92 protein-coding genes (1 of these 92 running past the window's edge) are annotated in these 115,343 nt (G+C 59.5%); 27 read left to right on the plus strand and 65 right to left on the minus strand.

Features of this window, described 5'->3' with window-relative positions:
- The 36 genes from HYZ49_12105 to HYZ49_12280 all read right to left on the minus strand — a co-directional run.
- On the minus strand, positions 1–139 hold a 139-nt coding region (locus HYZ49_12105; protein MBI3243026.1), incomplete at its 3' end, for a TrpB-like pyridoxal-phosphate dependent enzyme.
- A gap of 113 nt (positions 140–252) precedes the next feature.
- Complete coding sequence (locus HYZ49_12110; protein MBI3243027.1) at positions 253–537, minus strand: hypothetical protein; 285 nt, start codon at positions 535–537, stop codon at positions 253–255.
- Between the two features lie 158 nt (positions 538–695).
- Entirely contained in the window at positions 696–1,556 is an 861-nt protein-coding gene (locus tag HYZ49_12115) for a hypothetical protein (GenBank protein MBI3243028.1), read from the minus strand.
- Positions 1,557–1,694: 138 nt separating this feature from the next.
- Positions 1,695–2,747: a 3-isopropylmalate dehydrogenase gene (locus HYZ49_12120; GenBank protein ID MBI3243029.1), complete on the minus strand. Its 1,053-nt coding sequence runs from the start codon at positions 2,745–2,747 to the stop codon at positions 1,695–1,697.
- Positions 2,744–3,901 carry an acyl-CoA dehydrogenase family protein gene (locus HYZ49_12125; protein ID MBI3243030.1) on the minus strand — a complete coding sequence of 386 codons (1,158 nt, stop codon included), beginning with the start codon at positions 3,899–3,901 and terminating at the stop codon, positions 2,744–2,746. The genes HYZ49_12120 and HYZ49_12125 overlap by 4 nt, the downstream gene beginning before the upstream one ends.
- Positions 3,898–4,437: a hemerythrin domain-containing protein gene (locus HYZ49_12130; GenBank protein ID MBI3243031.1), complete on the minus strand. Its 540-nt coding sequence runs from the start codon at positions 4,435–4,437 to the stop codon at positions 3,898–3,900. Before HYZ49_12130 ends, HYZ49_12125 begins: the two co-directional genes overlap by 4 nt.
- A 131-nt stretch (positions 4,438–4,568) precedes the next feature.
- Entirely contained in the window at positions 4,569–6,599 is a 2,031-nt protein-coding gene (locus HYZ49_12135) for an AMP-binding protein (GenBank protein MBI3243032.1), read from the minus strand.
- 19 nt (positions 6,600–6,618) lie between these two features.
- On the minus strand, positions 6,619–7,881 hold the full coding sequence (gene leuC / locus HYZ49_12140; GenBank protein MBI3243033.1) for a 3-isopropylmalate dehydratase large subunit: 1,263 nt from the start codon (positions 7,879–7,881) through the stop codon (positions 6,619–6,621).
- Positions 7,882–8,038: 157 nt separating this feature from the next.
- Positions 8,039–9,331, minus strand: coding sequence for an AMP-binding protein (locus HYZ49_12145; protein ID MBI3243034.1), 1,293 nt, complete (start codon positions 9,329–9,331; stop codon positions 8,039–8,041).
- 61 nt (positions 9,332–9,392) lie between these two features.
- A complete protein-coding gene (locus tag HYZ49_12150; protein MBI3243035.1) occupies positions 9,393–10,112 on the minus strand; it encodes a histidine phosphatase family protein in 720 nt (239 codons plus the stop codon).
- 76 nt (positions 10,113–10,188) lie between these two features.
- Positions 10,189–10,797 carry a UbiX family flavin prenyltransferase gene (locus HYZ49_12155; protein MBI3243036.1) on the minus strand — a complete coding sequence of 203 codons (609 nt, stop codon included), beginning with the start codon at positions 10,795–10,797 and terminating at the stop codon, positions 10,189–10,191.
- A gap of 97 nt (positions 10,798–10,894) precedes the next feature.
- The gene (locus tag HYZ49_12160; GenBank protein MBI3243037.1) at positions 10,895–11,431 is read right to left on the minus strand and encodes an NUDIX hydrolase; all 537 of its coding nucleotides are present in this window, start codon (positions 11,429–11,431) and stop codon (positions 10,895–10,897) included.
- 4 nt (positions 11,432–11,435) lie between these two features.
- A complete protein-coding gene (locus tag HYZ49_12165) occupies positions 11,436–12,536 on the minus strand; it encodes a phenylphosphate synthase subunit beta (protein ID MBI3243038.1) in 1,101 nt (366 codons plus the stop codon).
- An 82-nt stretch (positions 12,537–12,618) separates the two neighbouring features.
- Positions 12,619–14,445 (minus strand): hypothetical protein, encoded by a 1,827-nt coding sequence (locus HYZ49_12170; GenBank protein ID MBI3243039.1) that lies wholly within the window; start codon positions 14,443–14,445, stop codon positions 12,619–12,621.
- A 186-nt stretch (positions 14,446–14,631) separates the two neighbouring features.
- The gene (locus HYZ49_12175; protein MBI3243040.1) at positions 14,632–15,444 is read right to left on the minus strand and encodes an HAD-IIA family hydrolase; all 813 of its coding nucleotides are present in this window, start codon (positions 15,442–15,444) and stop codon (positions 14,632–14,634) included.
- A gap of 2 nt (positions 15,445–15,446) precedes the next feature.
- Positions 15,447–16,940, minus strand: a complete 1,494-nt coding sequence (gene ppcB / locus HYZ49_12180; protein MBI3243041.1) for a phenylphosphate carboxylase subunit beta — start codon at positions 16,938–16,940, stop codon at positions 15,447–15,449.
- Positions 16,941–17,059: 119 nt separating this feature from the next.
- A complete protein-coding gene (locus HYZ49_12185) occupies positions 17,060–18,919 on the minus strand; it encodes an aldehyde ferredoxin oxidoreductase family protein (GenBank protein MBI3243042.1) in 1,860 nt (619 codons plus the stop codon).
- Positions 18,919–19,176 (minus strand): MoaD/ThiS family protein, encoded by a 258-nt coding sequence (locus HYZ49_12190; protein MBI3243043.1) that lies wholly within the window; start codon positions 19,174–19,176, stop codon positions 18,919–18,921. Before HYZ49_12190 ends, HYZ49_12185 begins: the two co-directional genes overlap by 1 nt.
- Positions 19,173–20,504, minus strand: coding sequence for a 2-isopropylmalate synthase (locus HYZ49_12195; GenBank protein MBI3243044.1), 1,332 nt, complete (start codon positions 20,502–20,504; stop codon positions 19,173–19,175). The genes HYZ49_12190 and HYZ49_12195 overlap by 4 nt, the downstream gene beginning before the upstream one ends.
- A 109-nt stretch (positions 20,505–20,613) precedes the next feature.
- Positions 20,614–21,258 carry an indolepyruvate oxidoreductase subunit beta gene (locus HYZ49_12200; protein MBI3243045.1) on the minus strand — a complete coding sequence of 215 codons (645 nt, stop codon included), beginning with the start codon at positions 21,256–21,258 and terminating at the stop codon, positions 20,614–20,616.
- Positions 21,259–21,318: 60 nt separating this feature from the next.
- Positions 21,319–23,088 (minus strand): indolepyruvate ferredoxin oxidoreductase subunit alpha, encoded by a 1,770-nt coding sequence (locus tag HYZ49_12205; protein MBI3243046.1) that lies wholly within the window; start codon positions 23,086–23,088, stop codon positions 21,319–21,321.
- Positions 23,089–23,127: 39 nt separating this feature from the next.
- Entirely contained in the window at positions 23,128–23,994 is an 867-nt protein-coding gene (locus HYZ49_12210) for an amidohydrolase (GenBank protein MBI3243047.1), read from the minus strand.
- A 58-nt stretch (positions 23,995–24,052) separates the two neighbouring features.
- Positions 24,053–25,105 (minus strand): zinc-binding dehydrogenase, encoded by a 1,053-nt coding sequence (locus tag HYZ49_12215; protein ID MBI3243048.1) that lies wholly within the window; start codon positions 25,103–25,105, stop codon positions 24,053–24,055.
- Entirely contained in the window at positions 25,102–25,878 is a 777-nt protein-coding gene (locus tag HYZ49_12220; protein MBI3243049.1) for an enoyl-CoA hydratase/isomerase family protein, read from the minus strand. Before HYZ49_12220 ends, HYZ49_12215 begins: the two co-directional genes overlap by 4 nt.
- Positions 25,875–26,279: a hypothetical protein gene (locus HYZ49_12225; GenBank protein ID MBI3243050.1), complete on the minus strand. Its 405-nt coding sequence runs from the start codon at positions 26,277–26,279 to the stop codon at positions 25,875–25,877. Before HYZ49_12225 ends, HYZ49_12220 begins: the two co-directional genes overlap by 4 nt.
- A gap of 219 nt (positions 26,280–26,498) precedes the next feature.
- On the minus strand, positions 26,499–27,200 hold the full coding sequence (locus tag HYZ49_12230) for a 2-hydroxyglutaryl-CoA dehydratase (GenBank protein ID MBI3243051.1): 702 nt from the start codon (positions 27,198–27,200) through the stop codon (positions 26,499–26,501).
- A 7-nt stretch (positions 27,201–27,207) separates the two neighbouring features.
- The gene (locus HYZ49_12235; GenBank protein ID MBI3243052.1) at positions 27,208–28,026 is read right to left on the minus strand and encodes a 2-hydroxyglutaryl-CoA dehydratase; all 819 of its coding nucleotides are present in this window, start codon (positions 28,024–28,026) and stop codon (positions 27,208–27,210) included.
- Positions 28,027–28,095: 69 nt separating this feature from the next.
- The gene (locus HYZ49_12240; protein ID MBI3243053.1) at positions 28,096–29,385 is read right to left on the minus strand and encodes a 2-hydroxyacyl-CoA dehydratase; all 1,290 of its coding nucleotides are present in this window, start codon (positions 29,383–29,385) and stop codon (positions 28,096–28,098) included.
- A 101-nt stretch (positions 29,386–29,486) separates the two neighbouring features.
- Positions 29,487–30,653, minus strand: coding sequence for a 2-hydroxyacyl-CoA dehydratase (locus HYZ49_12245; protein ID MBI3243054.1), 1,167 nt, complete (start codon positions 30,651–30,653; stop codon positions 29,487–29,489).
- Between the two features lie 12 nt (positions 30,654–30,665).
- Positions 30,666–31,715, minus strand: a complete 1,050-nt coding sequence (locus HYZ49_12250; GenBank protein ID MBI3243055.1) for an enoyl-CoA hydratase/isomerase family protein — start codon at positions 31,713–31,715, stop codon at positions 30,666–30,668.
- 289 nt (positions 31,716–32,004) lie between these two features.
- Positions 32,005–32,607, minus strand: coding sequence for an HD domain-containing protein (locus HYZ49_12255; protein ID MBI3243056.1), 603 nt, complete (start codon positions 32,605–32,607; stop codon positions 32,005–32,007).
- Positions 32,608–32,821: 214 nt separating this feature from the next.
- On the minus strand, positions 32,822–33,220 hold the full coding sequence (locus HYZ49_12260; protein ID MBI3243057.1) for an STAS domain-containing protein: 399 nt from the start codon (positions 33,218–33,220) through the stop codon (positions 32,822–32,824).
- A 27-nt stretch (positions 33,221–33,247) separates the two neighbouring features.
- Entirely contained in the window at positions 33,248–34,498 is a 1,251-nt protein-coding gene (locus HYZ49_12265) for a SpoIIE family protein phosphatase (protein ID MBI3243058.1), read from the minus strand.
- Entirely contained in the window at positions 34,495–34,953 is a 459-nt protein-coding gene (locus tag HYZ49_12270; protein ID MBI3243059.1) for a Crp/Fnr family transcriptional regulator, read from the minus strand. The genes HYZ49_12265 and HYZ49_12270 overlap by 4 nt, the downstream gene beginning before the upstream one ends.
- Before the next feature lie 9 nt (positions 34,954–34,962).
- Positions 34,963–37,851, minus strand: coding sequence for an MFS transporter (locus HYZ49_12275; GenBank protein MBI3243060.1), 2,889 nt, complete (start codon positions 37,849–37,851; stop codon positions 34,963–34,965).
- A 109-nt stretch (positions 37,852–37,960) separates the two neighbouring features.
- On the minus strand, positions 37,961–38,710 hold the full coding sequence (locus HYZ49_12280) for a Crp/Fnr family transcriptional regulator (protein ID MBI3243061.1): 750 nt from the start codon (positions 38,708–38,710) through the stop codon (positions 37,961–37,963).
- 203 nt (positions 38,711–38,913) lie between these two features.
- On the opposite strand from HYZ49_12280, the gene HYZ49_12285 reads away from it, so the two are divergent.
- From HYZ49_12285 to HYZ49_12350, 14 genes are all read left to right on the plus strand, one after another.
- Positions 38,914–40,701: an MFS transporter gene (locus HYZ49_12285; protein ID MBI3243062.1), complete on the plus strand. Its 1,788-nt coding sequence runs from the start codon at positions 38,914–38,916 to the stop codon at positions 40,699–40,701.
- A gap of 9 nt (positions 40,702–40,710) precedes the next feature.
- Positions 40,711–40,962 (plus strand): hypothetical protein, encoded by a 252-nt coding sequence (locus HYZ49_12290; protein MBI3243063.1) that lies wholly within the window; start codon positions 40,711–40,713, stop codon positions 40,960–40,962.
- A gap of 4 nt (positions 40,963–40,966) precedes the next feature.
- Entirely contained in the window at positions 40,967–47,839 is a 6,873-nt protein-coding gene (locus HYZ49_12295) for a GAF domain-containing protein (GenBank protein MBI3243064.1), read from the plus strand.
- A 7-nt stretch (positions 47,840–47,846) separates the two neighbouring features.
- Positions 47,847–51,122 carry a response regulator gene (locus tag HYZ49_12300; GenBank protein MBI3243065.1) on the plus strand — a complete coding sequence of 1,092 codons (3,276 nt, stop codon included), beginning with the start codon at positions 47,847–47,849 and terminating at the stop codon, positions 51,120–51,122.
- Between the two features lie 9 nt (positions 51,123–51,131).
- A complete protein-coding gene (locus HYZ49_12305) occupies positions 51,132–51,491 on the plus strand; it encodes an Hpt domain-containing protein (GenBank protein ID MBI3243066.1) in 360 nt (119 codons plus the stop codon).
- Between the two features lie 22 nt (positions 51,492–51,513).
- The gene (locus HYZ49_12310) at positions 51,514–53,976 is read left to right on the plus strand and encodes a response regulator (protein ID MBI3243067.1); all 2,463 of its coding nucleotides are present in this window, start codon (positions 51,514–51,516) and stop codon (positions 53,974–53,976) included.
- 247 nt (positions 53,977–54,223) lie between these two features.
- Complete coding sequence (locus tag HYZ49_12315) at positions 54,224–56,074, plus strand: ABC transporter ATP-binding protein (GenBank protein MBI3243068.1); 1,851 nt, start codon at positions 54,224–54,226, stop codon at positions 56,072–56,074.
- 178 nt (positions 56,075–56,252) lie between these two features.
- Positions 56,253–58,079 (plus strand): ABC transporter ATP-binding protein, encoded by a 1,827-nt coding sequence (locus HYZ49_12320; protein MBI3243069.1) that lies wholly within the window; start codon positions 56,253–56,255, stop codon positions 58,077–58,079.
- A gap of 205 nt (positions 58,080–58,284) precedes the next feature.
- Positions 58,285–58,542, plus strand: a complete 258-nt coding sequence (locus HYZ49_12325) for a BrnA antitoxin family protein (GenBank protein ID MBI3243070.1) — start codon at positions 58,285–58,287, stop codon at positions 58,540–58,542.
- Between the two features lie 236 nt (positions 58,543–58,778).
- Complete coding sequence (locus tag HYZ49_12330; GenBank protein ID MBI3243071.1) at positions 58,779–59,024, plus strand: helix-turn-helix transcriptional regulator; 246 nt, start codon at positions 58,779–58,781, stop codon at positions 59,022–59,024.
- Complete coding sequence (locus HYZ49_12335) at positions 59,005–60,438, plus strand: hypothetical protein (protein ID MBI3243072.1); 1,434 nt, start codon at positions 59,005–59,007, stop codon at positions 60,436–60,438. Before HYZ49_12330 ends, HYZ49_12335 begins: the two co-directional genes overlap by 20 nt.
- A gap of 4 nt (positions 60,439–60,442) precedes the next feature.
- Complete coding sequence (locus HYZ49_12340; GenBank protein MBI3243073.1) at positions 60,443–61,072, plus strand: DUF4194 domain-containing protein; 630 nt, start codon at positions 60,443–60,445, stop codon at positions 61,070–61,072.
- 96 nt (positions 61,073–61,168) lie between these two features.
- On the plus strand, positions 61,169–64,480 hold the full coding sequence (locus tag HYZ49_12345) for a hypothetical protein (protein MBI3243074.1): 3,312 nt from the start codon (positions 61,169–61,171) through the stop codon (positions 64,478–64,480).
- Positions 64,477–65,805: a DUF2399 domain-containing protein gene (locus tag HYZ49_12350; GenBank protein ID MBI3243075.1), complete on the plus strand. Its 1,329-nt coding sequence runs from the start codon at positions 64,477–64,479 to the stop codon at positions 65,803–65,805. Before HYZ49_12345 ends, HYZ49_12350 begins: the two co-directional genes overlap by 4 nt.
- A 15-nt stretch (positions 65,806–65,820) precedes the next feature.
- On the opposite strand, the gene HYZ49_12355 is transcribed toward HYZ49_12350, so the two are convergent.
- The gene (locus HYZ49_12355) at positions 65,821–67,344 is read right to left on the minus strand and encodes an aldehyde dehydrogenase family protein (protein ID MBI3243076.1); all 1,524 of its coding nucleotides are present in this window, start codon (positions 67,342–67,344) and stop codon (positions 65,821–65,823) included.
- 112 nt (positions 67,345–67,456) lie between these two features.
- Positions 67,457–69,052, minus strand: a complete 1,596-nt coding sequence (locus tag HYZ49_12360) for an ABC transporter substrate-binding protein (GenBank protein MBI3243077.1) — start codon at positions 69,050–69,052, stop codon at positions 67,457–67,459.
- A 414-nt stretch (positions 69,053–69,466) separates the two neighbouring features.
- Between HYZ49_12360 and HYZ49_12365 the strand changes: the two genes are divergently transcribed.
- Positions 69,467–70,675, plus strand: coding sequence for an acyl-CoA dehydrogenase family protein (locus HYZ49_12365; protein ID MBI3243078.1), 1,209 nt, complete (start codon positions 69,467–69,469; stop codon positions 70,673–70,675).
- 149 nt (positions 70,676–70,824) lie between these two features.
- Here the strand turns inward: HYZ49_12365 and HYZ49_12370 are convergent, their stop codons facing one another.
- The 14 genes from HYZ49_12370 to acnA form a co-directional block, all read right to left on the minus strand.
- Positions 70,825–71,622, minus strand: a complete 798-nt coding sequence (locus tag HYZ49_12370) for a cytochrome b/b6 domain-containing protein (protein ID MBI3243079.1) — start codon at positions 71,620–71,622, stop codon at positions 70,825–70,827.
- A 75-nt stretch (positions 71,623–71,697) separates the two neighbouring features.
- Positions 71,698–72,441: a 4Fe-4S dicluster domain-containing protein gene (locus tag HYZ49_12375; protein ID MBI3243080.1), complete on the minus strand. Its 744-nt coding sequence runs from the start codon at positions 72,439–72,441 to the stop codon at positions 71,698–71,700.
- Between the two features lie 91 nt (positions 72,442–72,532).
- Complete coding sequence (locus tag HYZ49_12380; GenBank protein ID MBI3243081.1) at positions 72,533–74,701, minus strand: molybdopterin-dependent oxidoreductase; 2,169 nt, start codon at positions 74,699–74,701, stop codon at positions 72,533–72,535.
- 95 nt (positions 74,702–74,796) lie between these two features.
- Positions 74,797–74,991: a hypothetical protein gene (locus HYZ49_12385; GenBank protein ID MBI3243082.1), complete on the minus strand. Its 195-nt coding sequence runs from the start codon at positions 74,989–74,991 to the stop codon at positions 74,797–74,799.
- Positions 74,992–75,072: 81 nt separating this feature from the next.
- Positions 75,073–75,354, minus strand: a complete 282-nt coding sequence (locus tag HYZ49_12390; protein MBI3243083.1) for a YeeE/YedE family protein — start codon at positions 75,352–75,354, stop codon at positions 75,073–75,075.
- A gap of 80 nt (positions 75,355–75,434) precedes the next feature.
- Complete coding sequence (locus tag HYZ49_12395; protein ID MBI3243084.1) at positions 75,435–75,980, minus strand: YeeE/YedE family protein; 546 nt, start codon at positions 75,978–75,980, stop codon at positions 75,435–75,437.
- Between the two features lie 67 nt (positions 75,981–76,047).
- On the minus strand, positions 76,048–76,962 hold the full coding sequence (locus tag HYZ49_12400; GenBank protein MBI3243085.1) for a hypothetical protein: 915 nt from the start codon (positions 76,960–76,962) through the stop codon (positions 76,048–76,050).
- A 48-nt stretch (positions 76,963–77,010) separates the two neighbouring features.
- On the minus strand, positions 77,011–77,352 hold the full coding sequence (locus HYZ49_12405; GenBank protein MBI3243086.1) for a winged helix-turn-helix transcriptional regulator: 342 nt from the start codon (positions 77,350–77,352) through the stop codon (positions 77,011–77,013).
- Positions 77,353–77,599: 247 nt separating this feature from the next.
- Positions 77,600–78,070, minus strand: coding sequence for a cupin domain-containing protein (locus HYZ49_12410; protein MBI3243087.1), 471 nt, complete (start codon positions 78,068–78,070; stop codon positions 77,600–77,602).
- A gap of 523 nt (positions 78,071–78,593) precedes the next feature.
- A complete protein-coding gene (locus tag HYZ49_12415; GenBank protein ID MBI3243088.1) occupies positions 78,594–78,878 on the minus strand; it encodes an antibiotic biosynthesis monooxygenase in 285 nt (94 codons plus the stop codon).
- A gap of 161 nt (positions 78,879–79,039) precedes the next feature.
- Positions 79,040–79,480, minus strand: a complete 441-nt coding sequence (locus tag HYZ49_12420) for a nuclear transport factor 2 family protein (protein ID MBI3243089.1) — start codon at positions 79,478–79,480, stop codon at positions 79,040–79,042.
- Positions 79,481–79,605: 125 nt separating this feature from the next.
- Positions 79,606–82,062 carry a tetratricopeptide repeat protein gene (locus HYZ49_12425; protein MBI3243090.1) on the minus strand — a complete coding sequence of 819 codons (2,457 nt, stop codon included), beginning with the start codon at positions 82,060–82,062 and terminating at the stop codon, positions 79,606–79,608.
- A 4-nt stretch (positions 82,063–82,066) separates the two neighbouring features.
- Positions 82,067–82,282, minus strand: coding sequence for a nucleotidyltransferase domain-containing protein (locus tag HYZ49_12430; GenBank protein MBI3243091.1), 216 nt, complete (start codon positions 82,280–82,282; stop codon positions 82,067–82,069).
- A 58-nt stretch (positions 82,283–82,340) separates the two neighbouring features.
- Positions 82,341–85,079: an aconitate hydratase AcnA gene (acnA, locus tag HYZ49_12435; protein MBI3243092.1), complete on the minus strand. Its 2,739-nt coding sequence runs from the start codon at positions 85,077–85,079 to the stop codon at positions 82,341–82,343.
- Between the two features lie 345 nt (positions 85,080–85,424).
- Between acnA and HYZ49_12440 the strand changes: the two genes are divergently transcribed.
- The 9 genes from HYZ49_12440 (at position 85,425) to HYZ49_12480 (ending at position 97,350) form a co-directional block, all read left to right on the plus strand.
- On the plus strand, positions 85,425–86,105 hold the full coding sequence (locus tag HYZ49_12440; protein MBI3243093.1) for a sigma-70 family RNA polymerase sigma factor: 681 nt from the start codon (positions 85,425–85,427) through the stop codon (positions 86,103–86,105).
- A 117-nt stretch (positions 86,106–86,222) separates the two neighbouring features.
- On the plus strand, positions 86,223–86,960 hold the full coding sequence (locus HYZ49_12445) for a hypothetical protein (protein MBI3243094.1): 738 nt from the start codon (positions 86,223–86,225) through the stop codon (positions 86,958–86,960).
- Between the two features lie 9 nt (positions 86,961–86,969).
- Positions 86,970–89,825: a CHAT domain-containing protein gene (locus HYZ49_12450; GenBank protein ID MBI3243095.1), complete on the plus strand. Its 2,856-nt coding sequence runs from the start codon at positions 86,970–86,972 to the stop codon at positions 89,823–89,825.
- A gap of 119 nt (positions 89,826–89,944) precedes the next feature.
- Entirely contained in the window at positions 89,945–91,612 is a 1,668-nt protein-coding gene (locus HYZ49_12455; GenBank protein MBI3243096.1) for a S8 family serine peptidase, read from the plus strand.
- A 173-nt stretch (positions 91,613–91,785) separates the two neighbouring features.
- Complete coding sequence (locus HYZ49_12460) at positions 91,786–92,295, plus strand: hypothetical protein (protein ID MBI3243097.1); 510 nt, start codon at positions 91,786–91,788, stop codon at positions 92,293–92,295.
- Positions 92,296–92,473: 178 nt separating this feature from the next.
- Positions 92,474–92,677: a hypothetical protein gene (locus tag HYZ49_12465; protein MBI3243098.1), complete on the plus strand. Its 204-nt coding sequence runs from the start codon at positions 92,474–92,476 to the stop codon at positions 92,675–92,677.
- Positions 92,678–92,892: 215 nt separating this feature from the next.
- Positions 92,893–93,894 carry a LysM peptidoglycan-binding domain-containing protein gene (locus HYZ49_12470; protein ID MBI3243099.1) on the plus strand — a complete coding sequence of 334 codons (1,002 nt, stop codon included), beginning with the start codon at positions 92,893–92,895 and terminating at the stop codon, positions 93,892–93,894.
- A 273-nt stretch (positions 93,895–94,167) separates the two neighbouring features.
- Positions 94,168–94,641 (plus strand): hypothetical protein, encoded by a 474-nt coding sequence (locus HYZ49_12475; GenBank protein ID MBI3243100.1) that lies wholly within the window; start codon positions 94,168–94,170, stop codon positions 94,639–94,641.
- Between the two features lie 132 nt (positions 94,642–94,773).
- A complete protein-coding gene (locus HYZ49_12480) occupies positions 94,774–97,350 on the plus strand; it encodes a DUF1080 domain-containing protein (protein MBI3243101.1) in 2,577 nt (858 codons plus the stop codon).
- Positions 97,351–97,390: 40 nt separating this feature from the next.
- Here HYZ49_12480 and HYZ49_12485 read toward each other — a convergent pair whose 3' ends face one another.
- From HYZ49_12485 to HYZ49_12540, 12 genes are all read right to left on the minus strand, one after another.
- Positions 97,391–97,696 carry a hypothetical protein gene (locus HYZ49_12485; GenBank protein MBI3243102.1) on the minus strand — a complete coding sequence of 102 codons (306 nt, stop codon included), beginning with the start codon at positions 97,694–97,696 and terminating at the stop codon, positions 97,391–97,393.
- A 59-nt stretch (positions 97,697–97,755) separates the two neighbouring features.
- Positions 97,756–100,131, minus strand: coding sequence for a ComEC/Rec2 family competence protein (locus HYZ49_12490; GenBank protein ID MBI3243103.1), 2,376 nt, complete (start codon positions 100,129–100,131; stop codon positions 97,756–97,758).
- A 28-nt stretch (positions 100,132–100,159) separates the two neighbouring features.
- Entirely contained in the window at positions 100,160–101,329 is a 1,170-nt protein-coding gene (locus HYZ49_12495) for a PD40 domain-containing protein (GenBank protein MBI3243104.1), read from the minus strand.
- A 1-nt stretch (position 101,330) separates the two neighbouring features.
- The gene (locus tag HYZ49_12500; GenBank protein MBI3243105.1) at positions 101,331–103,256 is read right to left on the minus strand and encodes a response regulator; all 1,926 of its coding nucleotides are present in this window, start codon (positions 103,254–103,256) and stop codon (positions 101,331–101,333) included.
- Between the two features lie 134 nt (positions 103,257–103,390).
- Positions 103,391–104,572 carry a response regulator gene (locus HYZ49_12505; GenBank protein ID MBI3243106.1) on the minus strand — a complete coding sequence of 394 codons (1,182 nt, stop codon included), beginning with the start codon at positions 104,570–104,572 and terminating at the stop codon, positions 103,391–103,393.
- Between the two features lie 260 nt (positions 104,573–104,832).
- Positions 104,833–106,059, minus strand: a complete 1,227-nt coding sequence (locus HYZ49_12510) for an acetyl-CoA C-acyltransferase (protein MBI3243107.1) — start codon at positions 106,057–106,059, stop codon at positions 104,833–104,835.
- Positions 106,060–106,312: 253 nt separating this feature from the next.
- Positions 106,313–107,029, minus strand: coding sequence for an MBL fold metallo-hydrolase (locus HYZ49_12515; GenBank protein MBI3243108.1), 717 nt, complete (start codon positions 107,027–107,029; stop codon positions 106,313–106,315).
- Between the two features lie 86 nt (positions 107,030–107,115).
- Complete coding sequence (locus HYZ49_12520) at positions 107,116–107,766, minus strand: glycosyltransferase family 2 protein (GenBank protein MBI3243109.1); 651 nt, start codon at positions 107,764–107,766, stop codon at positions 107,116–107,118.
- An 89-nt stretch (positions 107,767–107,855) separates the two neighbouring features.
- Positions 107,856–108,599, minus strand: a complete 744-nt coding sequence (locus HYZ49_12525; GenBank protein ID MBI3243110.1) for an HAD family hydrolase — start codon at positions 108,597–108,599, stop codon at positions 107,856–107,858.
- A 66-nt stretch (positions 108,600–108,665) separates the two neighbouring features.
- Complete coding sequence (locus HYZ49_12530; GenBank protein MBI3243111.1) at positions 108,666–109,829, minus strand: peptidoglycan DD-metalloendopeptidase family protein; 1,164 nt, start codon at positions 109,827–109,829, stop codon at positions 108,666–108,668.
- A 9-nt stretch (positions 109,830–109,838) separates the two neighbouring features.
- Positions 109,839–110,990 (minus strand): M23 family metallopeptidase, encoded by a 1,152-nt coding sequence (locus HYZ49_12535; protein MBI3243112.1) that lies wholly within the window; start codon positions 110,988–110,990, stop codon positions 109,839–109,841.
- 128 nt (positions 110,991–111,118) lie between these two features.
- Positions 111,119–111,265 carry a hypothetical protein gene (locus HYZ49_12540; GenBank protein ID MBI3243113.1) on the minus strand — a complete coding sequence of 49 codons (147 nt, stop codon included), beginning with the start codon at positions 111,263–111,265 and terminating at the stop codon, positions 111,119–111,121.
- Between the two features lie 81 nt (positions 111,266–111,346).
- Between HYZ49_12540 and HYZ49_12545 the strand changes: the two genes are divergently transcribed.
- From HYZ49_12545 to HYZ49_12555, 3 genes are read left to right on the plus strand one after another with little or no spacing between them, the layout of a single operon-like run.
- Positions 111,347–113,689 carry a PD40 domain-containing protein gene (locus tag HYZ49_12545; protein MBI3243114.1) on the plus strand — a complete coding sequence of 781 codons (2,343 nt, stop codon included), beginning with the start codon at positions 111,347–111,349 and terminating at the stop codon, positions 113,687–113,689.
- A gap of 5 nt (positions 113,690–113,694) precedes the next feature.
- A complete protein-coding gene (locus tag HYZ49_12550; GenBank protein MBI3243115.1) occupies positions 113,695–114,318 on the plus strand; it encodes a dienelactone hydrolase family protein in 624 nt (207 codons plus the stop codon).
- Positions 114,315–115,076: a hypothetical protein gene (locus tag HYZ49_12555; GenBank protein ID MBI3243116.1), complete on the plus strand. Its 762-nt coding sequence runs from the start codon at positions 114,315–114,317 to the stop codon at positions 115,074–115,076. The genes HYZ49_12550 and HYZ49_12555 overlap by 4 nt, the downstream gene beginning before the upstream one ends.
- Positions 115,077–115,078: 2 nt before the next feature.
- Here HYZ49_12555 and HYZ49_12560 read toward each other — a convergent pair whose 3' ends face one another.
- Positions 115,079–115,343, minus strand: partial view of a PLP-dependent aminotransferase family protein gene (locus HYZ49_12560; GenBank protein MBI3243117.1) — the final stretch only. 827 nt of this gene lie beyond the right edge of the window; only the last 265 of its 1,092 coding nucleotides appear in the window; the start codon falls outside the window, past its right edge — the gene reads right to left on this strand; the stop codon is at positions 115,079–115,081.

The following is a 115,343-nucleotide window of genomic DNA, read 5'->3' on the forward strand; positions in this document are numbered from 1 at the left end:
CGAGGAAGTCGGGGGTGACGGGTTCCATCGTGCCGGGGTGCAGGACGGGTTGGGGCGGAACCGGCAGGTCGGCGTTGATGTTGTACCACGCTTTCGGTAGCTTGCTCTCGTCGAGAATATATTTGTATTGGTCGCTCATGGTGATCTTTTCTCCTGCAAAACTATAGGGCCGATACGACAGTAATGAAGTGACAGTGGCAGTGAAATCGTCTCGATGGGGCTGGCCTCCTTCTAATCAATAAGCGCATGGCGTCATTTCACCTGCTTGCGAGTGTAGACGGTGGAAAACTGCAACAAGGCGATCAAGCGGCAGTCGGCGCAGTCTGGGCCGACCTCGGCAGACTGAAGCGGTTCAATGTGCACTTCATAGCCAAGCGCGGTGTATAGCGTGGTGTACTCTTTCAGCCGCCTCCCATCCACCGTAAAGCGGCGCTCCCAGCCTTCGGCCACCAGGGCAGGATTCGGCGGCGACTCAAAACTTGAGAGCCGGGGCGTTTCTTTGCGCGGCAACGCGGTGTCAAGAAGGAAATCGCTCATCGTATTCTCCACAGAATCGAGTCATCCAAACCTGACAAAAGTCAGATAATTCAGAGGATAATACTCATAAATAAAAGAGCCAGTCCGCTTTCAGACCAGCTCTTGATATTTGCCTGCACATTTTTCAATTGCAAGTTTTGTTGACTCATTCCTTGATCTCACTTGCCATCAATCTTCCGGCCGTTTGGGCTTTGCAAAGTCTCAGCGATGAACTCATCCGAGCGTTTGTTCAACAGGCTTCGGTATCCATAAAAAATTTCGGCGGCCTTGTCGCCCAACCATCCATCCGGCAACAAAGCTGACGGCAAATTCGGATCGAGCCGAGGGAAAGGGCTGTATTCATGGGTAACCCAAAACCGCTGGGCGAAGCATTGTGCCGGCGACAATTCATTTCCACGGGTAAGGGCCTCGGTACATTTTTCGTATTCCGGCCCCCACTGGCCGATGAACCGGCTATACAGATAGTTAAGGCCTTTCATATCCCAACAACGTTCCACAAGTTCGCGGTTGTCACCATTGGTCAAACGCAATCCTGAAAAACACCCTACAAACTGCCCTGCCCCAAGATCGTCAATCACCACTTCCACCTCGGCCAAGCGATTATGAGGCGATATCCACGTGCCCGGGGCCAGCCGCCCAAAGCCCAGCCAGGTCAGCCGCTTGCGTAAGTCGTTGCGGAGATTGCGTTTGTTCTCCGGAAGTGAATACACCACCTGGTGCCATTGACCATCCCACTCCAGTTTGCGCGGCTCAAAAATGCGCTGGCCGCCTTCTTCTATAATTCGGCGGCCCCTGGCGGTGAGGGTGTAAAGGCTGTGACGGCCATCCCGTTCCGGTTTGAGCCAGCCCTTGCGCCTCATGCGCGAAATGGTCGAACGGACCGCCCGTTCACTTACGCCCAGCACCTCCAGCATCTGCAATAAGCTGGACGTCCACACTCGATCTGCTCTGGGAATAATCACGTCGCCAAATAGAACAAAAATAACGAACTGCGTCTGAAGTTGAGGTCGCTTCGACATATGTCAGTTTGTAATCATTCCGTCAAACAAGTGAGACATTTTTAGTCTAGCATGAAAACGGACTTTGTCAATTTAGTGATATTGTTCACAAGACACGGGGTTTGTCGAAGCGGGTTATCAATGAGGGGAGCGCGCGGTTTACTGTTCTGCCATCTCTCTTACCGCCATGTCGCCGATCTGAATTGTGCTCAGGCCGCTTTTGGCATCCACCGAAGGGAGACGGTGTGAGGTGAGCAGGGCCGCCACTGCCCGTTCCACCTTTTCAGCGGCGCGCTTCTCGCCGAGGAAGTCCAGCATCATTCCCACCGACAGAATCGCGCCAATGGGGTTGGCGACGCCCTGCCCGGCAATGTCGGGCGCGGAGCCGTGAATCGGCTCGAACATTCCATTCCGGCTGGGGTGAATGTTGCCCGAAGCGGCAGTGCCCATCCCGCCCTGAATCATCGCGCCCAGATCGGTGATGATGTCGCCAAACAGATTCGTCGTCACCACCACGTCAAAGGCCTCAGGACTTTTCACCATCAACATGCAACAGGCATCCACGTACAAGTGATTCTGCTCTACGTCGGGATACTCTTTGCCCACTTCGGCAAACGTCCGTGTCCACAGGTCCTGGGCGCGGATGGCGTTGGCTTTGTCCACCATTGTGAGTTTGCGGCGCGGGCGTGAGCGCGCCAACTCGAACGCATATCGAATAACTCGCTCAGTGCCTTTGCGCGTGAAGATCATCTCGGCAATCGCCACTTCGTCCGGCGTGCCTTTGCGGAAGATGCCGCCGGCGCCGGCGTAAGCGTCTTCGGTATTTTCGCGGATGACTACAAAGTCAATGTCGGCTGGTGTCTTACCTTTGAGCGGGCACAGATGCTCGGCGAAGAGCTTGACCGGGCGCAGGTTGACGTACAGATCGAGACCCATCCGCAAGCCCATGATGACCGACCGCTCGACCAGGCCTGGCTCAACACCCGGATGACCAATCGCACCCAGGAACACGGCATCCAGCGCCCGCCACTCGTTGATAACGCGATCCGGCACAAGCTCTTTGGTTTTCAGATAATAGGCGCCGCTGTAAGGATACTCGACGAGATTGACATCGAAGCCGTCTTTGACGGCGCGCAGAACTTTGAGTCCCTCGGCCACCACTTCCGGGCCGATGCCGTCTCCCGGAATGACGCCGATGTTGTAAGTCTTCATGCCTTTAACCGCCTTGAAATCACCAGCCGTTGAATCTGGGCCGTGCCTTCGTAGATTTGCATGATCTTGGCGTCGCGCATCCACTTCTCCACCGGATATTCGCGCATGTAGCCATAGCCGCCGAGAATCTGCACCGCGTCGGTGGTCACTTTCATGGCCGCGTCGGCGGCGTAAGCTTTAGCCATGCTGGCTTCGGTCGTGCAGGGCAGGCCGTTGTCGTAGAGCCACGCCGCCCGCCACGTCAGTAAACGGGCCGCATCAATGTTCATCGCCATCTCGGCCAGCATGAAGGCAATAGATTGGAAGGAAAAGATCGGCTTGCCAAACTGCTTGCGCTCGTGGGCGTAAGCCAGAGCGTATTCGAAAGCGGCGCGCGCCACCCCGACAGCCCCGGCGGCAATGTGCGTCCGCGTGATGTCGAACGTGCGCATGGCGATCTTGAACCCCTCGCCTTCCTCGCCCAGCCGATTCTCCACCGGCACTTCCACGTCCACAAACGAGATGGCCGCTGTGTGCGAGGCGCGGATGCCCATCTTCTTTTCTTTCTTGCCCGGCATCACGCCTTTCCAATCCTTCTCGACGATGAAAGTTGTGATGCCGTCGGCACCACGCGAGAGATCGACGGTGGCGAAGACGACATACACGTCGGCCAAGCCGGCGTTGGTGATGAAGACCTTTTGGCCGTTGAGAATGTAACGGTCGCCTTTGCGGTGGGCGACGGTGGTCATGCCTGCCGGGTCGGAGCCGGCCCCCGGCTCGGTGAGGGCGTACGCGCCGAGGGCCGGGCGACCGCCGGGGCTGCCCCGGCAAAGCCACGATATGTATTTTTCCTTTTGCGCTTCGGTTCCGCCGATCAAAATGGGCGTGGCCGCCAGCGCCGCGCCGCCGATGATCGTCGCGATCCCGGCGCAGCCCCAGAATATTTCTTCGTCCACGAGGGCTTTGGTCAGCACACTGTCCACGCCGCCGCCGCCATACTTTTCGGGAAAGGAATAGGTGATCAAACCCGCCTGGTGCGCCTTTTCCAGAACGTCCCACGGCACTTCTTCTTTTTCGTCGGCCTCAGCCGCAACCGGGCGGATAGTTTTCTCCGCGAACTTGTGAGCCATGTCGCGGAACTCGCGTTGTTCGTCAGTGAGCGTAAAGCCTATCATGCCAGCATCGCCTCTATTTTCTGGCCGACTTCCGCCAGCCCTTCGTCGTCAAGCATATTCAGAGCCATAGGAAACAGGATGTCCTCTTCCTTGCCAAAGTGCATGTCGAGCAGGCGGATGATCTCTTCGGCGTTGACCTTCAACATGTCAGCACTGCCGCCCGTGACCGCCAACGCTTTCAACTTCTCCGCCCCGGCTTCAATTTGCGGATGCTCAACCTGGTGCAATTCGTGGAGCGTTTTGCGGAGAATCTCGCCCTGGCCGTGAATCTCTTTGTGTTCGATCCGCATCACGCCGGTTGGGCCGCCTTGTTCGCCAAAGACGGCCTCCAGGGCCGGGAACAGCGCCTCGTCTTCCTTCTTCGCGTGCAGGGCCAACTGCGTTTCCATCATGTGGCCGATGCGGCCCAGCACCGGCAGGGCATCGGCCAGGGCGGCCTCGCCGCGCGCGCCCAAATCGGCGGTCGCCCGGCGCAAATCGGCCACCTGGGCCATGATGAGGCGATGGTCTTCCAAAAGATGTTCGATGGGATTCACAAAGTTTCTCCTTAGTTATCCACAGATTACGCAGATGAACGCAGATTTTAATTAAAACATCTGCGAAAATCTGTGTAATCTGCGGATTAATTCTTTGACAAACCCTTAGTAGAGCAAGGTGGAATCTTGCTCTATAATCTTGCCGCCAACCGCTCTTCGACGTAGGCCAGCAATCCGCCTCGATCAATGATGCGTTGCAGAAAATCAGGGAATGGCTCGGCCCGGTAAGTCTCGCCGCGAGTGAGGTTGCGAATGGCGCCCGTGGCCGGTTCCACTTCCACCTCATCGCCTTGCTCGATGGCATCCACTGCCGCCGGACATTCCAGAATCGGCAAGCCGATATTGATCGAGTTGCGGAAGAAGATGCGGGCAAAGGATTTGGCGATGACGGCAGACACTCCGGCGGCCTTGAGGCTGATGGGCGCAACTTCGCGCGATGAGCCGCAACCGAAATTGGTGTCGGCCACGATCACATCGCCCCGCCGCATCTTGCGGACGAAGTCGGGGTCGGCGTCCTCCATGCAGTGCTGGGCCAACTCGCGCGGGTCGGCGGTGTTGCAGTGACGGGCCGGGATGATGGCGTCGGTGTCAATGTTCTTGCCGAACTTCCAGGCGTGGCCGCGTATCCGCACCCGCTCTCGCAAGAGGTCTTTCCGCACCGGGCCGCTGTCTCGCCGGGGAAGGGCTTCGAAGAACACGACCCGGTCGAGCGCCGCCGAGTCGGCCAGGCGCTCGGCGGCGAAGGCCCGTAGTGAATCAGCGCCAAAATTTGCGCCCGGCGCGCGCACCACGCAGGCGCAGGTGATCTCGCCGAAAATCGAATCGGGCACGCCGACGACCGCCGCTTCTTTTACGCCAGGGTACGAACGCAAGACCATCTCTATAGTTCCGGGATAGATTTTGAAACCGCCCCGGTTGATGATCTCGCCTTTGCGCCCGATGAGGCGCACCGGACCATCGGGATCGATCACGGCCAGGTCGCCGGTATGTAACCAGCCATCGGCATCGAGCACCTGAGCCGTAGCTTCCGGGTCATGCCAGTAGCCTTGCATAATGTTGTAACCGCGCGCGCATAGTTCGCCTTCCGAGCCCTCGGGCAAGGCGTTTCCGTCGGCATCCACCACCTTCAACGACACGCCGTTCAACGGCCGGCCCACCGTTTGAGTCGCCGTAATCGGGCCATCATCCAAACGAGTCATCGTGACGGCGGGCGAGGCTTCGGTGAGGCCATAGGCCAGCACCACGTTGCAGTGCATCTGCTCCCGCACGCGAGTCACCAACTCAGGCGGGCAAGGCGCGCCGGACATAATGCCGGTGCGCAGGCTGGCGCACCTTTCTGCGCGAAAGTCGGGATGATTGAGTTCAAGCGCAAACATGGTGGGGACGCCGTGATGCACCGTGATCTTCGCTCTCTCGATCAACGCCAGGGCTTCGCCGGGATGATAGATTGACAGGGGCACAAGTTGCGCGCCCGCAACCGCGCAAGCCAGGATAGTCGGCGCGAGGCCGAATGAATTGGAAAACGGCACCGCCCCGAGGAACACATCGTCGGCGGTGCAGGCCAGACCGGCGGCGATGGCCGCCGCATTTTGCAATAGTCCGCCGTGCGTGAGCACTGCGCCGCGCGGCTGGCCCGAGTTGCCGAGGGTGTGGATGATCGCCGCCGGGTCTGTCGGAGCGATTTCCGGCAAGCGGGAGGTGGCGGTGGCCGCCAGAAGACTCTCAAAACCAATTACGCCATCGGCATCCCCTTCCAGTGCAATCACGTGTTTCAGTTCAGGCACATCGCGGCGCAGTTCACGCATCATCGGCAAGTGATCGGCATCAGTGATGACGGCCGATGGCTGAGTCTTCGAGAGGCGCGCCGACACTTCAGCCTTATTGCGCCGGGTGTTGATGGGAACCAGAATCACTCCGGCTTTGGCGGCGGCAAAGATGGCAATCACATATTGCGCGAGATTTGGCAAAATGATTCCCAGCCGGTCGCCAGGGCGCAATCCCAGCGCGCACAGTCCCCTTGCCAACGCCGCCGCCTGTTGCTCGGCCCGGGCGTAAGTCCAGCGCTCGTCGCCATTCACCAGGAAAGTGTGGTCGGGCTGGCGGTTAGCCCGTTCGGTAAGCAAGCCGCCAATGGTTGAGGGCAGAGAAGAGGCAGATGTCATGGATTAACCTGTGTTGCTTTCACTTCAAGACTTCAGTCGGCGAGGCGAGGTGGCCTGCCACTGCCGAGGCCGCCGCCACATAAGGATTCACCAGATACACTTCACTCGTGGCATGGCCCATGCGGCCTTTGAAGTTGCGGTTGCTGGTCGAGACACACCGCTCGCCGGCGGCCAGCACGCCCATGTGCCCGCCGAGGCACGGGCCGCACGTCGGTGTGCTTACCGAGCAGTCGGCCTCGACGAAGATGTCAATGAGTCCTTCGTGCAATGCGTCGAGATACACTTTCTGGCTGCCGGGGATGATGACCGTTCGCACGCGCGGGTGAGTCTTCCGCCCGCGTAAGACTTCGGCGGCGGCGCGCAGGTCTTCGAGATTGCCGTTGGTGCACATGCCGATCACAACTTGGTCAATCTCCAATCCGGCCAACTCCGACACCGGCTTGACGTTCTCCGGTAAAAACGGCAGGGCGACGAACGGCTCAAACTTCTCAACGTCGAACTCGTACACGGCGGCGTACTCTGCGTCAGGATCGCTTCGGTGGCACGCGCCCTCGCGCGCGCCCGCTCTGCGGCAAAACTCGCGCGTCTTCTCGTCGGCGGCGAACAGGCCCGTCTTGGCCCCGGCCTCAATCGCCATGTTCGCCATTGCGAAACGGTCGGCCAGGCCGAGGTGATCGAGGGCCTCGCCCGTGAATTCCATCGCCTGATAGCGCGCGCCATCCACGCCAATCTGGCCGATAGTGTGTAATATCAAATCCTTGCCGCCCACCCACCGGGGCGGCTGACCGTGATAGACGAACTTGGCGCTCTCTGGAACCTTCAACCAGATTTCGCCCAGGACCATGGCCGCCGCCGCGTCGGTGGAACCGATACCCGTGCCGAACGCGCCGAGGAAGCCGTGGGTACAGGTGTGCGAGTCGGCGCCGGCGATGAGGTCGCCCGGTGAGACCAGGCCTTTCTCCGGCAGAAGGATGTGCTGGATTCCGGCGCGGCCGACCTCGAAGAAGGTGATGCCGTGTTCGCGGGCAAACTCGCGGCAACGTTTGACGATCTCGGCGCTCTTGATGTCTTTGGCCGGCGTGAAGTGATCCATCACGAACACGACTTTCTTCGGGTCGAAGATTCGCGCGCCTTTGATCTTCTCGAACTCTTCAATCGCCACAATGCCCGACAGTTCGGACGCCATCACAATGTCTACCCGGGCGTTGATGAATTGGCCCGGATGGACTTCTTTTTCGCCGCAGTGGTCGGCGAGTATCTTTTCGGCTAAGGTCATACCCATGTTGACTGCTTCTCCATTCCGAAAGTGCCACTAATGGCTCCACTGAAAAAAGCCCATTTGAACCGCGAAGACGCCAAGAACGCGAAGGAAAACAAGGGCGAATCCTTTGCGCCCTTCGCGCCTTCGCAGTGAGATCGTGGTTTTTGCAGTAGAGTCACTAATGCTCCACGAAAAAGCGCCGGGCTTTCAACTCGAAGCGGGGCAGCGCGCCGCGCGGGGCGAGGCAAATGGCCGGGCGGAAAGACAGCGCCGAGTCAATGGTCTGCCCGATGGCATTGACCACGGCCGGGTCGGCGTCTTCGACCAGCTCGACCTCGACGCTCATTTCGTCCATCTCGCGCACGGTGCGAACCGTGACCCGAAACTCGTCCACCTCGGCGAAGCGGCGGATGATGTTTTCCACCGCGCCCGGAAACACGTTGACGCCGCGCACGGTGATCATGTCGTCAACCCGACCCAGCACACCGCCTTCAAAGCGGGCAAAGGTCCGCCCGCACTCGCATGGGGCCGGGTTGAGCAGCACGATGTCGCCGGTGCGATAACGAATGACGGGAAAGCCCCACCGTCCCAGGTTGGTGATGACCAGTTCGCCCTGCTGGCCGGGCGCCACCGGCCGCAGGGTATTCGGGTCCAGCACCTCGGCGATGAACTCGCTCTCGATGATGTGCGTCCCGCCAGGTTGGGCTTCGCACTCGAAAGAATGCGCCCCCACTTCCGAAGCCCCGGCATGGTCGTAACATTTCGCGCCCCAGGCCTGTTCAATCCGCCGCTTGGTGGCGGGAATGTTGGCCCCCGGCTCTCCGGCGTGAATGGTGGCCCGCACCGCGAGGCGGCTCAGGTCGAAGTTGCTCTCGCGCGCCACCTCAGCCAGCCGCAGAGCATACGTCGGCGTGCAGCACAAGGCCGTTGCGCCGGTGTCGCGCATCAATTCCAAACGCTGAAGCGAATCGCGCCCGCCGCCGGGGATCATCATAGCCCCCACCTGGCGCGCGCCTTCGACCGCCGCCCAAAAACCGATGAAGGGGCCGAAAGAGAAAGCCATGAACACGCGATCCCAGGCGTTGAGGCCCGCGCCGCAGAGCACATGGCCCCAGCACCGGCCCCACCAGTGCCAACTGGCTTCCGTATCCAGAACGCGCAACGGCGCGCCGGTAGTGCCGGACGTTTGATGAATGCGCCCATAAGCCGACAGCGGATAGGTTAGATTGCGGCCAAATGGCGGGTAGGCGGCCTGGTCGGCCAGCAATTCGGCCTTGGTCGTCACCGGCAGAAGCGACAAGTCCGGCAGCGAACAAAGATCACCCGGCTGGACGCCTGCCGCTTTCAGCTTGGCGGTGTAAAACGCGTTCCCGCCCCATAGCTCAGCCAACATCGCCCGGAATTTCTGCAATTGCATAGCCGCCAATCGCTCACGCGGCAAAGTTTCAGTGGCTTGATCGAAGTATGGCATGGGTTATTCTACGTAACATTGATTGTAGACCGACGCGGTCTTGGAGACCGCGTCGGTCTGCTCAGCATTCGGCCAGTTCCAGTGGCGTCCTCCGCCCCTGATAAGAAAGCGTGAGCCGGTTGCGCGGGCCGTCCGGTTCGATGACGACGAAGCTACAAAAATCCGGCTCACCCGGATCGGCGCCAAAGGCGTGGCGGAGCACCACGCGCAACGCGCCGGAGTGCGTGACGCCGATCCAATGGGTGCGCCTCTCCAGGCCCTGGCCATGTTCATCCAAAAGACCGCGCACTCGCTCACACACCCGCGCCCAGACAATCTCCAGCGTTTCGGCGGCGCCCGCGCTGTCGCGCGTCAGCCAGTAACCCATGGGGTCGCGGCTGGCCCAAAAGCCGCGGTAGAAGTCGGCGCGCGCAGGAGACACGCTCTGCAAAAAGGCCGGGCTGTTGGTTTGGGCATGAAGCAAAGACGGTTCATTCGGCGGTTCACCCGGATTCAAAATAAAGCGGACGTTGCTCAAGGCTTCATCGGGTTGCAGCGGAGAGAAGATGACGCCCCCGGCGGCGGCCAGCGCAGACGAGAGGCTACCGTGCAACAGCTCCGCCGTCTCCTTCACCCGTGTCACGGGTGAATATCGAATGGCAACCGAGTCGCTGGCGGCGACGCGGGTTGCGAGCAAGGCTCCGGCGGCCTCGGCTTGCGCCTGCCCGCGCGGTGTGAGGCTCACGTCCGTGCGGTGATGCTCCACTTCGCCATGACGCACAAGGTAGATCGCGAGGCTCATGTTTCGGGTTTCCAATCGCGCAACTCGGCGTCAATGGCCAGATAGACTAGCCGACTATCCGGGAGACAAGGCGCAATCATGAGTTCGCGTCCTCCGAGCGCTGTTGCAACGGATAGTGCGGCCCCTGCCACCGCTCGAACAAATCCTGATTGAGCTCAATACCCAGCAAGTCGAGCATGCGGTTGACGGTCTGGTTGATCACGTCGTCCAGCGTTTGCGGGCGGTGGTAAAACGCGGGCATGGGCGGGACGAGCACCGCGCCGATTTCCGTGATCTGGGTCATCAACCGCAAGTGCCCCAGGTGCAAAGGCGTTTCGCGCGGGACGAGCACCAGGCGGCGGCGCTCTTTGAGAGTCACGTCGGCGGCGCGAATGAGCAGGTTACTGCTGGCCGAATGGGCAATAGCTGAGAGCGTTTTCATCGAACAGGGCACGACCACCATCCCCATGGTTTTGAATGAGCCGGAGGAGATGGCGGCCGCAGTATCGCCAAAGCGGTGCTGCACATCGGCCAGCGCTTCAACGGCCTCCACCGTGTAGTCCGTCTCCAGCAGGACGTTCTGTTTGGCGGCATTGCTCAGGATAAGGTGCGTTTCCACATCGGCGACGCCGCGCAAGACTTCCAGCAAGCGAATGCCATAGATCGTTCCGCTGGCCCCGGAAATACCGACGACTAATCGCCTCATGGGTGTCCTACGTTTCGGCGGCAATTGGACTGCCGCCGCGCCCGCAGTGCAACTGCGGCGCGAACCGTAAATCGATTCGGAATTTTCTCTAATCGCCTCATAGGCGTCCCGTCGGGGCCTCGCGCCAGGGCCCGGTGGCCTCCTGAACGACTCCATAAAACCAGCGGTCAAGCGCCGTCGCCTGCGACACATCGGGAGGCGGTTGAACCGGGATATGGCCGGGGGCAAACAAACCCACCTCGCCGGCGTCATCTCCGGCTCTCGGCTCCCCGCCGGTGGCTCGTGCCCGATAAGCCACAATCATCACCTCTGCATCGCCGTGCGAATAGACGTTCACCAATTCACCCAAGATAATTTCCAGACCTGTTTCTTCGCGGGTCTCGCGGATGGTTGCCTCGGTGACCGATTCGCCAAGTTCCACATGGCCGGCCGGCGGGGCCCAGTACCCCTGCAAGGGCGGAGCCGTCCGTCGGATAAGCACCAACTGATGGTCGCGCTCTACCATCGCCATCCCGATTGGCGCGGGCGTGTGGTAGACAACGACGCCACACGCCGGGCAGTGTTCCCGTTCGCGCCCATGGATCAGGTTCATGGTCAGGCGCGTGCCGCATTCAGCGCAGAATTGGGCGCGCATGACGCTAGTCCTCCCGGCTGTGGTTCAGGCCGGTGCGCACGCCGGCCAGCAAATTGGCGACCACAAAATCCAGCGGCCCGCTTTTTTGCTTGGCAATGGACTCGCGCGGCTTGCGGCTCCACACCGTTTCCGGGCGGCACTGCAGGGCAACGATGTTGCGGGGAAAAGGCAAGTCGCGGTCCAGCGCCCATTCGATGTCCTGCGGGTTTCGATAGTAGACGTCGAGGCATTCTCCCAGAATCGCTACTGCCTGGACCTCCTCGTCGGTCATGCACAGCGCATTCTGGCGCTCGGGCGGGACATCCATTACTACGGCCTTTTGCCCCTCCGGATCGGGAATGTATTCGATTAGTTTGGGCGAGGCCACCCGTTTTATCACGTCCTTCGTGATCCGGTTGACGAGGAAGTTGTCGGGCGTAACCATGCCCGAGACGACGCTTTCGCCCAACCCCCAACTGGCGTCAATCGCAATCGTCGAGCGGTCGCCGTTGGACGGGTTGAGGGTGAACATGACTCCTGCCACGCGAGCGTTGGCCATCTTCTGGACGCCGACGCTGATCAGCACTTTGTCGTGCGGGAAGCCCATGGCCAGGCGATAGGAGATGGCGCGAGGTGTGAAAAGGCTCGACCAACAAATTGCGGTGCGGATCAAAACGGAGCCGGCCGTGCGCACCCAGAGCGTCGTGTCCTGCTGCCCGGCAAACGAGGCATTGGGCAGGTCTTCGGCGGTGGCGCTGGAGCGCACGGCCACCGGCAAGTCGGCCACGCCGCATTCGCCGCACAATTCCTTGTAAGCCCGGTAAATGCTGTCCTCGATCTTCGCCGGAATGGGGGCGGAGCCCATCAGTTGCCGGATGGTGAGGCTGGCCTTCTCGGCGGCCTCGACATCATCCGGGCGGACTTCCGCCAGAATCTTCTGAATTTCCTGGCCGATGCCAGCCTCCGCGAGAAAATCCCGGTAAGCCGCCGTCGTCACCGCAAAACCCGGCGGCACGTTGATGTTGGCTTTGATCATGTCGCCCAGACTGGCGCACTTGCCGCCGACCAACGGCACGGATGTGCGATCACAGTCATCGAGCCAGAGGATGTAGGGTTCGGCGTCCATTGAGATCACGCTCCCGCAAGCGAATAAAACGAGGAGAGTGAAACGTGAAAACCAAGCCTCACGTTTCACTCAACACTGACCGTCAGCTCAACACAGTCACGGTACCGCTGCTTCCGTCCACGCGCAGCTTCTGCCCGGTCTTGATGTTCTTGGTGCCAAAGCCGGTGCCGACGACAGCCGGCAGGCCGTACTCGCGGCAAACGATGGCCGCGTGCGACATCATGCCGCCGATGTCGGTGACGGTGGCCTTGATGCGCGGGAACACCGGCGCCCAACTCGGCGTGGTGATCGGGCAGACGAGGATTTCGCCGGGCTGCACGTCCTTGAGTTCCTCGACGCTGGTGATGACGCGGGCCGGGCCTTCGGCCAGGCCGGGTGATCCGGCAAAGCCGGTGAGTTGCTTCGAGTCGCCAGTGCCTTGCGGCTGGAGCCAGCGCTTGATGCTGTCGGTGGTGATGCCCCAGAGCATGATAGTGAACGGCTCGGTGACCACTTCCGGCGGCTCGCCCAGCGCGGGCGGCGGCGCATACGCCTTAAGTTTCTCGAACAGGGCTTTGCGCTTCTCAATGATGGCCGGCCAGTAGCGCGGGCCGCGCGCTTCGCCGCCCGACCCCCACGCGCCAATCAAGTCGTAGAGGGCTTCCTGGACTTCGAAGCGGTGCAGGTAGAACATGTCGTCCACTTCCTTGAAGAAGCCGTGCTTCACCAACACTTTGCCGAACTCGCGCATCTTGTTCCAGAACACAGTGTGATGCCAGTGCTCGACGTAGAAATTGTGGTTCTCGACGTAAGGGAACACCGTGCGGGCCAGGCCCAGTTGTTCCTGGAAGGCCTTTTTGTCCTCGTCGGTGGGCATGAGAGCGGTGTACTCGGCGGCCAGCCGATCGCGTTCTTTCCGTATCTCGGCCGTCGGACGGGACAAGGTCTCGCCTTTCTCGATTTTTTCGATGTAGCCGCGGATGGCGAGACAGGGCACGGTCAGGTCGTCAATCCACGAGCGGTGCAGGTGATAGAAACCGGTGCCGGTGGAGAAGTAGAACCAGGGGTCTTTCGATTTCTCCAGTTCGTCGAGCCACTTCTTCCCCGCGTCCGACTTGCCCATCTCGGCGATGACCTCGTCCGGCTGGATGGTCTTCTTGAAGACGCCGGCCACACCGAGATCAACGGCGGCCTGCGAGAGGCGCTTGAGTTCTTCGTCTGGGCGGAAGAGGATCACGTCAATGCCGGAGACGAGTTTGGCGACGGTCTGATCGGAGATGTCGGGGAAGGCGTTCTTGCAGAAACCGTAAAAGGTGAGGTAGGCCGCGTAGCCGAGGTTCAGGAACTCAAAATGGAGCTGCCAGATCTTGTACATGTTCTCGATGGCCCGGTTGTAGGCCACCACCAGGTCGTAGGCGCTGGTGATACCCCGCCCGGCCCTTACCACCGTCTCCAGGTCTTCCATCTCTGGCAGGTCGGGGACTTTGATCGCCTTCAACTCGGCGATGGTGTCCTCGGCCTTCTTCACCCACTGCGCGTAGAGCCTGTCCCAGTTCTGAAAGTAGTAGCCGGCGCGCTCCATGAAGTGGCCCACCCGCGCGGGGATGTCGTCCGGGTTGGCCACCGGCAGGGCGGTGATGTAGAGGTAGCCGTTCAGGACGCGTTGATCAATGCCGAGCGCCGGCGGCACGATGAAGACGCGCGTGTTGTTTTGGCCGAGCGCGACCCACCACGACTCGCAAGTGATGGTGTCGAACGGGTAGAGCGGCTCCGGATGGTGCATACTATCCTGGAACCAGAACCGTTTGTCCTCGAATTCCTTCCGGTCTTCGCTGAACACGTAGTAATAGGGGTAGAGGTCCTTCCACCCCTCGCACCCCTCCGGAGTCGGGACTTCAAAAGGGCTGGGGAATCGTCCGTTGGTGGTCATGGTCGTTTTTCTCCTCTGAGAAAATAAATCGGCGCGATGAATGGCCCGCGGTTATCCCGCCTGTGGCCGCGTGGGCTTTACAGCGTAAGGCCCCCTTTGGAGTGGGTGAACACATCGAGTAGGGTCGCACCTCCTTTAATGGCAGCCGATGACCGATAGACGTTGAGAGAAACACGCCCTGAGCCATCAGTCGGCGCCGTCGAGCCAGGCCGGAAGATGATTCACGTCGGGCAAGACAAGGTCCGGGCGCACAGCCTCAGCCGCGGCGGCAATAGCTTCTGCCGTTGCTGCACCAGTCAGGACGGCAATGGTGAACAAGCCGGCCTGCTTGCCCATTTTGATGTCCTGTTCCAGTTGATCGCCAACCACCGCGCTGCGCTCAGGGGCCAGCCCCAAAGCTTTGACGGCCATTTCGCCGGCCCATTGAGATGGCTTGCCGGTCACAAGTGGGTCTTTGCCGGTGGCGTAAGCCACTGCCTTGATCATCGGCCCGGTGGCCGGGATGAACCCGTTAGCGGCCGGCACTTTGGGGTCGAGATTGGTGGCGATGAAATCGGCTCCGCGCCAGATGGTCTGACAGACGACATCCAGCATCTTCATGTTGAAGTTTGGATCTTTGCCCATCACCACCACTTCGGCTTCGGCGGCGTGGTCGGCATCCACCAGTTCCATGCCGCACTGTTGCAGGGCTTCCACCAACCCCGCCGCGCCCACCGCCAGCACCTTCTTCCCCGGATGCAATGCGCGCGTCACTTCGGCGGCGACGATGGCTGACGTAACCACGTCCTCTACCGTACACGGAATGCCCATGCCATTGAGTTTCTCCACCACCTGCGCCCGCGTCTTCATATTCTCGTTGGTGAGAAAGGCGCACCGGATGCCGCGCGCTCTCAGCGCCGCCAACGTCTCGGGCACGCCGGGCAGAGCGTGGTTGCCCCGGGCCACGCACCCATCAACGTCGAAAATGAAACCGGCAATATCCGTGGGTTGCTTCTTCATGATTACATCTCGTGATGTGCAACTTCCGGCTCGATGTCCGGGGCCACACGCCCGTTGCCCTTTCCGCCGCCACTCGCCGCGCTTCGCGTGGCCGGGAAGAGTTCACCCCAGCGCGACTCGACGCGCTTCTGCACGTCCTTGTCCATCTCGATCGGGATCGGTTTCTCTTTCCACTCGTACGGGATGGTGGCGTCGAGGATGATGCGCGAGGTGATATCGCGCTGGTCAATCGGTAGAGACGGGTCGAGCGGCGTGGAGCGCCCGCGCTTGATGAACTCAGCCCGTGAGGGATTGAAACGGAAGCTCAACGCCCACAACACGCGCGGCCAATCCCACGCATCCACATCGTCGTCCACCACGATCACGGTCTTGAGGCCGTAGGCGCCCATCTCGGTGGAGATGGCGGCGGTGCCGACCTGCGCCGAGTGACCGGGGTACATCTGTTTGACGGAGATAATGGCCAGGAAGCGCCCGGCGCCTTCCGGCGGGCAATAGACCGATTTGATGCCCGGGATGTGCATGGTCTCCAACTCTTGCCACAGCGTCGAGCCGTAAGTCAAAGCCATCGTCATGTGCGTATCGGTCACGGCCCGGCCCACGGTGGTAGACCAGAAGATCGGGTTGTTGCGATACGTCACGCAATTGACCTTGATGAAATTGCGCGGCGTCGTGCCGATGCCCGAATAGTAGCCGGTGTATTCGCCGAAAGGGCCTTCGGGGAGGAAGGCCGCCGGGTCCACTTCGCCTTCCACCACGATCTCCGCCGTCGCCGGGATGGGGAGGTCCACCGTCTCGCCTTTCACCACCTCAATCGGCGCGCCGCGGATCGCGCCGGCGAACTCGTATTCGCTGATGTGGGCCGGCAAGCGGGCCGCGCCCATCAGGAACATCAGCGGATCGCCGCCGATGCAGACCGCGACCGGCATCTTCTCGCCGCGCTCGGCGTATTTCTTGAGCATCTGGTCGGCGTGCTTGCCCTTGATAAACTGCGTGCCCAGCGTCTGTCCGTCCAGCATTTGCAGGCGGTACGTGCCAATGTTCACCCAGCCGGTGTCGGGGTCTTTGGTGATGACGTAAACCGCCGTGCCGAAGTATCGCCCGCCATCCTTGGGGTAAACGTGCGGCACGGGGAACTTGAGCAGATTGATTTGATCGCCCTTATCAATGTTCTGCTTGCAAGGGGCACCGGCAGTATCCACCCACACGGGCGGGACTCGGTTGCGCGTGCGTTTGACCCACTCGCGCATCAGTTCCACCAGGCTGGTGTTCCTGGGCATATCCATAATCAGGGCCAACCGGTTCGTGGTGGTGCAGGCGCTGGTGAGCACCGGCGTGTTGTAGCCGGTGACGTTCTCGAAGAGCAGGGCCGGGCCGCTTTTCTCTTCGTTAAGCTTGGCGACGTGAGAGAGTTCCAGTCGCCAATCCACCGGCACCTTGATGCGCGCCAACTCGCCTTCCTCTTCACATTTCTGGATAAAGTCTCGCAGGTCCTTCATGACAGCCTCCTTGCTGGTCTTGGGAATGTGATCAGTGATGCGCTAGTTCAAACCACTTCATGTGGCCCCGGACTCCGGAGCCGCTGGATATTTCACACAAGTCTCTGTTTGGCGGTCGGTCATCCTCCTGGCGAATCTAATCTGTTTAATTCATTCAATTCATTCAGCCTGGCTTCCGGCAAATTCCCTTGCTCATCCCATCCCCGCGCCGCGTAATATTCGTCCAGCATGTTCTGGAATTTCTCGCGGTCAATGTGATGGCCCTTCGTCGCCCGGCCCGGCATCGGATCGTCGAAGTAGCGTTTGGGCAAAGTGTCGTCGGCGCGCGTCCGGCCAAACTCCAGATTGATCTGCCGTTCGAGATCGATCACCCGCCGCCCCACTTCGCGCAGTTCAGTTTCGGCGAATTCCAGGCCGGTCACGGGGCGAATCAACTCCACGAAATGATCGTAACCCAGCAACTTGGGGGAGTTGAAGCCGTGAGTGATGAACTTGCAAACGCCGAGACAGTCAGCTACGGCGTAGATGTCGTCGTGCCAGGCTACCATCCCGGCCTTGCCTTCGTACGAAGTCGGGTCGGCGCTTGTCTCCACGCCGAAGATTTTCATTCGCACCTCGTCGGGCAGTTTGAGGATGTCGAGCGTCGGGCGGTTGCGAAGATGGTCCGCGCCGCGCGAGGCGACGGCAATGCCGAGGGCGAACGATTTGATATAGCGCACGTCGTGCGGATCGGACTGCGGCAGGTCTTTGACGGCGATGAGGTAGTCGGCGGCTTCGGGCGGAAAGAGGCGCTTGGCTTGGGTGCTTTCAGCCAACACGTCCCCGAAGCCACGCCGGTAAGCAATGTCGTTGATGAGCTCGGCAACGCGCTCGTAATCCCCCCACTCCAGCGGCCCGCCTGTCATCTCGTCTTTGATGAGGCCGCGTTGATACAACTCCATCGCCCAGGCGATGATCGTGCCAACCGAGGAGGCATCAAGGCCGAGGTCGTTGACGAGGTTGTTGAGAGTGATGACTTGATCAGTCGGGGCCAAGCCGATGTTTGCGCCGAGCAGGCCGATGGTGGAATACTCCGGGCCTTCGCCGCCGAGCGTGTTGCGGTGGCGGCAGTGGACGACGCACGAGGTGCAGGCCAGCATCTTATCCGAAAACTTTTCAATCTCAGAGGCGACGAGCGTCTCTTCAAAGAAGTTGTCCTGGCTGTTGCGAGTGCGAATCGCGCCCAGGCGGTTGCTCACTTCGTACAGAAACGGCGTGCCGAGTTTGCCGAGGACTTGAATAACCTTTGAGTCTTGCAGATACTTCGTCTGCTCTTTGCGAACTGCGCTCAATGCCGCCTTGTCGGCAACGTGGATGGGGTCGCCGCCTTTCGCGGCGATGGCCTTGAGATTTTTACTACCCATCACCGCGCCCATGCCGCCGCGCCCGGCGGTGTTCTTCAGCCCGGTCATCACCGACGCCATTCGCACCTTGTTCTCGCCCGCCGGGCCGATGACGGCGCTGACCGTGCCCGGGCCGTGCGCCGCCTTCAACATCTCTTGCGCCTGAGGCGAAGTAGTCCCCCACAAACCATTGGCTTCACGAACAGAGACGGCTCCACCTTCTAAAAGAAGATAACTCGGTCGCTCCGCCTTGCCGACGATGATCAATCGATCAAACCCGGCCTTGCGCATGGCCGCCGCGAAGAAGCCGCCGCAATTCGCGTCGCCGAGGCCGAGACTCTCCGGCGACTTGGCGCTGACGTTGAAGCGGGCGGCATTGGGCGCGATGGTTCCGGTGAGCAAACCTGCGCCGAAGATGAGCGGGTTCTCCGGGCTGAACGGATTGATGAGGCGCGGGTCGCCCGCCTGGCGCAAATATTTGCGGAGGTAGTGCATGTTCAGCCCGCGCCCGCCGACGAAGGCTCGCGTGAGCCGTTCCGGCGTGGGCGAGATGTCAATGCGCCCCGAGGTCAGATCAATGAAAGCAATATTTGGCATCAGCCGCCGCTCGCCGGCCAGACAATGTGCATCGTCGCCTCGTCGGTCAACAAACTCTCGGGGCTGGCCGCCTCGTCGTTGATGAACAGCGCCGGTTTGATCTCGCCGTTATTCAGCTCGGCGGCCAGTGACGGATACTGACGCGCCAGCACCTCTAACGCCTGGGCCACGGTTATCGCCGACGCGAGAATCAACACCACCTCGCGCTGGCCTGCTGCCCGCCAGAACGGCTCGCCCAGGCGCACCGTCACTTTCATCGCCCCGCTCCGGGCACAGATTGCGGCTGGAGCGTGTGAGGCAACAAGAACTCCAGATCGCTTTCGCTCACCTCCGTCTGGCCGGCTCCCAAACGGAGTTTCAACACGCGTGTCATCCGGTGAATTTCTTCTTCAGTCAGGATGCGGGTGGAACGCTTGGCCGCCGCCAGGATTTTTTCGACGAAGACCGGATGCGGCTCGATGTTATGCTCGCGCAACCAGAAGCGGACGTTGTGCTCGCCGGACATTGGCCCGATCTCGATGCCCTGTGTCCGGCCGACCATACTCGCCGGGACGCCGCAATACACCCGGTCAGAGAGCCAGGCGTCGTTCTTGTTGAGGGCTTTGGCGACCGCCGCCGCGTGAACGCCGGTGGCGGTGCGGAACGAGTCTGCGCCGACGATTGGATAGTTGAACGGGATCGGCACCCCACACGCCTGCGACACCACTTCGCAGTATTCGGGCAGGCCTTGCAAGTCGCGGTTGGCTAACCCCAGCAGATTCAGATTGACGAGCAAAATTTCCATCGGGGTGTTGCCCGAACGTTCGCCGATGCCCAGGGCGCAGGCATGAACCCGGTCAGCCCCGGCCTCAATGGCGGCCATTGTGTTGGCGATGTCCATCCCCCGATCACGGTGGCCGTGCCAGTCAATGCCCACTTCGGGATTGACTTCGTCCACCACTTGCCGCAGGAATCGAATCAGGGAGCGCACGCCTTCAGGCGTGGCGTGACCCACCGTGTCGGCGGCGCAGATGCGGTGAGCGCCGGCGCGGATGGCGCAAGCGTAAATCTCTCGCAGTGTCTCTGGCCGGGCGCGAGTGGTGTCCTCGGTGACGAACATCACCGGCAGGCCGTGCGTGACCGCAAACGTGACCGACGATTCGGTGAGGCGCAACAATGTGTCCACATCCCAGCCTTCGGCGTACTGGCGGATGGGGCTGGAGCCGAGGAAGATGCAGGCCTCGATGGCGATCCCGGCTTCCTGCGAGGCGTCGGCAATAGGGGCAATGTCGGATTCCATGGAACGGGCGGCGCTCTGCGGCACAATGGGCATGTGCTGGTTGGCAATTTCACGCGCCAGCACCGTCACATCTTTCTTGAACCGTTCGCCCGCGCCGCACAACCCCAGGTCGGCGGCGTCCACTTCCAGGCAACGCATCAGGTACAGCAGATAGACCTTGTCCTGGATCGAGGGATGAGTGATGGACGGCGACTGCAAGCCGTCGCGCAGGGTCTCGTCGGTGATCAGCACCCGCTTCGGATAACGAGGCCGGTCGCCTTTCACATTCCAGTCGTAGATCAGTTCAGCGCCAATTGGTTCGCTCATCGGAGTCTCCTTTCTTAGAACTCCGCGGTTTAGTTATCCGCAGATTACGCAGATTTTCACAGATGAATTGAACAAATCTGCGCGCGAAGCATCTGCGAAAATCTGCGGATTAATTCTTTGACAAGTCCTTAGGGTCTGATCCTGCCTCTGCCGGAAGCGGGCTGGCGAGGGGCGAGGCAAAGCTTCTTCCTGTTTCAAACGCTTTCAGGTTTAGGGCGCGATATTTCTCCGGGATGCGCTCGGTCAGCGTCGCCAACCACACCTCTTCTGACATCTGCGGCGTGAGCGCCGACATCGCCCCAAGCATGATCATGTTGGCAACCCGGCCATCGCCGAGGTCTTTGGCCCACCGGGAGGCCGGGATAGCCGTCACTTTCAACCCCTTGCCGCGCAGAAACTCAATCGCGTAGTGCGGATATTTCTCCGCCGCGCCCGCCACCGAGCCGGGGATGATCTCGTGGTCATTGACAAGCAGGCTGCCGCATTGCAAATTGACAAAATTGGCATATCGCAATCCTTCCAACTTCTCCAGGCCAACCACCACGTCGGCCTGCCCGGCGGTCACCAGCGGCGAGTACACGACAGGGCCGAATCGCACGTGGCTCTCGACACTACCGCCGCGTTGTGAGACGCCGTGTACCTCGGTCTGCTTCACGTCGAACCCGGCGCGCACTGCCGCCCGCGCTGTAAGTTCAGCAATCAACAGAACGCCTTGACCGCCGACGCCGGCGAAGATTAGATTCGTTGTATTCATGTCCTTATAACTAGAGAATTAGAGAATTGGAGAATTGGCAATTCTCCAATTCTCTAATCTCTAACACATCGGCCCAATCGCCTCCACCGGGCACATCTGGGCGCACACGGTGCAGGCCGTACATTCCACCGGATCGATTATTGGAAAACCTGCTGAGGTGCGGGTGATCGCCGGGCACCACACTTTGAAACAAGCGTCACACTTCGTGCAAAGCGCCTCGTCAATAAAATATGGCCTCTCTCCTCGTTCCGAAAGTTTCATTTCCGGCAAACGCATACACGGCCCCCGGGTAATCACCACGGCCGGCCCGTCGTGGCCCACCGCCGACCGGACCGCCCGCGCCACGTCTTTGCGTTGCCAGGTGTCCACTACTTGAACTTGCTTGACTCCGGCGGCGCGAACCAGTCCCTCTAAATCCAATTTGGGCGCGGGCTTGCCTCGCAGTGTCTTGCCGGCCGAGGGGTGTGGTTGTTGGCCGGTCATGCCGGTGGTCGAGTTGTCGAGGATGATGAGGGTGAGCGAACTGCCGTTGTAGACGGCGTCAATCAGCGCCGGGATGCCGGCGTGGACAAAGGTCGAGTCGCCAATGATGGCCACTGCCCGCTCGTGCCCGGCCCGCTCCAACCCGAAGGCGGTGCTGATGCTGGCCCCCATGCAAAACGTGGTGTGCGAGGCCTCGTAGGGCGGCAATGCGCCCATCGTGTAACAGCCGATGTCGCCCGCCACCGTGACCTTGAGTTGCTTCAGCGAGTCGAACACGGTGCGATGCCCGCACCCGACGCAGAGCATGGGCGGGCGCGGCAGAACCGTGATCTCTTTGCCGAAATCAGGTTTTTCGGGGACGTTCAGCCCTATCGCTTTCGCGAGTCGCTCCGGCGAGTATTCGCCGATGACGCCGAAGATGGACTTGCCGACGAGGTTGGTGATGCCCATCGCCTTGAGTTGATCTTCGATGAACGGTTCGCCTTCTTCGACGACGTAGACCGTTTCGTGGGCGGCGCAAAATTCTTTGAGGGCGCGCGGCGGCACAGGGTGGGTCAGGCCGAGCCGGAAGACCGAGGCCTCGGGCATGATTTCGCGCGCGTATTGATAGGCGATGCTACTGGAGACGAATCCAACCGACCCCTGGGTCGGCGGCTCCCCCGGCTGGCCCGACCGCCACTCGACACGATTGACGGGCGTCGTCTCGGCATAGTCGCGCAAGTTGGCGATCCGTTTCTCGACCCCGGGCCGGAGCAGGGTGCGATAGATCGGCACCGAGAAGCGTTTGGCATCCGGCGTGAACTTGCGCTGGGGTACTTCGGCTCGCTCACCCAATTCCACCAGCCCTTTGTGATGCGCCAGCCGCGTCGTCGTCCTCAGCATCACCGGCCCGCTGAACTGCTCCGAAATCTCCAGCCCCAGCTTCACAAAGTCCTTGCACTCCTGCGCGTCCGAAGGTTCGAGCACCGGCACTTTTGCCATCAGGGCCAGATAGCGGTTGTCCTGCTCGTTCTGCGACGAGTGCATGCCGGGGTCGTCGGCGGAGATGACGACGAAGCCGCCGTTGGTGCCAGAATACGGGAAGACCATGAACGAGTCGGCGGCCACGTTGAGGCCGACCATCTTCATCGTCACCATCACCCGCAAGCCGCCGATGGCCGCTCCCATTCCTTCCTCAAACGCCACCTTCTCGTTGGCCGACCACTGCGAGTCTACTTCGGGATAATGCTTCGCCAGGGTTTCGAGAATTTCGGTGCTGGGCGTGCCGGGGTAGCCGGAGGCAAACTTCACTCCGGCTTCCCACGCGCCGCGCGCGATGGCTTCGTTACCCAGGAGGAGTTCTTTCATTCGCAACTGCCTTTCAGTAGAGCAAGATGTTGTTTTGCTCTACATCCGCGCGTCCACTGCCAAAATCCGCGCCGCGTTCTGCCACAAAATCTTTTCCTTCGTCTCACTCTTTAGCGGCAATGATTCGATGGCTTCAACATTCCGCCGCAGATACGGGTTGCCCGGCCAGTCCGAGCCATACACAACTTTGTCGGCCAACCGTTCGAGTTCGGGGAAGTAGTCGAGCAATTTCTTGCCGGGCAGGCCGGAGATTTCCATGTAGACGTTCTCGTGCCGCCGGGCCATCCAAAACGCCTGCTCGTACCAGAAGGGCCGCCCGGAGTGGGCCATCAAAATCGTGAGCTTTGGAAAATCAATTGCCACGTCGTCGAGATGCAGAGGGTCGCCATATTTGATTCTCGCTCCTTTGAAGACCGACGAGCCGGTGTGGACGAGCATGGGGATGCCGAGTTCCTGAGCTTTGGCATACAGCGGATACAACCGTGAGTCATTCATGTAGTGATGCTGATAAACCGGATAGGCCTTGATGCCGCGAAAGCCCTGCTCTTTGACCAGCCGTTCCAGTTCGGCGGCGAGATCGTTGATGGTGAACGGGTTGAGAGCGGCAAAGGGAATCAACCGCCCGCGCGGGCCGGTGGGCGGGTCGGGCAAGGCGTTGGCCCGGGCGCACAAGTCGGCCACAAAGTCGTGCGGCGTGACTCCGGTGGTGATCGGGCAATCTTCGGCGAGAGCCACTGCCCAATCAATTCCGTTCTCTTGCAAAAATGGCCGCAACTTCGTCGGCGTCAAAACCTGCTCGACAACCGTCCACAAGTCGTCGCCCTGATACTGGCTCTCCATCCATTCCAGCACCCAGGGGCGTTCGTGTTCACTGCGAGAGACGTGGAGGTGGAAGTCAATTAGCATAAGCAATCAATTCTCCAATCATCCAATCTCTAGAGATCAGAGAATTAGAGATTGGAGATTACGGCACGATGACCGACCGAATCCCCTCGCCGCGCCGCAATGTGTCGAAGGCGGTGTTGATCTCGTCGAGCGGAAATTTGGCCGTCACCAGTTCAGTCACTTTGATCTTGCCCTGCGCCGCCAAATCCAGCACACGCGGGTAATCCACCGTGCGGCAGCCGAGTGAGCAGATGATCTCGATCTCGCGGAACATCACTTTGCCAGTGTTGAGACTCATCGGCTTGTCAGAAGAGCCGACCACTACAAACCGACCTCCGGTTCGCACGGCGCCGAAGGCTTGCTCTTGCGTCGCCGGGTTGCCAATGCACTCAAAGGCCACGTCCGCGCCGCCGCCGGTCAACCGGCGCAGTTCTTTGTCCAACCGCTCGACCGATTTGGGATTGACCGTTGTCTTCGCGCCAAGTTTCTTTGCCCAGTCCAACTTGTGGTCGGCGATGTCCACGGCAATCACTTGCCCGCCCACCGCCGCCGCGATCTGCACACAGTTCAAGCCAATGCCGCCGCACCCAAAGACGACGACAGCGTCGCCCGGTTTCACCTGGCCGCGATTGACGACGGCATGAAATGGAGTCGTCGTCGCGTCGGCGATGATGGCGCCCTCGACGAGCGGGATTTCGGGCGGGAGGGCAATGGCGACATCCGCCGGCGCCAGCACATATTCGGCGTAAGCGCCGTCAGTGCTGCTGCCGAAGAAGGCCAGGTTTTCGCACACGTTCTCGCGCCCGAGGCGGCACATGCGGCAGTGACCGCAGCCGTACACAGCAGGCAAAATTATCTGATCGCCCTCTTTCCACCCCCCCCTTCCCCCCCCGTTAATAACAGGGGGGGTGAGGGGGGGGCCGACTCGAGCCACTGTGCCTGAAGCCTCGTGGCCCAGCACCAGCGGCGGCTTCTTCATGGTCGGCACACCGTGATCGATGAAGTGCAGGTCAGTGTGACACACGCCGCACCCGGCCACCTTCACCACGATCTCGCCCGGTTTCGGAGTCGGCGTGGGAATCTCTTCAATCACAAGTGGCTGATGCGCTCCGTGAAAGATGGCGGCTTTCATTTGTGTCTCCAAACCGGCGCGCGTTTTTCGATGAACGAGGCCACACCTTCGCCTGCGTCGGCGGTGGACATCAAGTCTTCGAGATACAGCTTTTCCATCGCCGGTAAACGCTCTGCGGCCCAGCCGTCTGCGCCGAGCCGGGCGGCGCGCTTGCCGGCGCGCAGAGCCGCCGCGCTCAAGCCGCGCAGTTTGCCGATGTATTGCTCGGCGACTTGATCGAGCTCACCAGCCGGGACGGCACGGTTGATCAACCCAATTCGGGCCGCCTCTACGGCATTGACCGTGTCTCCAATAAACAGCATCTCCGCCGCGCGGCGGTAGCCGACGAGACCAGGGAGGCGCAGGGCCGCAATTGGTGCGATGGTCGCCAATTTGATCTCCGGCTGGCCGAAGTTTGCGCCATCTGCCGCAATGATGAGGTCGCAACACAAAGCCAATTCGCACCCGCCGCCGAGGGCGTGGCCGTGAACGATAGCAAGAGTTGGAATCGGGAAGTCGGCCAGGGCAACACAGACCCGGTCGAAGAGCGGAATCATGTCTCCCACTTTGTCGGCGGTATGATCGGCCACGTCCACTCCGGCGGAGAACATGCGTAGCGTTTTTTCGGCGCACAAGACCAGCAGGCGCAGAGTCGAGTCCTGGGCGGCGGCTTCGAGCGCCGAGTCCATCTCGCGGAGCATGGCGATGTTGACGACGTTGAGCGGCGGTCTCTTTAATGTGAGGCGGCCCACCCCGTCGCTTGATTGCCACTCGACAAATTTCAGTTCAGTCATTTTGTGATGTGGGTTGCTTCCTGAATGGCTCGAACGACTGCCGTCACCGGGAGAACGCCTTTATCGAAGAGCTGGATCGAGCCGTTGTTCTTGATGGTGAGACTCACCCGGTGATCGAACAGCCCGTCATCCGCCGTCACGCACTCGATCTGTGAAGCAGGAATTGAAACGAGCAGGTGGCTTCCATCGTAAGCCACGTTCGGAGCGTCGAGGTCAAGCGCATAGGCCACCGCCTCGCAGTCCACCGGCCCGATGACGACTCGTTCGAACTGACTGCGAGCGACCTCGGCCGCAAACAACACCCGCCGGTCGGTGACGCAAAGTTGGCCGTGATACCGCCAGCCAGCCGGTGGGATGTAGTCAACAGGCCAATTGCCAAGAACCCGTTCGCCTTCTTCCATCGGGAAACGCTCCTTAGTCGCCGAGGGCGACTTCGCCTTATGTTGCCGCGATTTCAATCGCCGGAAACCAAAAACTTTGACGGGTACTCTACGCTAACTGCTTCTCATCTTCCTCCGCCGCGCTTTGCTCGTTCAGTTTGTGCAGGCGATGCTTGGCCAGCAGGGCCGCCCCCAGCGCCGCCACGTATTGCACCGAGTCGCCTTCCGGCACGTTTACCTTCATCCCCAGTTTGTCCTGCACCACTTTGCCATTGTCTCAAAACGCAGAATGCCGCCCACCAGGGTGAACTCCGGTTCCATTTGCACCCGCTTCATCAACTGCACCGAGCGATCCACGAGAGAGGCGATGGCCCCTTGCATGATGTCTGCCGGGGCGCTGCCCTGCGAGAGGCAGTTGATTACTTCCGACTCGGCGAACACGGCGCACACACCGGAGATGGGAACGAGAGCTTTGGAAGTCGCCGCCAGCGGCCCGATCTCTTCGGTGTTGAAGCCCATGTATCGCGCCGTCTTTTCCAAAAACGCGCCGGTGCCGGCCGCGCACTTGTCGTTGAGGCGGAACGATTTCACCTTGCCCGACTCGTCGAGGCGGCTGGCCTTCATCGTTTGCCCGCCCACGTCGAGAATCGTCATCGTGTTCGGAAAGAGGAAGCGCGCGCCGCGCGCCGTCGCCGTTAGGTCAGTGACGTTGACGTTGCGAATGGCAGTTTGAAAACGGCCATAGCCGGTGCTGGCGATGTAAGTGATATCGGTTTGTTGAAGCTCGGCCTGGGTCAGCGCCTGTCCCAGCACCCGCTCCCCGGCCTCGTTGAGCTTGAAGCCGGTCTTCACCAGCCCGCGCCCGACGATTTGATCGTCTTCACTTAGAATGATGGCTTTGGTGTACGTCGAGCCAACGTCAATGCCCGCTGTGTAGTTCATTGCTTGCCTACGCTTTCTCGGCCACGCCGTCTGCCGGGACGCGGCCAGCCATGATTCGATCCATTGCAAACAGCGCCGCGCCGAGCGCGCCCATGTAATGCGAGTCCTCGCTGACGTTCACCGGAAAGCCGATCATCTCGTTGAGGACGGTGACGACGCCAATGTTGCGGGTGACGCCGCCGGTAAAAGTCACCTCCGGCTCGATGCCCACCCGCCGCATCAACCCCAGCGACCGCGAGACGATGGACTGATGGACTCCCAACAGAATGTCCTCAATCTTTTTGCCTTTGCCCAGCCAGGAGACCACTTCGGACTCGGCGAAGACGGTGCAGGTGGTGCTGATCTTCACCGCCTTCTCCGCCTGCAAAGCCACCACTCCCAACTCGCCCAGCGGAATTTCCAGGGCCGCCGCCGCCGCGCCCAGAAACCGCCCGGTGCCCGCCGCGCACTTGTCGTTCATACAGAAATCAACAATCTCGCCGGTGGGGCTGACGCGGATGGCTTTGGTGTCCTGCCCGCCCATGTCCACCACCGTGCGCGTGCGGGGGAACATGTGTACCGCGCCACGCCCGTGACAGGAAATCTCCGTAATCTGCGTGTCGCCGAACGTCACCTTGTAACGGCCATAGCCTGTGCCGACGACGTACTCCACTTCGCGCTCATCAATACTTTTGCTCTTGAGCGCTTCGGCGTAAGCGTTCTCGGCGGCCAGCACCACGTTGGCCCCGGTGTCAATCAGCGCCCGGCTCACGATCTCCCGGTTCTCGTTGATGATGACGGCTTTGGTCTGCGTTGAACCTACGTCCACACCTGCGGCGTATGCCATGTTCTTCTCCCTGGGTTGTTGGGTTGTTAGATGGTTAGGTGGTGGCGAACTACCTAACCACCCAACCACCTAACCCGCTAACTGCTTGCGCGTCGCCAGCCCTTCAAAAAATGCGTCAATCCGATTCTTGAGTTGCGCTTCCGACACAACCCGTTTGTCCATCATGTCCGACTCGATGAATAAACTGCCTACGTCGGTTGTTTCCAACAGTCGCCGCCGGTTGTCGGCCAGACCGGTGGACACGGTGCGGCAGGATTTGATCGGGTGGTAGACGACGCCGTCCACTTTGTACGGCCCGACCATGTCAATCAACGTCTGGTCCTGAAAGAACATGCTGTCCATCGCGTGCCGGACGCTGATGAGCACGCCCTCGGCCAAACTGTCCAGCGGGCGGCTCAAATCGTATTCGTAGCCCAAATTGGTGCCGCCCGAGGCGAACCAGAGGTAAGTCGAACTGACAAACGCCCCGCCCCATTCGGCGAACATCTCGTTGAACCGCCGGAAGATCGGATAGCACGGCACGCCGACGAAGATCAGGCGATACTTTTCATCGTGCAGGGTGCCGAGGCCGTGCGCCGATTTGTATTCCATCTCTTCAACGACGCGCTTGAAGTAGGCGCTGCCCGCCGCCGTGCCCCGAAAGCCGTTGGACATTCCCAGATACACCGTGCCGTCGGTGACGGCGTTGAACACAGCCGGCGTGCTCTGGTTCAATTCCAGAACCCGCTTCCAGGCCCGGCTCATGTCGTTGGCGTGGCCTAACACCTCCCGCAATTTGTCAATGTCGAACTTTTTGCCCGACACTTCCTCGCACAAAGTGATCAATTCTTTGAGTTGAGCCGCCACGTAGCGTTTGTCATTCTCAAAGTCGGGGTGGCCGGGCCAGGTTTGCGTGCCAGCCGCCCGGCTTCCCGGCACGTCCAGGGTGAAGATCGGAATGTGGTACATGCGCTCCCAAATCTCCGCCCACTTGACGTACGTGTTGCAGGCGTTGGTGTACACGGCCAGCGACGGTTTTGGTATTCGCCCCATCGGGTGCTCGCCGCCGCGAAGTTGCATAGCGACGTCGGCTTTCACGTAGCCGCAAATGTCGGGCGAGTAGCCATAATCTTCGGCGGTGTTGAGGTATTCGTGGGCCACGCGCCGCACCGCCGTTTGCAAGGCGTTGATCTCCGGGAAGACGGTGTGAAAGTCAAAGGTGCGAAGCACTTCGGCCATGCTCCCCATCACGAACACATAAGCCGCCTTCTCGCCCCGCTCCGGCGCTTCGGTCAGCGTTTGAAACCACTCGCGGAACAACTGCGCCCCTTCTTTGGCCCCGCGCCCGACAATGCTTTCTGCGATTTGCCCTTCACTCATTGGTCATCTCCTCGCTGAATGACAAGATGATCGGATGACAAGGTGACAGGATGAATTTCGATTCATCTTGTCATCCCTTCACCATGTCACCTTGTCAGCCCTTACGCAAACAGCAAATTCTCCACAAACGTCTCAAGCTGAATTTGCAGATGATCGAAGCTGGTCATGCTCTCTTCAAATTCGCTGACGAAGTAAGGAATGCCTGCCTCGTCCAACGCTTTCGCGTAAGCGACCTGCTCGTCCAGCCCCGGCTCGCACATCTTGGCCGCCGTAATAATGGCCGCGCTGGCGTTTGCTTCTTTCACCCGCTTGAGCAACATCACTTCTTTCGGCTTCCGCAGGTCGTGTTGCACCGGGCTGTACGACGATTTCTCCAGATAAGCCTCAGCCAGATTGAGAAGCGGGTCGCCCTCCGTCGGCACATCTTCCAAAATGTAGCGTAAGCCAATCAGCAAATCGTCGTCCACCACGTAACAGGATTGGGCGATGACCCGCAGTAAGTCGAGCGGCGGTTGCTCGCAGAAGCCGCCCTCGAACACGACTCGAATGCGGTCTTGCGGTTTGGCGGTGCGGGCCTCAATTTGCGGAATGACAGCTCTAAGCAATTCGTTGTGCTCTTCGCGCGGGATCAGCCCGCCCACCGACATCAACACATAGGCCTCATCCGCCGAAAGTAGCCACGGCGTTTCGCGCTTAATCGCGTAAAGCCGGTGCAGGAGCCGCCGATTTTCGTTGAAGACGGCGATGGAATTCCGCAAATCGTCATCAGTGACGGCCCGACCGGCGATGGTTTCAATGTCGCGCTTGAGCCGGTTGTACTCGTCACGCAAATACTGGGCCGAGTGTCTGGAGTTCGCGTTCTGCGGCAGGTAAAGAATCTGGCAAGGGTAAGAGAAGTTGCGGCCCCAAACCGCCGCCAGGTTGCGGGCGGCGTCGCAAATGGGGTGGGAGACGAACATGTCCAGCTTGACGCGATCACTCAGAGCAAGTTCAAGTGAGGTCTTCAAAATCGAGCACAGGTACGAACCGAACCGCGCCTCAGCCTGCCGGGCCTCAATTTGCGCCCCGCGCATTTTGAGCGGCAACATCCCGGCGGCGTGGGCAATCTCTTCCGGGAAGTACACCTGAAAGTGCCCCACCACTTTTCCGCCCGCCTCCCGCCAGCGCTTCACCGTCGGAAAGTCCGGGTCTTCCACCAACTCCCGGCACATATAAAGAGCGTCCTCTAAAGAACTGTAAGGTTTGCCGTCCAATACTCGTATAGCCATTCGACAGGTCTCCTACTCACTGTGGCCGTTTAATGCCGCGCCGCACTTGCCGCAATACTCGAACTCATCCGGCAAATATTTTGTGCCGCACCTCGCGCACTCCCGCGCAAACGGCCCCCACATAAACTCCGACGACTCGCCCGCCGCCGCCTTCTGCCGGAGTTTGACGTAGTCAGCCGGACGTTTCTCCACAAAGGCGTTCATCCCCTCCATCGGCTCCCACGAGGTGTAATGGATTGATAGCCAGTCGCGGGCGTGGCCGATTGTCTGATGCCAGGCGAAGTCCTTCCAGAAGTTGACCTGTTGCTTGGTGTATCGCGTGCACTCCGGGAACTTCTGGATCAATTCCTCGCACAGGGCATTCACTGCCTCGTCCAACCTGGTGAGATCAATGCTGTAGCCGTCTTGCCCCTTCTGGGCCTTGACGATTTGTTCGGGGGTGGCTCTGGTGATAAACGTTCCATCTTTCTTCAACGACGGCACAACCTCGTTGACGAGTCCCCACTCCAGTGCTTGATAGGCCGGGACGCGGCGATTGGTCATCAACATATATCGCGCCCGGCGGTCGCCGACGAACATGGGTAGCCACTGCGTGGCCCCACCCGCCGCCACACTGCCAACGCCTGTTCCAACCTGACCCACGTAAGCGTGCTCGGCGATGATGGACAAATCGCAAGCCAGATGGCTCTCATTGCCGCCGCCCACGGCCATGCCGTTCAGCCGGGCGATCACCGGCTTGCCGGTGTTTAAGATGCTTTCGATGTAGGCGCTGAACAGGCCCATGTACTTCCAGTAGTCTCGCGGCGAGCGCGTATATTTGGCCGCATACTCTTTTACGTCGCCGCCAGTGCAAAAGGCCCGGTCGCCCGCGCCGGTATAAACGATGACGGCCACTTCGTCGTCGAACGATGCCTGACGAAAAGCGGCGGCCAGTTCGGCGAGGGTGGCGGTGCTGTAGGCGTTGTACGCCTGCGGGCGGTTCAACGTGATCCGCGCAACCCAATCACGTTTCTCGTAAAGAATCTCGGCGAAGTCAGTTCGTTCGGCGATCAACGTATTCATATGCTCCCCGGCCTTTAACAAACAAGAGAATATTGATGGTTTTACTCGTAAATAAAAGAGCCAGTCTATTTTTAGACTGGCTCTTTAGATTTCTCTGCGGTAGTTTGGGCGACAAATTGACAGGCACAGATGCCTCGTTTGAGAAAATATGTCATTCTTTCATCACTTCGTCAAAAAAGTGAGACATATTTAGTCTAACACGAAAAATCGCTTTGTCAACTTAGTGATTTCAGGCACAAGGACTGGTATTAGGTTGGCGGTGAAGATTAATGGCGGTAGCCAGGCCGTGTTAGCCTGGGAGACAGGCCAGCAATTGGTTGAGGGCTTCGACGTTTTTCTTTTTCTGGCCGTCACGGAGCGAGCGTGCCGCGGCTGTGAAGTAGTGGTGGTTTTTCAGAAATTTGAGCTGGGTACTAAGCCACTGTCTGTCGGTCGTTATTGAGCCAAAGGCCGCCAGTTCCTCGCGCAAAACCTGGTTGCGGAGCATAAAGTCTTCGCGGCCCAGCACGTCAAGGTCGGCATCGGCGATGATCTCTTCCAGCCGGGTGTGCGGCGATTGCGGCAATTTGGTGGCGATGATGATGCCGCCGATGACGGCAATTTGCGACGGATGATAGCCAAAGCCCGGCAAAACTTCGGCGGCAATTTGCCTGCCGGCTTCTTCATGGCCGGCCCGTCTTACCGTAAAGCCAACATCATGAAAGAGCGCCGCAGTGCGAAGCAAAAGCAAGTCATCGGCGGCTACAGCCTCCAGCGCGGCCAACTGCTCCGAGGCCGGCAGAACTTCGTCTTGTGTGTGCCATAGCGAGTGATAGACGAATTTGGGCAAAAGCTCTTGTTGCAAACGCCTCAAAGCATACTGTCTGGCCCCTTCAAAGTTGGCTTGGGTCAAAGTCGCATCCTATGAAAAGTATTGTAGGGGGTTTGGCTGGCAAGAATGTGTCGTAGCGCACAATTCACCCAATGCCATAAGGCAGGCATGAACAACAACCTCAATTCAGCACCCAGGTCGTCAGTTCAAGCCTGCAAGTTCATCGCCGGCTTGTCGAGAGGGCGGGGCGGCCCCGACGCCGTTCGAGCCGGAAGCGTCTTGCGATGTTCGTGTCTTAAAATGAGGCGATAGCGGCCTGGAGATCATGGTGCGTCTCCAGAAACATATCTACGCCGGCTACGCTTAGCACCCCGGTTACACGAGAAGTGGGGTTAAGCAGTTTGAGATGAGGCGATTTGAAGGTGCCATCCCGCAAACCTTTTCCTATCGCCTCGTCGCTCTCCTCAGGGGTATCTGCCCGCAACAGGTTGAACATATTGTTGAGAGCGCGGATCCCGGCGCTACTGACATAGGGAACTTCCGCCAGGTCGAGCAGGAGGTTGCGCGTGCCAGACTCAAATGCTTGCCGGGCCTGGGCCTGCAGTTGCTCATACGTGGTCGTGTCAACGTCGCCCTTAATATGGAAGACGGTGACGGGAACCCGGCCTTGCTTCTGCGAAACAGTGATCTCCATGAGTTTTCTCCTTGAGCAATTGAGGGATTAGATGCGTTTTGCGATCACCAGGGTGATGTCGTCGAACAGCGTGTTGCCTTCTTGAAAGCGGCTGATCGTTTCGTCCAGGGCGGCGATAATTTCTGCGGGAGGTGCGCGACGATGCTCGGTGATGATTTGTAACAATTGCTCTGCGCCAAATTTCTCCCCTTCAACGTTGGTGACGTCGGTCAGGCCGTCAGTATACATGAAAATAAAATCGCCGGCATTGAGGCGCAATGTGTTCTGCGTCAGAACGTTCGCCTTAAACATCCCCAGCGCCATTCCGGTGCGGGTCAATTCGAGCCATTGATCACCTTCAGCGCGATACAGCCAGGGGGGATTGTGGCCGGCATTCACGTAAGTCAGGTCGCCCGTTGCCGGGTCGAGGCAGGCATAGAAGAGGGTGACGAACATACCCTGGCCAGAGTCAGCGCAGATCAACTGGTTGGCCCGGTTGATGCCGTCGGCCGGCAAAGCGGCGCCGACTACGCTGGCGCGGACGATACTGCGCGTCAGGGCCATGAACAAGGCGGCAGGCATGCCCTTGCCAGACACGTCGGCAATGACGAAGCCCCAGCCCGGCCCGCGCGAGAGCGGAATAAAATCATAGTAATCACCGCTCACATTGCGCGCCGGTTGCCAGCGCGCGGCAAATTCCCAGCCGGCCAGGCGCGGCGTGGCCCGAGGAAGCAGGGCGGCCTGCACCTCGCGGGCAACATGAAGTTCGTGCTCCAGCTTCTCCTTCTCCACAAGCTGGGCCTGCGCCGCCTTCAACGACTCGTAAGCCTCGGTGATCTGCCGATTCTTCTCGTGCAAGTCGCGAATGGTCGTGTTGTGCGCCTCGTGCAGACGCATGCTCAGCACCCGTACCATTTCGTAAGCCAGTGTCGGCTGCCGGTTCAGCAGGGAGTCGAAATCGGCCCGAGTCATTTCCAGCACTTGAGTGGCGGCGCGCGCTCGGGCGCTGGCGGTGCGCAGGCCGTCGCGATTAAACAGACTCATCTCACCCACGTACTCGCCGGAACCGCGCACGCCCACCAGGCGCTCGTCGGCTGTCCCCAGAGCCTTGATAATTTCGATCTGGCCGTTGTACACAATGTAGAAACGATCTCCATATTCACCCTCGTGAAAGAGCACTGTGCCCGGCTGAACTTCTGCGGCCTGTAAAGTCTCGGCCAGATAGCTGATCTCGCTTTGAGGCAACGTTGCGAACAACGGCACCTGGCTGAGGGCCAGTTCTTGAGAACTCTGGCTCATGCCTCGCTCCCCGGCCTGGGACTCAACTTTTGCAAGTTTGCCACCGCCTCATCCAACCGTTGTGAGAGCGCCTTGATCACGCCCAGCGCCAGCGGCGGCTTCTCGGCCAGCAGTTCCCAGAAATCATCCTGATCAATTTTGAGGGCTGTCACCTCCGTCAGAGCCACGCAATCGGCTGTGCGCGGGTTGCGCGAGACGATGCCCATCTCGCCAATACTGCTTTTGGCCTGCCGCGTTGCCACCGGCCCTACGCCACGAATGTTGATGCTGGCTTCGCCGTCCACAATAATGTAGAGGCAGTCGCCGGGGTCGCCCTGTTGAATCAGAGTCTCGCCGGCGCTGAAGTGAGCCTCTTGCGCCACCAGCGCCACCGCCGCCAGGTCTTCGCTGGCGATCTGGTTGAAAAGCTCTGCACTTTTGAGGAAGAGAATGCGTTCAATGGTTGAGAGTGACATGGCGGGATTTTAGGCTTCGAATTTTAGATTTTGGATTTGGGATTGAACGTAGCGACTGACGACGGGTGAGCCGTCTTGCGCGTGGGCGGCCAGCAACTCATGGTAACGCCCGGCGTCGAACAGCAACCGGCTGGCGGCCAGAGCCGTCTCACGCAAAAGCGCATCTTCCGAGGCGAGGGCGGCCAGCACACAACCGGCAAGCTCGGCCTGCTTCAAAACGCCGATGCGAAACACGGCGCAAGCCCGCAACCACAAATCAGGCCCTTCGGCCAGTTCGCGCAAGCGTTGTAGCGACGGGCGGCGTTCGATTCCAAATCGTTTGCCGGCAATGTCCAGCAATTTTTCGGCGGGCGCTTCGACCAGCGGCAACAGAAGCTCTTTGACAGGCCCGGCGGCGCTCAGTGTGTCGAGCAGTTCAACCGCCAGCGCCCGGGTGTTGCCCGGCCCGGCTTCCAGGGCCTGCCGCACACGCTGTATCTGTTGGGTGTAGTTAGGATACAGCAGGTTGAGCAAATAGAAGACACGATCAATGGCGCGGCTCAGGCGGGTTTGAACGGCCTCGCTCAGCAACAAATCCAGGCCTTCCTGGCCCAGGTCGGCGCGGATCACAACCCACATATAGCCGCCGCGAAGCTCGCCGGCGATGGCCTCGCGCAAATCCGACTCCGACAAATAAAACTCCAGCCCGTCGGCGCGCAGGCGGGCCAGCGCCCGGTAGACCTCACTCCGCACTGCATCGTCGGCCACGTAGAAATGGGTGAGCAAGGCCTCGGCGGCAGAGCGGGTGCGGCGCTCTTGCAAAACGCGCGGCACCTGGCTGGCCGCCTCGGAAGTTGAGCCATCCAGCACGGCGCTCAAGTCTGATTCAATTTCATCGCGATACTTCGCCAGCGCTTCAACCGCAGCCGCCGTCGTGGACTTGTCGTTGAGCTTGCGAAGCAGGTGTGGGAGCAAGTCGCGGTTGTTCAGGGCGCTGGCGGCGCGGATGGCGCTCAGCCGGACTTCGAGGTTGTCGTCGTCAAAAAGCGGGACGAGGAGGGCTTGCAGTTCGGCGGTTGAGGTCGAGAGGCCGATGACGCGGGCGGCTTCCTGTTTGGCCGTTTTGTCTTCGCTGGCCGCCAGGCGCTTGAGTTCGGCGGCGGCTTTGTTGGCGCTGTAAGGGTCGCCATATTTAAGAAGGCCGACAATGGCTGTGCTTTTGATACGAGGGTAGGGATCGTTGAGAAACGGGGCAATATAGGAAACGGTGGCCGAGCCGGTGTCGGGGTCTACCATGATCGTATAAAGCGATTCGATGGCCGCGGCGCGCACATCTTGATCGTCGGTGTTGAGAAGCAAGGTCGAGATGGCGTGAGCGTATTCGTCGTTGCCGGGCCGCCCCAAATGCTGAGCGGCTTTGATGCGCACGGCCGGCGAGGGGTGCTGAAGGAGGGGAGCCACGTGGACGTCCCAGTTCACGGCGGGCGCCCCGGAGATCAACTGCAGGGCGTGAACGACGTAGGATTCGTCCGGATGGCGAAGCGCGTCAATCAACACCCGCACGGTGGTTTCATCTGAAATGTTAATGGTGGCTCCTTCCAGGTCGAGCACGCGGCGCTTGAGGCTGGCGGCCAGAGCGGCTGTGTAGTGGCGGCGCGCCCAGGGAAGCAGGGCCAGCCAGGCCAGAGACAGCGCCAGCAGCGGGATCGAATAATAGAGAAAATTCCAGCCGGGGATGTTTTGCAGGAAGAGGGCGACGACGCCCGCCAGGCCAAAGGCGGCGGCATAGAGGCCCTCGAAAAGTTCTTTGGCTCGCTCACGCAGGCCTTCGGGCGTTGGCAGGTAAAGCACGTTCAGAGCGGCGCTGTTGATAGTGCGCCGAAAGATGGGATCGGAGATGCGCAGGATGGTCATGGCCCACAACGCGCCGCCGGCGAGCAGACTGAGGCCGCCGCCGAGGGCCATGCTGACCGGCAGGAAGGCCAGAGCGGCAAAGATGCCGAAGCGATTCATGATCCGCCCGCTGAGGTAAGACTGCACGACGAACCCGGCCAGGCCGCCGATGAAGTGAAACGCGCCGAGGTAAGTTGCCAACTCCCTGGCCCGCCCGGCAAAGTTGATTTGCAGAGACAACCAGAATTCGTAGCCGCCGATGTTGATCAGCAACGAGACCAGCAGGGTGAGGCAACCGATGACGACCAGAAGCGGCGTTTGCCGGATGGCCCGCAGGTCTTGCAAAAGACTCTTTTGTTTTTTGTGGGACCGGGCAGCCGCTTTACTGGCCGGTTGACGCACCCAGCGTTTCAGCCTCCAGACGCAAACGATGCACACCGCCAGCGCCATCACCACCAGCCACAACAAATTTTCGACGCCGATGAGATTGACAACCGCCGCGAGCGAAAGTCCGGCGACGATATTGGCGAACGTGCCGCCGGCGGTGATCAGGCCAAAGAGGCGCCTGGCTTCACGCGGGTTGAAAACCAGCCCGGCCAGACTCCAGAATTGAAGGATGACCAGGGTGTACGCGACTTCGACAAAAAGGTAGAGCGCGGCCAGCACGGCAAAGCTCTTGCCGGCCGGGGTCGCCAACAAGAATCGGAAAGCGGCCAGGCCGCCGAGCAACAAAACGTTGGAGACGACGATCACGCGCTCCAGGCGAAAGCGGGCGGCAATGCGGTTGTAGAGCAGGAGGGCCGGAATGATGGAGATGGCCGGCAGGATGAGCATGTAGGCGAAGGCCGAGGCCGGCAGCGCGCTGATGAACAGCGTATCCGAAACAGTGGTGCCAACAGTGAGCACGCCGCCGATGGCCGCCGCCGAATAAAGGATCATCACCAGCACTCGCGCACCCTCGCCAGGCTGGACGCTGAGGAAGGACTGAAGCCGACTGCCGGGACGCAAGGCGGGGGTGTTGATCATTCAAGTTGAGCGGCGAGTGATTGCCAGAGGGCGACGGTTGAAAGTATAAGGGGAATAGCCGAGGCTGACAATGACGAAAATATGGAGACCCTAAGGGTTTCGGAAACCCTTAGGGTCTGCTGGTGTCCAGGTGGCGGTCACGCTCTTCTTGGACGCGCGGCATATCGAGAATGGTAAGCTTGCCGGCCCGGTAGTGCAAAAGTTTTCGGCGTTCCCACTCGCGCAAAAGGCGGTTGACCCATTCCCGCCGCGCGCCCACCAGCGAGGCCAGGTCGGTCTGGTTGAGCGACAGGTCAAGCAGGTAACGCTTCCCGGCTTCCAGTTCTTCGCCAAACTGGGCGTTATACAAAAGAAGAAGGTGCAAAAGCCGCCCGGCGGCGTCGAACTGGGCGATGGTTTCGGCATAGGCCGCCGTCCAGCGCAACTTTTTAGCCAGCAGGCGGGCCATGCGCAGAGCCAGGTCTGGCTGGCGGCGGAGGTGATCCAAAAAGGTGTCGCCACCCATTTCCCACACCACGCTTCGCCCCAGGGCAATGGCCGTCGCCGAGCGCGGTTCGCCATCCAGGCAGGCAAATTCGCCGATGATGTCGCCGCTGGAAAAGATGGCCAGCGAGGTCTCGTGGCCTGCCGGCGAAATCTTGAAGATGCGGATTTTGCCCTTGAACACCACATACAGATTACGGCTCTCATCACCTTGCCGGAAGATGACATCGCCCCGGGCCAGTTCCCGGCGGCGGAAGTCACTCGTCAGGGCCGTCAGGCCGGCGTCACCCAACTCGGCAAAGAGAGGCGCCTGCCGGAGGAGGGCAATGGCCTCTGAAGGGGTCAGGCCTAGATGTTGCGCTCTAGGAATTGGCATATTGTGTGTTCTGGAATACAGACTTTGCGGCTCAGCAATGCTATTGTAGAGCAAGATTATGCTGAGCGCCAAGTCTGTCTTTGAATTGCGCCAGGCAACAGGCAAAGCCTCATATCATTTTGGGCTGTTAGACGGTATATCTTTCATACACCAGGCCGATTGCCAGTCAATTGGCCTGTCTTGATTTCCTGAAAGGAAACTCGATGACGCAATCCGCCACCGCTCAACCCGGCACGTTCTCCGTCTTTCGCAATCGCTCATTCACCCTGATGTGGACCGGCCAACTGATCTCCACCGCCGGCAGCGCCCTGACCTCGTTGGCCGCCGGTATCCTGGTGTATCGCCTCACCGGCTCAGCCCTGAGCGTGGGCCTGATGATGATGGCCACCGCCGTGCCGACTCTGTTTGTCGGCCTCATCGCCGGGGTGTTCGTGGATCGTTATGACCGCAAGCGGATCATGATCGCCGCCGACCTGATCCGCATGGTGCTGGTCTTTCTGATCCCGTTTCTGATCCCGCGCGGCATCGCCTGGCTTTACATCATCGTCGCCCTGGCCAGCGCCGTCGGGCAATTCTTCGACCCGGCCCATTCCAGCCTGCTGTCTGAGGTGGCCTCCGACGAAGAATTGGCCGCCGCCAATTCGATGATGACCATCAGTTCCATCGGCGCGCAAGCCATCGGCTTTGCCGCCTCCGGTTTCATCGCTTCTCAACTCGACATTGTCTGGGCGTTTTATATTGACGCCATCACTTTCATTTTCTCAGCGGCTTGCATCCTGTTGATTCGCGTTACGCCAGTCAAAGTGGAAGGCAAGACCACCATCGCCGTCGTGGCTCGCAACCTGGGCGCCGGGTTCAAGGTCATCACCGGCACGCCGAGTCTGCGCTCACTCTTTCTTGTCTACCTGCCCGTCTTCATCACCTTTGGCCTGAACAACGCCCTGCTCCTGCCCTTTGCCCGCCGCGCTCTAAACGCCGACGAGTTTGAGTACAGCCTCATCGAAGGCCTGTCCACCGTTGGTTTTGTAGTAGGCAGTTTTGTCATGGCCCGCCTGGGCGACCGGTTGCGCGAGGGCCAGTGGATCTCCATTAGTTTTCTGGGAATGGCGATCACGGGCATCATCTACTCACAGTTAACCTCAGTGCCGTTGGCAATTGTGGTGGGCGTGATAGCCGCCACTCTTAACGCGCCCTCGGTGGTCGGGCGGCAATTGATCATCCAGCGGCAAACGCCGCGTGAGGCTCGGGGCCGGGTGTTCAGCGCCTTTTTCGTCATGCGTGATACCATGTTTATGCTGGGCATGGCCGGCGCCGGGTTGGCCGACGTGATTGAAGTGCGAACGTTATTCTTGATCCAGGCTCTGGCCTTCCTCGTCGTCGGGTCGCTGGCGATCATCCTTCCAGGGCTGGGCCAGCCCGCCGCCGAGTGGAAGCGAGCCGTCAGCCTCCTGCGCGGGGCGAAAGCCTCGCCCCGGCTGGGGGTGGGCCGGGCGGCCTCGCTGGCCGATTTTGATCGTCTGGTAACGCACGTCTCCGCCTTGTCAAGCTTAAGCGCCAGGGAACGGGAAAGCCTGGCGGCTCAAACGTTGATAGCCGACGCGCCCGGCGGCACGGTCATTGTAGCCAAAGGCGAAACAAGCGACGCCGCCTATTTCATCCTCAGCGGCCAGGCCATTGCCGGTTACATCGAAGACGGCGACTATCAATTGCTGGAAGTGCTGAACCCGGGCGACTTCTTTGGCGAGATCGCCGCCCTGACCGGCATGTCGCGCACTGCCAACGTCATCACCGAAGGGGAGGCGACTGTGTTGAAGGTTCCGGCGGAAGCCTTGCGCACGATGACGCGCCACCCGCAGTTAAACCGCCTGTTCATCTCAAAGATGACCGAACGCATGGTGCGGATGAAGATGCTCGACCTGCCGCGCGGTGCCGGCCTGGATCAGCAAACCTTGCGCGAACTACGCACACCCGACCCGCAGGTCGTGGCCTGAGGCGGTTAAATGTTACGCTCGTTTTTCATTACCTTGAGAGCCTATTTGAAAATTGCTCTTAGCCTGCGTCCTCGCGGGCGTTCCCAACCGCGTCCCACCGGGATGCTTCGCGAAGGACGCGGTTGGGGAGCATTTATTAAACAGGCTCTGGGCAAGCCGGCAGTGAGGCATGTTGAAAGAAAAGGCTTGAATTTTGCCGGGATGTTTCCCGGCGAGACCCGTTTGGATGTACCATACTCGCAAATCATTAAACCGGATTGACGACATGAGCGACACTTCTTCAGCCGAACTGGAAGCCCTTCGCCGGCGCGTGGCCGAACTGGAAGCCCGCGAAGCCCAACTCAATGACGAACTCGCCATCCTCAACAGCATGGGCGAAGCCATGGCCAAGACGCTTGACGTCAAGACCGTCACCCGGATCGTCGGCGATAAAGTGCGGGACATCTTCAAAGCCGAAGTTACGGAAATCCTGCTTCTTGACACCGCAACCAACTTGATCCACGTGCCCTATTCCTATTATCGAAATTATCAGGAAGTCGAACCCTTTCCTTTCGGAAAGGGAATGACCTCCCGGGTGATTAAGACCCGCCAACCTCTCATTCTGGGGACGCTAAAGGAACAGATTAAATCTGGCGGCATCATGATTAACGAGGAAGATAAAACCGAGTCATACATGGGCGTGCCCATCATTGCCGGTGACAAGGTTTTAGGCGTAGCCAGCATCCAAAGCTATAAACAACGCGCTTTCGACGACAATCACCTGCGCCTCCTGCAAACGCTGTCGTCCAACATGGGCGTCGCCATTGAGAACGCGCGCCTCTTTGAAGCCGAGGGACAACGCAACGCCGAACTGGCTATCATCAACAGCGTGCAAGAGGGGCTGGCTTCGAAATTAGAGATGCAGGCAATTTACGACCTGCTCGGCGACAAAATTCGCGACATTTTCGACGCACAAGTGGTGGACATTGGTTTATATGACCGGGACGAAAATCTTTTGCATTTCCCGTACACCATTGAACGCGGCGCGCGCTTTCCCGATGAGCCGATGCAACTCATCGGTTACCGCAAGCATGTGATTGAAACGCGCCAGCCGCTGTTGATTAATCAAGACAGCATAGGCGCGGCGGCGCACTATGGGAATCCGATCGCAATTCAGGGCGAAGTGCCCAGGTCGCTTTTGTTTGTGCCGATGCTGGTCGGCGGCGAGGCCAAAGGCGTCATCTCCCTGCAAAACCTCGACCACGAAAATGCGTTCAGCGACTCGGATGTTAGCCTGCTGCAAACGCTGGCCAACAGCATGAGTGTGGCTCTGGAAAATGCCCGCCTGTTCGACGAAGTGCAAAAACAGAATCGAGAGATCACCGAAGCGCTGGAACAGCAAACCGCGACCAGCAACATCCTGCGAGTGATGGCCAGTTCACCCACTGACGTACAACCTGTTCTGAGTGTAATTGCCCAACACGCCGCCCCACTATGTGATGCTACTGATTCAGCCGTCTATCAATATGATGGCAATATGCTAGATCTGGTGGCATCCAATAATTTCACGCCCGAAGGGCTTGCAGAGATTCGACGTTCTTATCCACGCCCGTTGACTCGAGAGGGCGGGTTGTCGGCGCTCACTATTCTCGACCGTATGGTGTATCACGTGCCTGACGTGGACAACGATCCGCGCCTGCCTGAGCTAACACGCCGCTTTATCCAGGCCAATGGCCACAAAAGCCTTCTCTTTGTCCCTATGCTGCGGGATGGGAATGCCGTTGGGGCGCTCGCAGTTGCCACCCGCGAGCAAAAAATTTATAGCGAAAAACAGATCTCGCTCCTGCAAACTTTTGCCGACCAGGCCGTCATCGCCATCGAAAACGTCCGCCTGTTCAACGAGACGCAACGTTTGCTCCAGGCCGAGCAACAACGCGCCGGCGAGCTGGCTATCATCAACAGCGTGCAGGAAGGATTAGCGTCGAAACTGGATGTGCAGGCGATCTACGATCTGGTTGGCGACAAGATCCGCAATATCTTCCGTGCGCAGGGAACCGCTATCTATCTTTTCGACTATGAAGCAATGATTCAACAAACCCCTTATTGCTTCTTGAGAGAGCGCTTCATCATTGAAGATCATCATTTCTCTGAGATTGCGAACCTTGTCATTAGCACCGCGCAACCTAAAATATATCGAAACAACGCGGAATATCGCGCCCTCGGCGGTAAAGTCCTTGAAAACAGCGAAGAATTCAAGTCAGGCATGTACGTCCCGCTGATCGTCGGAAAAGAAATCAAGGGCATGATCGGCATTGCCAGCCTTGAAAAGGAAAATGCCTACAACGACTCAGACCTGCGCTTGCTCACTACGCTTGCCAACTCAATGAGCGTCGCGCTCGAAAACGCGCGTCTCTTCGACGAGACCCAGCGCCTGTTCAAAGCCGAGCAACAACGCGCCGCCGAGCTGGCTATCATCAACAAGGTGCAGGAGGAGTTGGCTTCCAAACTTGAGTTTCAGGGCATTGTTGATGTGGTTGGCGACAAGCTTCGCCATATCCTTGAAGCAGAAAGCTGTTATATCGCCATTTACAACCGGGAGGCACAACTTATCGAATTCCCTTATTGGAGCGATCTGGGAAAAAACCTGATCAATGTTGGCACGCTCAAGTATGGTGAAGGCATCACCTCACGAGTGCTCGAAACGGGAAAGCCGCTGGTCATGGGCACGGAGAAGGAAATGCTCGAACACGGCGCGGTCGGCCCGACGGCCGGGGCCGCCGTCGGCCAATCCTGGATCGGAGTCCCGATACGCATCGAAGAAAAAGTTCGCGGCGTTTTGGCGCTCTACCATGACACGAAACAGAACGCTTTTGGCGAGTCGGAATTGCGCCTGCTGACCACCCTGGCCAACAGCATGAGTGTGGCCCTCGAAAACGCGCGCCTTTTTGATGAAACCACACGCCTCTTCCAGGCTGAGCAACATCGGGCCGCCGAACTCGCCGTTATTAATAGCGTTCAGACTGCGCTTGCATCCAAACTGGATTTTCAGGGAGTGATTGACGCTGTCGGCGATAAGATTTGCGAAATTTTCTTGGGAGAAAGCGTAGGTATTGGCCTGGTAGATCGTGTTCAAGACACGGTCCGCTTCCTATATATTTTTGAACAGGGAAAACGATACCCCAATGCCGAATTCCCGCTCGGGTGGGGACTATCTTCCATTGTGATCAACACCCGTGAACCGCTCGTTATGAATTCAGACACCGCCCGCAAATCTGCTGAACTGGGCACTGTTTACCCAGCCGCGCAAAATGATCCGAAATCATGGTTGGGGATCCCGATTGTTGTGGGTGAAGATGCCCTGGGCGTGATCGTTTTGGAAAACTGGGATCGTGAAAACGCGTATCCAGAGGCAAAAGTAAGTTTAGTCCAAACGCTGGCCTCTAGCCTGGGCGTCGCGCTCGAAAACGCGCGCCTCTTCGACGAGACCCAGCGTCTATTTAAATCCGAGCAACAGCGCGCCGCCGAGTTGGCCGTCATCAACAGCATCCAGCAAGGTTTAGCCGCCGAGTTGAACTTCCAGGCCATCGTGGATCTGGTGGGCGACAAACTCCGCGAAGTGCTGGAGACGGGAGATATTGGCATCCGCTGGTACGACGAGCAGGCCAATCTCATTCATTATCTGTACGAATACGAGCATGGCGAGCGCCTGACCATCCCCTCCGCGCCGCCGAGAAACAAGGCCTGGTTCAAGCTGATTGAAACGCGCCAACCTATTGTGTTGAATACTCTGGCCGAAATGGCGGAGATGGGCGTGAGCCTGGTTCCAGGCACTGACCAGAGCAAGGCCATGGTCAACGTGCCCATCATCGGCAGTGACCGGGTCACCGGCTCCATCATCCTCGAAAACTACGAGCGCGAAAACGCCTTCGGCGACTCGGACGTGCGCCTCTTGAGCACCGTCGCCTCCAGCATGGGCGTGGCCCTCGAAAACGCCCGCCTCTTCGACGAGACCCAGCGCCGGGCACGCGAGACGGCGGCCCTGGCCGAAGTGGGCCGCGATGTCTCCTCTACCCTCGATCTCACCCTGGTGATGGAACGCATCGCCGCCCACGCCCGCGATTTGCTGAGCGCCGCCACCAGCGCCATCTTTTTGCCCGACTCTTCCGGCCAGGCTTTCAGAGCCATTGTCGCCCTCGGCCCCGACGCCGACGAAATCAAAGCCGATCACATTCATCTGGGCGAGGGCATCATTGGCGATCTGGCAAAGGGCGGCGCCGCCGAATTTATCAACGATGCCAACAAAGACCCGCGCGCCCGCACCATTCCCGGCACTCCCGACGAGGATAAAGAACGATTGATGGTGGCCCCGCTGTTGGCCGGGGAACGGGTCAGCGGCATGATGGCCGTCTGGCGCACGGGCGGCCATCCCTTCATCCAGTCCGAACTCGATTTCCTCGTCGGCCTGTCACAACAAGCGGCAGTTGCCATCGAAAACGCCCGCCTCTTCGCCGAAGCCCAGCACCGGACAGACGAGGCCACGACCCTGGCCGAGATCAGCCGCGAGATTTCGGCCACGCTTGATTTGCCCACCGTGTTGGAGCAGATCGCAGTCCGGGCGCAATCGGTGTTGCATGCCCGCGACGTGGTTCTAAGACTGCTGGAACCAGACGGCGACCTGCCCGTCGTCGTCGCCATTGGCAAGTTTGCCGACATCTACCGGTCGCGCACATTGCAGATTGGACATGGCATCACCGGCAGTGTCGCCCAGACCGGGGTGGCCGAAGTGGTTAACGACCCTCTGCACGATCCGCGTGTGGCCCGCGTTCCCGGCACCGACGAGGGCAACGAAGCCATCATTTTTTCGCCATTGACGGCGCGCGAAAAAGTGACCGGGGTCATGGTGGTCTGGCGCGACAAAACCCTGAACGGCCCGTTTACGCAATCGGAGCTTGACTTCACCATCGGCCTCTCACAACAGGCGGCCATCGCCATCGAAAACGCCCGCCTCTTCGCCGAGACTGACCAGCGCGCCGCCGAACTGGCCATCATCAACAACATCAGCCAGGCCCTGGCCTCGCAACTGGAAATGAATGTCGTGGTTGATCTGGTGGGCGAAAAACTTCGCGAAGTTTTCAAAGCCCAATACCTCTTCATTGCCTTGCACGACCGTGAGACCGACCTGATCCATTACCCCTATTTCTGGGAAGTGGATCGCCGGGTGATCAGCGAAGAACCCATCCCGTTCGGCCAGGGCCTCACCTCGCGCGTCCTCGAGTCGCGCCGGCCGCAACTGATCAACAACGACTGGGAGCGCCGAGCCAGAGGGCTGGGCGCGGTAGCCATGACCGGCGAAATGCCAAAGGCCTCGCTGAGCGTGCCGATCATGGTCGGCGAAACCGCCATTGGCGTGATCTCCCTCCAAAGCACCGAGCGCGAAAACCGCTTCGCCGACGCCGACGTGCGCCTGCTGACCACCATCGCCGCCACTGTCGGCGTGGCTCTCGAAAACGCCCGCCTCTTCAACGAAGCACAGGAAGCCCGCGCCGCCGCTGAGGCGGCCACCCAGGCCAAGTCCATCTTCCTGGCCAGCATGAGCCACGAGATTCGCACGCCTCTGCACGGCGTGATCGGCATGACCGGCCTGTTGCTCAACACCGAGCTAACGCCCGACCAGCGCGAGTTTGCCGAAACCATTCGCGCCAGCGGCGACGCCCTGCTCACCATCATCAACGACATCCTTGACTTCTCGAAAATCGAATCGGGCAAGATGGAACTGGAGCGCCAGACGCTGGATTTGCGCGACTGCGTGGAGAGCGCCCTCGACCTGGTGGCGACCAAAGCGGCAGAGAAGAAACTCGACCTGGCTTACGTCATCGAGCCGGACGTGCCGGCGGCCATCATTAGTGACGTGACCCGCCTGCGCCAGATTCTGCTCAACCTGTTGAGCAACGCCATCAAGTTCACCGAGGGCGGCGAAGTGGTGGTCAACGTCTCGAGCCGGGCGACCGAGGACGGGGCCGCCGCCTCTCACCGAGTCCCATTTGTCACCCTCCATTTTTCCGTCCGCGACACCGGCCTCGGCATCCCGCTCGACCGCGTTCACCGGCTCTTCCAATCATTCAGCCAGGTGGATGCTTCGACTTCGCGCAAATACGGCGGCACCGGGCTGGGCCTGGCCATCAGCAAACGCTTGAGCGAGTTGCTGGGCGGCGCGATGTGGGTGGAAAGCGACGGCGTGCCGGGCAAGGGGAGCACTTTCTATTTCACCATCCGCGCCGAACCGGCCCCGGCCCTGAAGCCGCGCCAGCACTTGGCCGGCGAGCAACCCCAGCTCCGCAACAAGCGCCTGCTGATGGTGGATGACAACGCCACCAACCGCCGCATTCTTACTCTGCAAGCCCAATCGTGGGGCATGATCGTCCGCGACACGGCCTCGCCGCTGGAAGCCCTGGCCTGGGTCAAGCAGGGCGAGGCCTTCGACGTTGCCGTTCTGGATGTCTATATGCCTGAGATAGACGGCATTACCCTGGCGGCGGAGATTCGCAAACACCGCGACGCCAAAATCCTGCCGCTCATCATGTTCTCGTCGCTGGGGCGGCGCGAGGCCGGGGTGGAAGCCGCCGATTTTGCGGCTTACCTCACCAAGCCCCTCAAGCAGTCGCAACTGTTTGACACCCTGGCCGCGCTCTTTGCCGGGGAGGCCGTTAAAATTCAAAAGCCGGCGGCCTCGAAGGCGCAAATTGACCCGGAGATGGCGACCCACTTGCCTTTGAGAATCCTGCTGGCCGAGGACAATGCCGTGAATCAAAAATTGTCGCTGCGCCTGCTGGCGCAAATGGGTTACCAGGCCGACCTGGCGGCGAACGGAATCGAAACGATTGAGGTTGTGGGGCGTCGGCAGTATGATGTTATTCTGATGGACGTGCAAATGCCGGAGATGGACGGGCTGGAAGCGACTCGCCGCATCCGAAACCTGTCGGGCCTCGGAGACCCGGCAGGTTTTAAGCAGCCGCGCATCATCGCCATGACGGCCAACGCCATGCAGGGCGACCGGGAGATGTGCCTGGCGGCGGGGATGGACGATTACATCTCCAAGCCCATTCGAATAGAAGAGCTAGTTGGAGCATTGAGTCAGTGCCGGCCATTTATTGAGGATTGAATTCAACATGCCTGAGTTGACAGTTTCAGAGACAGGGGCCGAAGCCCGTTTGAATCGTTGGGCGGTGAATATCGTCCGGGTGGTTTGGATCGCGCTGGCGCTTGTCTCCGTTGGCTGGCACATCGTTCGCTGGGGGCTGGCCCACGAGAAATTCACCCAACCCTGCCCGCCCGATCAGAGTCAGTGTTTCCCCACTCCGCGCGAAGTGGCGCTGACGGCTGAGATGGGTCTATCACTGGAAGTTTACGCCGCCGAGGACCTGATTGGCACCGTCGTCTTTTCCTTCGGCATGCTCGCCGTGGCCGCCTTTATCTTTTGGCTGAAGACCGACGATATCTTTGCCGTCATGATCGGCTTGATCCTATTGGTCTACTCGTTTGCCAATCGCGATGACCTGATCGCTCAAGCCCCGCTCGCATGGAAACTGGCTTTCCAGTTTCTATATGCCCTTGCCAACGGCATGTTAGGCGTCTTTCTCTACACCTTTCCCAACGGGCGCTTCAACCCGCGTTGGACGATGTGGGTGGCCTACGGCGGCGCGGTCTGGACGCTCTTCAAAGAATTAGTTATCACCTCCTTCCCCGTCACCTTCGGCCAGCCCGGCTTCGTCGGGTTTACCACCCTAATCGAAGGTGGATTGCAAATTTGCGTGGTCGCCGTGCTGGTGTATCGCTACCGCCGCGTGTTCAACACCGTCCAGCGCCAACAAACCAAATGGCTCATATTGGGCGTGGTCATGTTTGTGTTGATCGCGCTGGTTACAAGCCTGCTCGATGGCTTTGTCTTCGCCCAGCCCGGCCCGGAGCGCATCTGGTATCGCTTCCTCAGCGCCATCCCCTTCACCTTGTCCTTCCTTGTTCTCCCCCTCGCGCTCATGGTATCCATCCTGTTCCACAATTTGTGGGATGTTGATATTCTCATTAACCGCACCCTGGTCTACGGCGCGCTGACCAGCGCCCTGGGCATCGTTTACTTTGCCAGCGTGTTCGTCCTGCAAAGCGCGTTTCGGGCTTTCACCGGTCAAACGTCGGATGCGGCGATAGTCATTTCGACGCTGGTGATTGCCGCCCTATTCACGCCCGCCCGAGGCCGCATTCAAACGTTTATTGACCGCCGCTTTTACCGGGCGCGGGTGGATTTCCGCGAAACCTTCACCACCTTTGCCCGCGAAGTGCGGACTATCATTGATCTGCAAGAATTGCTCCGCACTCTCGTCACCCGCACCACCGGTTTGTTTCAGATCACTCACGGCGCCGTCTTGCTTCGCCGCGGCCACGACTATCAGTTGGCCGAGTCGCAAAATCTGCCCGACTCTTCCGAAACACGGCGGGCGCTCTACCTCTTGCAGGTGGCGTTGCATAAGCCGGAAGTGTCAATTGACCCCGGCTTGCTGGATCGTTTGCAAAGCGGGCTGACGGTTCTGCACCCCAAAGACAAGGAACTTAATCAGGTGTTTCATCTTCTGGTGCCATTGGTGGCTTCAAAATCTGCGAATGTGCTCGACACGGGGGGCGCGCTGATCGGGGTCTTGGCGCTCGGGTCGCGCCTTTCACATCAGGACTACTCCCGCGAGGATGAAACATTGTTGACGTTGCTGGCCGATCAGGCCGGGACGGCGCTTTACGTAGCCCAGTTGATTGACGCCAAGCACCACGAGAGCCGGGAAAAAGAAAGAGCCGAAGCCGCCAACCTGGCCAAGAGCACCTTTCTGGCTACGATGAGCCACGAGATTCGTACGCCCATGAACGGCATCATCGGCATGACCGGCCTTCTGCTCGACACCGAACTCACCGCCGATCAGCACGAGTTCACCGACACCATCCGCAACAGCGGCGAGGCCCTGCTCACCATCATCAACGACATTCTGGATTTCTCCAAGATCGAATCAGGCAAGATGGAATTGGAGAGCCAGCCCTTCGATTTGCGCGATTGCCTGGAGAGCGCCCTGGACCTGGTGGCGACCAAAGCGGCGGAGAAGAAGCTCGACCTGGCTTACGTCATCGAAGACAGCGCGCCTTCAACTATCGTCGGCGACGTGACCCGCCTGCGCCAGATTCTGCTCAACCTGTTGAGCAACGCTTTGAAGTTTACGGAGAAGGGGGAGGTCGTTGTGACGGTCAAGAGATCGGAGGCGAAGCATGGAGAATTAGAGAATTCTCCTGTCCTCCAATTCTCTATCCACGACACCGGCCTCGGTATTCCGCCCGACCGGCTCAACCGTCTCTTCCAATCGTTCAGCCAGGTGGACGCCTCGACCACGCGCAAGTACGGCGGCACCGGCCTGGGCCTGGCGATCAGCAAGCGCCTGAGCGAGTTGATGGGCGGCACAATGTGGGTGGAGAGCGCGGGCGTGCCCGGCAAAGGCTCAACCTTCCACTTTATGATCCGGGCGGAAGCCGCGCCAGAAGTAAAGCAACGCGAACACCTGAGCGGCGAGCAACCCTATCTGCGCGGCAAGCGCGTCCTCATCGTGGACGACAACGCCACCAACCGGCGTATTCTGACATTGCAAACACAGTCGTGGGGGATGATCCCCCGGGAGGCGGCTTTCCCGGTGGAGGCTCTGGCCTGGGTCCGGCAGGGTGAGCCGTTCGACATCGCCATTTTGGACATGAGTATGCCAGAGATGGACGGGGTGATGCTGGCCAACGAAATTCGCAAGCATCGCGACCCCAAAGCTCTGCCGCTCATCCTGTTCTCCTCGCTGGGCCGGCGCGAAGCAGGGGTTGATAGCTCGACATTTGCCGCTTATCTCACCAAACCGCTCAAACAATCGCAACTTTTTGATGCGCTGATCGGTGTATTTGTTGAAGGGGAAATAAAGATCAAAACCAAACCGGCAGGGGCGGCTAGCCCGAAGCCACAGTTGGATCCTGGCATGGCGGCGCGTCTGCCTCTGCGAATCCTGCTGGCCGAAGACAATGCCGTGAATCAGAAATTGGCCCTGCGGCTGTTATCGCAAATGGGCTACCGGGCCGACCTGGCCGGGAACGGCCTTGAGGCGATTGAGGCCGTTGAACGCCAGCAGTACGACGTGGTGCTGATGGATGTGCAGATGCCGGAGATGGACGGGCTGGAGGCGACCCGCAGTATTAGAAACCTGGGAGGCGTTTCGCAAACCCTCGCAGGTTTTAAGCAGCCGCGCATCATCGCCATGACGGCTAACGCCATGCAAGGCGACCGGGAGATTTGCCTTGAGGCCGGGATGGACGATTACATTACCAAGCCCATTCGCGTGGATGAACTGGTGGGAGCGTTGAGCCGGCGCCGGGTTTTGGAGTGAGGAAAATTTATGGCGGACGCTGAAGTCATTGATCGCGCGACCCTGAACAACCTGCTGGTTACAGTGGGCGACGACATGGATTTTTTTGACGACCTGATGAGCACTTTTTTTGACGACGCGCCCAAACTGCTGGGCGACATGCGCCGGGCGACAGAGACCGGCCAGGCCGAAGAACTGCGCCGGGCGGCCCACAGCCTCAAGTCGAATAGCGCCAACTTTGGCGCGACGGCGCTGACCGGGATGTGCAAAGAACTGGAAGAGCTTGGCAAGGGCGGCGTGACGGACGTGGACGACCGGCTGGCAAAAGCAGAGACCGAATATCACCGTGTCCGGGATGCTCTACAAACCCTTCGCGCCAGCGGACTGTAATTTCCTGCGAGCAGATTAAATGATGGCAACCGATCGCGGTCGTATCCTCGTCGTAGACGACAACAAGATCAATCGCATGTTGCTCACTCGCGCCCTGGCCGAGCAGGGGCACACCGCCTCCACGGCCGAGAACGGCCAGCAGGCGCTGGCCATGTTGCGGGCCGAACCGTTCGACGTGGTGCTGCTCGACATTTTGATGCCCGAACTGGACGGCTACGAGACGCTGGCTCAGATCAAACACGACAACGCCCTGCGGCACATTCCGGTGATCATGATCTCGGCCGTGGACGAACTGGACAGCGTGCTCCGGTGCATCGAAATGGGGGCCACCGACTATTTGCCCAAGCCGTTCAACGCCGGCCTGCTTCAGGCCCGCATCAATTCATCGCTGGCCGGCAAACGCCTGCGCGACCTGGAACTCGAATATCTGGAACAGGTGGGCTACGTGGCCGACGCGGCGGCGGCGGTGGAAGCCAGCCAGTTCCAGACCGAGAGCCTGGACAACGTTGCGGCCCGGTCGGACGCCCTGGGGCGGCTGGCCCGCGTCTTTCAACGCATGGCCGGCGAAGTGTACGCTCGCGAGCAACGGCTTAAACTACAACTGCAACAACTGCGGCTGGACATGGAAGAGCACCAGCGGGCGGCCGGGGAAACCGTCTCTGTTTACATTCCGATGGATCGCCGGCACGCGCTGGCGAGCGGCCAGCTCCTGCCCAACCGCGCTCACGGCGCCACCCTCTTCGCCGACATCTCCGGCTTCACCCCCCTCACCGAATCGCTGGCGCAGGAACTTGGCCTGCAACGCGGCGTGGAAGAACTGACCCGGCAACTCAACCAGGTCTTTGGCGCGCTGGTGGAAGAAGTGCATCGTTACGGCGGCAGTGTCATCAGCTTCAGCGGCGACGCCATTGCCTGCTGGTTCAACGCCGACGACGGGTTGTGCGCCACAGCCTGCGCCCTGGCAATGCAAACGGCCATGCGCCAGTTCGAGACGATCCAGACGCCGGCCGGAACGTCAATCTCAGTCGTCATCAAAGTGGCAGTGGTGGCCGGCCCGGTGCGGCGCTTTTTGGTGGGCGACCCGCAAATCCGGCAGATGGAAGTGCTGGCCGGGCAGTTGCTGAATGATCTGGCGCTGGGCGAGCACCAGGCCAAACGCGGTGAAGTGCTGGTGGATGAATCCATCACCACTCGGACGGGCGACAAGATGGACGTTGCCGAATGGCGAAAAGATGAAGCGACCGGGAAACGGTTCGCGGTAGTGACCGGCCTGCCCCCGGGGGTGACCGCCGCCCCGTGGCCGGCGCTCCCACCCGATTCCATCTCCGATTCTCAAGCCCGGCCCTGGTTATTGGCCGCCGTCTACGAAAAAGTGCGCGGCGGCAAGAGCGAATTTTTATCCGAATTACGCCCGGCGGTAGCCCTGTTGCTCAAGTACGACGATCTTGACTACGACAACGACGATGAAGCCGGAGACAAGCTGGATGCATTTGTGCGCTGGGCGCAGTCGGTGGTGGCCCGTTACGACGGCGCGTTTTTGCAGTTGACGATGGGCGACAAAGGCAGTTATCTGTACGTGTCGTTTGGCGCGCCAGTGGCGCATTACGACGATGCAGTCCGGGCCGTGAACGCCGCGCAGGAACTTCTATCACCGCCGCCCGAACTCGGCTTCATTCACGGGATTCAAATTGGCCTGGCGCAGGGGCAAATGCGGGCCGGCGCTTACGGCGGCGTGGCCCACCGGACTTACGGTGTGCTTGGCGACAAGACCAACCTGGCGGCGCGGCTGATGATGGCGGCGACGGACGGCATTTTGTGCGACGAGGCGGTTTACCGAGCGGCTCAGGGGCAGGTGGAGTTTGTGGCCTTGCCTCCGATCATTGTCAAAGGCAAGACTCAACCCGTCCCTGTTTATCGCCCGGTCGGAGAAAAGAAGCGAGTCGAAAGCGCCATTGATCGTTTGTCGCCGGCCCAGCAATTGACTCTCAAAGTTGCCAGCGTGATTGGGCGACTGGTGAAGCTTGATCTACTGCGCGATATTTACCCGGTTGAGGCCGACAAACCGCAACTGGCCGAGCACCTGCAAGCACTGGAAGGACACAACCTGCTGGCCCGGCTGTTGTCGGGCGACGCGCTTGAGTTGGCCTATCAATTCCACGATGAGGCCGCTCAGGAGGTTGCTTACAATTTGATGTTGTTTGCCCAGCGCCGACAACTGCACCGGGCCATCGCCGAATGGCACGAGCAGACCTACGCCGCCGACCTTTCGCCGCACTATCCGCTGTTGGCGCATCACTGGGCCAAAGCCGAAGACGTGGCCAAAGCCGTTCACTATTTGGAAAAGGCCGGCGAGCAGGCGCGACAGCAGGGCGCTTACCAGGAAGCTCTAGCCTACTTCAACGAGTCGCTGACGCTCGACAAGCAAGCCTCGGTGATGGGCAATTCGCTCGACCACCCTGCCGACCCGGCCCAAGCCGCCACTTAGGGCGGTTTCCTAATTGATTCTGCATCTTGCCTTCCTCCGCAGTTTCGTGTTAAACTGCGCCCACATCTTACTGAAAGGAGGCGCGCCACATGACAAGCAGGTATCTCAACATTAGTTTTGCGGGTCAACCCACCCATCATCCCGGCGCGCCTGGAGGCTGAGTCTTTCTTGCCTTTGTGTCGTTTGAATTTACGGCCACAGTTGCGCTTCCGCACTGTGGCCGTTTTATTTTTTTGGTTTTAGAGCGATGTCAACAAATACCTTCAACTTCAAAATAACCCTCTCCAAGAATCGGTTCGTCGGGCTGTGGCGGGCGCTGGCCGAGTTCCGCCCGGTGTACGCCGGGGCGGCCCTGTTTCTGGGGCTGTCCACTATTGCCAAGACGGCCACCTTCTTCCTCATCCGCTATCTGGTAGATGATGTCCTGGCCCGCTCGACGATGATGAGTCTGTTGCCCTGGGTGGCGCTGGGCTTCGTCGGGCTGGCGCTGGCCGAGGGCGTCTTCACCTTCCTCAGCGGGCGGCTGGCCTCGCGCACGGCGGAAGGCATTGCCCTGCGCCTGCGCAACTACCTGTTCGACCACATCCAGCGGCTCTCGTTCACCTACCACGACCGCACACCCACCGGCGACCTGATCCAGCGCGCCACCTCGGACGTGGACGCCGTCCGCCGCTTCTTTGCCGAGCAGGCCGTCGGCGTGGGCCGCATCGTCCTCCTCTTTGCCATCAACTGGATCGCCTTGTGGAGCCTCAACGTTCAACTGGCGCTGTTCTCGGTTCTGGTTGTGCCGCTGGTGGTGATCATGTCGGTCTTCTTCTTCAAGCGCGTGTCGAAAGTTTACGAGGCCTATCAGGAGCAGGATTCCAAACTGTCCACGACGTTGCAGGAAAACCTGACCGGCGTGCGGGTGGTGAAGGCTTTTGCCCGCCAGGCTTACGAACGCGACAAGTTCGAGCGCGACAACTGGGAGAAGTTCGTGCGCGGCAAACGACTGCTCATCATGCACTCGCTCTTTTGGCCGGTAGCCGACATTTTGTGCAACGGGCAGATGCTGGCCGGGTTCACCGTCGGCGCGATCATGACCATCAACCGCGCCATCACCCTCGGCGACTACCTGGCCTACATGGGCCTGGTGGTGCAGTTGATCTGGCCGATGCGTGAGTTGGGCCGCCTTATCGTGCAGGCTTCCACCGGCCTTGTTTCTTACAACCGCTTGATGGAAGTCGTGCGTGAGGAGCGCGAGCCGCTGGACCTGGGCGAGCACCGGCCCGTGGCCGGGAGCCGGGTGCGAGGCAAGCTGGAATTTAACGAGGTCGGCTTTGAGTACGAAGCCGCTCACCGGGTGTTGAAAAATATCTCTTTCACTGTTGAGCCGGGCCGGGTGGTGGCTCTGCTCGGCCCGACCGGCTCCGGGAAAACGTCGCTCGTCAACCTCCTGCCGCGTTTCTACGATTACAACGCTGGCAGTCTCCGGCTCGACGGCGTGGAACTGAAAGATTATCCGCGCCAGTTTCTGCGCCAGCAGATCGGCATCGTGGAGCAGGAGCCGTTTCTCTTTTCGCGCACCCTGCGCGAGAACATCACTTACGGCGTGGGCCGCGAAGTGACCGACGCCGAAGTGGAAGCGGCGGCGCGGGCGGCGGCCATCCATGACGTGATTTTAAGTTTCCCTGCCGGCTACAACACGCTGGTGGGCGAAAAAGGGATCACGCTCTCCGGCGGCCAGAAGCAGAGGGTGGCGATTGCTCGCACCTTGTTGAAAGACCCGCGCATTCTGATCCTCGACGACTCGACCTCGGCGGTGGATACCGAAACCGAGGCCGCCATCCGTGAAGCGCTGGAAAGGTTGATGCAGGGCCGCACCACGTTCATCATCGCCCACCGCATCCAGAGCGTGATGAGCGCCGACTTGATCCTGGTGCTGGAAGGCGGGCGCATCGCCCAGCGCGGCAACCACGAGGAACTACTGGCGCAGGATGGACTCTACCGGCGCATCTACGATTTGCAGGCGCAGATCGAGGTGGAGGTGCAGAAGGAAGTGGATGTGTTCGCCGAGGCGGCTGAACCGGAGATCGAAGCCGAGGCGGCGCTGGTCTAGTCATAGTTGAGGTAACTACTCACGAGGCAGGAAATTGGAACGCAGATTACGCAGACGCTTCGCGCGCAGATTGTCGCAGATATTTTTTGAAAAAATCAGCGAAGATCAGCGTTCGTGAAGCATCCACGTTTATCTGCGTTCTATCAGTGGCCTGTGCGTAGTTGCTGGGGAACAAGAAATGTCTCACCTTGAATTTGAAGAAGAGGATTTTGAAGCCGCCGTCAGTGGCCGGACGATTCGCCGGATGTTGGGCCTCACCCTGCCGCACTGGCCGTGGCTGGCCGGGTTCGTGGCCCTGGTGGCGCTGGTGGCCGCCCAGGACGGCGCCTTCAACTTTCTCAAGAAGCAGATTATTGACCGGGGCATCACCCCCGGCGACACTCGCGCTTTGATCACAGTGGTGGCGATTTACGGCGGCATGGCCGTCGTGCAGGCGGCGGCTGTTTTGGGATTCATCTACCTGGCCGGCATTCTGGCCGAGCGCGTTCAATACGATCTACGCAAACGGATGTTCAACCACTTGCAGGAGTTGTCGTTCTCGTATTTTGACCGGACGCCGGTCGGCTGGATCATGTCGCGCCTGACCTCGGACACCGGCCACATCGCCGACTTGATCACCTGGGGCCTGCTCGACGTGGTCTGGGCGATCATGAGCATCACCACCGCCTCGGCCTTCATGATTTACCTGAACTGGAAGCTGGGCCTGATGGTCTTTCTGATCATCCCGGTGCTGGTTCTGGTGGCGGCCCGATTCCAGACTCTGTTGCGGCACGAGTACCGGGCAGTTCGCAAGATCAACTCGCGCATCACCGGCGCTTACAACGAAACCATCTCCGGCATCCGGGTAGTGAAGGCCCTCAACCGCGAAGAAACCAATCTGGACGAGTTCGCCGCCCTCACCGGCCAGATGTATCACGCCTCGTTTCGCGCCGCCTGGCTGTCGGCGCTCTTTCTGCCGGTGGTGCAGTTCCTCAGCGCCCTGGCCCTGAGCAGTGTGGCCTGGTACGGCGGCTGGCAGGTCTCGCTCGGCGGGATGACGGTCGGCGACTTGCAGGCCTTCATCGGTTACATCGCCTTCATGCTCTGGCCGGTGCAAGACCTGGCCCGGGTGTACGCCGAACTGCAACACGCGGTGGCCTCCGCCGAGCGCAGCTTCTCGCTCATTGACACCCGGCCGGAGGTGGTGGATCGCGACGACGCGCACGATCCGGGAACCTTGCGCGGTGACATTGAGTTCGATAACGTGGAGTTTTACTACCAGTCGGGCAAGCCGGTTCTGAAGGATTTCAGCCTCCGGGTGAAACAAGGCGAGACGATTGCCCTGGTGGGGCCGACCGGCGGCGGCAAGTCCACCATCGTCAACCTGTTGTGCCGGTTCTACGAGCCGAAGCGCGGGACGATTCGCATCGGCGGCCACGACACCACCGGCTTGTCCCTGCACGCCATCCAATCGCGAATCGGCATGGTGTTACAGACACCGCATTTGTTTTCGGGAACCGCGCGCGAGAACATTCGCTACGGGCGGTTGGGCGCGAGCGACTCCGAGATCGAAGAGGCGGCCCGCGTCGCCGGCGCGCACGATTTTATCGCCACGCTTGAGAAAGGCTACGAGGCTGAAGTGGGCGAGGGCGGCAATCTGCTCTCGGTGGGCCAGAAGCAGTTGATCAGCCTGGCGCGGGCGGTGCTGGCCCGGCCCGACATCTTCATCATGGACGAGGCCACCAGTTCGGTGGACACGCTGACCGAGGCCCTGATTCAACGCGGCATGGAGCGGCTGATGAAAGGCCGCACCAGTTTTGTGATCGCTCATCGTCTCTCGACGATCAAACGGGCCGACCGGATTCTGGTGATCGAAAACGGCGGCATCTCGGAAGCCGGGTCGCACGCCGAACTGCTTCGCCAGCGCGGCCACTACTATCAACTGTACACCCGCCAGTTCCGGCGGGCTTTGGAACGTGAGTATCGGCTGGGAGAGATGACGGGAAGGGTGGAGGTGGGAAGTTAGAGGGTGGGGCAGAGGATTAGAGGATTGGAGAATTGAAGGTCAGCAAGTCAGCAAGTTCACAATTGACGAAGTTACCCACCGTAGTTACAATCTGATACATGAGATTTGAATGGGATGAAGCCAAACGACTCGTCAACATCGAGAAGCAATGAAGAAAAACTCTACTTCGAGGAAATCGGGTACTAACCTGAAACGACTGGATGCCATGACGGATTCCGATATTGACTTTTCGGATATTCCTGAAGTCACGCCCGAAATGTTTGCCAAGGGCGTTGTCCGGCGTGGTCTCCAGCCAATTACGAAACGGCAACTTACCTTGCGGCTCGACAGCGATGTGATTGAGTGGTTCAAGAAGCAGGGAAGCGGCTACCAAACCAAGATGAATGCTTTGTTGCGTGCCTATATGAAAGAACACGACAAAGCCGCCGGTTCGCAACCACGAGCCGTAACACGTCGGGGTTAATCCACTGCGCCTGGATAGCCCGCCCAGCCGGGTAGGCGGGGCGCTTTGCTGCGCCCCAGCCCTCAGAACCGGGCGTGACGCCAAGCGTCTCGCTTCACCTGCAGTGGCGCTCAAGCCTTGAACACCCTAACGCCAGTTGTCTGTCCGAAAGGCCATTTATCTTAAAGAATCGGTTTTTCTTCTTGACACGTCTGCCAGTATGCCGTATACTACGACAAATAGAACAAAAGTTCGACATGAAAATCTCTACTTCCGGCAGACTCACCATCCTTCTCGGCAAACAGCAAGCCGCCACCGGCGAGCGGCTCACGCTCCGCAAGTTGGCGCACCAGGCCAATGTCCCCAAAGACTTTGTCTACCGGCTGGATTCCGGCGAAGCGCGTTATATTGATCTCGATGCGCTGGGGCGCTTGTGCGCCGCCCTCAACTGCCGCATCGAAGACATTCTTCTCTGGGACGCCGATGGCCGCCAACCCGTTTGACGTTCTGCCCGTCAACCTCTTCAACCTGTTCAGCACTCAGGGCTATACCACCCTGCAGCGCCATTACATGGCCATCCTGCTCCGCCTGTATTCGCTGGCCGAGTTCAACCGCTTCGGCCTGACTCGCGAGACGGTCATTGCCGAGATCGTGGATTATTTGAAAACGGCGGGCGCCGAGGCGGAGATCGCCGCCGAGATGGAAGCCGCCGATTCCGAGACGGACTCCCCCTCCCTCACCGGCCAGAAAACCGAACACGATTACGCGGCCTACCTTCTTCGTCGCCTGGCCGACACCGGCTGGGTCGAGCGCGAACAACACGCCGACTACACCGAAACCATCACTCTGCCCGACTACGCCTTCACCCTGTTGGAAGCCTTGCGAGTGGTGCAGGAACAGAAGCCGCGCGAGTTCAGCGGCCAGCTTTACACCGCCCATCAACTGCTGGCCGGTTCGCGCAACAAAGACTTCTCGCCGGCGCTGGCCCTCACTCAGGCTTACGAAAACGTGCGGCAGGTGGTGCGCGGCCTCAACGAACTCAACCAGAACATCCGCCGCTACATCGAACGGGCCACCCGCGGGCGCGACCCGGCCGAGCTTCTGCGATTGCAGTTCGACGATTACGCGCAAACGCTTGGCCCGGCCTATCACGCCCTCAAAACTTCCGACCATGTTTCGCGCTACCGGCGTGACATCGTAGCCAAGCTGGGATCGTGGGCGCGCAACCGCGACTGGCTCGAAAACACCGCCGCCGAGTTGGCCGCCCAGGGACGCTACACCCCCGCTCAGGCCGAGCAGGAGATCAGCCACGCCATCCAGTTCATCATCCATCAACTGGAGAGCCTCGACCCTCTGCTCGAAGAAATTGACCGCCGCCACGCGCAATACTTGCGAACTTCTCTCCGGCAGATTCGCTATCAACTGATCAGCGCCGACGGCAGTTTCAAGGAGCGGCTGGTTTCGCTGGGGCGCGGGCTGGCGGCGATGCAGAGCGAGGGCGAATTTTTTTTGCCGGACGAGATGCCGTATCCTCAACTTCATCCGGTGCGCGAGCCGGACCTGCACAGCTTCTACACCCCGCCTCAGCGCCGCGCGCCGTTCACCCCGGTGGCCCTTGTTTCTCCGGCCCTCACTCCGGGTGAATTGGCCACCTTGCGCGCTGACACTCTGCAAGATGTAACCCAGGCCCTCACGCCCGACAAGGTCAACCGCTACGTTCTCGGATTCTTCAACGGCCACCGCCACCTGCACGTCTCCGAACTCCCGCCTGAAGTCACCGCCGACCTGCACTTGCTAACCACCATCATCGCCTACGGCCACCATCCCGAAGTGAGTTACGGAATTGAAGTGGTTGACGGCGACCCCGTCCAACTCGGCCTCTATCGTGTCGTTCCCTTCCAATTTTCCAAGCTTTAACGCCATGGCCCTCGAAACAACCGTCCTGCCCGGCCTCACCGATCTCCCCGACAAAGCCCGCCGCGACCTGCCGCGGGTGGTCAACCGCCTGTTGGGAGAGACTTTCCTGTATCAGGACGTGGAAGAGGACAAGGACGATTATTATTTTGTCCATCGCTACCGCCCGGTTGTCGAAAGCGCCGTCAACCTGGCCGGCTTCAATCTTTTGCACGACGACTACCACCGCATCTTTCAGGCCGTCTCCGAGTTCAGTTATTGCCGCGCACACTACCGGCTGGACGAAACATTGATGATCGTCGTTCTGCGCAAGCTGTACGAGGAACACATGGAACGCCTCAGCCTGGCCAACGATCCAGTGGTCACCGTGAGTGAAGTGCGCGAAGAATATCGGGCCATCACCGGCAAGGAACGCGATCTGGGCATCGTCCAGTACGAAACCATCCTGCGCAAGTTGCGGACGATGGGATTGGTGGAGGCGCTCGACGGCAAGACGATTGACGTGCGCAACGGAGAGACTCGCCTGCGCTTGCGCGGCTCGGTGAAATTGATCTTGCCGGTGAAAACGGCGGGTGAGATGGAAGCCTGGGTGAAGAAGTACCAAAAGGTGGAAAAGGAAGAGGAGGAAGTTGAGTAGTCGAGTAGTCAAGCAGTCGGGTGGTCAAAGGGCATTTTACGACCGCCGGCTTGACCACCGAACTACACGACCACTCGACCACCAGACTAACCGACCATGAAGACTCTAACCCGCATCCGCCTCGTCAACTGGCATCTGTTTGAAAACACAACCGTTACCTGCAACGGCACGACCTATCTCATCGGCGTCAACGGCGTAGGCAAGTCCACGATTCTGGATGCAGTGCAGTTTGCCCTGGTGGGCGGCCAGCGCGATGTGAAATTCAACCAGGCGGCGCTGGCCGGCGGCAAGCGCTCGCTGGCCGCTTACGTGCGCGGTGAACTTGGCACCGAGGGCCAGCGTTACTTGCGCGGCGACACGACGGGCGTGGTCGCCCTCGAATTCCGCAACCCGGACGACACCTTCTTCGTTCACGGGGCCGTCATTGACGCTTACGAAGACGGACGCGCTCCCGACGTGCTGTACTTCATTGTTCACAACGCGCAGTTGAACGACGATTGGTTCTTCAAAGCGCCCGGCCTGCTCTTCGACACTCGCGCTTTCAAACGTCACCTCGAGCACTTTGCCCTGCCGCGCCGGGCCAAGGCCGAAGTCTTTGCCCGCGTCGAAGATTACCGCTTTCACCTGCTCAACCGCCTCGGCCAGCTTCGCGAAACCTTCCCGTCGCGCATCGTCAAAGGCCTGGCCTTCACCCCGCTCACCGACATCCGCCGGTTTGTGACGGAGTATTTGCTGGATGAGAATCTGGTGGATGTGAAGACTCTGCAGGCGCAACTCGAAACGCTCCGCCACTTCGAAGGTCTGGCCGCCGACATCCGCGAGCGCATTGCCGTTCTCAATCAGATCGGCGAATTTGATCAGGAGCGGCTTGCCAACCGCCGCCGCCGCGTCACCAACGGCTACGTTCAGCGCCGCGCCCAGGCCGACGCCCACCTGGCCGATCTCAAAATGCGGCGGCTCGAACTCGACGAAGCCCGCCTGGAACTCAGCCGCGCCCGCCTCGGGCGCGATGACCTGGCCGAGCAGATCAAACGCGCCCAAACGGCTTCGGTGGAGGCGCAAGTGGCGTTGCAGACCGACACGACCGCCATTCGCGAACGCGACTTGCGAGAGAAGATTGTTACCCTCGACGCCGAACTCAAGCAGTTGCGTGAGAGCGAATCGCGCCTCACCGCCTCTCTCGCCCGCGAGGTGGACGACGCCAAAAAGTTGCGGAAACTCCTCCTCGCCGACGGTCTCCCCGTCCCGCCCGCCCTCGACGAATTCATTGCCGACCCTCAGTCCCAAATTTCCACGCGAAGCGTCCAATCCTCCATTGAAGCTCTGGGCCAGGAGTATGCCAGCCGGGAAGCCATTCTCAAGGAGCAGGTGCGCGCCCTGCGTGAAGAAGGGGAACAGCTTGAGAAAGAGATTCGGCAACTGAAGACGGGCGACCGCGAGACGAGTTACGAGACCGAAGCGCCCGAAGCCGCCCGCCTGCGCCGCCTGCTCCGCGCCGAGCTTGGGCTGGGGGCCGACGAGGTGCTCTTCCTTTGCACCGCATTGCAAGTGCCGGATGAAACGTGGCAGGACGCGGTGGAGGGCGTGCTCGGCCACAACCGCTTTACCCTGCTGGTTCCGCCAAGCCGCTACGACGAGGCTATGCGCCTCTATCGCGAGCGGCGGCACCAAGACAACCTGCACGGCGTGGGCCTGCTCGACTCGGCCCGCATCGTAAGGGCAGTTCATGAACTGCCCCAACGTGTCCGCTCCAATTCGCTGGCCGCCGAAGTTCACACCGGCCACCCGGCCGCCCGCGCCTTTGTTGACCTCGTCCTGGGCGGCTACGTGAAGTGCGACTCGCTGGAAGATTTGCGCGAGCACCGCGCCGCCGTGACTCGCGAGTGTTTCGTGCGCCGCAACTTTACGACCAGCCACCTCAACCCGCGCATCTATCACCGCTGGTTCATCGGCGAGCGCGCCCTGCCACGCCAGATCGAGCAACGCGAGGCGCGGTTGAAAGAGATCGGCGGCGAGATGGCCGGCCTGGCCGGGCAGGCGGCGGCCTTGAAGGAAAGACTCGCTCTCACTCGCGACAAGGCCCGGCCCCTGCTCGAACTCGAACACGGCTTGCCGCTTTTGGCTCGCCTGCCTGAGATCACCCGTCAGGCGCGAACACTGCGCCAAGAACTGGGACGTTTGGATCGGGCTTCGGTGGAGGCGTTGAAGGCTGAGGCGGATCGTTGCCAGCACGAACTGGACGGATTGCAGAATCAAGCCCGGGAGCTGGACCAGCACGCCGGCGGGCTTGAGGCCAGATCAAGGGCGCTGGAAACAGAGACGGTTCCCCGGTTGGAAAGTTCGGTGGAGGCGGCGAGTCAAAGCGCAAAACAGTTCCTCGAATCCGAGGCGGCCGATCCAGAAACGATCGAGGAGATCGAAAAAGAGTACAGCCGCCGCCGCGAGCGCCAGCCGCTGGAGACGGTGCTGGCCAACGCCACCCGCTACGAGGGCGACTATCAAACCGCCGAGGCCCGGAGCCGCGACCGGTTGCGCGAAGCCAAGCAGGCTTACAGCCTCAAGTACGATTTCGGCTACGACACCGACGAAGACGCGGCGCGTTACACCGCCGAGCGCGAGAAGTTCGAGAAGTCGGAACTGCCGCAGTACGAGGCGCGCATTGCCAGCCAGCGCGCCCTGGCCGAGCAGGAGTTGGTGGAGAACTTTATTCACCGCCTGCGCGAGCAGATTGACGACGCCCGCCAGCAGTTGGATTACCTGAACGCAACTTTGAAGGATTTGCGTTTCGGCGGCGAGCGGTTCGAGTTTATCACCCGCGCCTCGCCCGCCCTCAAACAAGTCCACGACATGATCGTGGACAGCCAGCAGGTGTTGGGCGACTCGCTGTTCGAGTCCGACTTCCGGCAGAAGCACCAGCAGGGCTGGGATTTGCTGTTTGAGCGGCTGACGCGCACCGACGACGAGACGGCCAGCGATCTGCGCGAGCTTCAGGACTATCGCAACTACCTTGAATACGACATCCGCATTCACTACCCCAACAGTGACCGCGCCCTGTTGAGCCAGATCAACGCCAAGAAGTCGGGCGGTGAGACGACGACGCCGTTCTACGTGGCCATGGCCGCCTCGTTCGCCCAGGCCTACCGCCTCAACCAGCCTCGCCCTTCGGACACAATCCGTCTGGCGCTCTTCGACGAAGCATTCTCGAAGATGGACACGGCCCGCACAGCCAGCGCCCTGCAATTCATGCGCGATACGGGTCTGCAGGTGCTCCTGGCGACTCCGCCCGACAAATCAGGCGCGCTCCTGGCCCACGTCGACTCGGTTCGCACCGTCGTCCGCAAAAACGGGCATTCGTTTGTGATTGAAATTGACAAGGCGGAGATGATGAAGGAGTTGGAAGGGGGATGAATTTCACTCCCTCCGCCGACGTTGCCGCCATCCTGAATGATTTGCTCGACGCTTTCGAGCGCCGCCCACCCCTCTCTCCGGTCGCGCACGCTTTGCGTGAGCGACGCGAAGCAAAGTCGAAGGAGCGACAGGAGAGGGGGGCCGGAGGAGTGAGGCGGGCCATCCGCTGCAACTTAAACGCTCTGCCTCACCTCGCTTACCACAGCCAGGCCGATCCCGCCCCGCGCCAGATTGCCAACGAACAACTTACCCGTCTTGAAGAGGCGGGCATTGTTCGATTGGCCTGGCAACCCGGCGAGACCGGCCACCTGCTGGCCGCCGTCACCCTGATCCCCGAACAAGCCGACTCTGTTTTCAACCTCCTCAAGCGCACGCCGCTGGCAACCCGCCGCGCCCGCCTGGGCGAGATTCTGTTGGGCGACCGATTCCGATTCTCCGACTGGCGGCGGCAGGCCATTGACGCCGCCATTGGCCAACTGCGCGAAGAAAAATCGCCGGCACCGTTCAGCCTCGCCGACGACGATTTCAATCGCGACCTGCTCACCGCCCTGGCCGCGCTCGACGAGGTGCGCGAGGAAACGCCCTACCGCGTCTTCAGCGTCCGCCTTTTCAACGACAGCAAACGATTTGACGAATTGATGGGCGCAGTGACGACTCTGGCCCGGCGCCACCAGGCCGAGTGGCGGGAATTGTCGAACGCGGAAATTTTGCAGGAATTGAATCTGGTCGCCAACCCCGGCCATCTTTACCTGCACGGCCCGTGGCAATTGGTGGACGAAGACGGCCAGGCGCTCTTGCTCGGCGAGTTTCAGCCGTCGGTCGGCATCCCGGCGGCGCAGGCGGCGCGTCTAAAACGCGCCTCTGTTTCGACCCCGAACGTCATCTGCGTCGAGAACCCGACTTCTTTCTACGAACTCATCCGGGGAAACCGCGATCCACTATCGGCCATTTGTCTGTGGGGCAACCCCTCGCCCGCCTGCCGCCACCTGCTCCGTTGCCTGCCCGAAGAAACGGCGCTGTTCGTTTGGGCCGACATTGACTACGGCGGCCTCAACATCCTGGCCCAGCTGCGCGAACAAGTGAACCGGGACGCTCAACCTTATCGGATGGATATTGAGACGCTCGACTCTCACTCGCGCTGGGCGCGGCCCCTCTCCTCCGCCGACGTTGCCAACCTCACCCGCCTCACCCGCCGCCCCGCCCTGGCCGACATGCGCCCCCTCATCGCCCACCTTTTACAATGTGGTTTGAAGCTGGAACAGGAAGCCATCGCCAGCGCGCCTGAAGGACACGCAACCGTTTTACCGGTTCCAAAATCCGAGTGAGTCCCAAATCTATTTTCAATCGCCAAACTTGATGCCCTGCGCCAGCGGCAATTCCTTCGACCAGTTGACAACGTTCGACTGGCGGCGCATGTAAGCCTTCCAGGCATCCGAGCCGGACTCGCGCCCGCCGCCCGTCTCCTTCTCGCCGCCGAAGCCCAGCCCGATCTCGGCCCCACTCGTGCCGATGTTGACGTTCGCCAGGCCGCAATCGGAACCGGAGACCGAAAGGAAGGTCTCGGCTGAAAGGAGGTTGGTGGTGAACATAGCCGACGACAAGCCCTGCGGCACGTCGTTGTGCATGGCAATCGCTTCGTCGAGCGAGTCGTATTCCATCAGATAAAGGATCGGCGCAAATGTCTCGTCACACACAATTGGCATTTGCTTCGGCATCTTCACCAGAGTCGGCTCGACAAACCCCGGCCCTTTGTCCGGCAGTCGTTTGCCGCCGGCGAGAATCTCGCCGCCCTGCTCTTTGGCCCGCTCCAGCGCGGCAAACATGTTGTTCACGGCGCTCTCAGTTGCCAACGGCCCCATCAACACCTCTTCGTCCATCGGGTCTCCAATCGGCACTTGCTTGTAAGCCTTCACCAGGCGGTCGGTGAGTTCCCCGGCAACGCTCTTGTGCATGATGAGGCGGCGGGTGCTGGTGCAACGCTGGCCGGCGGTGCCTACCGCCCCGAACACAATGGCGCGAGTGGCGAGCTTGAGATCGGCGTCTTCGGCGACGATGATGCCGTTGTTGCCGCCCAGTTCGAGAATGGTCCGGCCCAGCCGCCGGGCCACCGCTTCGGCCACGTGGCGGCCCGTGCGGATCGAGCCGGTGAACGAGATGAGGGGCAGGTGAGCATCGTTGATCATCCGTTCGCCAATCTCCTCGTTGCCGCCAATCACCAAATTAAAGATGCCAGCCACGCCGTGGTCGGCCATCACCCGGTTGGCAATGTGTTGCACGGCGACGGCGCACAGCGGTGTGAGAGGCGAAGGTTTCCAGATCATGGTGTCACCGCAGACGGCGGCGATGGCCGCGTTCCACGACCACACGGCGGTGGGAAAGTTGAAGGCGGTGATAATGCCGATCACGCCCAGCGGGTGCCACTGCTCGTACATACGGTGGCCGGGGCGCTCGGAGTGCGTCGTCAGGCCGTATAACATGCGCGACTGGCCCACTGCGAAATCGCAAATGTCAATCATCTCCTGCACTTCACCCAGGCCTTCGGGTTTTATCTTGCCCATCTCCAGAGTCACCAGTTCGCCGAGCGGCTCCTTGTATTCACGCAGAGCGTTGCCCAGGTCGCGCACCAGGTCGCCGCGCTTGGGGGCCGGAACCATGCGCCACGACTTGAACGAGTCGGTTGCCCGGCGGGCAACGGCGTCGTAACTGGCCGCCGTCGCCTGGATCACTTTCGCAATCGGCTCGCCGGTGGCCGGGTTGAGCGAGACAAGCTCTTTGCCGTTCGAGTCGGTCAGCCAGTCATCGGCCCCGACGCACGCGCCCGCGTTCACCTCTTTGAGTTGAAGTTTCTCCAATAAAGCTTTCATATCGTCTCCTCAGGAAATAGAACCGTTCCAAAACGGATCGTCGGAATGCAAGGCCCACTGTGCCGTGCCCATCAAAAACGAACGCGCTGTCGCCGCCGCCCGCATTGTACAACTACTTCAGGTTCATGGTCGCATACAACAATCGGGCGTCACGCCGCGGAGTCCAAATCAGGCGGTTGCTCAGCCCGTAGATATTCTCGGCGTTGAGCAGGTACAGAACTGCCGCTTCGTCATGCGCCCTCTGGACGATCTGGTGATACATCTCTTCGCGCTTGACCGGGTCAAGCTCGGTGCGGGCCGCCACGATCATCGCCGAGACTTCCTCGTTGCAGTAGGACGGCCCGGCGCCGTCGCAGGTGAAGTACGCAGTCAGAGTCCGGTCGGCGTCCAATAGCGAGTTATCGTGTGAGACAAAGATCATCGGGGCGCGGTTCTCCTTGTCGAACAAAACATCGAGGTAGTCGGAAAGCTCACGAATGTTGATTCCGACATTGAAGCCGGCATCAGCCAGTTGCCTGGCGATAACTTCGACCAGTTCCTTGTCCTTGAGCCAGCGGCCTACTTCGCTTTCCAGAAGAATCTCTCTGCCGTCGTAACCGGCTTCCTGAATCAGTTGTCGGGCTTTGCCGGGATCGTAGGGATAAGCCTTGACATTTGGATTGTAGCCAAAGTGGCCGGGGGTGAGGATTTGGCCGTCTGCCGGAACGGCGAAACCGCCGTAAAGCGAGTCGGCGATTGCATCCTTGTCCACTGCGTAGTTCATGGCCTGGCGCAGGCGCGCGTCGGCGATGGGCGAGCCGTCCCGGTTGGAAAGCAGGATCATCGGGAACTCCAGGCCGGGCGTGTGCAGGACTACCGGCGCTTGAGCGATTTGCTCCGGCAAGAGGCCGAAGACCAGGTCAACCTCGCCGGCCTGAAGGGCGGCCAGGCGGGTGGACTCTTCCAGAATCGGGCGCAGATGCACCACGTCAATCGGCGGCTTGCCGCCCCAGTAATCGGCGTTGGCTTCGATGACGATTTCCACGCCGCGATCCCACTTCACAAACTTGTAGGGGCCGGTGCCGATGGGTGTGGCGGCGAAGACTTCAGGATCGCTCTGGGCGTGCCTGGGTTCGACGATCTTCAGCCAGCACAGGCGGGCTGGCAGGATCGGGTCGGGGCTGGAGGTAAGGATGTTGATGGTGAGGCCGTCCACTTTCTCAGCGCGGACGATAGTCCCAAAGAACGAAACCTGATCCGATTTGAGTTCAGGGTCAATAATGCGGTTGACGCTGAAGACGACGGCGTCGGCATTGAACGGCTCGCCGTTGTGGAAAGTGACGCCTTCACGCAACTTGAACTGCCAGGTCGTATCGTTAATCTGCTTGTAATCCGTTGCCAGGTTCGGGACGATGTTCATGTTCTCGTCGCGAGCGAGCAGGGTTTCGTAGACGCTGTCGTTGACGGCGCGCTCGTTGTCATCCTCGGTCACCTGCGGGTCAAGCGTCGCCGGGTCATTGGCGATGGCAACAGCGATCTCGGTCGGGGCCGGGAGTTCCGTGGCTGCCGGAGCCTCGGCGGCGGGAGCGGCAGTGGCCGCTGGGAGTTCCGTAGCCACTGGCGCCTCAGTAGCAACAGGGGCTTCTGTTGTGGCGGTAGGACTGGCGCAGGCGGCAAAAATGATTACGGCCAATACCAGCAAAGCCGGCAGGGGATTGAATTTCTTCATTACAAGCTCCTCTTGAAGTTGTGATGCAATAGCACCGAATCTATTTTACAACCCGCGAACAGTATCACGGCGTTGGCGATGACTTCATTCGCGCGCTCGGCGTGTTTGAGGGGGTTGCCAATAGGTGACGAGTTCGCGCAAAGCGTCGTAAAATGAGGGGAGCGTCGCCAGGAACGCCAAAGATGCACTGCGCTTCGTGGCCTTCAACAGAGCGACGATGGCTTGCGCGACAGGGGAGGTACAATTGGCTCTGCCTGTCCAAAGAAATAAGAGTGCCGGGATCGGTAATCGAAGCCGCTCTTGCGCTTCACGAACAACAAAGCCCTGTGTCAACTTAGAGCCTATCCGAAAGACCCTTAGGGTTTCGGAAACCCTAAGGGTCTTTCGGATACACAATGAGGAAAGGAACTCATAATGGATTTTACGCTTTCTGAAGAACATTTGATGGTACAAAAGATGGTGCGGGAGTTTTGCCAGAAGGAAGTCAAACCCATCATCAAAGACGCCGACCGCCAACAAACACTGCACCCCAGCATCCTGCCGCGCCTGGCCGACTTGGGCATCCTGGGCATCTGCCTCCCGGTCAAATACGGCGGCCAGGGCTTCGACTATATTACGCTCGGCCTGGTGTGTGAAGAGCTTGAAGCGATGGACACCCACCTGCGCGTCATCATGTCGGTGCATATGGGGTTGAATAGCCTGGCCCTGTTGCAGTGGGGCACTGAAGAGCAAAAGATGAAATTCCTGAAGCCACAGGCTGAAGGGAAGAAGTACGCCATGTTCGGCCTCACCGAGCCGGGGGTGGGCAGTGACGTGGTCAACATGGCCTCGACGGCCAAACGCGACGGCGACGACTACGTTATCAACGGCGAGAAGATGTGGATTTCACTCGCCTCCAAAGCCCATCATATCCTCTGGGTGGCGCGGACGAATCCGGAACGGCCCGACCCGCACGATCAACTTTCGGCGTTCATCATCGAAACCGACCGGCCGGGAATCACGCGGGGCGACATTCACGGCAAGCTGGGGGTGCGAGCCGGCTCCACCGGCTGGGTGAATTGCCAGGACGTGCGCGTGCCGGTCGCCAACCGGCTGGGCGAGGAGGGCGAGGGATTCAAAATCGCCATGTCGTGTCTCGACAATGGCCGTTACACCGTCGGTTCCGGCGCGGTCGGCCTCATCCGGGCCTCGCTGGAAGCGAGCGTCAAGTATGCCAACGAGCGCAAGACCTTCGGCAGGGAAATTGGCAAACACCAACTCATTCAGCAAAAGATCGCCCGGATGGTGCGCGACTACGAATTTGGCCGGTTGATATACTTGAAAGTGGGTTGGATGAAGAACATGGGCCTTCGCAACACCCAAGAGACTTCCCTGCTCAAGTGGTTCGCCACCGATCAATCATTTGAAGCGGCCCACGAAGCCATTCAGGTGCATGGAGCTTACGGGTATAGCGACGAGTACGACGTGGAGCGTTACCTTCGCAACTCACGCGGGGCGATCATCTACGAAGGCACGAGCGAGATTCACCAACTCATGCAGGCCGGCTACGCGCTGGGCTACCGCAAGGATGGCGAACTGCGTTGCGAATTGCCTAAATACGACGAGAACGCCTGGCGGCTTTGATGTAGTCTGCGAGAACCAAAATCCCCGGCCATCGTGGCCGGGGATTTTTACTTGATACAGTTTAGTCTCAGCGATCTGTTGAGCCTCGTCGAACGTTGCCAGCGCACCCAAGAGAGAGGACACAGCGAACGAGCGCTGGTTCCAACACGCTAATCCCCGGCCTGAGCCACCTCCGCCGGTTTGGCCGCCGACTCCACCTCAGCCGTCACCTTGTCTTCCCACTCCAACTCTTCCTTCACCTTTTCCCAATACCATTTCTCGTGATGCGCTCGCGCGTACCACGCCGACACCTTGCCGCTGAACATCGAGAAGAATGCTTCTTTCTCTTCGGGAAAGACGGCGCCCATGTAAACGTGAATGATCAACCCGGCGACGATGGAGAAGACCGAGACCCAGTGCACCGGTTGCGCCCACTGTTTGAGGAATGGCGGGAAGACGGTGTGGAAGGTCATCACTAGGCCGCTGGCGATGATGCCCAGCGTGCCGAGAATGACGACGTACATGTACAGCTTCTGCCCAGCATTGTAAGCGTCCTGCGGCGGCAGAGGTTTGTCTTTCATAAAGCCCAGCATTTGAGGCGGCTTGACCATTAGCCACTCAATATCATCCTTGCTCAACAACAGCCGTTCTTTGCTGAAAGGGACAAAATACTTCCGGAAGCCGACGAGGATGTTGAATGCCAGGACGACAGCCCAGATGAGGCCGACGGTGTAATGGAAGCGGATGAGATTGGCCGTGCCGCCGAAGACGTTGCGGAAAAGCTCCTGCACCCAATCCGGGCTGAGGCCCAGGCGCGGCGAGGAGATGATGGCAATGCCGGTCGGCAGGAGCATCAGCCACATGCCCACGTTGAACCAGTGGGTGAGAATGTTCGCCAGTTGGTGCTTCTTGATCATTTTCGTTCGCAGGCGTTTGCGCTCGGCGAGAGGGATTGACTTGGCTGACATTGATAATACTCCGTACCGTATTTCGTATTGCGTATTCCGTGCTGTCCTTACGCAATACGAAATACGCAATACACATTACTCTTCAAACTCTTTCTCACCCTCCACCAACTGCTTGGTGAAGAAGGTGGCCTGGCCCAGGAACGAGGCGCCGATGCCGGCCAGCACCGCCGGGATGAGCAGGCTCTTCCATGACGTTTCGGCAAGTGAATAGGTGGGTTCGTGCGGCTGTACCTGCGGATCCATCACGTCGCCGTTGATGAAGTAGATGTTCGGCTCGGTGTGCGTGCCGTCGGCCAATTCGTAGTCCAGCCGCTGGATCGCCCTGGCATTCTTCAGGGCAACCGAGACTTCAGAGGCCGGGTCGTTGAAATCGCCGAACAGGCGGGCCTTGCCCACGCACGTGGTCACGCAGGCCGGTTGCTGGCCCACCTGCAAACGCTGGATACAGCCGGTGCACTTGTCCACCACGCCGCGCTCGCGATCGAGGTAGCGGGCGTTGTAAGGGCAGGCGTCCACACAGAATCCACAGCCAATGCAAGCTTCCTGATCCACCAGCACCAACCCCGTCTCTTTATCTTTGTACGTTGCGCCGCTCACGCACACCTGGGTGCAGGGCGGGTTCTCGCAGTGCATACAGTTGTAGGGCACAAACGTCCGCTCCAGGTTCGGGTACTCGCCCTTCACGCCTAAATCGCGCACCCAGATTCGGGTGTACTTCATGCCCACCTTGTTCTCGGCACTGCATGCCACCAGGCAAGCCCGGCAATCAATACAGCGGGAGACGTCAATCACAAAACCGTAACACTTTTTCTGAGCCATAGTCGTTTGTCGTTTGACGAAGGACGGAGGACGAAAGCATTCGTCATTCGTCATTTGTCATTTGCCATTCGTCATTTGTCATTTGTCATCTCTAAGCCTTTTTCACCGTCACACACGTCTGGCTAAGGGCCTGGCCGCCGCTGACGGGGTCGGTGTAGGTGACGTGCAAAACCGAGTCGCTGGCCCCGACGCCGTAAGCCGTCGTCAACCCTTTGGAGAGTTTGCCGAAGCCGGGAGTCATATAAACCGAGTCGGGGCGGATGGCCTGAGTGACCTGCAAAGCCAATTTCACACTTCCTACCTCGCTCGTCACTTCCACCAGGTCCCAATCCTTCAAACCCAACTTCTCGGCAGATTGGGCGTTCATCCACAAGCGCGGCTCGTCCTGATACTTGTGCAGATATTGATTGTTCTGGGTGCTCATCTGGGTGTGCTGGCCGACTTTGCCGGTGAGCAGGTGGAACTGGCCATCGGGCGCGGCCGGCGGCGCTTCCCACTTAGGAATGGCGGTGTACCCGGCCCCTTCCAGCGTCGAAGACTTCAGCTCGATCTTGCCACTCGGCGTATTCCACTTGTATTCCAGGCCGCCTTCTTTCTTCGGCAGTTCGATGAAGCCGTGAGTCTTGATCTCTTCCAACGTCACGCCCAGCGGCATAAGTTGCTGGCGGAGGTAGTCTTCTTCGTCCTCGTATTGGAAGAAGTCGCTCAAGCCGAGCCGCTCGCCAAGTTGCTTGAAGATCCACAGCGCCGATTTAGCTTCGCCCTGCGGCTCGACGACGGGCTGGCGCAGGAAGATGCGATTGCCAACCGGCAGAAGCGGATCGTAGCGTTCGAGGTACGAAGCTTCGGGCAGAACCACGTCGGCGAACCACGAAGTGTCGTTGAGGATCACGTCAACGGTGACGATGAAGTCCATCTTGCCCAACGCTTCGAGGGTGCGATTGCGATCGGGCAAGGACTGCACCGGGTTCTGCCGCGAGATGAACCAGCCACGCGCCTGATACGGTTTGCCTTCGAGGATCGAGTCGCGCAACTGTTGAAAGACACCCAGCTTGAGCGGCACAAACGGATATTTCCAGGGGACGCCGTCGAGGCGCAGGGCCGAGATTCGAGGATAGGGCGGCTGAGGCGGCTTGCCCAACCCGCCCCCGCCTTCGCCGGCGGCAGGCAACAACGTCACGCCCCAGTTGCCGGTGATGGCGTTCAAAATCGTAATCGCGCGCTGCGTTTGAAAAGAGTTGACGAAGTTGGACGTGCGCCAACCGTTGTGAGCCAGCGCGTAAGGCGCGGCTTCGCTGAACTCGCGGGCGATGCAGCGGATCATGTCCGCCGGAATCTCGGTGAGGGCCGCCGCCCACTCCGGCGTGTACTGCGCCACTTCGGCGGCCAACTCGTCGAAACCGACTGTGTGCTCTTCGACAAACTTTTCGTTGTAGAGTTTCTCGCCGATGATGACGTTGAGCAGGGCAAGATGAAAGGCGAGATCGGTTCCCGGTTTGATCGGAAGCCATTCAGTAGATTTGGCCGCCGTTTTTGTGTATCGCGGGTCAATGTAGATCACCTTCACCCCGCGCGCGACGGCGTCCACGAAGGCGGCGGTCTCGGAAGTGGAAATCGCCTCTGTTAAGTTACGCCCGGTGAGGATCAGATACTTGAGCTGGCTGTAATCTCGCGCCGGTTCTTCCATGCCATACGTCATCAGGTTGGCGACGATCATGGCGTTGAAGCACAGACTGCGTTGAGTGCCATAGTTGGGTGAGCCGAAGCCGTTGAGCAGATTCTCAAAGCCGACTTGCGAGAGGTTGTGGGTGGACGAGAAGATCATCGCCTCCGGGCCGTACTTGTCTTTGATCTCCTGCATCTTCGTGGCGACGATGTCGAGCGCCTCGTCCCACGAGGCGCGGCGGAACTTGCCCTCGCCGCGTTGGCCGACGCGCACCAGCGGATACAACACGCGGTCAGGGTCGTAGGTCGTCATCAGGCCCGACTGGCCGCGCGCGCAAAGGCGGCCCTGTGAGTGCGGCTGATCCGGGTTGCCTTCGAGTTTGACAACTTTGCCTTTGGCAATTTTGGCCCGCACGCCGCACCGCCACACGCACATCTCGCACAGGGTCGGGATATAGCCGTCGCCGTCGGCGTCAATTTGCCCGGCCAGGCGGGCGGCCTCGGCCACGGGCGGGGGCAGGAAGTGGCCCAACATCACCGCCCCGGCGGCGGCCCCGGAGATTTTTAGAAAGTTACGGCGAGAGATATTAGTCATAATCAATTTCTCACCACGAAGACGCTAAGGCCCAAAGGATCACGAAGAAAACTTTGTGTAACTTCGCGCCTTTGTGACTTCGTGGTGATCATGAGTTACTTGGCGAGTTTGTCCTTGCGGAACAGCCCGGCGCGATCAATGAGATAGAACAGGAGCACGGTGATGAGCGCGAACAGGACGATGAACAGATACGGGTTCAAATTCCATAGGTCGGGCATCACCACATTGCCAAGTTTAGCGAGGGCCGAGATTTGCGGAAACACTTGTTGATAGGTCAGGCCGTAGATCACTGCGCCTGTCAGGAAGCCGAGAAAACCGGGAACGATGTAGTCGAGTTTGCCTTCGCCGCCACCGGCGGCGCAAGTGCCTGGTCAGTATCCGGTGAGGGCCATGCCCACGCCGAAGATCAGCCCGCCGACCACGTTGCCCACGATGTACGTCGCTGGCACACTGGGGAAGGTGATCAGTCCGACGCCGCGCAAAACGTACAAGCCGATCATGGAGACGACCAGGGCCGTCATCATGAACTTGAGCACGGCCAGGTCGGTGAAACGAAAGACGTTCACGATCTTGGTGTACTTGGTCAGCCCGGCCTTGTTGAGCGAGAGGCCGAAAAAGGCGCCGAGCACTAAAGCGAGAATGTAGTTGGTCATAACAGCTCCTTATTCATCCGCAGATTTACACAGATTGACACAGATTGTTTTTATCTGCGGAAATCTGCGAAATCTGCGGATCAATATCTCCCTCGATAAACAATCAGCGCCGTGATGATGCCGGAGGCGAACATCCCGGCGATGAAGATGTAGGCGGCAGGCGCCAGCAACATGCCGCCGGAAATCGCCAGGCCGCTGGTGCAACCGCCGGCAATGCCCGCGCCGTATTCCAAAATGATTGCGCCGACGAAGGCCAGCGCCCAGCGCTTCCACGTTTGCGGCCCGAAGATGCGCTTCCATTGCGCGTCGGAATTGGTGCTGTCCTTCTTGCCCCACTTGAGCGTGCCGCTCGACCAAGCGCCAAGCATCCCGCCGAAGAACACGCCGACGAGCAGGATCACGCCCCAGGTGATGCCGGGCGGCATGACGAAGTTGAAGTACATGTTGTTGAAGAGATCAGGGGCAACCGCCTTGCCGATCATTCCGGCGATGTTCTCAAACGCCCCGGACGCGCCCAGCAAGCTGTTGCTCAAAGCCACGGTCAGCACCCCGACCACGCCGAGCAGTGCGCCCGCCACGTAGGGCGACCACTCTTCTTTGCGGAAATATTCAACGAGTTTGTTCATAGAATTCTCCAGATCCGTATTTCGTATTCCGTATTCCGTTTACGCACTACGCAATACGCCCTACGTCTCAATCTCTGGCCAGCCCCATCAACAACGCCCGCGAGTCGCGATCCAAGTTGCGGATGCGATGCACCAACTCCGGGTCGAGGCGAGAGAGGCTGTGCAATAACTCGGATGCGTCGTCCGGATCGGTGGCCTCCAACAGTCGTTTGAGAGCGTGGATGCCGACCGGATTTAATTTGGCGATTTGCGGCAGAAGGGCAACGACTTCCGGCAGATAATCGGCGGGGTTGGTGGAGGCCGCCATGTCAGTGGCGGCTTTAGGCTTGGTGACGGCCACCCCGCCGCGCAGTTTCCGTTCATTGAAGTACACAAACGATCCGCCGCTAGCCAGCACTAACACGATCATCGCGCCCACAATCACGTTGCCCCAGTTCACATTCAAAGCGCCGTTCGCCGTTTGCTCGTAGCGTTGCGCGTAATCAATCACTTCGGCGTCGTTGACGACGATGGGCGAAGCCGGGGGATTTGCTGACGGTTGACCGGAGTCGGCGGCGGGGGCAGATGAGTCGCCGCCGGAAGCGGCAGGCGGGTTCGTGCCGCCGGCGTCCAGCGTCACGCCGAGAATGCTGGCGTATACTTGCCCGCGATCGGCCAGATCGCTGGGGTGGCAGGCGGCGCAGTTGGCGTTCAAATCCGAGAGAGGGGCGACCATGCCGGTGTGGGCGGCGTCGGCTTCGGTGGCCTGCACGTTGCCGGCGTGGCAGTTGGCGCAAAAGTCGCCGAAGGCGTGCGACTGGTGCCAGCCCGTGCCATCATTGTTCACCGACAGTTGCCCCTGCACCTCGTGGCAATTCTTGCACGACGAGGCCTGCGAGCCGCACTGGGCGTTGGCCTGATCCACCCAGAACAGCCAGATGGCAAAGCTGATGAAGATGGCGCCGATGAGAGGGATAAAGAGACGGAAGGTTCGAGACGACATACTTCTCCTCGCTCAGACCCTAAGGGTTTCTTTAAAAACCCTTAGGGTCTACGTTGCTTCGTAAGCTTTCTCAACCAGGCTGGCCCGGTGGGTCAGCCCGTCGTGCAGAACAGCCCGCAGTAAATCGAGCGCCTGGATGAGACGCATATCGGCAATGCGGTATTCGACAGTGGGACCGATGCGGGTGGCGATGACCATGCCGCGCTCCCGCAGAGTTTTGAGATGCCGCGAGACTAGCGGCTGACTCAGGTTCAGGCTCTCGGCCAGGTCGGTCACGTGGCGCGGCCCGGCGGCCAATTCGTAGAGGATGAGAATTCGCTTGGGGTCGGCCAGCCCGGCGCAAATCTCGGCGTGGAGTTGATTGACTTCAGTTTCGAGGGTCTTATTCATCGGCATATCCTCTGAGCCGCTTATACGCATAGCCGCATAAGCTTGACTGCTCAGAAGATACTCCGGTTAGACAGGGGAAGGCAGTGACAAAGTAAGTAATGTACATGTGAAGAGTGTCACCATTTGTGATATTATTCACGATTAGACAAAGAGGATAAGGTTGAACAGGGATGAGGGAACCGGGCATAAACAAACGCGCCGACTCGATTGAGTCGGCGCGTCGTCTATACTGAGGGTGGCCTCAATCTCAATCAGGGCTTAACGGCGGCCCAAGTAGAGACATGTCATATTTCGCAAAGAGCGCTCCGATCACCTTTGGGTCTGGCGGGCCATTTCGCGAGACCGGCCCAAACTCTTCATAAAACTTGTGTCCGCCACCCGGGGTATAGACCACAATGATCTCGCCCGGCTCATTCGTCAGGTTGAGGAAGGCGTGGGGGACTTTCGAGGGAAGATAGGCAAAGCCGCCTTCCTGGCAGTAGAAAATCTCGTCGCCAATCTTGATTTTGTACCGGCCTTTCAGAACATGGATCGTTTCCTCCTGCTTGTAGTGAACGTGCAGAGGCGGGCCGCCTTTCGGCGCGACCTCGACTACAAAATAATCGAACGCCCCGCCAGTATCCTCGCCGGTGACCTTGAAAATGAGATCCCGGCCAGGGCCTGATTGGAGTTTCAAGCCCTCTCCTGTGGCTAAAACTTTGTATTGGTTCGTCGTCATTTTTCATCTCCTTTTCGAAGTTGCCGGTAACAGAACCATCCGCATTGGACCATTACCTGTGTGCGTGTTGCCCACGCTGTGGTGAAAGACACGAGCGCCCAACACAGGATTGATCACACTTAGCCGCCGCCAAACACCTGGGCGAAGTCGCGGGCAAACTGTTCGATAGATCGTGCCGGATGACCTGTGAGTGTCGCCACGTTGTCGGTGGCACGGTTCGCAAAACCCTTGCTGAATCCCTCATCCAATCCAGTTCGCCATAACCTCTAGCATTCCACTCCGGAAACCCCATACTTAACATGGAGTTCAGCACCGCCTCGAACGGGACGCCAACATACTTGACGTCCTTGCCCAGAACTTTCGAAAACGTGTTCGCGATATCGTGGAACGAAATCGCTTCCGGGCCGGTCAGGATATAGCTTTTGCCTTCGTGACCGCTGCCAGTGAGCACTGCAAAGGCTGAGTCCACGATGTCCCGCACGTCAATCATAGCCAGCTTTCCGTCCCCCCATATCCCAGCAGATCAGTACGGAGTGCGTTCAATATCCTCGCTGAACCAGAATTCCGGCGGGCCGCTCACCCCCGCCTTCATCATGGCCGACTTCAAATCCTCAGAGTTGGCAAACGCCATTGCCGCGTCCAGGTTCTGAAATTGGTGTGTGATGATGATGGTGTTCGGGTCCTTCGCGTCGCGATGGACACTGGCGGCTGTGACGCCTTTTGCCTTGCGCACCGACGCAACCTCATCGTAGGCGCGCTTCCATTGGCCGTAATCATTGACCTTGTGGCGAACAAACATGGTAGTCATTGTTAACAAGTTTCCTTTCTGTGGGTGAGTGCGTTAATTGCGCGTCTCTTGAGTAGCCCGGGGGAAATCGGGCTTGCCGAACTAGAAAAAACGGGAATAACTCGAATCATTGACACCTCCTTTACAAATAGTTGCCGGTTTTGGTGAGCCGCCGTGACGCGCTATGCACTCGCTGCCGCAACATTGCTCACGGCGCTTTCCAGCACCGCGCCCCAATCCGGGCCGCTGGTGGGCACGATCTCGGTATACACCCGCGCCCCTGTAATGCGGTCCTGGGCCAGCCGGAAGACCATCACGCCGCCAGCGTTGAAACTGTTACCATTTACGTGCGAACCACTCCACCACCATTCAGTCCATACTCCGTCCTCGGCCACGGCCCAGCGCAGCAATTCAGCTTCCACGTCAGGCACAGCCTCGAACGTCGCGGCCCAACTGCGCGCGGCAGACTCGCGCCCCTGTAAGTTACGCTCCGGGTGCAGAGGGTGAATACTTTCGTAATCGGTGTGCAGACAGGCGGCCAGGGCATCCATGTCGTGGGCATTCCAGGCCCGGCGCAGTCGTTCGATGACAGCGGGTAGGTTGGCAGGGTTGCGGTTTGGCATAAGCGGCCTCCAGAGATCGTTCAAACGTGTTGTTGATTACATTTTATGCGATTGAAGGCCGGAACGCATCGGGAGCAAACCCGATTCAGTTCCCTATTTCGAGTTGTGAGGTGAAGAGGGATTCCCTAGGGGAATGGAGAATTGGAGATTAGACCGCACTCAACTGCTACCCGGGCCGCTTCGTGGCGTGACTTGACGCCGAGCTTGCTGTAGATCGAGCGCAGGTGGGCGTCTACCGTGCGCGGGCTGACGACGAGCTTCTCGGCGATTTGGGCGTAGGTGAGGCCTTGCGCGATGAGGCGCAACACTTCCACTTCGCGTTCGGTGAGGTCGGCGAGAGAGGGTTGGGGGTGAGAGGCGGTTGAGGGTGTTTGAGGCGGCTCAACCGTCCGAGTGGCTTCGTCGGACAGGGCGGCGGCTTGTTCAACGGTCAGTCGGCGGCCTTCGGTTCGGGCCGTCTCAAAAACGTCCTTGCCCAGCCGGGCGCGCAGGCGAGTCAGCGCGTCGTCGTACTCGGCGTAATCTGCCGGATTGCTGGCCCGGTTGACTCCGGCCAGTTCACACAGCGCATCCGAGATGCCAATCAGTTGCGCCGCCGATTCAAGTTGGTTGAGTTTCTCGGCCAGACCGGCCAGGCCGGTGAGGCATACGGCGATGCCCACTTTGTAACTCAACTCGCGAAAGAGCCTCAGGCTTTCTTTGAAGTAGACAATAGACTGCCAAAGGTCGCCCTGATGGTGGGCCACGTGGCCGAGATTGTGGAGCACTTCGCCGATGCGCCAAGGGTTGTCTAGTTCGCGATAGAGGGCCAGGCTTTCGTCGTAGAACTTCGCCGCGCGTGCATAATCGCTCTGGTAGCGCACGGCCTCGCCCATGTTGTTGAGCACCATCGCGACGCCGTCCTTGTCGCCGATTGCGCGGTAGAGCGACAGGCTCTCTTCTTGAAACTCTCGCGCCTTGTCGAAATTATTCTCGGCGCTGGTCAGGTCGCCGAGGAGGAACAAGGCGAAGGCCAGCCCCCCTTTGTCGCCAAGCTCGCGCCAGAGCGCCAGCGCTTCCTCCAGCCAGGCGCGTGAGGCTTTCAAATCTCGTTGGGGTTTGGTGGCCGTGACCAGGTAGCACAGGGCGCTGGCCAGTCCGGCGCGATCCTGCAACTGCCGCCACAGGGCCACCGACTCTTCGAGCCGGACGCGGGCCAGGGCGAAGTCGCCCTGCAAGCGGACCAGCACGCCCGCGCCGCGCAAGGCTCGCGCTCGCGCTTTGTTGGGTGATATGTTCCGCGCCAGCGCGCCCTCCAGCCAACTGCGCCCCTCGCTCAGGTATCCCCGCCTCTGCCAGAATCCGGCCAGCGTCCCGGCCAGCCGCAGTTCCAGTTCGCCGTCGCCCGTGTCGCGGCTCCAGGTCAGAGCCGCGCGCAAGTTGTCGTGCTCGGCCTCCAGGCGGCGAAGCCAGACCGCGTTTTGCGCCGTCCAGGCTTCCACTGGCGCGGTCTCCAACAGTTCAAGATAGTAGTCGGCGTGCTGTCCGCGAATCGTTTCGGCCTCGCCGCTGGCGTTCAGGCGTTCCAGCGCGTACTCGCGAATCATCTCCAGCATGGTGAAGCGTTGCTCACTGTCCGGCGACTCAGTCTGACGAACCAGGCTATGGTCGAGCAGAACGGCCAGCCGGTCAAACACCAACGGCTCGTCCACCCACACCGCCTCGGCGGCTTCCATCGTCCAACTGCCCACAAAGACGGACAGCCGCCGGAATAGCCGTTGCTCGTTTTGGGGCAAGAGGTCGTAACTCCACTCGACGGCGTTTCGCAGAGTCTGGTGGCGTTGCGGCAGATCACGTGGGCCGTGGGTGAGCAGGTCGAATCGATTCGACAGGCGCGCGAGCAGGGCTTGCGGCGTGAGAAGCTTACTGCGCGCGGCGGCTAGTTCGATGGCTAAGGGGATGCCGTCGAGGCGATGGCAAATTTGAGCGGAGGTGGCGGCGTTGGCGGCGGTGAGTTGAAAGTCGGGCCGGGCGGCTTGCGCCCGTTCCACAAAGAGCGCCACCGCCGGGGTGCGGGCCAGGGCGTCGAGCGGCGGAAGTTGAATGAGATCGGGCAGGGCCAGCGGCGGCACCGGGAACTCGCGCTCACCCGACAGGCGCAAGACGGCGCGACTGGTGACGAGAACCTTGACCGACGGCGCGGCGCTCAACAGTTCGGCCACGAAGGGCGCGGCAGGCATCACCTGCTCGAAGTTGTCGAGCACCAACAATAACTGTTTGTCGCGCAGGAACGTGAGCAGTTGGCCGTCCGGCGACTCGGCGTTCACGTCGGTCAGGCCGAGCGATTTGGCGATGGTGGCGGCCACCAGTCCCGGATCGCTCAACGCGGCCAGGGCCACAAAGTGCGCCCCGTCGGGGAACGACTCGCTCAGTTCCGCCGCCACCTGCAGGGCCAGCCGCGTCTTGCCCACGCCGGGCGGCCCGACGAGAGTGAGCAAGCGCGCCTCCGCCCGCCCAAGCTGTTGCCTAATGGCGGCAACGTCTTGCTCTCGGCCAATGAGGGAAGTGGGCGGCGTGGGAAGGGCGGGCCGGGGAGCTGTCATGGATTCAAATGTCTTCCCGCGCCTCGCCGCGCGCATGCGAGCCGTAGAGCACCACGCCGAGCAGGTTCTCGCCGAGCGCGGCGGCGAGTTTGTCGGCGGCTTGGGTGAGGTAGAGTGGGCGTTGCACTGGCTGGCTCATGGGCAGGTATTGTAGTTCAATGTGTGGCCTGCCGCAAAAGAAAGCGTGCCGACTCAATCGAGTCGGCACGTCGTCTTTCATAACAACGGATTCCCCGAATTCGACGGATCGATCCGCGTAATTCGGGCGATCCGTTGTTCTACTGCCTCATCAACCCCCTCAACACCGTCTGCAAAATCCCGCCGTTCCTGTAGTAGTCTACATCTACCGGCGTGTCGAGACGGGCGATGGCCTTGAACTCGACCACCTTGCCATCCTGTTTCGCCGCCTTCACCGTCAACTCCTGACGCGGTTTGATCTCGTTCGAGATGCCGAGGACGTCGTACTTCTCGTGGCCGGTCAGGCCGAGGCTTTCGGCGTTCTGTCCGTCCTTGAACACGAGCGGCAGGATGCCCATGCCGACCAGGTTACTGCGATGGATGCGCTCGAACGACTCGGCAATCACCGCCTTCACGCCGAGCAGGAGCGTGCCTTTGGCCGCCCAGTCGCGGCTGGAGCCGGTTCCGTATTCCTTGCCGGCAATTACAATTAATGGCGTGCCTTCAGCCTTGTAGCGCATGGCGGCCTCGTAAATCGTCATCTTCTCGCCGGGCTGGGTCAGCGGGCCGGTTGCGCCCATGTAAGGTTTACCGAAGTGCAAGGTGTTGCCGCCCTCCTCGCCGCCTATCATCAAATTCTTGATGCGGATGTTGGCGAACGTCCCGCGCGTCATCACCCGGTCATTGCCGCGCCGCGTGCCATACTGGTTGAAGTCCTTCGGTTGCACGCCGCGCTCGATCAGATATTTGCCTGCCGGCGAGTCTTTGGCGATGTTGCCGGCGGGCGAAATGTGGTCGGTGGTGATGCTGTCGCCGAACACGCCCAGCACGCGCGCGCTCTTGATCTCGGTTAGCGGTTTGAGGTCGGGCGTGAGACTGGCGAAGAAGGGCGGGTTTTGAATATAAGTAGAAGCTTCGCTCCAGCCGTACAGTTCGCCGCCGCTCACCGGGATGGCGTTCCAATCGGGGTTGCCGTCGAAGGCGTTGCCATACGAGCGGCTGAACATCTCCGGGTCAATAGAGGCCGCAATCGTGTCGGCAATCTCTTTTTGCGTCGGCCAGATGTCTTTGAGGAAAACCGGCTTGCCATCTTTGCCCGTGCCGAGCGGTTCATTGGTCAAGTCAATATCGGTCGTGCCTGCCAGCGCATAGGCCACCACCAGCGGCGGCGAGGCCAGGAAGTTCGCCTTCACTTGCGGATGAACCCGGCCCTCAAAGTTGCGGTTGCCAGAGATCACGGCGCTCGCCACCAGGTTGCCCTCGGTCACCGCCTTCGCCACCGCTTCGGGCAGTGGGCCGCTGTTGCCGATGCAGGTCGTGCAACCATAAGCGGCCACATTGAAGCCGAGCTTTTCGAGATAAGACAACGTGCCGGACTTGGTGAGATACTCGGTGACGACTTTCGATCCGGGCGCAAGACTCGTTTTCACATACGGTTTGACCGCCAACCCTGCCTCCACCGCCTTCTTCGCCACCAACCCGGCTCCCAGCATGACGCTCGGATTGCTGGTGTTGGTGCAAGAGGTGATGGCGGCGATGATGACGGCCCCGTGTCCGATAGTAGCCGAATGGCCATTGTCCTTCACCTCAGCCGTCTTTGCAGTGGCGGCTTCATCCAGCCCATACCCTCGTTCCTTCACAGGCGCAGTCAGCGACTTGCGGAACGCTGTCTTCAACTCCTTCATTGGCACGCGATCCTGTGGGCGTTTGGGGCCGGCCAGACTCGGCTCAACGTCGGCCAGGTTTAGTTCGAGCGCGTCGGTGAAGACAGGATCGGGAGTGGCGTCAGTTCGGAACAGGCCCTGTTCTTTGGCATAGCGTTCGAGCAGATCAGCCGAAGCCCCGCGCCCGGTGCGGCGCAAGTAGCGCAGAGTCTCGTCGTCGGTGGGGAAGAAGCCGCAGGTCGCGCCGTATTCGGGGGCCATGTTGGCAATCGTCGCCCGGTCGGGCAGGGACATGGACGAAAGGCCCGTGCCGTAAAACTCCACAAACTTGTCCACCGCGCCCTTCTTGCGGAGCATTTGAGTGACGGTGAGAGTCAGGTCGGTGGCGGTCACGCCGTCGCGCAATTCGCCATAGAGTTTGAAGCCAATCACTTGCGGCGTGACCATGTACAACGGCTGGCCGAGCATCACCGCCTCGGCCTCGATGCCGCCCACACCCCAGCCCAGCACGCCCAGGCCGTTGATCATCGTGGTGTGTGAGTCGGTGCCCACCAGCGTGTCGGGAAACATTACCTTGCCGTCGGCTTCCGGCTTACTGAGGATTCCCTGAGCGAGGTATTCAAGATTCACCTGATGCACAATGCCGGTGGCCGGCGGAACGACACGGAAGTTGTCGAACGCCTTCGCGCCCCAGCGCAGAAATTCGTAGCGCTCGCCGTTGCGCTCAAACTCAAGCTGGGCGTTACGGACGAGGGCCAGTTCGGTGCCGAAGTAGTCCACCTGCACCGAGTGGTCAATGACGAGATCAACCGGCACCAGCGGATTGATCTTCTTCGGGTCGCCGCCGAGGCGCTTCACCGCGTCACGCATGGCGGCCAGGTCAACGACGCACGGCACGCCGGTGAAGTCCTGCATCACCACGCGGGCGGGTAGGAAGGGGAGTTCGCCGCCTCCGGGGTTGGCGGCTTCCCATTTGGCAAGCCGCCTCACGTCCTCTTCCGAAACAAGGTAGCCGTCGCAATTTCTCAAAACGGCTTCGAGCAGAATCTTGATCGAGAACGGGAGGCGATCAAGACTGGGCGCAACTCCAGATTTGGCGAGATGGTCGAGGCGATAAATGTAGTAATCACCTGACTTCGCGCGCGCGCCGAACGAGTTATTCAATTTTTGTGTCATGGGAGACATCCTTTCGTCGAGCCACACAGGGGCCCTAGAGTTTGGATGGCAACATTATAACATCCGTGACCGGGCACGGCTGAAAAGCAAAAATGAGGCTTGATATTCTGCCAAAATAGGGTAAATTACCTGTGCATCGTAGCGCTAAAATTTAATCAGGCCCAGCCCTGCAAATTGGGAGAGTGCATGGACCCCAACTGGCCACCCAACAGAGACAGCCGGAAGCGGCTGGCTCCTATTTTGTATTTGCCGACGCCAACCTTCGAGCACAATCTGTGTTGCTCTGCTCAAGGTTGGCGTTTTGATTCTGCCCGATCTCGCCGCGCCCCTTAAGGCTAATATCTGATGCTGACTCTGGCGGAGCTTGTTGACCACTGCGCCCAGGAGACGGAGCGCTTTTTCCACGGCCAGGCTTACGATCCTCAGTATTGCTTCGAACTGTTCCAGCGGGCGATCCTGGAAGAAGATCAGCTCGCCTGGGAGGCGATCCACGTCCAGTATCAAACGCTGGTGATCGGATGGGTGAAGCACCAACGAGGGTTTGCGACCAGCGGCGAAGAGGCCCAGTACTTCGTTAATCGCGCCTTCGAGAAGATATGGGTCGCCCTGACGCCGGAGAAGTTCGAACGTTTCTCGGACCTTGGGGCCTTGTTGCACTATTTGAAGCTGTGCGTCCACAGCGCCATCGTGGATCACAACCGGGCGCGTAACCAGGCCAACCTGTACGCGTTGGCCGAGGACTCGCCGGCTGAGGAAAAAGCTCAAGGCCCGACTGTTGAAGATTGGGTGTTTGACCGGGCGTATCGGCAGAGATTTTGGGACTGGATCAATGCGCGACTGCATGACGAGAAGGAGCGTCAGGTGGTATATGGCTCCTTTGTGCTGGCCCTCAAACCTCGAGAGCTTTACGAACAGTTTCGAGCCGTGTTCATTGACGTCGAGGAAGTGTACCGCATCAAACAGAACATCATGGCCCGCCTGCGCCGCGACCCCGAGTTCAACAAATTCCTTGACGAACGTGATTGAAAAACGGGCGTTTTTTCGTTTATGGTGTTTAGGAAGCCAAAGACGTGGCGGTTTCTGCCACTGCGTAGTTGTGTCGAGCCGGGGCGGCGCTTTGCGGACAACTGACGAAAGGCATCTATGAACTGTGTATCCCCGCCGGAGCTGGATGACAGGCAACTACTGACTTATGTGGATGGCGTAGCTGAACATGAGGTGGCCACTCACCTGGAGCGGTGTTTGTACTGCCGCGACAAAGCCCGCCAACTGGCCCGTTTGCAGGATCGCTTGACGGCTCGATTGTACCGCTTCACCTGCCCCTCGCCGATTGAATTGGGCGAGTATCATCTTGGCCTGCTCGCCTCGGCTAAGACAATGGCCGTGGCCCAACACCTGCGCGAATGCCCTCATTGCGCCCGTGAACTTGTCCAGTTGAAGAACTACTTGAGCGATCTGGAACCGGTTGCCGAGCCGGGTTTGCTGGGGCGGGTCAAGGTGCTCGTCGCTCGGCTGGTCGGTGGGGAACAGAGAGGCCGGCCATCTGGGGAACCGGCGTTCGCACCGGCCTTTGTCGCCGTTCGCGGTGCCAACCACGGGCCGATTACGCTGGAGGCCGACGGCCTCCTCATCGTGCTGGATGTTCAACCGGCCACCGGGGGGCGCGTGACCATTCTGGGCCAGATTGCCGCAGAGGATCAGGATCAATGGACAGGCGCTGTGGTTGAACTGAGCCAGGGTGGCGCGTTGCAAATGACGACAACGGTGGACGATTTAGGGGCTTTTCATTGTGCAGGAATTCTTCCCGCATCAACCGAAATAAAGATCATCTCATCTGACGGTATCACTGTGCAAATTCCAACGATTGATATTGCTGTGTGACAGGGCGCTATGAACGCTGTATTGGATGTGGACGCCGCCGTGGAGTTATGGCTTGGGAACGACATCCCGCCTGAGATACTCTCGACACCTCTGCCCGATGACATTGCAAGAGAAGTCGTTGAGCGCCTCAAAAAGGAATTCGAACGGTATTGGTATATTGACTCGATCCGCTCGCTCGATTACGCCGAGCGCATCATTGCAATTGGGCGCGCTCGAAATGACACGGGCCAAATCGCGTTGGGGACGATGTCCAAAGGCGATTGCCTCGCGTCGTTGGGTAATATGGAGGAAGCCTGGAGTCTCTATGAACAAGCGGGAGTCATGTTCCTAGAGACTGGCGATGAGGTCGGTTGGGCGCGCACCCGGGTTGGCCGTCTGTATCTCGGTCCCAAACTTAACTGCATCCCTACAACTCTTGCCGATGCCGAACAGGCTCGCGCTATCTTCACCCGTCACGGCGAGCGCGATAGACTTCTGCGGTTGGATTGGCAGACGGCTCTTGTCTATAACTATCTGGGCGAACAGCATCGCGCGCTCGAGTTGTTTGTTGCGGCTCTGGCGATGGCTGAATCTCTGGGCGAGGCGGGCCAGCCGCATATTAGTCCTCTATATGAGAATATTGGCTTAACCTACAACGCGTTGGGTGATTTCCATCAAGCCCTGATGTATTACGAGCGAGCGCGAGAATTGGCAATCGCTCGCAATCAAACTCTAAGTATCGCCCGCATCGAGGCGAGTATTGCTGAAATCGCTCAGGCACAAGGCTATTACCTGCGCGCCCTCACTTTACTGCACGGAGCTTTGGAAAAAGTAACGGTCGAATCCCCTTTCGAAGTGGCAATGACCAAGCACCACGTGGTTGAGTGTTACCTATCGCTCAATCGTTATGCTGAAGCCCGCGACCTCGCCCGGCAGGTGATCAGGGATTTCCGAATGTTTAACGCCGCCTATGAACTTGCCTTAACTCTTTTGCGTTTGGCGACGGCTGAAGCAGCGTTAGGTAACTTCACCGCCGCTCAAGCGGCGCTGGCCGAAGCCGAGCCAATTTTTACTTCCCTGGGTGCAACAACTTGGATTGCAACGATTCGCCTCTGGCGTGGCCGGATGGCACTCAAACAAGGCGATGCCACGAGCGCCTGCCAGGAAGCGCTGGCGGCGGCGGTTTGCTTCCAAGCGGATGGGCAACAGGTCAAGGACGCAACGGCGACTCTTCTGCAAGGTCAGGCTCTATTCGCATTGAGCGACTTTAGGGCAGCCGACACGGCAGGGACGAAAGCATTACACATCGCCCAGAAATATAACGTCCCCTCCTTGCGCTATGCCGCCCATCTTTTGCTTGGACAAATTGCCGAAGCCCGACATGAAAGCATACACGCTATCCGCCGTTATCGGGCGGCCGCCGCGACTATAGAGCGCGTGCAACGTGGCTTGACGATTACGCTCCGCCCCGGCTTTCTGGAAGACAAGGGAGAAGCCCTGCAGGCGCTGATCGCGTTGCGCCTGCGAGCCGGCGATGCCGGGAACGCCTTCGAAACTTTAGAGCAGGCCAAATCGCAAGTGTGGTTAGGCTACTTGATGAATCGCGATCATCTGCATTGGGCGCAGGACGATGTCCGCAACCGGGCGCTCATCGAGGAATTGGATCGCTTGCGGGCCGAGCACCAATGGTTCTATCGGCTGGCGCACGACTCACCCGGAGGTACCGAGCACTCAAGCGCCATCCGGACCGAGCAAGCCCTGGCCGAAGTCGCGGGGCGCGAGCGACGGATGCGCGCCATCACCGAGCAGTTATATCTGCACAGCGGCGGCCAGCGGGCAAACAACCACGCTCCCGCCATGTCACTTAAAGAGATTCAGCAGACTATAGACGAAGAGACCCTGCTGATCGAGTATTACAACGATGGGGCGCACCTTTGGGCGTTCATTCTCGACCGGCAGACTGTCGAGGCGCATCGTTTGCCGTTGACAACCGAGGCCTTGAATCAATTGATCCGCCAACTTCAAGCCAACCTGGCCGCCGCACTCAAGGTTGATCCGCAGGCTCCAATGGCCGGCAACCTCACCCATCTCGCGCGGCGCATCTTGCAACGGTTGTACGCTCTGCTCATCGAGCCACTGGCGTTGCGGCAGTATAACCAGCGGCGATTGGTGATCGTGCCGTATGGCGCACTGCACTTCCTTCCGTTTCATTTGCTGTACGATGGCTCAGCGCATCTGATTGAACGCTACGAGGTCATCACTCTGCCTGCGGCCGGGCTGGCAACCCGGCCCGGCCCGAGACGCCCTCCGGGCGCGCTGATCCTCGCGCACTCATGGGATGGCCGGTTGCCTCACACTCAGACCGAAGCGCAAATTGTACAGCGGCTGTTTGGGGGCCGGTTGTGCGCCGAGGAGGCCGCCAATCGATCAGCCCTGCAGACGACGCCGACGCAAATTTTGCACATCGCCGCGCACGGAGAGCATCGCCTCGATCAGCCGGACTTGTCCTACCTTCAACTTGCGGATGGACAACTCTACGCCGACGACGTGTTGCAGCAGGATTTGAGTTACGAGTTAGTCACGTTGAGCGCCTGTGAAACGGGCCGAGCGAACGTGGCCACAGACGAGGAATTGATCGGCTTGGGGCGCGGCTTTCTGTACGCTGGGGCGGGGGCGTTGATCATCAGCCTGTGGGGCGTGGCGGATCACTCGACTACCGATCTCATGAAGCGGATGTATGGCGCTTTGAGCAGGGGTGAAACCAAGTCCGCTTCGCTCCGTTACACGCAGACCTCCATTCTGTCTGAGAACCGGAATCTTCATCCCGCCTACTGGGGAGCTTTTCAGCTGATCGGTGACGACAGCGCCCTCTCAGGGCCTGTTTAATAATTGCTCCCCAACCGCGTCCTCGCGGTTGAGAACGCCCGCGAGGACGCGGGCGTTGAGCATTTTCCAAACAGGCTCTCAGTAACATCGGATTGAACTAGTTCAGAAGGGAGCATATTATGAACAACAATGCGGCGCAAACACATGGTGAGCCATCCATCAAGGGTCCTGAAAAAGACTCTGTCCTTAAAAGGATTTGGAAATGGCTGACCCATCAAAAGGACGAGGCGCCACCCTCGTTACAACACTTCCTGCCAGGCAAGATTATGCTGCATATTAAGCATCCAGCCGATCTTACCCAGGCCGAACTGGCAAAAGATATTGGGAGTTTCCTCAAACAGTCTGAGGAGCAGCAATGGAAAAGCCAGCTTACACCGCCGAAGCCGGAGGCTATTCTCACCTTTCCTCTAAAAGACGATAAAGGTCGGGTGCTTTCCATCGTTCCCGTGCGGACGCGCGATGAGAAACAGGATTTGGTCGAGCTGCTCATAACCATACATAGCGAGCTACCAAAAGAGCCGAAAGAGCCACTGCATATCTCAGACAATGTCACTCTCAACTCCGTCGCTCCCGACTGGCTGATAGGCAGCGCGCCTCACGGTGCACACCCTCCCAGCCCAGGCTCCTGGCCCGTTGAGGCGCCTCCGCCAGTAGAGGATGCGTGGAAGTTTGGGCTACGGGACAACCAAGGCGCTCAAGCCCCATTGCCATTTACCAACGGGCAAGGGACTAGAATACACGTCGCCATCCTTGACACGGTCCCTGCTAAGATTGATCTCGACGAGGCTTACAAGAGGTGGCAGAACAGTCGTCACTTGATCGACAAGTTATGGGGTCCTAACGGGAAAGTGCAGGTGCACAAAGACATATACGCCGATATTGAATTGATGGATTACAGCCCGGTGGGGCACCACTATTTGATGCCGGATCACGGCTTGTTCGTCGCCGGTATCATTAATGCCATCGCGCCAGAGGCTACATTGCATCTGGTCAAGGCATTCACCCCTTATGGCAGTGGCAGTACAGAAACCATCGCTCAGGGCTTACTGCAGGTGCTCCAGAATCCAGAAATTGGACGTCCGCTCATTGTCAACTGCAGTTTCGGATTGAATATAGACGATAGCTCTCATCTTCCAGCTGAGATTCAGAGTATGATCACGCTGTTTCAGGAGATTTTCAATCAACTCACAAATGAGAAAGATGTTATTGTAGTCGCGGCCGCTGGCAATTATATCGGACAAGTGGGAAGACCACCTGCTAATTATCCAGCCGCCTTTGCTGAAGTGATTGGGGTGGGTGCATTGCCAAAAGGATTCCCTCCAGCGAATGGCCAATATCAAGCGGCCAATTATTCCAATTTGGCTGATGATCCCCCGGACACTGGCTACATGGCATTCGGAGGAGAGCCTGGACCAGGGCAAGGTATGCTGGGCATTTATACCAGCGAGATTCCTGTCTACGCTGAAGGATGCTTGTCGTTTTTGTGGCGAAATTTAACTGGAAGAGGCTTGGATGGCTGGGCTGGGCCGGGCTATTTGCCCCCAAACCCGAAAGCGCTCACGATTGACCGCATTCGATATAAACCGAACACAACAGGCTGGGCCTGGTGGGCCGGCACGTCTTTCGCCGCTCCCATCGTCAGCGGCATCCTGGCCAAATGGTGTAACCAGCAGCAAGCCGTCGGTAATGCTATCACTAGCCGAGATGCCCAACAGGCTCTGAAGCAGTTGTTTCAATCGAACAAAACAGCCGAAGGCGAGATAGTGATCCCTGTAGGGCAACCATAAACTCGCCCCATCGCCAATGTTCATCCACCAGCCCGGAAGCCTCCCTTCCGGGTTGGTGTGTTTAACGCTCCCGTGCTGAAAAAACGAACCGGCCTGCGTTTATTGCCAGTAGAACACGAAGTGCATTCATCTGCTTTGTGACGCGCTGACTTCAGGCAGGGAGGATTTCTGATATGGAAAACACACTTACAGACTCGCGACGCAGTCTCGCCAGAATTGTTATGCTGGTTTTGCTGGCCGAGCTGGTCTTGCGGATTATGCAAGTAGCTATTAGGGGAGCCATAATACCACTGCCAACTTACGCTCCCAGCACTGCCCCGGTGACCTCCCAGCCAACGTTCGTCCGCCTGGAGTGGCTCAGCCAGTGCGACCCGGCCCGGCAGGGGCTGGCGTTGTACACCGTTGGCAACGACCCGTGTCGGCCCGTCCAAATTGCCTCGCTAACCTGGTTGCAGAGTCAACTGACCACAAAGGGCCTGCTTGCTTCAACAGAATATCTCGAATGGGCCGCTGACCCGACGAATACGGCGTGCCAGGCAGTGGTGCTGGCCGGGCCGAACAGCGCACCTAACGGCCGGGTGTGCGCCGACTGGCGCGGCATCTACCGCGCGAACCTGGCCGGGCAGGACTTCGGCAAGCGCCTGCAGTTGTGGAGTGATGGGAATTGGGTGCAGAGCCAGTAGGTTGGCAAAGTTTGGAGCGACGGTGGTGCGGCAGATGATTCAATTCCAAACTGCATCTCTTGATGCGGGAAAAACGGTTGGTCACTCGTTTATAGGGTTGAAGAGTTGTTGATTAGGTTCCTCATCCTGCCAACGCTCACGACGGGTTGGGACTCGACTGACCGCAAAGGAGGCTGTCATGAACACACGATTACCACAAGATGTCTGGGTTTACCGCATGGTCGTTGCGGCGCTGGGCTTGGCCGTGCTGGCCAGTCTCATCGGTGCCATCATGTTGGCGATCGAGGGCCGCCCCACCCCTGAACTCCTCGTCGCCCTCGGCTCGGCGGCAGTGGGCGGTCTGGCTGGCCTGTTGGCCCCTTCGCCGTTGAACAGGCGATAGATCGGACGTATAGCGGCGCCCGCTTTCGAAGCCTCTGGTGAGAGAGATCAGAGGCTTCTTCGTTTTTCTGGGGCTCTGATGCCCGAAAACCGGCGTGGTGTTCGTTTATGAGAGTGAATCGGTTGGAGGTGATCGAGATCACGAGCACCGCGAGGTGAGACCTCCCTCTCCAGACGCCGATGACGAGTCAACCACGTCATAGCTGGAGCAAAACCATGTCTGAGAAAACTGAGCGAGAAAAAACTGACCAGGACTGGGGCCTGAGGTGGTGGGTACGCTACGGATGTGTCCCTGTCACGGTAGCCATCATCGCCGGGATCAGTGCGGTCATAGCTGTCATCTTGACCAGAACCATTCCTGAGGCGTTGGCTGACCGCCCTACGGCCGCCGTCACCTCTAACCCACCTAATATCATCGTGGTGACAGCGACCGACGCACCGACGACTTCGATCGGCCCTACCCCGACTCAGACTGCGCCACCGACGGCAACTCCAACTCCGATACTTATTGGTCAGCATATCGTGAATGGTGGAGATACCCTGTATTGCGTCGGGCGGGCTTACGGTGTGCAACCTAATGCTATTGCGCAGGCCAATAGTCTTGTATCGCCTTTCACTCTACACCGTGGTCAGGTGTTGAAGATTCCTACCGTGCTATGGCCAGTCATTCCACCAGGGCCGATTTGCGCGCAACAGTTTAGCTCGCCGTTCGCCAGTCTGCACCCCATGTTAACGCCAGTGTCTAGCTTGCCTAAGCTAACCGACACACCGACGCCGGCGCCAAGCGATACACCCACGCCAGGTGTGATACTAACCATCACCACCCCAGCGTTGATGCCGACAACCAACACGCCATACTCTGCAGTCAACTTGCCGCCCATGGTAACGATTATCTTCCCGGCCCTTGACGCCAGTTACGGATATGATGGTCGTAATGACAAGCTTGGGCTCTGGTACACGATTGTTACGCTACAAGGCAGTGCTACAGACCTAGAGGACGGCACACTTAACGACTCTTCTTTGGTCTGGGCAACCGACCGCAAGGACATTCATACGAGTCCTACTCTGGGTATAGGCACCGACGTAAAGGCAACTTTGTACTCGAACGATCCTTGCAATGGGGTATGGCACACGATTACGCTGACTGCAACGGATAGCGGTGGTAATGTGGCAACCGCCGCAAGAATAATTTTCATAGGGACAGGGACACTGTGTTAGCAAACCGTCCGACGGTCAATCAACTGATGGAAGCCGCTGGCGGCATTCTCTATTCGCCGAGTCTCGCCGCCGCTTCGATAGAGAGTAAGACTACGATCAATCCCAAATCACATCTCTCAATGTCGAAAAAGTAGCCAAAGTTACGTTTATAAGGTTGAATAGCGTGAACGTGCCGATAAACGAGAGGGCCCCTCAAACATCGACACTACAACACACCGGGCGGCTCACTGGGAGTTGCTCACACACCCTACACATCTACGGAGGATTACTACCATGTCTAAAGGCAACTTTGAAGTTTCGCTCCCTGAGCCTTATCTGGGCGGCGACATCTACGCGGAGGTCTACGAAGTGAAAGGCGCGAAGCCGACGACCATCATTCGCACCGACCAGGAATGGGGCGTCAAGATCCACTGGGAACTGGAAGGCTCCCTCGTGCCGTACATCTGCGGCGAGTGGTGTATCCACCTGTGCCTGGAATCTATGGGCCCCGGCCCCGAGCTGAAACTGGATCACCCGCACGTTCCCCTGGATCCGTGCGGCAACGGCGAGTATTACAGTGATTTCCGCGTCAAGCCGGGCATTATCACCGGCGAACACTGCTCGGTCCCCTACAAGCTCGTGGTGACCGTGACTTACCTCACCGCTTGCGAGAAGCCAGGCCCAATCGCCGGCTTCGTCGAGGGGCCGATCTTGCAGTTCTACGAACCCGACGGGAAACCCGAATACGAGAAAGAATACGAGAAGTAGCTCCGGCTTTTGCCGCCAGCATTGCCCCCGGCCCCGCCTGTGGAGGAAATACACAGGCGGGGCGACACACCCCTCATTCAAACGCTCCGCGACTCGCATGAGCAGGTCCCGTGATGACGAAAGGAAAGACCCATGTCAACCAACCCCACTCCTCAGCGAACCGATTTCTCGCTCGATGTCACCGGACGCTACGTCTGCAATGGGTTGGACGAAGCATTGCGCAGCGCCGACAAGAGCTTGCGTCCCGAGGCGCGTCCGTTTGACGTGATCGTGATTGGCGGCGGCAGTTTTGGCCCGGTGCTGGCTCAACACCTCTTTGATCGCGACAAGACTCACAGCCACCGCATCCTGGTGCTGGAAGGCGGGCCGTTCGTCCTGCCCGAGCACATTCAGAATCTACCGGTGCTTGGCTTGAACGTCCCCGGCAAGACCAGCATCGCCGACCTGCGGGCAACGGGCCAGGATGGCCGACCTCGCAATGAGGTGTGGGGACTGGCTTGGCACTCCAACGAACAGTTTCCGGGACTGGCCTACTGCCTGGGCGGGCGCTCGCTGTTCTTTGGCGGTTGGTCACCGCAACTGCTCGACTCGGAAATGCCCCCGGATCGATGGCCCCACCAAGTGGTGGATGACCTGAATGCCCGCTACTTTCGGGAGGCCGGCGAGCAAATCGGCGTCAACGAAACCAACGACTTTATTCAGGGGCCGTTGCACGAGGCGCTCCGCCAGCGGCTCTTCGAAGGTATTCAGCGCCACAAGGTGACGGACGCGATCCCGCTGGCGCAGTTGCGACTGCATCTCACCGCGCCGGATGACGCTTCGGGAGTCACCGCTGATGAGTTGAAGCTAGAAGCCCCTCTGGCTGTCCAAAGCCGCCAGCCGCGTTCCGGCTCCTTCCCGTTCAACAAGTTCAGCGCCGTGCCGTTGTTGATGAAGGCGGCGCGGATGGCGTCGGCTGAATCAGGCAATGACGACCTGAAGAAGCGCCTCATGATCGTGCCGAACTGCCACGTCAGCCGGCTGAAGACCACGAACGGACACGTGACCGAAGTGGAGACGAATCTGGGCAATGTGCCTGTCCCGTCTGAAGGCGTGGTCGTCATCGCCCTGGGCACAATTGAAAGCACGCGGCTGGCTCTGCTCTCCTTTGAGGGCATTCCCAACTACGACTTGATTGGGCGCAACCTGATGGCGCATCTGCGTTCCAATCTGACGATCCGCATCCCGCGCGCGGTTCTGCCGATTGATCCCGCCATCAAAGAATTGCAAGCCTCGGCGCTCTTCGTTAAAGGCCGGCACACTCACGCCGATGGCGCTCCGGGACACTTCCACCTGCAAATCACCGCTTCCGGCCTCGGCGCGTCAGGCGCGGACTCCGAAGCCGAACTATTCAAGATAATTCCCGACCTTGACACCCTCGACGCCTTTCGCGCGGCAGACGATAGCCACGTCGTCATCACCCTTCGCGGCATCGGTGAGATGGAAGCGCAGAACCCCAACAGCCGCATCACGCTCGATCCCGAACCCGACGAGTTTGGCATGCGGCGCGCCTTTGTGTCAATTGCGCCGACCGAGAAAGACCTTGCACTGTGGGAGGCGATGGATAAAGCCGCCGACCAGGCGGCCCAGCTCTTCGCCGGCGGCCAGCCTTACGAAGTGTTGACCCCGCAGGGCGCGAAAAAGGTTTCAACCGGCGACTCGTTGCGTGAAATGTTCCCGTATGTTGGGCGGCGCGATGCGCTGGGCACGACCCACCACGAAGCTGGCACACTCTGGATGGGCGACGATCCCGGCAAATCGGTGACGGACGCCGACGGTCGTTTCCATCATGTCGGCAATGCTTACGTCGCCGGCCCTGCCCTGTTTCCCACTATCGGTTCGCCCAATCCGATGCTGACCGGCGTGGCGTTGAGCAGACGCATGGCCGAGCAGGCCTTGCAGGCGCGCCGCCCATCTGCGCCCGAGTCGGGATTCATGTATTTGTTTGACGGCACGGAGGAAACATTCAAGTTGTGGCAGGCTGCCGGGCAGGGCGCTTTCTCGTTGGTTGACGGCGCAATCGTTGCCCAGCCGAGCAGCGATCTGGGGCTGTTGTATTACGCGCCGCGCACCTTCGGCGACTTTGTCCTGCGCCTGGAGTTTCGTCTCGATCAATTGGAGGACAACTCCGGCGTCTTCGTTCGCTTTCGAGACCCGCGTCGGCCAGTGCCAGATCGAAACGACCCAGGCGTTTCCTATCCTTACCAGAATCAGGCGTGGGTTGCCGTGAACACAGGTTTTGAAATCCAGATTGATGAAGTTGCTCGCGGTGACGCTGGCCGGGGAATACCCGATGGGCTGGACGAGCACCGCACCGGAGCAATTTACGGGATCGCTCTCGGCGAGGGCGCCGGCCAACAAACCTACCAGCGCGGCCCGGTGCTGAAAGCAGGCAGATGGTACAACTATGAGATCAACGTGGTCGGCGACGCTTACACGGTTTATCTCAACGGCCAACAGACCACCACGTTTACGAACTCAGACCTGTTTCGCGGGAGATCGCCAGAGCGCGATCCGAACTCTGGCTACATTGGCCTGCAAGCACACACCGGGCGGCTTGCCTTCCGAAATATCCGCATTCTTCCGGCTCTGTCCCCCTTGCCGCGCGCTCGCGCGGCTCTCGTGGGCAATTTGAAGAAGGTCGAGACGGTGAGTGAATACGTCGGGTAAAAAAGTTCGACAAACAACTTGATCGGCGTTACGTTTTGGCTTACAGATCGTCCGCGCTCGGCGGGCCGTCGAAATCAACATCCTTCAACGCCTCCTCGAGCGCGGCCCGCATTTCTTCCGACAAATCGGGCGCTTCTGCCTCGCCTAGCCGGGGCGGCGACATCACCAATCCATCTTTGCCCCCGCTGTGAATTGCCATCTCGTCGCCGGCTTCGAGAATGACCCGCTTGTACTCAGGCGGCCAGTGCATGAGGAACCGTCGCCCACAGGTGGGGCAATACCATTCCTCGGCGCCAGACGGGTGTTTCGTCTCTAATTGCATTTTGTGATGTTGCTCAATTATCATGGTTGACTCCTTTCCAGGCACGCAACTGATTGCAAGTATACTTCAGAAGTCTTACCTCGCTACCTTTCCACCTCCACCCACAACTGTTTGCCATCGGTCACAAATTCAATCGTGCCGCGCTGATCCGTCCTCAGCACAGTTCGGCCTTCAAACAGCGCCAGCGTCTCGGCCTGCGGATCGCCCGCCGAATTGCCCGCGCCAACCGCAATAACAACAGCTTGTGGATTGACCGCGTCGAGGAAGAGGGTGCTGATCGAGTTAACACCGCCGTGTCGCGGCGCAAGCAGAACAGTCGCCGGGGCAACCGCCTCTGAAGTGGCAATTTGAGTGGCCGTTTTGGCGTCCAACGCGACGGCGAATAAAAATGAGGCGTTGCCATAATCGAGTTTGAGCAGTGCACCCTCGTCTCTCACCTCAACCACTTTCAACATCACCCCATCGCCCAAATCAAATTGTTGACCCGTTTCAGCTTGCATCGTCGGAATAGATCGACTCGCCAATCCTTCCGTCCACTCACGATACGCCGAGTTGCGGCCCGGCTCACCCGCCATCACCACCTGGGTGAGCGTGTAGCGATCCAAGAGGCCGGACAGGCCGCCGAGGCTGTCTGGGGTTGGCGAGGCGGCCACCACCAGATCAAGAGACCGTGTCCCGACAGGCAACGTTCTCCCCAACGATTCGGCCAATCTGTTTGGACTCGGGCCGCCGTCAATCAATGCGTATCGCCCCGACGGCGTCTGAATCAAAACTGCGTCGCCGTGTCCCACATCAAAGAAAGTGGCGCGCAGGTTGCCGTCGGGCAAATGCAAATAAACGTTCCACGTTGCCAGCGCGCCGATGGCGACCGAGGCCACGACGATGTTGCCGAGCCAGCTTGCGGCCAGCGACCGCCACCACTCCGGGCGCTCGTCGGGTTTGCGCCACGAAAGCCACGTCAGCCCAAAGATGAAGCCATACATGCCGGCGAGCGCGACGAGCGGAAAGCGATCTATCGGAATCGTTGCGCCCGGAACCTGGGCCAGCAGTTCCACCATCGCAATGGTGAAGGTGACGAACGGCCAGGCCAGCCAGGCCAGCAACCAACCAAGCGGTTGAGCGATGAGAGCGCCAATCGTGGCGATGCCGCCAAGAACCATCACCTGCGGCTGAACGGGCAGGACGAGCAGGTTGGCGAGGAGAGAGATGAGCGAGAGTTGATGAAAGTAGAACATCATCAGCGGCAGGGTGGTGACTTGCGCGGCCAGGGTCAGAATCGAATATTCGCCGACTGCGCCCACAAGTCGGTCGGCGTTTTGAGTTGAGGTGAAGCGGCTGAGGAGCCGCGCCGCGGTTTGGGTGAACGGTTCGGCGTAAAGAATGAGCCCGAGGGTAGCGGCGGCGCTCAGTTGAAAGCCAACGTCCAGTAACGTGCCGGGGTTGAAAACGGTCATGAGAAAAGAGGCGGCAGCCAGCGAGGCCAATCCGTTTGAGGGGCGATGAAAGCCGTCGCCGATCAACACGATGCTTCCCATCAAGGCGGCGCGCACGACTGAGGCGTCGGCCCCGGCCAACACCGAGTAAACGGCAATGGCGATGATGGCGAGTGGGATGGCCCGTCGCGCGCCGAAGAGTCGGCGGAACAATTTGGTGACGATGCCAGCGATGATTGATATGTTGAATCCTGAGATTGCCACAATATGGGATGTGCCGGTTTTGCGAAACGCTTCCTGGAGCGACTCGGGGATGCCGGAGTCGACGCCAAGCAGAATGCCGGAGAGCAGTGAGCCTTGCGGCTCTGGAAACGTGGCGGCGATGGCGGCCAGGGCGCGAGCTTTGAAGGCGAAGAGGGGTTTGAAGATCGCAAGTTGAAGGCTGATGAGGGGATCGGTTATTGGTGTATTGGTTATTGTTTCGGCGGTGGCGCGGCGGAGGAGGGAGTAGACGCCCTGGCGGGCCAGGTAGTCGGCGTAAGAAAAATCTTCAAAGACCGGCGGCGACTCCAACACGCCGAAGGCGCGAATGCGGTCGCCGTAATTGAAAGCCGGGAAGCGCGGGACTTGCGCCAGCACTGTGCCATGCACTTGAAGGGAAGAGTCAGAGTCTTTGAGTTGCAGAGTGTCAACTTCTATTCGCAAGTTGACGTAGGTGTCGCGCACGTCCGGCTCGTCAATCACAATGCCTTCGATTGTTGCTTCGCCTGCATTGTTGTAAGTGGCAATAAACGTTTTGTCGAACGCCGGTTGCGCCCACACCCAGCGCGCTGCGCCCAGGCCAAACATGACGACGGCGACGGCGACATTACGCCAGTTCAAATGGTGGCGCGTGATGACTGCCGCCGCCAGCCCGGCGGCTGAAACGCCAAGCCACGCCGGCCACGGCCAGTTCAATGATGGCGCAAGGCCAATGCCAACCAGCCAGCCCAGGATGAAGATGGCGAGAGGAGGAAAGTAGGGCACGGTGAAATTGTAATCTACCTTTTGTGTCTCACGGTTGCCAGCCGTAAATCAAGTCATCTGCCGGGTTGTTCGTCAGGTTGAGCAGACCGGAGCCGTCGGGGCGGATGAGGTAAACCTCCTGGTTGCCGTCGCGGTTGGACTGAAAGGCGATCCGCTGGCCGTCGGGCGACCACGAGGGCGACCAGTCGCCCGCCGGGTTGTCTGTCAGCCGCCTTTGCTCCGAGCCATCTTTATTCATCACATAGATTTCCTGATTCCCGTCACGAAATGAAGTGAAGGCGATCCGGGTTCCGTCGGGCGACCAGGCCGAAAATGTATCGTCGGCTTCGTCCTTCGTCAAGTTGATCAGGCCAAAGCCGCCGCCCGAGTCCGGGGCGGCAACGTACAACTCACGGTTGCCGTCGCGGTCGCTTTCAAACGTGAGGCGCGAACCGTCGGGCGACCAGGCCGAGAAGAGATCGTCGGCCAGGGTGTTGGTCAGGTTGACGAGGCCCGAGCCGTCGGCGTTGACGGCGAACGCTTCGCCGCCCGCGCTGCCGATTGAAGTAAAGGCAATGCGCGAGCCGTCGGGCGACCAGGCCGGCCCAAATTCATTCGTCGGGCTGTTGGTGAGATTCGTTTGAACGCCGTCGAAGATTTTGACGACGACGATGTCCGAGTTGCCGTTGTAGTCGGACTGAAATGCAATGCGCGTGCCGTCAGGCGACCAGACGGGGAAGCGGTCGTTGGCCGGGGAGCGGGTGAGGTTGAACTGGCCGGAGCCGTTCAGGTTCATCAACCAGATGTCGAAGTTGCCGTCGCGGTTTGAGGCGAAGGCAATTTTCTGGAGTCCGGGCGCCCAGGCCGGGTCGGCGTCCCACGAGGGATCGGTGCTCAAATTGACGGTGGCGAAGTTGTCGAGGCTGGCGACGTAAATCTCAAAGTTGCCGTCACGATCCGAGATGAAGCCGAGCCAGCCGGAGCCACCGCCGGGGGCGGTGGGGAACGGAGTCGGCCCTGGGGCCAGGTTGGCGGCGACCCGCAGGAGCGATGTTGGCTGGAGTGTGGGCAGGGAGTCGCCGACCAGCGAGTCGCGAATCATCAATGCGCCGCCGAGACCCATCAAAGCAAATGCGGCGACTCCAAAGGCGGCGAGCAAACCTGCTTGCGGCAGGCTCAGGCCGAAGATTTTTCTTTTTGAGCGTTGCCGGGCGTTCAAGCTACGAGCGAGTTTGCAAAACGGTGGCTTTGATCTGATCGTACTTGGGCAGGACGACGGTAAAGGTGGCCCCCTGGCCGGGCGTGGAGTCGACCCAGATGCGGCCACCATGATTCTCGACAATGGACTTGACGATGGAGAGGCCGAGGCCGGTGCCTACAACCTCTTCTGGCACGTTCTTGGAGCGGTAGAACTTATCGAAGACGTAGGGCTGGTCGGCCAGCGGAATGCCAATGCCGGTGTCGGTGATGGAGAGCAGCTCGTGGTCGTCGGCCTCCAGCACGGCCACAGTGATGGTCCCGTTCTCAGGCGTGTACTTGATGGCATTCTCGACCAAATTGGCGGCCATCTGCCGCAAACGGATCGGGTTGCCAAAGACCTGAGGCGCTTTTTCGGGAAGCTGGGTGACGATGTTCAGCTTTTTGTCTTCAGCTTTGGCGGTGAGGCCTTCGATGGCGTAACGGACGACAAGCGGCAGGCTGAGCGGCTCCTTCTGGCTGTCGAAGCCGGCCTCGATGCGGCCCAGGTCGAGCAGATCGGTGATGAGGGTGGTGATGGCGTTGACGCTCATGTTGATGCGGTCAACAAATTCCATCTGCTGGTCGCTCATCGGCCCCACCCGCTTGAGCAATTCCAGGTAGCCCATGATGGTAGTGAGCGGCGAGCGCAGATCGTGAGAGACGGTGGTGACGAACTCGCTCTTGATGCGATCGAGTTGTTTGAGGTGGGTGATGTCCTGCATGACGACCACATGGCCGACCGCGGAAATGGGGGTGAGCTGGGCATTGAACACCCGGCCATCTTCGGTAGTGACCTCGGTTCGACGGTTGAAGCCGCCAGTTGTAAGTTGAGCGAACAGGCTGAGCAAGTCGGCGTTGCGGATCACTTCAGGCAGAGGCAGGCCGTCCACTTCGGCGGTGCTAAGGTTGAGAGCCTTGCGGGCGGCGCCGTTGATCATGACCAGCCGGGCCGAGCCGTCCACGACGATGACCCCGTCTTCGGTGTTTTGCAGAATTGCATCGAGCTTGGCCCGTTCGGTGTCGGCCCGGGCGTAGAGGCGGGCGTTTTCGATGGCAATGGCGGCGTAATCGGCCAGTATCGTCAGCGGGGCCAGGTCGGCTTCGTTGAACATGCGCCCGCCGGCGCGGTTGTCCACGCCCAGCACGCCGATGATCTGCTCGCGCAGGCGAAGCGGAATGTAAATGAGGGAGCGGACGAGGTAAGCCGTTTTGATCTTCTTGGGCGAGTCGGCGCCGAGGAGGATGGGCTGGCCGGTCTGGATCACCTGCCCGGCCAGACTGTCGTCGGAGCGGAGGCGAAAGGTGCGGACGAACTGATCGTCGAAGTTGCGGGCGGCGCGCATGATCAACTCGCCGGTTCCTTCGTCGAGCAAAAGCAAACTCCCCTCTTCAGCGCCGGTGAGCGAGACGGCGGCTTCCACCACCTGACTGAGGACGTTATCCAGGTCGAGGGTGGTGGTGAGGGCCCGGCCAATCTTCTGCAACGTCTCCAGGTCGCGCACGCGCTTTTCGTAGGCGGCTTGCTGGCGGCGGGCGCGTTGCGTCTCCAGCGCCTGCTCCACGGCGGCCAGCATCACGTCACCGTCCACCGGTTTGGGCAGGTAGCGGACAATGCCGGCCATGACTGACTCGGTGATGATCTGCTCCGAGCCTTCGGCGGTCATGAGAATGAAAGGGATGGCGTTGCCGTCGGCAGACAGCGCCTTTTTGAGTTGCAGGCCGGTGAGGCCGGGCATGTTCAGGTCGGCGATGATCAGGTCGGGGCGTTGTTCACGGGCGGCGTGAAGGGCCGCTGTGCCGTCTTCAACAATGGTGACGTTGAAGCCCGCCGGGCGCAAAATATAGTCGGCCAGGAAGTCCCGGACTTCCCGCGAATCATCTGCAACTAAAATCCGTTCACCGCTCACGCTTGAGTATCCTTGATGGCTTTAAGCCTACGGTTATGCACACAGGTAGTTTACTCCGGCCAGCGGGCAGACGCTATCCTTACCAGAGTCATCATGACTTGAGTCACTGTGTTGACAAAATGCCCGGCAAAAAGCTACGGCGTCACGGTGATGCCCTCAATCAATTGTTCAATGAGGGCCAGTTTGTCGGCGATTTGCTTGACGTTGTCGCGCTGGCGGCCCGTGAGTTTGTCGTAGCCTTCGGCCATTGAGACATCCATATAAGTTCTGGCCTGCCGGATCGGTTCGCGCAGGGCGCCCGCCACTTTTTGTTGAACTTCCTGTCGCGTCTTCAGGCTTCGCGTCTTCTCCGCCTGGCGCAATTCTTCGTTGGCTTGTTGCAGCGAACGGGCGCGGGCCTCAAGGGCCTGAAAGAGCCGCACGTTGACGACGGCGATGGAAGCGTAATCGGCCACGGCGTTGAGCAAGGTGACCAGACGATTGTCGAACACTTTGGCCGACTTGTGCGCCACGGTGAGCACGCCCACTGCCTGGTCACGGGCCTTGATCGGCATCACCAACGCCGACCTGGCGATTTGGGCAATGCGGAATTGAGCCATTCCGGCCCCGGTGATGTTCAGGGCTTCACCGGATTGCATGACCAGCGACGACAGGCCGTCGTCCCACGGCCCGCGAAGTTTGGGATTGCCGGGCACGTTCTTGGCCGCATATAGAATCAACTGCCCACCCGGCTCGTCGGCCAGAGCCAGCCAGGCCATCTCGGCCCCGGTCAGTTGCATCGCGCCGTCCACCAGCCGGGCAAACAACGCCCCAATATCGTTCAAGCTGATCACGGCCTTGCCCACACTGGAAAGCGTCACCAGTTCTTTGACCCGGCCTTCAAGTTCGGCGTTGGCCTGTTTGAGTTGCGCTTCGAGTTGCGCCCGTTCGCGCTTGAGCCGCCCTTCGCCAATGATGCGATCCACGGCGTTGACGATCTCGGCCTCGCGCAGAGGCCGCACCAGATAATCGCGTGCGCCGAGCCGGAAGGCGGCCAGGGCCTGCGTTTCGCCGCCGCGCGGGGCGATGACGATGATGGGCGATTCGAAGTTCTGGGCGCGGAGGGCGGTGAGCAGGTCTTTGCCGGAAAACCCTTGCAGGCTGAGGCTGATGATCATCAACGTCGGCGCAAGTTGCGCCGCCCGCTGCAGCGCCGCTGTCCCGTCGGTAAATGTCGTCACCTGATAACCGGACGGTTCCAGCACCTGCTTGGCAATCAGATCAAGACTCTCCAGGTCATCATCCACCACCAGAACTGTATCAGGCTGGATTGGCATGGCTAGGATGATAGCACGGGCGGGAGAAAAATCCCAATGTAGGAGCGAAGCATTCGAAGGGCAGGCCTCGAGTTCAAAGTGAGGCTTCGCCTTTTGCCTATCCGATAAACTCTTAGGGTCCGCTTCGCGAGACCCTAAGAGATGTCTAAAAACTGCTCTCCAACCGCGTCCTTCGCGAAGCATCCCGGTGGGACGCGGTTGGGCCGCCCGCGAGGACGCGGGCTTTGAGCGACTTCTAAGACACTCTCTACGGGTTTGGTTTACTCAAGCCATTCAATGATCGTGGCTTCGCCCTGCCCCACGCCCACGCACAACGTCGCCAGGCCGTAGTAAGGCCGCTTCTCGTTCGGGGCGCGGCGCTTCATCTCGTGCGCCATCGTGCAAATCAGGCGCGCACCGGAGCAACCCAGCGGATGGCCGATGGCAATTGCGCCGCCGTTGACGTTGGTGATCTCGTGGCGGAAGCTGGCGGACTGCATGACGGCCAGCGCCTGCACGGCAAAGGCCTCGTTCAGTTCGATGAGGCCGATGTCGTTGATCGTGAGACCGGCTCTGCTTAACGCCTTTTGAGTGGCCGGGACAGGGCCGAGGCCCATCGCGCGCGGTTCTACGCCCGCCGCCGCCGAGGCCACGATGCGGGCCAGCGGCCTGAGGCCCAACGCTTTCGCTTTCACGTCCGACATGATCAGCACCGCCGCCGCGCCGTCGTTGAGGCCTGATGAATTACCGGCAGTCACCGTGCCGTTTTTGCGGAAGGCTGGTTTGAGCCGGGCCAGCGATTCCATTGAAGTGTCGGGCCGAGGGTGTTCGTCGCGGCTCACCAGAGTCGGCTCGCCCTTCGGTTGTGGTGCAGGCACTGGCACAATCTCTTCGGCGAACTTGCCGCTTTCAATTGCGGCCACCGCCCGGCGGTGACTCTCCAGCGCAAAGGCGTCCTGCTGTTCACGAGTGATATGTTTATACGACTCAAGTTCAGCCACGTTCTCAGCGGTCTCGCCCATCGAGTCGTTGCCATACATTTCTTTCAGCTTCGGGTTGGGGAAGCGCCAGCCGAGCGTTGTGTCCCAGGCGGTGAGGTTGCCGAAGGCAAAGGGCGTTTCGGTTTTGGGGACGGAGTAGGGCGCGCGGGTCATGCTCTCCACGCCGCCGGCCACGTAGACCTCACCCTCGCCGGCCTTGATGGCGCGGGCGGCGGCGTTGACGGCGGCCAGCCCGGAGGCGCACAGCCGATTAAACGTGACGGCGGCCACGTCCACCGGAAGCCCCGCCAGCAGAGTCGCCATGCGGGCCACATTGCGGTTGTCTTCCCCGGCCTGGTTGGCGCAACCCAGATAAACTTCTTCGACGAGAGCCGGATTGACGTTGCCGCGCCTGAGCACTTCGGCGACGACGAGCGCGGCCATGTCGTCCGGGCGGACGGATTTGAGGATGCCGCCGTGGCGGCCAATGGGTGTGCGGACGGTGGAGATGATGACGGCTTCGCGCATGGTAGTTGGAGGTTAGAGGTTAGAGATTAGAGAATTGGAGATTGAGATTGGTGAGGCGATTGTAGGCGGGGGCGGAGGGGGCGTCAAGAGGATAGCCAAACGGCCATCGAGTCTCCCGACTTTAACGGGAAATGGGACGCAGACGCAAAGCGCGCAGATGAACGCGGATTTTTCTTTTTTATCCACGAAAATCAGCGCGCAAAGCGTCCGCGTCCAAAATGTCTTTCACGCCAAACCCGGTAGAGCCTTTTCTCTACAAGCGCGCTGCCAACTGTCGCGCCGTTTCTGCCGGGACGCCGTGTTGTGATGTATCGTGAGAAGGCAACAGCACGTCAAAATCGAGAGCGGCCAGCTTCTTGATCGAACGCCGGGCTTCCTCTGGTTCGGGGGTAGCCATGCTAAACGGCTCGGTCAATCTGCCGCCCATGTTCATGAACGTGTCGCCGCAGATGATGGCCCGGTCGGCGCGATGGTGAAACGCCGCCATGCCCGGCGTGTGGCCCGGAACGTGAATGACTTCCAGGCCGCCGAATGTTTCACCTTCCTGCAAAGCGCGAGCCACCGGCAAACGCCAGACGCGCTGGCCGAGCATAGACTTCGCCAAATTGAAAATTAAACTGCCGGAGACGATGTTTCGATACTCCTGCGCGCCGGTGACAAAATCGGCTTCGGCGGTGTGCGCCCAAATGGGGATGTTCCAGCGTTTGACGATGGCCGACATCGCCCCGCCATGATCGTAGTGTGCGTGGGTCAGGGCGACTCGGGCCGGGGCCGCCGTCTTTAGAAAATGGGCAACGGCGTTAATAATTGCCGACTCATGAAGGGGCGTCCCGGCGTCAATCAGCGTCCATTCGTCGCCGTCCTTGACCAGCCAGACGGCCACCGGAATCGGCGGGACGAACGGAATCTTGAAATCCCATTCCAGGTTGAGCCGCCAGATGTGAGGGGTGATAGGTCGAAAGTCGGGCATATGAAGAATTTACCGCAAAGACGCAAAAGGCGCAAAGATTTTCTAACAATTTCTTCTTAGTGTTCTTCGCGCCTTCGCGGTGAGAATCATTTTGGTTTCCAGTTGCGATACTTCCACAGCGCCCGCAAAGCAGGAAAGCCATCGGCGGGCGAGAGCTTTTTGTTTTCGTAGCGGGCGGTGTATTGAATGGGCAGTTCGTGGATGGTGTGGCCGGCGCGCAGCAGCTTGGCGCTGATCTCGGCCTCCACGTCAAAGCGGCGGCACTCCAGGTCGAGGCCGAGGGCGATCTCGCGGCGCATCATCTTGTAACAGGTTTCCATGTCTTTCAAGGCTGCGCCGTACATCAGGTTGGTCACGAAGGTGACAAAGTGATTGCCAAAGCGCATGATGGCCCGCTGACTGCCCAGAGGCCGCACCCCATAAACAACGTCGGCCAGCCCGGCGGCAATCGGCGTCAGCAGGCGGGGAAAGTCGTTCGGGTCGTACTCAAGATCAGCATCCTGGATCACCACTACATTGCCGCTGGCGGCCAGAAGACCGGTGCGAATGGCCGCGCCTTTGCCATGATTGATCGGGTGATGGAGCACTTTCAGGTCAGGCCCGGCCAGCGAGTCTACAATGGCGTGGGTGCCGTCGGAAGAGGCGTCGTTCACCAGCACAATCTCGTGCTCCAGCGGCACGGCGCGCACCCGCGCCACCACGTCGGCAATGGTGGGCGCTTCGTTGAAGACGGGCATGAGGATGGAAAGCTTCATTAGAAGTCAGAAATCAGAAATCAGAAGTCAGAAGTTCGCGGCTCAATATTCTGGCTCCTGGCTTCAGACTCCTATATTCTTTCAAGTATGTCGGGCAGTTCGGCTAGAGAGCTTGCCACTGCGTCGGGAATGATGGTGTGGCGATGGGCTTCGTTGTAGGGCGTGTCGGCTTCCATCGTCACCCACACGCTTTTCATCCCGGCGTGTTTTGCGCCCAGGGTGTCTGCGCCCAGGGTGTCGCCAATCACCACCATCTCGCCCGGCGGAATCTGCCAGGCTTCAAGCACCGGCGCGAAAATGCGAGGGTTGGGTTTGCGAACGCCCACCGCCGCCGAGACGACGATAGGATCAAAATAAGATCGAAGGCTGTGGTTGTCAATCAGGCGTTGAACATTGGCTTCGTCGGCGGCGTTGGAAACGATAGCCAGCTTGAGACCGCGCCGGGCTGACGCCAGTTCAGCCAGCGCCTCGTGCACGCCCGGCATCGGCGTCCACAGCGACTCGCTGAAAGCGAAATAGGCGGCCAGGGCGCGAGGCACGTCCAGGCCGTCGGAGGGGATGTTTAGCTCGTTCAACGTCGTCCGCAAAATGTAATCGGACGTGATCTCTTTGAAGTGAGTCTGTCGCTGAACGTCGAAGTCGGCAAAGATGCGGGCGAAGGCTTCGGCGAAAACTTCGCGGCCTAGCGCCAACCCCTGCGCCTGCAAATCGGCTGTCAGGTCGGCGATCATCCGGGGCCGGAGCTTTGACCAGTTGTTGTTGTATTCGTTGGAGATGAGGGTTGAGCCAAGATCGAAAATTGCGCCCTGAAGCATGCGTTGATTGTAATCGGAGATGAGGGTTTATGGAAGGATGAAGGAAGAATGTAGAGCCATAATTTTCTAAGGCGGCGGCAAATAATTCCAGGGGTTGGTTTGCGCGTTGCCGTAGTACACCTCAAAGTGCAAATGCGCCCCGGCCGAGCGCCCGGTGTTGCCCGAAGCGCCAATGGCATTCCCTTGATACACGCCCTGCCCGCAATTCACAAACCACTGCGAGAGATGGCCGTAAAGCGTGTGCCAGTTGTTGCCGTGATCAATGATGATCGTGTTGCCGTAGCCCCACTCGCTCCGGCCCGCAAAAACCACAATACCGCTGTCGGCGGCGTACACCGTTGCCCCGAAGTCGGCAGAAATATCAATGCCGGGGTGAATGCCGTTGAAGTCGTAGCCCGATAAATAGTGATTGTCTGCCGGCCAGACGAAGCCGCCACTGCCCACCACCCCGCTGTAGCCGCCGGCGCATTGTCCCGCGCCCGACCTCAACACCAGCGGCCCTTTGGGCGGCGGCGGCAAATTACTGCCGCCGCCCGACGACCCGCCGCCCGCCGCCGGTTGATTAACGGTGTTCGTCGGAAACTGGATCAGCCTACGCGCGCCGCCGGGCACGAACAACACCTGTCCGGCGGTGATTTGTGGCGCATCAGGGTTGAGGTTGTTGGCCGGCCAGTTGACGATGTCTTCGGGTGTGACGCCGTAAGCTTTGGCCAGGCCGCCAATCGTGTCGCCGGCCACCACGTCGCGAATGATGCCGTCCATCGGCGCGATGCGAAGGGTTTGCCCCGGCTCTAAAAAGTGCGGGTTGTCGTTGAGAATGGGGTTGCCGAAAACAATCGTCTCCGGCTTGAGGCCGAACTTCTCGCCAATGCCAAGAATCGTGTCGCTCGCTTCGACGATGTAGGTGATGATCTCCAAACGCGGGCGGTCGGGAATGTAGGTGTGGAGTTCGGTGAGGCGGGTGATGTCGTCGGAGACGGCGACCCCGTTGGAGGCCGCCACGGTTGGCGGAGCCGGGTCGGCGGCAGAAGCCACGTTGCGGATGGCGGCCAGCCCGCCAACATCAACGCTGGCCGGCACGAGGTTCAAAATATCCCCGCGCCCCAACCAGATCACCCCCACGGCCACCGCCAGCAAAAGCGCATGGCCGCCGAAGCGCCCGGTGCTTAGCAAACTGGTGAGGCGCTTCGGCAGGCGGCTGACGTTTTGAGGAGAGAGGGCGTTGCTCACGTCAAATCGTCAGGGCGACGGCAGATAATTCTTGGGGTTGGGGCGGGAGCCTTGATAGCTCATTTCAAAGTGCAGATGCGGGCCGCTGGAGTTGCCGGTGCTCCCGGCTAACCCAAGAAGGTTGCCTTGCAGAACACTCTGCCCGCACGACACGTTCCACTGCGAAAGGTGGGCATAGAGCGTGTTCCAGCCGTTGCCGTGATCGATAACAACCATGTTGCCATAGCCCCAAAAGCTTAACCCGGCGAAGACCACCACCCCGCTGTCAGCGGCATAGATCGGGTCGCCCAGCCCAGCGGCAATGTCAATACCCAAATGCCCCGACCAGTAGTCGTTGCCTGACAAATAATGATTGTTGGCCGGCCAGATGAAGTAACCAGAGCCAATATTGCCGCCGGTGTAGCCGCCCGCGCACTGCCCCGGCCCAGGGTCGCTCCCGCCAGAGAGCGCGCGCCGCGTCGCGCGCTTGATTTGCGGCACCACAAACTGCACAAACTCGCGCCTGCCGCCCGGCACCATTAACAACTGTCCTTCTTTCAGTGTCGGCGTGTCGGGATCAAGATCGTTGCCCGGCCAGTTCACAATGTCGTCCACTGCCACGCCAAAAAACTTGGCCAATGTCTCCAGCTTGTCGCCCGGTTGCACGTCGCGCAAAACGCCATTGGTCGGCGGGACGCGCAAAACTTGATCGGGCCGCAGGAGGTGCGGGTCGTCTTTCAGAATCGGGTTGCCCCACACCAGCGTCTCCGGCTTCAGGCCAAACTTGTCGGCGATGCCGAACAGCGTGTCGCCCGAGACAACGGTGTAAGTGATGATGTCGGTGCGGGGGCGGGTGGGGATGTTGGTGTGAATGTCGGTCTGGCGAGTGAGCTCGGTGGACTCGCCGACGGTGAGGGCGGCCACGGCGGCGACCCCGTCCGTCGCCGGTGAGGCCGCCTCTGTTGGGGCGGCGTTCACACTGGCCAGGGCCGCAATGGCTTCCACATTGATTTCGCCCGGCACACGTCCCATCACATTGGAACGTGCCAGCCAGATTGCGCTCAGAGCGACGAGCAGAAGGGCGAGATGAATAGCATAACGTTGGAGGCTGGCGCCTAAAACGTCGAGCACCAGGCGGGCAAAATCGGGGCGGCGCGAGGCCGGAGGCGTAGTATCAGACATTGGCGGCGATCATATCGCCCGAACTTGGGCAAGTCAAGCCAGGCAAGGCGACATAAAGACCTTTATCCTTGGCCAACCGCTGGGGCGCTCAACACTTCCGGAATCCGGGTCAAGTTCAATCACCTGAGTCAGCACGCCGAAGGGCAGGTGGCTTCAAGCAAGCTGGTCTTGCCCTGCGCGTTGTCCTCCACTAGAATCAGCGGCCCGGTAGGCAAGTCGGCTTCGAGGTGAGTGTAGTTGCGGAAGTTGGTGAGGGAGAGGCGGGCGACGCGCACGAGGCGGGTGTACCAAACAACCCTCTATCAATGCTGAAAGAGTTTCACCTTTCCATTGTAGATCGTGAGAGGAGCGGAAACATGTCTGCAGATTATGAGCACAACACGGTAGAGCAAACAGCCATCAGCCCAGAGGCAGAAGGCCAAACTCCGGCCTCAAAGAATGATAGGCTCTGGCTGATCGCAGGATGTGTAGTGTTAATCTGCCTCGGCATACTTTTCCTCTTATCGCTGGGCCTGTTTGCTTCCACGCTAACTACAAATGCTCTTCAGGCACGACAGGCTACAAGAGTTGCCCAAACTCAGTTTGTGCCAACAGCCACCGCGCTGGCTCAGATCAATGCCACTGCCACCGCTCAAGCTCAATGGCCCCTTATTGCTTCCGACAAATTTGATTCAAATGAAAATGACTGGTCCACCAGCAACACCGACGGCGACTATGGAAAAATCAATCAAGTTATCACCAACGGCAAGTATCGATGGGAGGTAGAAATACAACAGGCATCTACCTGGAGAGGAGTGCCCAGCGATGTCAGCGAAGTCTCCGATTTTTATGTTACTGCTGAAATGCAGCAATTCAGCGGGCCAGAGAACATTAACTACGGCATCATTTTTCGTCGCACTGACGGCAACAACTTCTATTATTTCGGTATTAACAATGCCGGCGTGTCTACGTTCGCATTGTTATACAAAAATGAATGGACATCTATCATTAATTGGGCGGATGTTTCTGTTACCCAACCTGGCAAAGTGAACAAGATTACTATCAGCGCCGAAGGGTCTCATTTCACATTCTACGTCAACGACCGATATATTGGCGAAGTCAATGATGATAGACTATCCAAAGGCAGAATGGGTTTTATGATCGAGGTATATCAGCCCTCAACTGTCGTATTTGAGTTCGATGATTTCGAACTTCGCGCGCCTCTAGTCAGTTCACAACTTGCGCCAGCGGCGACTGCCGCCAGCGCCATTATCGAGAAAAGCTCAAAGTGGCCCGTTATTTTGTACGACGCTTTCGACACAAATTTGAATGACTGGCAAATAGGGCAATCCGATAACGAGTACGTGAAACAGAGTTTGGCTGTATCCGATGGCAAATATTACTGGAAAGCAACTGCTCATCAAGATGTCTATTGGTGGATCGCGCCTGATGTTGTTTCACTTTCCGATTTCCGTCTAACAGTTGATGCTGAAAGGGTAGAGGGAATAGAAAATGCTCAGTACGGGGTAATCTTTCGAAAAACTGACGGCAGCAATTTTTATTACTTCGGGATCATTGATACTGGAAAATTCGCTCTTTTGCGCCGATATGAAAATGAGTGGACAACCTTGATTGACTGGACCGATTCTCCTGTTATCCATCCTGGCGAAGTAAATCAGATTCGAGTTGTTGTAGAAGGATCACATTTCATTTTCTTCATCAACGATTACTTCGTTAGCGAAACAACAGATGATAATTTGAGTAAGGGCAAGGCGGGTTTGGCAATGTCCCTCAACAATGATGGCGATGAGGCAACATTCCGATTTGACAATTTTGATTTACGTGCACCGGCTGCCGCAGCAACAGAAAATCCAGTAACGGTTGGCACAGTTGCGCCAACTAGTGCACTGGCGCCTACATTGTCACTTGACTCTAACGAGCATATCGTTTTTGTTAGAGCTAGCGACATCTATTTGTTTACCGGCGACAGATTGCGGCTTGAGAGGCTGAACACCAATAAGTTTTCCAATACCAGCCCTGCCTGGTCGCCTGATGGCAAACAGATAGCTTTTTCGGCTAGAAGTTTTGATGCGCAATTTGATATTTACGCCCTAAAACTGGATGGCTCAGGTGAACTAACAAAATTAACGATCAGTTCCGGTAGTGACTATAGCCCAGCGTGGTCGCCTGATGGCAAATACATTGCCTTTGTCTCTGATCGAGATAGCAATTACGAAATCTATGTAATGAATGCCGATGGCTCGGCACCAACGCGAATCACGAAGAACACTGATGTTGACGATGAGCCTACATGGTCGCCCGATAGCGCTCATATTGCATTCACAGTTGGCGATAGCAATCGCAAAATTTACATCATGAATGCAGACGGCTCCGATGTCAGCCCTTTAATGCAAAATAGTGCCAATGATGATGCCAATCCTGATTGGTCTCCTGACGGCAGTAAAATTGCTTTCACATCCAACCGCGACGGCAATTACGAAATCTATATTGTCAATATCAACGGCACAGGGTTTACACGGGTGACTAACAATCTGGCGAATGACACTGACCCAGCTTGGTCTCCGGACGGTAAATATATTGCGTTTGTATCTGACCGCGACGGCAACAAAGAGATTTATATCATGAATGCTGATGGCACTAATCTAACTCAGCTAACCAACAGCCCTGCAGACGATCTCGAGCCTGCCTGGCGACCCTGAACTTGATGCATTCCCTCAGCCTCCTCCACCGCATCCGCCTGCCAAAAACATCCTTGCCTGCTCCAGCTATCGTCATGGTTCACGGCTGGTTGGGCGACGAAAATTCGATGTGGGCGTTCGACAGAGTCTTGCCGCTCAACGCGGTGACCGTCACGCCGCGCGGGCCGTTCGAGGCCGGCGAGGGTTACGGCTGGACGGCGGTTCGCGGCGACGGCGACACTTTCGACGAAGGTTTGTCTGCGTTGTACGAGTTCGTAACTCGCTTGCCCGAAGTCTATCCGGTGGATCCGAGTCGAATTGTGTTGATGGGATTCAGCCAGGGGGCGGCGATGTGTTATGCGTTGACGTTGGCTTCCCCAACAGTGGCGGCGGCCACTGCCGCCCTGGCCGGGTTCCTGCCCGACTCAGCCCGTCAGTGGATCATCCCCGGTCGCCTGAATGGCAAGCCGATCTTCATCGCTCACGGTCTCAACGACACCACCGTTCCCGTCGAAGAAGCAGTGCGTGCCCGCGAGGCGCTGACTCTGGCTGGCGCGAACGTGAGCCATCACGAAGATGCCGTCGGTCACAAACTCAGTGCTCAAAGCATGCGCGACCTGAAGGCGTGGTTGGAAAAGGTTCTCTCATGACTGCCGAAAACATTGATCAAGTGATCAGCCAACTGGACGACATCATCGCCACTGCCCGGCGCGAAAAGAGCCGGGCCGGCTATTTCGCCGCGCTCTATCGCAAAGTAACGGTCAAGGTGAAAGAGGGCATCGCGGCCGGGCGTTTTGAGGACGGCCCGCGCCTGGAGAAGCTCGACGTGATTTTTGCCAACCGCTATCTCAACGCCTGGGAGCAATTTCGCCGGGGCCAGCCGCCGAGCCAGTGCTGGCGATATTCGTTTGAGACGGCGGCGAGCGGCCAGGCGTTGATTTTGCAACACCTTTTGCTCGGTATGAACGCGCATATCAATCTGGACCTCGGTGTGGCCGCCGCCCAGGCTTGCCCCGGCGAGGAACACCCGGCCCTCAAACGCGACTTCGAAGAAATCAATAACGTGCTGGCGAGTCTAATGGATGAAGTGCAGCGCGAGATCGGCGTCGTGTCGCCGCTGTTCGGTTGGATGGATTGGGTGGCGGGCCACAGCGACGAGGCGATTTGCAATTTCAGCATGACGAAGGCGCGCAACGCCGCCTGGAAGGTGAGCGTCGGGCTGGCGGCCATGACACCATCACAACAAGCGGCGGAAATTGCTCAACTGGACACAGTCATCGCCGCGCTGTCCCGCATCATTTACAACCGGAGGATGATCTTCCACCCCGTTTTCCAAATCATTCGCTGGGCCGAGATCAGAGATGCGGTCAAAGTGATTGACGCGCTGGGCAGTGACCGGCCAATCTAAGGCTACGCCCGGACTTCGTTCACCGAGTCGGCCAGCCGCCGGATGCCGTCGTCAATTTGCTCCGGGGTCAGGGCGCAGTACGGCAGGCGCAGGAAGCGCTCGCCGCCGCCGTTGGGGAAGAAGGCCAGGCCGTCGGCCAGGTTGAGGTTGCGCCTGGCCGCCGCCGCGCGCACGGCAGTCGTCAATGTGCCCTCAGGCAGTGTCACCGAAAGGAAAAAGCCGCCGTCGGGCCGGGTGGCTTGCGCGTCGGGCATGTGCTTGTCAATC

The sequence above is a fragment of the Chloroflexota bacterium genome, from assembly GCA_016197225.1.
GTDB lineage: Bacteria > Chloroflexota > Anaerolineae > Anaerolineales > VGOW01 > VGOW01.

Excerpts from the sequence above, each read along its gene's own strand:
- HYZ49_12250 (MBI3243055.1), bottom strand. The coding sequence starts at position 31,715 with ATGAATACGTTGATCGCCGAACGAACTGACTTCGCCGAGATTCTTTAC.
- HYZ49_12235 (MBI3243052.1), bottom strand. The coding sequence starts at position 28,026 with ATGGCATACGCCGCAGGTGTGGACGTAGGTTCAACGCAGACCAAAGCC.
- HYZ49_12115 (MBI3243028.1), bottom strand. The coding sequence starts at position 1,556 with ATGTCGAAGCGACCTCAACTTCAGACGCAGTTCGTTATTTTTGTTCTA.
- HYZ49_12120 (MBI3243029.1), bottom strand. The coding sequence starts at position 2,747 with ATGAAGACTTACAACATCGGCGTCATTCCGGGAGACGGCATCGGCCCG.
- HYZ49_12260 (MBI3243057.1), bottom strand. The coding sequence starts at position 33,220 with ATGGAGATCACTGTTTCGCAGAAGCAAGGCCGGGTTCCCGTCACCGTC.
- HYZ49_12335 (MBI3243072.1), top strand. The coding sequence starts at position 59,005 with ATGGCCGCCAACCCGTTTGACGTTCTGCCCGTCAACCTCTTCAACCTG.
- HYZ49_12315 (MBI3243068.1), top strand. The coding sequence starts at position 54,224 with ATGTCAACAAATACCTTCAACTTCAAAATAACCCTCTCCAAGAATCGG.
- HYZ49_12525 (MBI3243110.1), bottom strand. The coding sequence starts at position 108,599 with ATGCTTCAGGGCGCAATTTTCGATCTTGGCTCAACCCTCATCTCCAAC.
- HYZ49_12360 (MBI3243077.1), bottom strand. The coding sequence starts at position 69,052 with ATGAAGAAATTCAATCCCCTGCCGGCTTTGCTGGTATTGGCCGTAATC.
- HYZ49_12190 (MBI3243043.1), bottom strand. The coding sequence starts at position 19,176 with ATGAAAGTGACGGTGCGCCTGGGCGAGCCGTTCTGGCGGGCAGCAGGC.
- HYZ49_12455 (MBI3243096.1), top strand. The coding sequence starts at position 89,945 with ATGAACAACAATGCGGCGCAAACACATGGTGAGCCATCCATCAAGGGT.
- HYZ49_12300 (MBI3243065.1), top strand. The coding sequence starts at position 47,847 with ATGCCTGAGTTGACAGTTTCAGAGACAGGGGCCGAAGCCCGTTTGAAT.
- HYZ49_12125 (MBI3243030.1), bottom strand. The coding sequence starts at position 3,901 with ATGATAGGCTTTACGCTCACTGACGAACAACGCGAGTTCCGCGACATG.
- HYZ49_12550 (MBI3243115.1), top strand. The coding sequence starts at position 113,695 with ATGCATTCCCTCAGCCTCCTCCACCGCATCCGCCTGCCAAAAACATCC.
- HYZ49_12390 (MBI3243083.1), bottom strand. The coding sequence starts at position 75,354 with ATGACCAACTACATTCTCGCTTTAGTGCTCGGCGCCTTTTTCGGCCTC.
- HYZ49_12430 (MBI3243091.1), bottom strand. The coding sequence starts at position 82,282 with ATGAAAGACGACGTGCCGACTCGATTGAGTCGGCACGCTTTCTTTTGC.
- HYZ49_12150 (MBI3243035.1), bottom strand. The coding sequence starts at position 10,112 with ATGAGCCTCGCGATCTACCTTGTGCGTCATGGCGAAGTGGAGCATCAC.
- HYZ49_12280 (MBI3243061.1), bottom strand. The coding sequence starts at position 38,710 with ATGCCAATTCCTAGAGCGCAACATCTAGGCCTGACCCCTTCAGAGGCC.
- HYZ49_12225 (MBI3243050.1), bottom strand. The coding sequence starts at position 26,279 with ATGGAAGAAGGCGAACGGGTTCTTGGCAATTGGCCTGTTGACTACATC.
- HYZ49_12290 (MBI3243063.1), top strand. The coding sequence starts at position 40,711 with ATGTTACGCTCGTTTTTCATTACCTTGAGAGCCTATTTGAAAATTGCT.
- HYZ49_12265 (MBI3243058.1), bottom strand. The coding sequence starts at position 34,498 with ATGAGCCAGAGTTCTCAAGAACTGGCCCTCAGCCAGGTGCCGTTGTTC.
- HYZ49_12545 (MBI3243114.1), top strand. The coding sequence starts at position 111,347 with ATGTCTGCAGATTATGAGCACAACACGGTAGAGCAAACAGCCATCAGC.
- HYZ49_12320 (MBI3243069.1), top strand. The coding sequence starts at position 56,253 with ATGTCTCACCTTGAATTTGAAGAAGAGGATTTTGAAGCCGCCGTCAGT.
- HYZ49_12340 (MBI3243073.1), top strand. The coding sequence starts at position 60,443 with ATGGCCCTCGAAACAACCGTCCTGCCCGGCCTCACCGATCTCCCCGAC.
- HYZ49_12285 (MBI3243062.1), top strand. The coding sequence starts at position 38,914 with ATGACGCAATCCGCCACCGCTCAACCCGGCACGTTCTCCGTCTTTCGC.
- HYZ49_12380 (MBI3243081.1), bottom strand. The coding sequence starts at position 74,701 with ATGACTAATATCTCTCGCCGTAACTTTCTAAAAATCTCCGGGGCCGCC.
- ppcB (MBI3243041.1), bottom strand. The coding sequence starts at position 16,940 with ATGAAGGACCTGCGAGACTTTATCCAGAAATGTGAAGAGGAAGGCGAG.
- HYZ49_12325 (MBI3243070.1), top strand. The coding sequence starts at position 58,285 with ATGACGGATTCCGATATTGACTTTTCGGATATTCCTGAAGTCACGCCC.
- HYZ49_12310 (MBI3243067.1), top strand. The coding sequence starts at position 51,514 with ATGGCAACCGATCGCGGTCGTATCCTCGTCGTAGACGACAACAAGATC.
- HYZ49_12480 (MBI3243101.1), top strand. The coding sequence starts at position 94,774 with ATGTCAACCAACCCCACTCCTCAGCGAACCGATTTCTCGCTCGATGTC.
- HYZ49_12395 (MBI3243084.1), bottom strand. The coding sequence starts at position 75,980 with ATGAACAAACTCGTTGAATATTTCCGCAAAGAAGAGTGGTCGCCCTAC.
- HYZ49_12415 (MBI3243088.1), bottom strand. The coding sequence starts at position 78,878 with ATGACTACCATGTTTGTTCGCCACAAGGTCAATGATTACGGCCAATGG.
- HYZ49_12420 (MBI3243089.1), bottom strand. The coding sequence starts at position 79,480 with ATGCCAAACCGCAACCCTGCCAACCTACCCGCTGTCATCGAACGACTG.
- HYZ49_12205 (MBI3243046.1), bottom strand. The coding sequence starts at position 23,088 with ATGAAAGAACTCCTCCTGGGTAACGAAGCCATCGCGCGCGGCGCGTGG.
- HYZ49_12210 (MBI3243047.1), bottom strand. The coding sequence starts at position 23,994 with ATGCTAATTGACTTCCACCTCCACGTCTCTCGCAGTGAACACGAACGC.
- HYZ49_12400 (MBI3243085.1), bottom strand. The coding sequence starts at position 76,962 with ATGTCGTCTCGAACCTTCCGTCTCTTTATCCCTCTCATCGGCGCCATC.
- HYZ49_12230 (MBI3243051.1), bottom strand. The coding sequence starts at position 27,200 with ATGAACTACACAGCGGGCATTGACGTTGGCTCGACGTACACCAAAGCC.
- HYZ49_12355 (MBI3243076.1), bottom strand. The coding sequence starts at position 67,344 with ATGAAAGCTTTATTGGAGAAACTTCAACTCAAAGAGGTGAACGCGGGC.
- HYZ49_12145 (MBI3243034.1), bottom strand. The coding sequence starts at position 9,331 with ATGCCATACTTCGATCAAGCCACTGAAACTTTGCCGCGTGAGCGATTG.
- HYZ49_12375 (MBI3243080.1), bottom strand. The coding sequence starts at position 72,441 with ATGGCTCAGAAAAAGTGTTACGGTTTTGTGATTGACGTCTCCCGCTGT.
- HYZ49_12515 (MBI3243108.1), bottom strand. The coding sequence starts at position 107,029 with ATGCCCGACTTTCGACCTATCACCCCTCACATCTGGCGGCTCAACCTG.
- HYZ49_12245 (MBI3243054.1), bottom strand. The coding sequence starts at position 30,653 with ATGGCTATACGAGTATTGGACGGCAAACCTTACAGTTCTTTAGAGGAC.
- HYZ49_12240 (MBI3243053.1), bottom strand. The coding sequence starts at position 29,385 with ATGAGTGAAGGGCAAATCGCAGAAAGCATTGTCGGGCGCGGGGCCAAA.
- HYZ49_12155 (MBI3243036.1), bottom strand. The coding sequence starts at position 10,797 with ATGAGGCGATTAGTCGTCGGTATTTCCGGGGCCAGCGGAACGATCTAT.
- leuC (MBI3243033.1), bottom strand. The coding sequence starts at position 7,881 with ATGGGTATGACCTTAGCCGAAAAGATACTCGCCGACCACTGCGGCGAA.
- HYZ49_12460 (MBI3243097.1), top strand. The coding sequence starts at position 91,786 with ATGGAAAACACACTTACAGACTCGCGACGCAGTCTCGCCAGAATTGTT.
- HYZ49_12450 (MBI3243095.1), top strand. The coding sequence starts at position 86,970 with ATGAACGCTGTATTGGATGTGGACGCCGCCGTGGAGTTATGGCTTGGG.
- HYZ49_12535 (MBI3243112.1), bottom strand. The coding sequence starts at position 110,990 with ATGTCTGATACTACGCCTCCGGCCTCGCGCCGCCCCGATTTTGCCCGC.
- HYZ49_12440 (MBI3243093.1), top strand. The coding sequence starts at position 85,425 with ATGCTGACTCTGGCGGAGCTTGTTGACCACTGCGCCCAGGAGACGGAG.
- HYZ49_12410 (MBI3243087.1), bottom strand. The coding sequence starts at position 78,070 with ATGACGACGAACCAATACAAAGTTTTAGCCACAGGAGAGGGCTTGAAA.
- HYZ49_12510 (MBI3243107.1), bottom strand. The coding sequence starts at position 106,059 with ATGCGCGAAGCCGTCATCATCTCCACCGTCCGCACACCCATTGGCCGC.
- HYZ49_12465 (MBI3243098.1), top strand. The coding sequence starts at position 92,474 with ATGAACACACGATTACCACAAGATGTCTGGGTTTACCGCATGGTCGTT.
- HYZ49_12160 (MBI3243037.1), bottom strand. The coding sequence starts at position 11,431 with ATGCGCGCCCAATTCTGCGCTGAATGCGGCACGCGCCTGACCATGAAC.
- HYZ49_12135 (MBI3243032.1), bottom strand. The coding sequence starts at position 6,599 with ATGACATCTGCCTCTTCTCTGCCCTCAACCATTGGCGGCTTGCTTACC.
- HYZ49_12195 (MBI3243044.1), bottom strand. The coding sequence starts at position 20,504 with ATGAGCGAACCAATTGGCGCTGAACTGATCTACGACTGGAATGTGAAA.
- HYZ49_12305 (MBI3243066.1), top strand. The coding sequence starts at position 51,132 with ATGGCGGACGCTGAAGTCATTGATCGCGCGACCCTGAACAACCTGCTG.
- HYZ49_12275 (MBI3243060.1), bottom strand. The coding sequence starts at position 37,851 with ATGATCAACACCCCCGCCTTGCGTCCCGGCAGTCGGCTTCAGTCCTTC.
- HYZ49_12185 (MBI3243042.1), bottom strand. The coding sequence starts at position 18,919 with ATGCCAAATATTGCTTTCATTGATCTGACCTCGGGGCGCATTGACATC.
- HYZ49_12220 (MBI3243049.1), bottom strand. The coding sequence starts at position 25,878 with ATGACTGAACTGAAATTTGTCGAGTGGCAATCAAGCGACGGGGTGGGC.
- HYZ49_12165 (MBI3243038.1), bottom strand. The coding sequence starts at position 12,536 with ATGGACGCCGAACCCTACATCCTCTGGCTCGATGACTGTGATCGCACA.
- HYZ49_12425 (MBI3243090.1), bottom strand. The coding sequence starts at position 82,062 with ATGACAGCTCCCCGGCCCGCCCTTCCCACGCCGCCCACTTCCCTCATT.
- HYZ49_12370 (MBI3243079.1), bottom strand. The coding sequence starts at position 71,622 with ATGTCAGCCAAGTCAATCCCTCTCGCCGAGCGCAAACGCCTGCGAACG.
- HYZ49_12505 (MBI3243106.1), bottom strand. The coding sequence starts at position 104,572 with ATGCCAATCCAGCCTGATACAGTTCTGGTGGTGGATGATGACCTGGAG.
- HYZ49_12475 (MBI3243100.1), top strand. The coding sequence starts at position 94,168 with ATGTCTAAAGGCAACTTTGAAGTTTCGCTCCCTGAGCCTTATCTGGGC.
- HYZ49_12175 (MBI3243040.1), bottom strand. The coding sequence starts at position 15,444 with ATGAAGAAGCAACCCACGGATATTGCCGGTTTCATTTTCGACGTTGAT.
- HYZ49_12170 (MBI3243039.1), bottom strand. The coding sequence starts at position 14,445 with ATGACCACCAACGGACGATTCCCCAGCCCTTTTGAAGTCCCGACTCCG.
- HYZ49_12520 (MBI3243109.1), bottom strand. The coding sequence starts at position 107,766 with ATGCCCGTCTTCAACGAAGCGCCCACCATTGCCGACGTGGTGGCGCGG.
- HYZ49_12350 (MBI3243075.1), top strand. The coding sequence starts at position 64,477 with ATGAATTTCACTCCCTCCGCCGACGTTGCCGCCATCCTGAATGATTTG.
- HYZ49_12365 (MBI3243078.1), top strand. The coding sequence starts at position 69,467 with ATGGATTTTACGCTTTCTGAAGAACATTTGATGGTACAAAAGATGGTG.
- HYZ49_12270 (MBI3243059.1), bottom strand. The coding sequence starts at position 34,953 with ATGTCACTCTCAACCATTGAACGCATTCTCTTCCTCAAAAGTGCAGAG.
- HYZ49_12555 (MBI3243116.1), top strand. The coding sequence starts at position 114,315 with ATGACTGCCGAAAACATTGATCAAGTGATCAGCCAACTGGACGACATC.
- HYZ49_12470 (MBI3243099.1), top strand. The coding sequence starts at position 92,893 with ATGTCTGAGAAAACTGAGCGAGAAAAAACTGACCAGGACTGGGGCCTG.
- HYZ49_12445 (MBI3243094.1), top strand. The coding sequence starts at position 86,223 with ATGAACTGTGTATCCCCGCCGGAGCTGGATGACAGGCAACTACTGACT.
- HYZ49_12110 (MBI3243027.1), bottom strand. The coding sequence starts at position 537 with ATGAGCGATTTCCTTCTTGACACCGCGTTGCCGCGCAAAGAAACGCCC.
- HYZ49_12345 (MBI3243074.1), top strand. The coding sequence starts at position 61,169 with ATGAAGACTCTAACCCGCATCCGCCTCGTCAACTGGCATCTGTTTGAA.
- HYZ49_12330 (MBI3243071.1), top strand. The coding sequence starts at position 58,779 with ATGAAAATCTCTACTTCCGGCAGACTCACCATCCTTCTCGGCAAACAG.
- HYZ49_12295 (MBI3243064.1), top strand. The coding sequence starts at position 40,967 with ATGAGCGACACTTCTTCAGCCGAACTGGAAGCCCTTCGCCGGCGCGTG.
- HYZ49_12215 (MBI3243048.1), bottom strand. The coding sequence starts at position 25,105 with ATGAAAGCCGCCATCTTTCACGGAGCGCATCAGCCACTTGTGATTGAA.
- acnA (MBI3243092.1), bottom strand. The coding sequence starts at position 85,079 with ATGACACAAAAATTGAATAACTCGTTCGGCGCGCGCGCGAAGTCAGGT.
- HYZ49_12485 (MBI3243102.1), bottom strand. The coding sequence starts at position 97,696 with ATGATAATTGAGCAACATCACAAAATGCAATTAGAGACGAAACACCCG.
- HYZ49_12405 (MBI3243086.1), bottom strand. The coding sequence starts at position 77,352 with ATGAATAAGACCCTCGAAACTGAAGTCAATCAACTCCACGCCGAGATT.
- HYZ49_12200 (MBI3243045.1), bottom strand. The coding sequence starts at position 21,258 with ATGAATACAACGAATCTAATCTTCGCCGGCGTCGGCGGTCAAGGCGTT.